The 82751-nt window shown below is 70.3% G+C and carries 74 protein-coding genes, 1 tRNA gene, 7 pseudogenes and 1 riboswitch; of the genes and pseudogenes, 38 read left to right on the top strand and 44 right to left on the bottom strand.

Annotated features, from left to right (window positions below; genetic code table 11):
* From ACZ68L_RS35120 to ACZ68L_RS35100, 5 genes and pseudogenes are all read left to right on the top strand, one after another.
* Nucleotides 1–150, top strand: a pseudogene (locus ACZ68L_RS35120) (flavodoxin-dependent (E)-4-hydroxy-3-methylbut-2-enyl-diphosphate synthase); the annotation flags it as partial.
* 26 nt (nucleotides 151–176) lie between these two features.
* On the top strand, nucleotides 177–2078 hold the full coding sequence (dxs, locus tag ACZ68L_RS35115; RefSeq protein WP_469585494.1) for a 1-deoxy-D-xylulose-5-phosphate synthase: 1902 nt from the start codon (nucleotides 177–179) through the stop codon (nucleotides 2076–2078).
* The gene (locus ACZ68L_RS35110) at nucleotides 2075–3472 is read left to right on the top strand and encodes an aspartate aminotransferase family protein (RefSeq protein ID WP_469585492.1); all 1398 of its coding nucleotides are present in this window, start codon (nucleotides 2075–2077) and stop codon (nucleotides 3470–3472) included. Before dxs ends, ACZ68L_RS35110 begins: the two co-directional genes overlap by 4 nt.
* 84 nt (nucleotides 3473–3556) lie before the next feature.
* On the top strand, nucleotides 3557–4165 hold the full coding sequence (locus ACZ68L_RS35105; protein WP_469585490.1) for a helix-turn-helix domain-containing protein: 609 nt from the start codon (nucleotides 3557–3559) through the stop codon (nucleotides 4163–4165).
* A gap of 33 nt (nucleotides 4166–4198) precedes the next feature.
* Complete coding sequence (locus ACZ68L_RS35100) at nucleotides 4199–4366, top strand: DUF6126 family protein (RefSeq protein ID WP_176729046.1); 168 nt, start codon at nucleotides 4199–4201, stop codon at nucleotides 4364–4366.
* A 21-nt stretch (nucleotides 4367–4387) separates the two neighbouring features.
* Here ACZ68L_RS35100 and ACZ68L_RS35095 read toward each other — a convergent pair whose 3' ends face one another.
* The gene (locus tag ACZ68L_RS35095; RefSeq protein WP_469585486.1) at nucleotides 4388–5200 is read right to left on the bottom strand and encodes a tyrosine-protein phosphatase; all 813 of its coding nucleotides are present in this window, start codon (nucleotides 5198–5200) and stop codon (nucleotides 4388–4390) included.
* A gap of 225 nt (nucleotides 5201–5425) precedes the next feature.
* Here ACZ68L_RS35095 and ACZ68L_RS35090 point away from each other — a divergent pair, with 225 nt between their 5' ends.
* The 3 genes from ACZ68L_RS35090 (at nucleotide 5426) to ACZ68L_RS35080 (ending at nucleotide 9961) form a co-directional block, all read left to right on the top strand.
* The gene (locus ACZ68L_RS35090; protein ID WP_469585483.1) at nucleotides 5426–7525 is read left to right on the top strand and encodes an alpha-galactosidase; all 2100 of its coding nucleotides are present in this window, start codon (nucleotides 5426–5428) and stop codon (nucleotides 7523–7525) included.
* Nucleotides 7526–7814: 289 nt separating this feature from the next.
* A riboswitch (cyclic di-AMP (ydaO/yuaA leader) is annotated at nucleotides 7815–7975 on the top strand.
* A 3-nt stretch (nucleotides 7976–7978) separates the two neighbouring features.
* Nucleotides 7979–8926, top strand: coding sequence for a M23 family metallopeptidase (locus ACZ68L_RS35085; protein WP_469585480.1), 948 nt, complete (start codon nucleotides 7979–7981; stop codon nucleotides 8924–8926).
* 189 nt (nucleotides 8927–9115) lie between these two features.
* Complete coding sequence (locus ACZ68L_RS35080) at nucleotides 9116–9961, top strand: SGNH/GDSL hydrolase family protein (RefSeq protein WP_469585478.1); 846 nt, start codon at nucleotides 9116–9118, stop codon at nucleotides 9959–9961.
* An 84-nt stretch (nucleotides 9962–10045) separates the two neighbouring features.
* Here ACZ68L_RS35080 and ACZ68L_RS35075 read toward each other — a convergent pair whose 3' ends face one another.
* The 6 genes from ACZ68L_RS35075 to ACZ68L_RS35050 are packed head-to-tail and all read right to left on the bottom strand — an operon-like array spanning nucleotide 10046 to nucleotide 16219.
* Nucleotides 10046–10924 carry an STM4011 family radical SAM protein gene (locus tag ACZ68L_RS35075; RefSeq protein ID WP_469585475.1) on the bottom strand — a complete coding sequence of 293 codons (879 nt, stop codon included), beginning with the start codon at nucleotides 10922–10924 and terminating at the stop codon, nucleotides 10046–10048.
* 8 nt (nucleotides 10925–10932) lie between these two features.
* Nucleotides 10933–12297, bottom strand: a complete 1365-nt coding sequence (locus tag ACZ68L_RS35070; RefSeq protein WP_469585473.1) for an STM4012 family radical SAM protein — start codon at nucleotides 12295–12297, stop codon at nucleotides 10933–10935.
* A complete protein-coding gene (locus tag ACZ68L_RS35065) occupies nucleotides 12294–13109 on the bottom strand; it encodes an STM4013/SEN3800 family hydrolase (protein WP_469585509.1) in 816 nt (271 codons plus the stop codon). The genes ACZ68L_RS35070 and ACZ68L_RS35065 overlap by 4 nt, the downstream gene beginning before the upstream one ends.
* Before the next feature lie 37 nt (nucleotides 13110–13146).
* The gene (locus tag ACZ68L_RS35060; protein WP_469585470.1) at nucleotides 13147–14301 is read right to left on the bottom strand and encodes an STM4014 family protein; all 1155 of its coding nucleotides are present in this window, start codon (nucleotides 14299–14301) and stop codon (nucleotides 13147–13149) included.
* A complete protein-coding gene (locus ACZ68L_RS35055; RefSeq protein ID WP_469585467.1) occupies nucleotides 14282–15256 on the bottom strand; it encodes an STM4015 family protein in 975 nt (324 codons plus the stop codon). Before ACZ68L_RS35055 ends, ACZ68L_RS35060 begins: the two co-directional genes overlap by 20 nt.
* A 6-nt stretch (nucleotides 15257–15262) precedes the next feature.
* On the bottom strand, nucleotides 15263–16219 hold the full coding sequence (locus ACZ68L_RS35050; RefSeq protein ID WP_469585464.1) for an STM4015 family protein: 957 nt from the start codon (nucleotides 16217–16219) through the stop codon (nucleotides 15263–15265).
* Between the two features lie 200 nt (nucleotides 16220–16419).
* Here ACZ68L_RS35050 and ACZ68L_RS35045 point away from each other — a divergent pair, with 200 nt between their 5' ends.
* Together ACZ68L_RS35045 and ACZ68L_RS35040 are read left to right on the top strand one after the other, a co-directional pair.
* Nucleotides 16420–16746 carry a hypothetical protein gene (locus tag ACZ68L_RS35045; protein ID WP_114247858.1) on the top strand — a complete coding sequence of 109 codons (327 nt, stop codon included), beginning with the start codon at nucleotides 16420–16422 and terminating at the stop codon, nucleotides 16744–16746.
* 218 nt (nucleotides 16747–16964) lie between these two features.
* Nucleotides 16965–17966, top strand: coding sequence for a DUF6745 domain-containing protein (locus ACZ68L_RS35040; protein WP_469585462.1), 1002 nt, complete (start codon nucleotides 16965–16967; stop codon nucleotides 17964–17966).
* Between the two features lie 192 nt (nucleotides 17967–18158).
* On the opposite strand, the gene ACZ68L_RS35035 is transcribed toward ACZ68L_RS35040, so the two are convergent.
* From ACZ68L_RS35035 to ACZ68L_RS35020, 4 genes are all read right to left on the bottom strand, one after another.
* Nucleotides 18159–18770, bottom strand: a complete 612-nt coding sequence (locus ACZ68L_RS35035) for a TetR/AcrR family transcriptional regulator (RefSeq protein WP_469585459.1) — start codon at nucleotides 18768–18770, stop codon at nucleotides 18159–18161.
* A gap of 209 nt (nucleotides 18771–18979) precedes the next feature.
* On the bottom strand, nucleotides 18980–20200 hold the full coding sequence (locus tag ACZ68L_RS35030) for a Glu/Leu/Phe/Val dehydrogenase dimerization domain-containing protein (RefSeq protein ID WP_469585456.1): 1221 nt from the start codon (nucleotides 20198–20200) through the stop codon (nucleotides 18980–18982).
* Complete coding sequence (locus ACZ68L_RS35025) at nucleotides 20197–21822, bottom strand: 5-guanidino-2-oxopentanoate decarboxylase (protein WP_469585454.1); 1626 nt, start codon at nucleotides 21820–21822, stop codon at nucleotides 20197–20199. The genes ACZ68L_RS35030 and ACZ68L_RS35025 overlap by 4 nt, the downstream gene beginning before the upstream one ends.
* 111 nt (nucleotides 21823–21933) lie before the next feature.
* Nucleotides 21934–22521: a carboxymuconolactone decarboxylase family protein gene (locus ACZ68L_RS35020; RefSeq protein WP_469585451.1), complete on the bottom strand. Its 588-nt coding sequence runs from the start codon at nucleotides 22519–22521 to the stop codon at nucleotides 21934–21936.
* A gap of 160 nt (nucleotides 22522–22681) precedes the next feature.
* Between ACZ68L_RS35020 and ACZ68L_RS35015 the strand changes: the two genes are divergently transcribed.
* The 4 genes and pseudogenes from ACZ68L_RS35015 to ACZ68L_RS35000 form a co-directional block, all read left to right on the top strand.
* Nucleotides 22682–23122: a PPOX class F420-dependent oxidoreductase gene (locus ACZ68L_RS35015; RefSeq protein ID WP_469585448.1), complete on the top strand. Its 441-nt coding sequence runs from the start codon at nucleotides 22682–22684 to the stop codon at nucleotides 23120–23122.
* Between the two features lie 99 nt (nucleotides 23123–23221).
* Nucleotides 23222–24466 carry an MBL fold metallo-hydrolase gene (locus ACZ68L_RS35010; RefSeq protein WP_469585445.1) on the top strand — a complete coding sequence of 415 codons (1245 nt, stop codon included), beginning with the start codon at nucleotides 23222–23224 and terminating at the stop codon, nucleotides 24464–24466.
* A 328-nt stretch (nucleotides 24467–24794) separates the two neighbouring features.
* Nucleotides 24795–25154, top strand: a complete 360-nt coding sequence (locus ACZ68L_RS35005; protein ID WP_469585443.1) for a hypothetical protein — start codon at nucleotides 24795–24797, stop codon at nucleotides 25152–25154.
* Nucleotides 25155–25359: 205 nt separating this feature from the next.
* A pseudogene (locus ACZ68L_RS35000) lies at nucleotides 25360–25737 on the top strand (transposase); the annotation flags it as partial.
* Between the two features lie 12 nt (nucleotides 25738–25749).
* On the opposite strand, the gene ACZ68L_RS34995 reads toward ACZ68L_RS35000, so the two are convergent.
* The 8 genes from ACZ68L_RS34995 to ACZ68L_RS34960 all read right to left on the bottom strand — a co-directional run bounded on the left by ACZ68L_RS34995 (nucleotide 25750) and on the right by ACZ68L_RS34960 (nucleotide 31246).
* A complete protein-coding gene (locus ACZ68L_RS34995; RefSeq protein ID WP_469585441.1) occupies nucleotides 25750–26157 on the bottom strand; it encodes a PH domain-containing protein in 408 nt (135 codons plus the stop codon).
* 165 nt (nucleotides 26158–26322) lie between these two features.
* A complete protein-coding gene (locus tag ACZ68L_RS34990) occupies nucleotides 26323–27186 on the bottom strand; it encodes a class I SAM-dependent methyltransferase (protein WP_469585438.1) in 864 nt (287 codons plus the stop codon).
* Nucleotides 27183–28100: an aromatic prenyltransferase gene (locus ACZ68L_RS34985; protein WP_469585436.1), complete on the bottom strand. Its 918-nt coding sequence runs from the start codon at nucleotides 28098–28100 to the stop codon at nucleotides 27183–27185. Before ACZ68L_RS34985 ends, ACZ68L_RS34990 begins: the two co-directional genes overlap by 4 nt.
* 91 nt (nucleotides 28101–28191) lie before the next feature.
* Nucleotides 28192–28905, bottom strand: coding sequence for an SDR family NAD(P)-dependent oxidoreductase (locus tag ACZ68L_RS34980; protein WP_469585433.1), 714 nt, complete (start codon nucleotides 28903–28905; stop codon nucleotides 28192–28194).
* 129 nt (nucleotides 28906–29034) lie between these two features.
* Entirely contained in the window at nucleotides 29035–30051 is a 1017-nt protein-coding gene (locus ACZ68L_RS34975) for an NAD(P)H-dependent flavin oxidoreductase (protein ID WP_469585430.1), read from the bottom strand.
* A 158-nt stretch (nucleotides 30052–30209) separates the two neighbouring features.
* Nucleotides 30210–30452 carry a MarR family winged helix-turn-helix transcriptional regulator gene (locus ACZ68L_RS34970; RefSeq protein ID WP_469585508.1) on the bottom strand — a complete coding sequence of 81 codons (243 nt, stop codon included), beginning with the start codon at nucleotides 30450–30452 and terminating at the stop codon, nucleotides 30210–30212.
* A gap of 144 nt (nucleotides 30453–30596) precedes the next feature.
* Complete coding sequence (locus ACZ68L_RS34965; protein WP_469585428.1) at nucleotides 30597–30818, bottom strand: DUF397 domain-containing protein; 222 nt, start codon at nucleotides 30816–30818, stop codon at nucleotides 30597–30599.
* Nucleotides 30819–31000: 182 nt separating this feature from the next.
* Nucleotides 31001–31246, bottom strand: coding sequence for a MerR family DNA-binding transcriptional regulator (locus ACZ68L_RS34960; protein ID WP_469585425.1), 246 nt, complete (start codon nucleotides 31244–31246; stop codon nucleotides 31001–31003).
* Between the two features lie 142 nt (nucleotides 31247–31388).
* Here ACZ68L_RS34960 and ACZ68L_RS34955 point away from each other — a divergent pair, with 142 nt between their 5' ends.
* Nucleotides 31389–31958 (top strand): putative immunity protein, encoded by a 570-nt coding sequence (locus tag ACZ68L_RS34955; RefSeq protein ID WP_469585422.1) that lies wholly within the window; start codon nucleotides 31389–31391, stop codon nucleotides 31956–31958.
* Nucleotides 31955–32466 (top strand): annotated as a pseudogene (locus ACZ68L_RS34950) (putative immunity protein). The gene ACZ68L_RS34955 and the pseudogene ACZ68L_RS34950 overlap by 4 nt, the downstream one beginning before the upstream one ends.
* Before the next feature lie 40 nt (nucleotides 32467–32506).
* Here the strand turns inward: ACZ68L_RS34950 and ACZ68L_RS34945 are convergent.
* The 5 genes from ACZ68L_RS34945 to ACZ68L_RS34925 all read right to left on the bottom strand — a co-directional run bounded on the left by ACZ68L_RS34945 (nucleotide 32507) and on the right by ACZ68L_RS34925 (nucleotide 37517).
* A complete protein-coding gene (locus tag ACZ68L_RS34945) occupies nucleotides 32507–32716 on the bottom strand; it encodes a hypothetical protein (RefSeq protein ID WP_469585420.1) in 210 nt (69 codons plus the stop codon).
* Nucleotides 32717–32844: 128 nt separating this feature from the next.
* Nucleotides 32845–33105 carry a hypothetical protein gene (locus ACZ68L_RS34940; RefSeq protein ID WP_469585417.1) on the bottom strand — a complete coding sequence of 87 codons (261 nt, stop codon included), beginning with the start codon at nucleotides 33103–33105 and terminating at the stop codon, nucleotides 32845–32847.
* A gap of 304 nt (nucleotides 33106–33409) precedes the next feature.
* Nucleotides 33410–33691, bottom strand: a complete 282-nt coding sequence (locus ACZ68L_RS34935) for a hypothetical protein (protein ID WP_469585415.1) — start codon at nucleotides 33689–33691, stop codon at nucleotides 33410–33412.
* A gap of 198 nt (nucleotides 33692–33889) precedes the next feature.
* Nucleotides 33890–35224, bottom strand: coding sequence for a hypothetical protein (locus ACZ68L_RS34930; RefSeq protein WP_469585413.1), 1335 nt, complete (start codon nucleotides 35222–35224; stop codon nucleotides 33890–33892).
* On the bottom strand, nucleotides 35214–37517 hold the full coding sequence (locus ACZ68L_RS34925) for a hypothetical protein (RefSeq protein WP_469585410.1): 2304 nt from the start codon (nucleotides 37515–37517) through the stop codon (nucleotides 35214–35216). Before ACZ68L_RS34925 ends, ACZ68L_RS34930 begins: the two co-directional genes overlap by 11 nt.
* 766 nt (nucleotides 37518–38283) lie before the next feature.
* Here ACZ68L_RS34925 and ACZ68L_RS34920 point away from each other — a divergent pair.
* From ACZ68L_RS34920 to ACZ68L_RS34885, 8 genes are all read left to right on the top strand, one after another.
* Entirely contained in the window at nucleotides 38284–38877 is a 594-nt protein-coding gene (locus tag ACZ68L_RS34920) for a DUF6879 family protein (protein ID WP_469585408.1), read from the top strand.
* The gene (locus ACZ68L_RS34915) at nucleotides 38804–39049 is read left to right on the top strand and encodes a DUF6879 family protein (protein ID WP_469585406.1); all 246 of its coding nucleotides are present in this window, start codon (nucleotides 38804–38806) and stop codon (nucleotides 39047–39049) included. Before ACZ68L_RS34920 ends, ACZ68L_RS34915 begins: the two co-directional genes overlap by 74 nt.
* On the top strand, nucleotides 39037–39246 hold the full coding sequence (locus ACZ68L_RS34910; RefSeq protein ID WP_469585403.1) for a hypothetical protein: 210 nt from the start codon (nucleotides 39037–39039) through the stop codon (nucleotides 39244–39246). The genes ACZ68L_RS34915 and ACZ68L_RS34910 overlap by 13 nt, the downstream gene beginning before the upstream one ends.
* 382 nt (nucleotides 39247–39628) lie before the next feature.
* Nucleotides 39629–41560 carry a sensor histidine kinase gene (locus tag ACZ68L_RS34905; protein WP_469585400.1) on the top strand — a complete coding sequence of 644 codons (1932 nt, stop codon included), beginning with the start codon at nucleotides 39629–39631 and terminating at the stop codon, nucleotides 41558–41560.
* A 7-nt stretch (nucleotides 41561–41567) separates the two neighbouring features.
* Nucleotides 41568–42002: a roadblock/LC7 domain-containing protein gene (locus ACZ68L_RS34900; protein ID WP_361450544.1), complete on the top strand. Its 435-nt coding sequence runs from the start codon at nucleotides 41568–41570 to the stop codon at nucleotides 42000–42002.
* Between the two features lie 2 nt (nucleotides 42003–42004).
* Nucleotides 42005–42376, top strand: a complete 372-nt coding sequence (locus ACZ68L_RS34895) for a DUF742 domain-containing protein (RefSeq protein WP_469585397.1) — start codon at nucleotides 42005–42007, stop codon at nucleotides 42374–42376.
* Nucleotides 42354–43010, top strand: coding sequence for a GTP-binding protein (locus ACZ68L_RS34890; RefSeq protein ID WP_469585394.1), 657 nt, complete (start codon nucleotides 42354–42356; stop codon nucleotides 43008–43010). The genes ACZ68L_RS34895 and ACZ68L_RS34890 overlap by 23 nt, the downstream gene beginning before the upstream one ends.
* Nucleotides 43007–43594 carry a GAF domain-containing protein gene (locus ACZ68L_RS34885; protein WP_469585391.1) on the top strand — a complete coding sequence of 196 codons (588 nt, stop codon included), beginning with the start codon at nucleotides 43007–43009 and terminating at the stop codon, nucleotides 43592–43594. The genes ACZ68L_RS34890 and ACZ68L_RS34885 overlap by 4 nt, the downstream gene beginning before the upstream one ends.
* Nucleotides 43595–43794: 200 nt before the next feature.
* On the opposite strand, the gene ACZ68L_RS34880 is transcribed toward ACZ68L_RS34885, so the two are convergent.
* The 5 genes from ACZ68L_RS34880 to ACZ68L_RS34860 form a co-directional block, all read right to left on the bottom strand.
* On the bottom strand, nucleotides 43795–45705 hold the full coding sequence (locus ACZ68L_RS34880) for a DUF2264 domain-containing protein (RefSeq protein WP_469585389.1): 1911 nt from the start codon (nucleotides 45703–45705) through the stop codon (nucleotides 43795–43797).
* 36 nt (nucleotides 45706–45741) lie between these two features.
* Nucleotides 45742–48174, bottom strand: coding sequence for a polysaccharide lyase 8 family protein (locus ACZ68L_RS34875; protein WP_469585387.1), 2433 nt, complete (start codon nucleotides 48172–48174; stop codon nucleotides 45742–45744).
* A 22-nt stretch (nucleotides 48175–48196) separates the two neighbouring features.
* Nucleotides 48197–49591 (bottom strand): M60 family metallopeptidase, encoded by a 1395-nt coding sequence (locus ACZ68L_RS34870; protein ID WP_469585384.1) that lies wholly within the window; start codon nucleotides 49589–49591, stop codon nucleotides 48197–48199.
* A 158-nt stretch (nucleotides 49592–49749) separates the two neighbouring features.
* Nucleotides 49750–50844: a LacI family DNA-binding transcriptional regulator gene (locus ACZ68L_RS34865; protein WP_469585505.1), complete on the bottom strand. Its 1095-nt coding sequence runs from the start codon at nucleotides 50842–50844 to the stop codon at nucleotides 49750–49752.
* Between the two features lie 62 nt (nucleotides 50845–50906).
* Nucleotides 50907–51893 (bottom strand): hydroxyacid dehydrogenase, encoded by a 987-nt coding sequence (locus tag ACZ68L_RS34860; protein WP_469585381.1) that lies wholly within the window; start codon nucleotides 51891–51893, stop codon nucleotides 50907–50909.
* Nucleotides 51894–52232: 339 nt separating this feature from the next.
* Here ACZ68L_RS34860 and ACZ68L_RS34855 point away from each other — a divergent pair, with 339 nt between their 5' ends.
* From ACZ68L_RS34855 to ACZ68L_RS34835, 5 genes are all read left to right on the top strand, one after another.
* Entirely contained in the window at nucleotides 52233–53246 is a 1014-nt protein-coding gene (locus ACZ68L_RS34855; protein ID WP_469585378.1) for an ABC transporter permease, read from the top strand.
* A gap of 82 nt (nucleotides 53247–53328) precedes the next feature.
* A complete protein-coding gene (locus ACZ68L_RS34850) occupies nucleotides 53329–54189 on the top strand; it encodes a carbohydrate ABC transporter permease (RefSeq protein WP_469585502.1) in 861 nt (286 codons plus the stop codon).
* 51 nt (nucleotides 54190–54240) lie between these two features.
* On the top strand, nucleotides 54241–55914 hold the full coding sequence (locus ACZ68L_RS34845) for an extracellular solute-binding protein (protein WP_469585374.1): 1674 nt from the start codon (nucleotides 54241–54243) through the stop codon (nucleotides 55912–55914).
* Entirely contained in the window at nucleotides 55911–57377 is a 1467-nt protein-coding gene (locus tag ACZ68L_RS34840; protein ID WP_469585370.1) for a M1 family metallopeptidase, read from the top strand. The genes ACZ68L_RS34845 and ACZ68L_RS34840 overlap by 4 nt, the downstream gene beginning before the upstream one ends.
* The gene (locus tag ACZ68L_RS34835) at nucleotides 57374–59590 is read left to right on the top strand and encodes a right-handed parallel beta-helix repeat-containing protein (RefSeq protein ID WP_469585367.1); all 2217 of its coding nucleotides are present in this window, start codon (nucleotides 57374–57376) and stop codon (nucleotides 59588–59590) included. Before ACZ68L_RS34840 ends, ACZ68L_RS34835 begins: the two co-directional genes overlap by 4 nt.
* A gap of 47 nt (nucleotides 59591–59637) precedes the next feature.
* On the opposite strand, the gene ACZ68L_RS34830 is transcribed toward ACZ68L_RS34835, so the two are convergent.
* The 3 genes from ACZ68L_RS34830 to ACZ68L_RS34820 form a co-directional block, all read right to left on the bottom strand.
* Complete coding sequence (locus ACZ68L_RS34830) at nucleotides 59638–59760, bottom strand: hypothetical protein (protein ID WP_469585365.1); 123 nt, start codon at nucleotides 59758–59760, stop codon at nucleotides 59638–59640.
* Between the two features lie 122 nt (nucleotides 59761–59882).
* Nucleotides 59883–60785: a transketolase family protein gene (locus tag ACZ68L_RS34825; protein WP_469585362.1), complete on the bottom strand. Its 903-nt coding sequence runs from the start codon at nucleotides 60783–60785 to the stop codon at nucleotides 59883–59885.
* A 58-nt stretch (nucleotides 60786–60843) separates the two neighbouring features.
* The gene (locus tag ACZ68L_RS34820) at nucleotides 60844–61545 is read right to left on the bottom strand and encodes a transketolase (protein WP_469585360.1); all 702 of its coding nucleotides are present in this window, start codon (nucleotides 61543–61545) and stop codon (nucleotides 60844–60846) included.
* A 127-nt stretch (nucleotides 61546–61672) separates the two neighbouring features.
* Here ACZ68L_RS34820 and ACZ68L_RS34815 point away from each other — a divergent pair.
* Nucleotides 61673–61746 (top strand) — tRNA-Pro (locus ACZ68L_RS34815).
* 99 nt (nucleotides 61747–61845) lie between these two features.
* On the opposite strand, the pseudogene ACZ68L_RS34810 reads toward ACZ68L_RS34815, so the two are convergent.
* Nucleotides 61846–62265 (bottom strand): annotated as a pseudogene (locus ACZ68L_RS34810) (site-specific integrase); the annotation flags it as partial.
* Nucleotides 62266–62825: 560 nt separating this feature from the next.
* Between ACZ68L_RS34810 and ACZ68L_RS34805 the strand changes: the two are divergent.
* Nucleotides 62826–64652, top strand: a complete 1827-nt coding sequence (locus ACZ68L_RS34805) for a protein kinase domain-containing protein (RefSeq protein ID WP_469585357.1) — start codon at nucleotides 62826–62828, stop codon at nucleotides 64650–64652.
* Nucleotides 64653–64697: 45 nt separating this feature from the next.
* Here the strand turns inward: ACZ68L_RS34805 and ACZ68L_RS34800 are convergent, their stop codons facing one another.
* A complete protein-coding gene (locus tag ACZ68L_RS34800) occupies nucleotides 64698–65120 on the bottom strand; it encodes a helix-turn-helix domain-containing protein (protein ID WP_469585499.1) in 423 nt (140 codons plus the stop codon).
* A gap of 278 nt (nucleotides 65121–65398) precedes the next feature.
* On the opposite strand from ACZ68L_RS34800, the pseudogene ACZ68L_RS34795 reads away from it, so the two are divergent.
* Together ACZ68L_RS34795 and ACZ68L_RS34790 are read left to right on the top strand one after the other, a co-directional pair.
* A pseudogene (locus ACZ68L_RS34795) lies at nucleotides 65399–65757 on the top strand (transposase); the annotation flags it as partial.
* Nucleotides 65757–66416, top strand: coding sequence for a hypothetical protein (locus ACZ68L_RS34790; RefSeq protein ID WP_469585356.1), 660 nt, complete (start codon nucleotides 65757–65759; stop codon nucleotides 66414–66416). The pseudogene ACZ68L_RS34795 and the gene ACZ68L_RS34790, both read left to right, overlap by 1 nt.
* A gap of 69 nt (nucleotides 66417–66485) precedes the next feature.
* Here the strand turns inward: ACZ68L_RS34790 and ACZ68L_RS34785 are convergent.
* Nucleotides 66486–66929: pseudogene (locus ACZ68L_RS34785) on the bottom strand (transposase family protein); the annotation flags it as partial.
* Nucleotides 66930–66983: 54 nt separating this feature from the next.
* Between ACZ68L_RS34785 and ACZ68L_RS34780 the strand changes: the two are divergent.
* Complete coding sequence (locus ACZ68L_RS34780) at nucleotides 66984–67559, top strand: GNAT family N-acetyltransferase (RefSeq protein ID WP_469585353.1); 576 nt, start codon at nucleotides 66984–66986, stop codon at nucleotides 67557–67559.
* A 497-nt stretch (nucleotides 67560–68056) separates the two neighbouring features.
* Here the strand turns inward: ACZ68L_RS34780 and ACZ68L_RS34775 are convergent, their stop codons facing one another.
* From ACZ68L_RS34775 to ACZ68L_RS34765, 3 genes are all read right to left on the bottom strand, one after another.
* The gene (locus tag ACZ68L_RS34775; RefSeq protein ID WP_469585350.1) at nucleotides 68057–68557 is read right to left on the bottom strand and encodes a molybdopterin-dependent oxidoreductase; all 501 of its coding nucleotides are present in this window, start codon (nucleotides 68555–68557) and stop codon (nucleotides 68057–68059) included.
* A 147-nt stretch (nucleotides 68558–68704) separates the two neighbouring features.
* Complete coding sequence (locus ACZ68L_RS34770; protein ID WP_469585347.1) at nucleotides 68705–71506, bottom strand: molybdopterin-dependent oxidoreductase; 2802 nt, start codon at nucleotides 71504–71506, stop codon at nucleotides 68705–68707.
* Complete coding sequence (locus ACZ68L_RS34765; protein ID WP_469585344.1) at nucleotides 71503–72336, bottom strand: FAD binding domain-containing protein; 834 nt, start codon at nucleotides 72334–72336, stop codon at nucleotides 71503–71505. The genes ACZ68L_RS34770 and ACZ68L_RS34765 overlap by 4 nt, the downstream gene beginning before the upstream one ends.
* 227 nt (nucleotides 72337–72563) lie before the next feature.
* Here ACZ68L_RS34765 and ACZ68L_RS34760 point away from each other — a divergent pair, with 227 nt between their 5' ends.
* Nucleotides 72564–74096 (top strand): helix-turn-helix domain-containing protein, encoded by a 1533-nt coding sequence (locus ACZ68L_RS34760; RefSeq protein ID WP_469585343.1) that lies wholly within the window; start codon nucleotides 72564–72566, stop codon nucleotides 74094–74096.
* 11 nt (nucleotides 74097–74107) lie between these two features.
* Here the strand turns inward: ACZ68L_RS34760 and ACZ68L_RS34755 are convergent, their stop codons facing one another.
* Nucleotides 74108–74503, bottom strand: coding sequence for a TOBE domain-containing protein (locus ACZ68L_RS34755; RefSeq protein ID WP_469585340.1), 396 nt, complete (start codon nucleotides 74501–74503; stop codon nucleotides 74108–74110).
* A gap of 310 nt (nucleotides 74504–74813) precedes the next feature.
* A complete protein-coding gene (gene fusA, locus ACZ68L_RS34750; protein ID WP_469585338.1) occupies nucleotides 74814–76913 on the bottom strand; it encodes an elongation factor G in 2100 nt (699 codons plus the stop codon).
* Nucleotides 76914–77429: 516 nt separating this feature from the next.
* Between fusA and ACZ68L_RS34745 the strand changes: the two genes are divergently transcribed.
* Complete coding sequence (locus ACZ68L_RS34745) at nucleotides 77430–78062, top strand: class I SAM-dependent methyltransferase (RefSeq protein ID WP_469585336.1); 633 nt, start codon at nucleotides 77430–77432, stop codon at nucleotides 78060–78062.
* A gap of 10 nt (nucleotides 78063–78072) precedes the next feature.
* Here ACZ68L_RS34745 and ACZ68L_RS34740 read toward each other — a convergent pair whose 3' ends face one another.
* Both ACZ68L_RS34740 and ACZ68L_RS34735 read right to left on the bottom strand, forming a co-directional pair.
* Nucleotides 78073–78405 (bottom strand): hypothetical protein, encoded by a 333-nt coding sequence (locus tag ACZ68L_RS34740; RefSeq protein WP_469585333.1) that lies wholly within the window; start codon nucleotides 78403–78405, stop codon nucleotides 78073–78075.
* Between the two features lie 121 nt (nucleotides 78406–78526).
* The gene (locus tag ACZ68L_RS34735; protein ID WP_469585330.1) at nucleotides 78527–79402 is read right to left on the bottom strand and encodes a DUF2510 domain-containing protein; all 876 of its coding nucleotides are present in this window, start codon (nucleotides 79400–79402) and stop codon (nucleotides 78527–78529) included.
* Between the two features lie 135 nt (nucleotides 79403–79537).
* On the opposite strand from ACZ68L_RS34735, the gene ACZ68L_RS34730 reads away from it, so the two are divergent.
* Nucleotides 79538–80317, top strand: a complete 780-nt coding sequence (locus ACZ68L_RS34730) for a crotonase/enoyl-CoA hydratase family protein (RefSeq protein WP_469585327.1) — start codon at nucleotides 79538–79540, stop codon at nucleotides 80315–80317.
* Nucleotides 80318–80451: 134 nt separating this feature from the next.
* On the opposite strand, the gene ACZ68L_RS34725 is transcribed toward ACZ68L_RS34730, so the two are convergent.
* Nucleotides 80452–80832: a hypothetical protein gene (locus ACZ68L_RS34725; RefSeq protein WP_469585325.1), complete on the bottom strand. Its 381-nt coding sequence runs from the start codon at nucleotides 80830–80832 to the stop codon at nucleotides 80452–80454.
* A 312-nt stretch (nucleotides 80833–81144) separates the two neighbouring features.
* On the opposite strand from ACZ68L_RS34725, the gene ACZ68L_RS34720 reads away from it, so the two are divergent.
* Nucleotides 81145–82587, top strand: coding sequence for an NF041680 family putative transposase (locus tag ACZ68L_RS34720; RefSeq protein ID WP_469585496.1), 1443 nt, complete (start codon nucleotides 81145–81147; stop codon nucleotides 82585–82587).
* A 24-nt stretch (nucleotides 82588–82611) separates the two neighbouring features.
* On the opposite strand, the pseudogene ACZ68L_RS34715 reads toward ACZ68L_RS34720, so the two are convergent.
* Nucleotides 82612–82751: pseudogene (locus ACZ68L_RS34715) on the bottom strand (IS110 family transposase); the annotation flags it as partial.

Here is an 82751-nt window from a genome sequence, read left to right as displayed (position 1 = left end):
AAGGGGCAGATCTTCGTGAAGGGCGAGGTCATCAAGACCGTGCCGGAGTCGAAGATCGTCGAGACGCTGATCGAAGAAGCCCTGAAGATCGCCGAGGGCATGGACGCCGCGGGAGCGCCATCGGGGGCTCCCGCCGTCACTGTGAGCTGAAACAGAACCAGAGAAGGGGCCCGAGCGTGACGATTCTGGAGAACATCCGGGGGCCGTACGATCTCAAGGCGCTGAGCGCGGCGGAGCTTGACGAACTCGCCGAGGACATCAGGCAGTTCCTCATCCGGGCGGTAGCGAGGACGGGCGGTCATCTGGGGCCCAACCTGGGGGTGGTGGAGCTCTCCATCGCCCTGCACCGGGCCTTCGACTCGCCCGTGGACCGCATCCTGTGGGACACGGGTCACCAGAGCTATGTGCACAAACTGCTCACCGGGCGGCAGGACTTCTCCAAACTTCGTGGCAAGGGAGGCCTGTCCGGCTACCCCTCCCGCGAGGAGTCCGCGCACGACGTCATCGAGAACTCGCACGCCTCGACCGTCCTCGGCTGGGCCGACGGCATCGCCAAGGCCCATCAGGTGCTGGAGCGGAGCGACCACGTCGTGGCCGTCATCGGTGACGGCGCCCTCACCGGCGGCATGGCCTGGGAAGCGCTCAACAACATCGCGGCCGCGAAGGACCGTCCGCTGATCATCGTGGTGAACGACAACGAGCGTTCGTACGGCCCGACGATCGGCGGCCTCGCCAATCACCTCGCCACGCTCCGCACCACCGACGGATACGAACGCTTCCTCTCCTGGGGCAAGGGAGTGCTCCAGCAGACGCCAGTCATCGGACAGCCGTTGTACGAGTCGCTGCACGGCGCGAAGAAGGGGTTCAAGGATGCCTTCGCCCCGCAGGGCTTGTTCGAGGATCTCGGGCTCAAGTACGTCGGTCCGATCGACGGCCATGACGTCGCGGCCGTCGAATCCGCACTGCACCGGGCGAAACGCTTCCACGGCCCGGTGCTGGTGCACTGCCTCACCGAGAAGGGCCGTGGCTACCCGCCCGCGCTCCGGGACGAGGCCGACCGCTTCCACACCGTGGGCGCGATGGACCCGCTGACCTGCGCACCGCTCGTTCCGGCCGCAGCGCCGTCCTGGACCGCTGTCTTCGGGGACGAGATCGCCGCGATCGGTGCCGAGCGGCCGGACGTCGTGGCCGTCACCGCGGCGATGCTGCACCCCGTCGGACTGACGAAGTTCGCCGAGGCGTTCCCCGACCGGGTCTGGGACGTCGGGATCGCCGAGCAGCACGCCGCGGTCTCCGCGGCGGGTCTCGCCACCGGCGGACTGCATCCGGTCGTCGCCGTCTACGCCACCTTCCTCAACCGGGCCTTCGACCAGCTGCTGATGGACGTCGCGCTGCACAAGTGCGGGGTGACGTTCGTCCTGGACCGGGCCGGGGTCACCGGACCCGACGGGCCCTCCCACAACGGCATGTGGGACATGTCGGTGCTGCAGGTCGTCCCCGGGCTGCGGATCGCCGCCCCGCGCGACGCCGACGAGCTCCGGGCCGAACTCCGCGAGGCCGTGGCCGTGGACGACGCGCCCACCGTGATCCGGTTCCCCAAGGCGGCGGTGGGGGAGCCGATCCCGGCCGTCGACAGGATCGGCTCCATGGACGTGCTGCACCGGGCGGACGACCCCGATGTGCTGCTGGTGGCCGTCGGCGCGCTCGCCCCGGTCTGTCTCGGCGCCGCAGACCTGCTGGCGGGCGGCGGGATCCGCTGCACCGTCGTCGACCCGCGCTGGGTCAAACCGGTCGACGAACAGCTGGCCCCCCTCGCCGAACGGCACCGGCTGGTCGCCGTCGTCGAGGACAACAGCCGGGCAGGGGGCGTTGGTTCGGCAGTCGGACAGGCGCTGCGGGACGCCGGGGTGGACGTACCCCTGCGGACGTTCGGCATCCCCGAGCAGTTCCTCGCCCACGGCAAGCGAGCCGAGGTGCTGGCGGACATCGGGCTCACACCGGTGGAGATCGCCGGGCGGATCAGCGGGGCCCTGGCCGCCAAGGAAGCAGCGAGAAGGACCGAGGAGAGCGGGGCATGAACGACGACGGGCCCAAGGGCTTCGATCTGGTACAGCTCCTCGCGGAGCGCGGCGCCGAACGCTATGAGCTGCACACCAGACACCTCAATCACCAGTTGCCCCGCATGTTGCACACCATCGGTTTCGACAAGGTCTACGAACGGGCCGAGGGTGCGCACTTCTGGGACGCGGACGGCAACGACTACCTCGACATGCTCGCCGGGTTCGGGGTGATGGGGCTCGGCCGCCACCACCCCGTGGTGCGCAAGGCCCTGCACGACGTCCTCGACGCCTCGCTCGCCGACCTCACCCGCTTCGACTGCCAGCCGCTGCCGGGGCTGCTGGCGGAGAAGCTGCTCACGTACAGCCCGCACCTGGACCGGGTCTTCTTCGGCAACAGCGGTACGGAGGCCGTCGAGACCGCCCTGAAGTTCGCCCGGTACGCCACCGGCAGGCCCAGGATCCTGTACTGCGCGCACGCCTTCCACGGGCTGACGACCGGCTCGCTCTCGGTGAACGGGGAGAACGGCTTCCGGGACGGCTTCGCACCCCTGCTGCCGGACACCGCCATCGGACTCGGTGATCTCGACGCGCTGCGGCGGGAGCTGAAACGCGGCGACGTGGCGGCACTGGTCGTCGAGCCCATCCAGGGCAAGGGCGTCCACGCCGCGCCGCCCGGCTTCCTGCGGGCCGCACAGGACCTGCTTCGCCGGCACAAGGCGCTGCTCATCGCCGACGAGGTGCAGACCGGCCTCGGCAGGACCGGCGCCTTCTACGCGTACCAGCACGAGGAAGGTGTCGAACCGGATCTGGTCTGTGTCGCCAAGGCCCTCTCCGGCGGCTATGTGCCGGTCGGGGCGACGCTGGGAAAGGACTGGATCTTCAAGAAGGTCTATTCGTCCATGGACCGGGTCCTGGTCCACTCCGCGAGCTTCGGCTCCAACGCACAGGCGATGGCGGCCGGTCTCGCCGTCCTCGCGGTGATGGAAGACGAGGAGACCGTCGCGCACGCGCGCCGCACCGGTGATCTGCTGCGCGAGCGACTGGCCGCACTGGTCGACCGCTACGAGCTGTTGCACGAGGTGCGCGGGCGCGGGCTGATGATCGGCATCGAGTTCGGCCGGCCGTCGTCACTGAAGCTCCGCAGCCGCTGGGCCATGCTGCAGGCGGCCCGCAAGGGCCTCTTCGCGCAGATGGTGGTCGTGCCGCTGCTCCAGAAGCACCGCATTCTCACCCAGGTCTCGGGCGACCATCTGGAGGTGATCAAGCTGATCCCACCGCTGGTGATCGGGGAGCCGGAGGTCGACCGGTTCGTCACCGCGTTCACTGCCGTGATGGACGACGCCCACAGCGGTGGCGGGCTGATGTGGGACTTCGGCAGGACCCTGGTCAAGCAGGCCGTCGCCAACCGCTGACGCCACTGCCCCGTACGGGTCGATGACTTTTGCCTCCGAGGCAATAAATTTGCCTCGGAGGAAAGCTCCTGGCCCAATGGGTACATGAATACTCCGGACGGAGGGGTGGCCGACGAGCTGCCCGGGATCGCGCCACGCCTGCGCGATCTGCGCCGCAGCCGTGGTCTTACCCTGGAGACCGCCGCCGAGCGGGCCGGGCTCTCGCCCGCCCATCTTTCCCGGCTCGAAACCGGGCGTCGTCAGCCGTCGCTGCCGATGCTGCTCGGCCTTGCCAGGATCTACGGTACGACGGTCTCCGAACTGCTCGGCGAGAAACCCCCGGAACGTGACGCGATCATCCGTGGTGGAAGGTTCGAAGGGGCCGAGGCCGATGGCTGGATGTACCGGCGGGCCGGTGGTGCCGGCCGGGCCATGCAGGCGCTTCGCGTCCGGGTTCCGTACGGTGCGCAGGGCGACCTCGTGCGCGTCCATCCCGGCGAGGAGTGGCTGTACGTGCTCGCCGGGCACCTGCGGGTCACGCTCGGGGACACCGTGCACGATCTCGCTCCCGGTGACAGCGCGCACTTCGACTCGCTCACCCCGCACCGGATCACGGCCGTCGACCGTGACGGTGCCGAGCTGCTCTTCGTCCACACCCTGCTGCAGAGCCCTGCTGCCGAGCTGTGCCTCGGCAGCGGTATCCATCATCGCTGAGACCGCTCCGTCCGGTCGCCAGAGAGGACTGTCATGTCCGATTCAGAGAACTTCGACCCGCTCGGGTCCAGGAAGAACTATGAGGCCCAGGAGCGGAAGTTTCCGCGCGGCGTGGTGATCCGGCTGTTCGCCTACCTCATCGCCGGGCACATCTTCGCGGCCTTCCTCTACCTGCTCTTCGCGGTGGCCGGCAAGGGCTGACCATCACGAAGAGCGGTCCGGCTACGCCTCGTCGAGGAGCTGCTCGCGCAGCCGCTCACGGGTCTCGGGGGCGAGCTTCAGCCCCTCGGAGAGGTAGCGGTCGGTGCTGCCCCACGTTTCCTCGATGGTGACGAAGGCGGCGTCCAGATAGTCGGCGTGGGCACCGAAGAGGGGGCTGAGCAGCTCCATCACCTCGGGCGACATGCCGTTTGCCGAGGTGTCGCCGCGCTGCACCTTGTAGCGGCGGTGGGCGTCGTTGGACTTGATGTAGTCGGCCTCGATGGCGTCGCGCTCGACGCCGACGGCCAGCAGCGACACCGCGATCGACAGACCGGCCCGGTCCTTGCCCGCCGCGCAGTGCATCAACGCCGGAACGCTGTCCTCGGCCAGGGCGTGCAGGACACGGCTGTGCTCGGCGGTCCGGTCCAGGATGATCGAGCGGTACGAGGCGATCATCCGGTCCGCCCCCTTGCCGTCGGCGAGGAGCGAGCGCAACTGGTCGAGATCGCCGTCGCGGACCATCCGCCAGAACTCGGCGCCGTCGGCGGGGTCGGAGAGCGGGATGCTCACGTTGCGTACGCCAGGCAGTTCCACGTCCAGGCCGTCGAGCCGGTGGTCGGCGGCGTTGCGGAAGTCGAAGACCGTGTGCAGACCGAGACCGCCGAGAAACGCGGCGTCCTCGGCGGTGGCGTGCGCGAGGTGACCACTGCGGAAGAGCCGTCCGTGCCGCACCCGCCGGCCGTCCGCGGTGGGCAATCCACCCACGTCGCGGAAGTTGCGGACGCCCGCCAGCTCGGGTTCCGTCGATGGGATCTGCGGCAACTGCTGCGTCACAGGGACTCCTGGGGTGTCTGGCGTCGACGCGAGTCGCCGACAAGGCCATTTACGCGACAATACGACATTGATTCCTCAGGCAATCATCTCGACCTTTCCTTGTCGATACCTCGTGAACCTCCGCGCTCCGGTGGCGAATCCGTCCGGTGAATTCCTCGCGAGATCGTTGCCCGCCCACCCGGCGACGGTCGATGATGTGCGGAACTGTTGGAATGTGGGGAAGCGATGATCGAGACTGGCGACACGGGCCGGACCTGGCTGCTCACCGGGGCGAGCAGCAGCTACGCACTGCGAATCACCGAGCGGGACGAACTGCTCCATCTCCACTGGGGGCCGCGGATCTCCCTTGCCGCGGCCGAGGCCCTGGCCGCGGCGCCGGAACCGTCGCCCAGGGGATTCGAGTCCCGGCTCGACGGCCATGAGGAGTACCCCGTGGAAGGCGGCCCGCGGTTCGTCCGCCCGGCCCTCTCGGTACGCACCCCCGAGGTCCGCGGCACGGAGTGGGCCTTCGCCGACGCCGTGGTGGACGGGGCCGAGCTCCGTATCGGCTTCACCGACTCCGTGCACCGGCTCGCCCTCACCCTGCACTACCGGATGCGGAACGACTCCGATGTGATCGAGCGCTGGGCCACCGTCACCCATGCAGGCCCCGACGGCCCGCCGCTGGAACTGCTGCGCGCCGACGCCGCCGCCTGGGCGCTGCCCGCCCGCGACGGCTGGCGGCTGAGCCGGCTGCACGGCCGCTGGGCGGCGGAGTCCCGGCTCGCACGGGCGGAGCTGTCGTACGGCGAAAGCGTCATCTCCAGCAGGCGCGGCCATACGGGCCACCAGTACCTGCCGTGGGTCGCCCTCGATGCCGACGGTGCGGCGACCGAGGAGAGCGGGGAGGTGTACGGCTGTGCGCTCGGCTGGTCCGGGTCGTGGCGGATCTCCGTACAGCGGCTCCCCGACGGGCTCGTGCAGATCACCGGTGGCGCCGGCCACGACGACTCCGGGCTGCTGCTGCTCGGACCGGGGGAGTCCTACGTCACACCCGTCTTCGCCGGGCTGTGGAGCGCGGAGGGGTTCGGCGGGGCGAGCCGGGCCTGGCACGTCTGGCAGCTGGCCCATGTGATTCCGGACGCGCAGAGCCTGCGGCCGGTGCTCTACAACTCCTGGGAGGCGACCGGCTTCGACATCACGCAGGGGCAGCAGCGCGCCCTCGCCGAGCGGGCCGCGGCGATGGGGGTCGAGCTGTTCGTCGTGGACGACGCGTGGTTCGGGCGGCGCACGAGCGACCGGGCGGGGCTCGGGGACTGGACGCCGAATCCGGACCGCTTCCCCGGCGGGCTGAAGCCGCTCGCCGACGAAGTGCACGGTCTCGGCATGCAGTTCGGCATCTGGGTCGAGCCGGAAATGGTCAATGCCGACAGCGATCTCTATTGCGCACACCCGGACTGGGTGCAGCACTTCCCCGGTCGGGCGCGCACCGAGTTCCGTAATCAGCTGGTGCTCAATCTGGCCCGCGCCGATGTGCGGGACCATCTCTACGAGCAATTGGACACGTTGCTCTCCAGTGCGCCCGTCGACTATGTGAAATGGGACTTCAACCGCTCTTTCACCGATGCGGGCTGGCCGGGCGAGAAGTATCCGCAGAAGCTCTGGGTCGAGCATGTGCACGCCCTGTACGCGCTGATCGATCGGCTACGGGCCGCGCACCCCTCGGTCGCCTTCGAGTCCTGCTCGGGCGGCGGCGGCCGGGTCGATCTGGGGATTCTGTCCCGCACGGACCAGGTGTGGACCTCCGACAACACCGACCCGCTCGACCGCCTCGCCATCCAGGAGGGCTTCGGTCAGATCCATCCGGCCCGGGTGATGGCCGCCTGGGTCACCGACAGCCCGAACGTCCAGCTCAACAACCGGGTCAGCTCGCTGCGCTTCCGCTTCGTGAGCGCGATGGCCGGTGTGCTCGGGGTCGGCGGGGACCTCACCGAATGGAGTGCGGGGGAACTGGCCGAGGCGCGGGGCTGGGTGGACCTCTACAAGGAGATCCGGTCCGTGGTGCAGCACGGCGCCCTGTACCGGCTGCGCGCCCCGCGCGGCGGACTCAGCGCGGTCCAGTACATCCACGGGGAGGAGGCCGTGGTCCTGATGTGGCTGGAGGCACAGAGGTACGGGGAGCGGCCCCCGGCCCTCAGGCTGCGCGGGCTCGACCCCGCGGCGACGTACGCCTGCCTGGACACGGGGGTGGTGCACCACGGTTCGGTGCTGCTGCACCAGGGGCTGCACACCGGGCTTCAGGGGGATCTGGACGCGAGGGTGCTGAGGCTCCGGCGCGAGCGATGAACATGGGTGTCCGTAATGAGCCGATTTAGCACTAACGGGCTCTGTTTGTCAGGGAGATGGTCGCCTTCTCGTGAGCGGGATCATATCCGTGACGGTGCGTGCTGACGGAGCGGTCGGGCAGTCCGTGCGCGGCGCGGAAATTCAAGATCCTTAATCCACGGAGTGTGACCGGAATTCCGCGCTGAATTCCTGGCGCGGATTCCGGTACGGAGCCGGAGGCTTGTTCTCGCTGTCCCGACTCGCTTACGGTCACCGTCAATCCGGTCGGACCGCCTAATCCTGCCGCCGCCCGGAATTCGCACCCACTCATCGTGTGGCAGGAGCGGGGGAACCAGGTAGGCCGCCGATCGGAGAAATCCGGCCGGCTCGGGGTGAAGCCGCGCTCAGCGCGGCCGGGCATCTCCAGCCCGAACCCGACAGCTCACCTCGTAGGCGCCGGAGAGGAAACACCCCATGCCCATATCGGGTAAGCATCGCCGTACGAAGTCCAGCACCATCGCCCGTGGTGTCGCCGCCGCAGGCGCCGGTGGCGCCGTCATCGCGCTGCCGCTGCTCGGCGCCACCGGTGCCCACGCCGCGGAGCAGGCCGCCCCGGCCGCCGTCACGCAGTCCGCCTCCGTCGTCGCCGCGCACGCCGCCCCGGCCCAGCCGGTCGCACAGAAGCAGGCCGCCACCACGACCTACTCCGTCGTCTCCGGCGACTACCTGTCGAAGATCGCCGCCGAGCACAAGATCGAGGGCGGCTGGCAGAAGCTGTACCAGGACAACCGCGAGGTCGTCGGCGAGAACCCCGGTCTGATCTTCCCGGGCATGAAGCTGACGCTCGGTGGCAAGGCGTCGGCCGACGCCGCGTCCACCGGCGTCGGCACGGGCGCGGCCCTCCCCTCGAAGGCCCCCTCGGTCGTGGAGAAGTCCGCGCCGGCCAAGTCCGCCCCGGCCAAGGTTTCGACGGTCACGGAGTCCAAGACCTCCGCCCCGGCCGCCCGGAGCAGCAGCTCCGGCTACGCCCACCCGGTCCCGGGCAACCACACCACCGGTTACCGCGCCTCCGGCTCCAACTGGTCCAGCGGCAGCCACACCGGGATCGACTTCCCCGTCTTCACCGGCACCAGCGTGAAGGCCATCACCTCCGGCACCGTCGTCACCGCCGGCTGGGGTGGCGCGTACGGCAACCAGGTCGTCATCAAGCACGCCGACGGCCACTACTCGCAGTACGGCCACCTGTCCTCGATCTCCGTCTCGGCGGGCCAGTCCGTGAGCACCGGTCAGCAGATCGGCCTCTCGGGCGCCACCGGCAACGCCACCGGACCGCACCTGCACTTCGAGGTCCGCACGGGCCCGGCGTACGGTTCGGACATCGACCCGATCGCCTTCCTGGCGTCGCACGGCATCTACGTCTGAGCCGAACTGCCGGGCAGTTGAACGACAAGGCATGACCCGAGCCACACAGAAGGGGCGGTGCGCGGTGGCGCACCGCCCCTTCTGCTTATTCCCCCTTTACCAAAACCTGACCGGGTGGTCTATCTCACCACCCGTCAACCCCTTATTACGGTCGCGTAGGTCACATTCGACGGTGCAGGATAAGCGTTTGTGGCAGACGATTCGAGAAGAAATCAACGTGGCGTCATCAACCGACATGGTGTCATCGGGTCGTACGCGGCGATTGGCGACAGCTTCACCGAGGGAGTCGGCGACCCCGGCCCGGACGGGACCTTCGTCGGCTGGGCGGACCGGTTCGCGGTACTTCTCGCGGACCAGCTCCCGGACCCCGATACGGCGACGGGCACCGAAGGCTCCGCGCACGGGAATTTCAGGTACGCCAATCTCGCCGTACGTGGACGACTCCTGGACCAGATCGTCGAGGAGCAGGTGCCGCGCGCCAAGGAGCTCGCACCCGACCTGGTGAGCTTCTGCGCGGGCGGCAACGACATCATCAGGCCCGGCACCGACCCCGACGACGTTGCCGAGCGTTTCGAGCGCGCGGTCGCGGAGCTGACCGAATCGGTCGGCACCGTCCTGGTCACCACCGGCTTCGACACCCGTGGCGTCCCCGTGCTGCGCCACCTGCGCGGCAAGATCGCCACGTACACCGCCCATGTGCGGTCCATCGCCGACCGCTACGACTGCCCGGTCCTCGACCTGTGGTCGCTGCGGTCCGTTCAGGACAGACGCGCCTGGGACGACGACCGGCTGCATCTGTCGCCCGAGGGACACACCAGGGTCGCGCTGCGAGCCGCCCAGGTACTCGGCCTCGACGTGCCGGCCGACCCCGACCAGGAATGGCCGCCGCAGGCACAGCGCGGCACGCTCGAAGTCCGGCGCGACGACATCCACTGGGCGCGCGAGTACCTGGTGCCGTGGATCGGCCGTCGGCTGCGCGGCGAATCCTCCGGAGATCACGCCGAGGCGAAGCGGCCGGACCTCCTGCCGCTCTGAGGGCTGTCCGGCCGTGAGCCGCCCGACGGGGCTTCAGGGGCGTCCGCCACCGCAGTGCCCTCGCCCGCCGGACGGTCCTGAGATTCAGGACCGTCCGGCGAGGGACGACAACGGGGATGCCGGGATCCGCTCCAGCACTCCGCCCGCGAAGACGTCGTACAGCGGCAGCGTCTCCAGATGCACATAGCCGATGTGGCAGTCGCAGACGGCCAGTGGACAGGCCCGTGGGCCGAGCGAGCGGCGATAGCTCCCGTCGTAGAGGTTGCCCAGCTCCGCCGGGACGAAATGGCAGCGGCGCACCGTGCCGTCACCGTCCACCGAGATGACCGACTCGCCCGTCCGGCAGGGCAGCCCGGCCGACCGGTGCGGATGCCTGCTGTACGGGAAGAGCGGGTCGAGGGCCGTCCAGCGGTCCGCCTCCTCGTCGGTGTAGCTGTGCCCCTCGGCGGCGTTCACCCAGAGATAGACCTCGTCCGGCAGCGCGGCCCGCAGCCGCCGCGCCTCGTCGAGATGGTCGTCGAGACCGACGACGCCGACGCTGTGGCGGATGCCGAGCGCGGTCAGTTCCCGGCACTTGGCCAGGAAGCGCTCGTACGGCGTCTGCCCCGGGTGGTACGTGCACCAGAGCGCGATCTTCTCGCGACCGGCGTCACCCGCCTCGGTCAGCCACCCCGTACGGCCGCTGAGGTTGGTCTGGATCGCGACCCGGCCGATGTGCGGCAGTTGTGCCAGCTCCACCAGCGCACGGCGGTACCAGGAGCGGACCAGACCCTCGCCCCACGGGGTGAACAGGACCGAGAGCCGGTCGCCGGTCTGCGCGGCGGCCCACGCGGTGAACCGCTCCAGCGCGGCGCGGTCGGCACGCAGTTGCTCCCGGCTGTCCCGCCGCTTGGCGAACGGGCAGTACGGGCAGTCGTAGTCGCAGGACGCGAGCGGACCGCGATAGAGGATGGTCAGGTCCATGCGCGCGCTCACTTCAGTTCGTACGCGGCCATCGCGGCCCGTACGCCGGGGGAGAAGAGCTCCGGGCCCAGTGCGTCGGAGTGGGCCAGGCCTTCGGGGGAGAGCCGCAGCAGGCCGGACGCCCCGGCCGTCGTGTCGAGCCAGCCACGCGCTTCGAACCGGGCCAGTTCGGTGCGGAAGTCGTCGGCCGGGGAGCTGCCGAACCGCTCCCGGTAGTCGGCCGAACGCAGCCCTTCTGCCTGCAGGACCGACTGCAGGAGATGGCGCCGGCGGGCCTCGTCGCCGTCCACGTACCGTCCTGCCTCGGCGCGTGAGAAGTCCTCGGTCGCGGTGTAGCCGTCGATGATCGCCCGTACCTCCCGCATCTCCACCGCGTAGTCGAAGGAGTAGTGCAGACCCGTGGTGTACGAGCGGGCGCCGCACCCCAGACCGATCATGCCGTCGGTCTGACAGGCGTAGTCGTCCGGGCCGTCCGTCCGGGGGGCGTCGGCGCGGCGGAACATCCGCATGGACACCTGCTCGTAGCCGTGGGCGAGGAGATGGTCCCGGCCCGCGCGGTACAGCCGCAGCCGTTGTTCGTCCCAGGCGGCGTCCGCCGCTGCCTCGCCGTCGGTGCCGAGACGTCCCAGACCGGTCAGCGGGCGCACGTACAGCGGGTAGAGGTACAGCTCCTCCGGCCGCCAGCCGAGCGCCGCGTCCAGCGAGGTGCGCCAGCTGTCCTCGGTCTGCCCGTCGATGCCGTAGATCAGGTCGATGTTGAGGACCGGGATGCGGGCATCGCGTATCCGGTCCAGCGCCGTCTCCACCTCGGCGCGGCGCTGCGGTCGCACGGCGGCCCGCGCCTCGGCTTCGACGAAGCTCTGCACGCCGATGCTGATCCTGGTCGTCCCCCGCTCGGCGAGGACCGCGAGCCGGTCGGCCGTCGCGGTCGACGGCGAGGTCTCCACCGACAGCGGAACGGACCGCAGATCGGCACCCATCCGCTTCTCCGCGATGTCGCAGAGCCGCTCCAGCTCAGCCGCCGTCAGGAACGTGGGAGTGCCGCCGCCGAACGCCGCCGCCGCGAACCGCACCGGATCGGCGTCGCCCAGCGCGTCGCGGACGGCGGTGGCCTGGCGGTCGAGCGCGTCGAGATACCGGGTCGTCAGCTCGTCCGGGGCGCCGATCCGGGTGAAGAGGTTGCAGAAGCCGCAGCGGACCTCGCAGAACGGTATGTGGAGATAGAGCGAGAGCGCGTCCTTGCGCTCGGCCGCCCACAGCTCGCGCAGCGCGGGCCGGTCGGTGAGGGGGCGATAGGCGGTCTTGTGCGGATAGGCGTAGACATAGCTCTGGTACGGGCGGGTAGTGTGCGCGACGGTCGTGGTGCGGCTCATGGTGCGGTGGCCCCCGGTTCCAGGAAGAAGTGCGCGTACGGAACGGTCCAGACGGACTCGTGGCCGAGCCGGTGACCGGTGTAGCCGTCGTCCCCGTAGGCCGTGCCGTGGTCGGAGCAGACGATGGCGAAACAGCGGCGACGGCTGCTCGCGGCGGCGAAGAGCCGGCCGATGTGGGCGTCGACGTATTCCAGGGCGGCGGCATGGGTGGCGCGGGAATCGCCCGCCTCGCGCGTGGCCCCCGGCCGGTGGAACCAGTTGGGCTGGTGCAGGGCGGCCACATTGACGAAGAGGAATAGCCGCTGTTCGGCGGGGAGTTCGGCGACGACCTGCTCGGCGCGGGCCACCTGGGCCTCGAACGAGGTGGGCGACGCCACACCGAACTCCGGTTCCCAGTGGCTCTCCTGGAACATGCCGGGCAGCACGGAGCCGAGCGGCCCCTGCCGGTTGAAGAAGCCGACGCCGCCGATGCACACCGTGCGGTAGCCCACGCCGGCGAGGCCGGACATCAGATCGGGGGTGTCGAAGACGAAGGTGCCCGAAGCCGTGGACTCACTGCCCGCGAAGCGTGCCGCGAACAGCCGGGGGTGCGGCCCTGGGCCGGCCGGTGTCGGCAGGAATCCCGCGAAGATCGCCTGGTGGGAGGCGTAGGTGAAGCTGCCGGGCGCATGCCGTTTCTCCCAGGCCCCGCCCGGCAGATGGCGCGCCAGATGGGGGATGCGTCCGGCGGCGGCGAGCTCGGCCGCCACGTCGTGGCGCAGGGTGTCGAGGGTGACGAGCAGCAGATCGTGACTGCCCACGATCTCGCTCATGTCCGGGTTCCGGGCGTCGGCGGGGGCGGGCGCGGTGTCAGGCAGTGGCGGTTGCACGGCGGTTCCTTGCTCTGTTCAGTACGGCGGCGACCTGCGCCGCATAGGTGTCCAGGCCTTCGGCGCCGCTGCCGGGAAGTCCGGTCAGCCGCGGCAGCAGATCACCGAAGGCGTTGACCTCGCCGACGGCGAAGCGCCGCCAGCCGGCCGTGGGCAGCAGGTCCACGCCCACGCACAGCGTGTCCGGGAAGCAGGCCGCGGCCCGTTCGCACACGGCCAGGGCCTCCGCCCAGCTGCCGCCCGCGGTCTCGACGGCCGCACGGACGTCGTCGAGACTTCCGCGCTCGCCGCCGAGGTGAAGATTGGTCATGGGGGAGTGGCTGGTGCGCACGACGGCGTGGGTGGCCCGGCCGGCCACCACCACGACCCGCAGATCCGCCGCCCTGCCACGCTGGGTGGCCTTGGGCAGCCAGCGTTCGACATGCAGCCCGTCCGGTGCGAGCGCGTCGACGATCGCCGCGATCTCCCGTTCCGTCGTGCAGCGGCGCACCCGCAAGGAGTTGAAGAGCCGGCCGGCCGGGTCGCGCTCCACCGAGGTGGTCGCCCTGATCCGGCCGGGCCCGGCCGTCTCCACGGCCAGGACCCCCGAGGCGGACGAGCCGTGCGCGAGCTTCACGAAGACCCTGGGCATGCTCAGCGCCGCCATCCGGTCGCGTACGTCCGCCCAGTCGCGCACCACGGGGACGGCCGCCCCCGAGGTCGGCGACGCGGGCACGGGCACACCGGAGCCGTCCAGCACCGCATGGCAGAGCCGCTTGTCGAACAGCACCGTGACATCCCCGGGGCCGTCGAGCAGTGTGGCGCCGGAAGCGGCGGCCGTCCGCGCCACCGCTCGTACGGCCGCGGTGAACCGGGCATACCACAGGGCGGTTCCCTCGACCCTGGTCGGATCGTCGACCGCGCGGAGCAGCCGATCCACCTCGGTGTCCTCACCGGGCGAGTCCATCCGGACGGTCTCGCCCGGCCGGAAGACGGCCTCGCCGCGCAGTACGTCCAGCCACGGCACGACCCGCGCGGGAGACAGTCCGGCGGCGCGCACGGCGTCCTGGAAGAGCGCGACCCGGCGGTTGCCGGGCACACCCACGACGGCGAAGCGCGGCGCCGGCGCAGCCGGGCTATTCGCTGACGGCGACATAGCGGAATTCGTCCTCGTCCGGATCCCAGTCCTCGGCCTCGTCGGCATCGGCGCTCACCCGGTCGGTACCGAGCAGACCCGTGAGACGTTTCACCAGCGCGCCGCTCATGTAGTGGTGGTGCAGATCCAGCGAGGTCAGATGGGTGAGCGGCTGGCCCGAGAGCAGTGCCTCGGCTCCTTGGTCGCTCAGCGTTCCCATCGAGAGGGAGAGCGATTCCAACTGGGCGACGACCGGGGCGGAGGCCACCGCGCCCGCGATCTCGTCCTGGATCTCGCTGTTCTGCAGCCCCAGGTGACGCAGCGCGGGGAACGACGCGCCCGACAACAGGGGTGCGAGGTCCTCCACGCCGACGTTCCCGCCGTACCAGGAGGAACCCAGCCAGAGTTCGAGGTGCTCCAGCGCCGGTAGCTCCGAGGCGCCGATCGCCCGCACGATGTCGGCCGACAGCCCGCCCGACTCGAACCTCAGCTTCCTGAGCGACGTGTGCCGCACCGGTCGCAGACCGAGCGTCGTCCGCTTGTCGTCCACCTCCTCACCGCCCCCGCGGACCGTGAGTTCCTCCAACCTGCCGAACGCCTCGACGACCGGTGTGACGTCGGCCATCTCCAGCCATGACACCTCGCACTCCTCGCTGACGACATCGGCGAGGAAGAGAGCCCGCAGAGCCGGGAAGCGGTCCGCGTCCCCGACCAGCAGATCGACGACGGGGGCGAAGGACTCGTACTCCACCTGCCACCAGGGACCGATCAGCAGGGCCCGCACCTGCGTGGTGTCGACCGTGTCGATGAAGTGCCGCCACAGCGTGGTGAACGTCAGATCGCCCTGCCAGGCACTCTCCAGCCGCCACGCGACGGAGCCGGCGGCCGGGAGGGAAGAGGTGCCCTGCCCGTCCGGCCCCGGCAGGGTCAGGACGGGCAGGCCGTGAAAAGTCTCCGGGTGTTCGATGTCAGTCATCGCGGATCACTCCGATACAGAGGTGTAGCGGCCTTCGACACCGCGGTCGCCCCAGGGCTTCTCGCGCTCCGACACATCGACCCGCACACCGTGGGGTTCCAGCGCCTGGACGATCCGGCCCTGCATCGGCTCGGTCATGAAGTGGTGGTGCAGATCGAGTCGTTCGAGATGGGTGAGCGGCTGGCCGTCCAGCAGCGCCGCCGCGCCTTCGTCGCCCAGCGTGCCGTTCGACAGGTCGAGGACACGCAGCTGGGCGACGACCGGGGCACCCGCGACGGCTGTCGCGATCTCGTTCTGCAGCTCGCTGTTGCGCAGGCCGAGGTGGGTGAGGCCGGGGAAGTGGGAGCCGGAGAGCAGCGGGGCCAGGTCCGCCACATCGGCGTCGCCCCCGTACTCGGAGACACCGAGCCAGAGATCGAGCCGTTCCAGCGCGGGCAGCTCGCTGTCCAGGATGCCGCGGATCACCCCGACCGGCAGACCGCCGGTCTCGATGGTCAGTGAACGCAGCCGCGCATGCTTGGAGGGGGAGAAGACCAGGTCGGAGCCGCCGCGCACCCCGAGCTCGCGCAAGCCGGGGAAGGCCCTCAGCAGTGCTGTGACATCCGACTGCTCGATCCAGGAGATCTCGTTCTCCTCCATGGTCATGTCGCCGACGAAGACTGCCTCCAGCGAGGTCAGCCGGTCGGCCGCGGCGATGACCAGATCGATCGGATAGGAAGAGTCCTCCTCGTACGACTCGCCCCACTGACCGATGATCAGCGCCCGCACACCGGCGGGATCGACCGCCTCCAGAAACGCCTTGAAGGCATCCTCCCACGTCGTCTCGGACTCGTCGTCGTACGGATCGACCGAGATGCGCCAGGCCGCCGCGTCGGCGGCCTGTGCAGGCGCCTCCTTCGTCGCGTGCTGGAAGTCGACCGCGGGAAGGCCGAGCAACTCGTGCAGATGGTCCACACCGGACATGACCCTGAGCTCCTGGTACTGGGGGACGGCTGATGTCCGCAAGGTTTATCAAGTGGCACTGACAACGCGGCGACGGGGGACCGTCCGGGACGTGTCCGCCGACGTCCGCCGGAGCCGGGCACCGGTCGATTGTCAGACCCTCCCCGTAGCGTTTTCTCCGTGGCCGGCACAGCGGGTGCGGCCATCGAGGGGAGACGTCTGTGTACCGGCAGGGCGATGTACTGATCGTGTCGTTGGAGGAGTCGGCGGTGCCCGCGCATCTCGTGGACGCGCCGGGTGAACCGAGGGACGGGCGGGGGCGCATGATCCTCGCGCTGGGCGAGGTCACCGGCCACGCACACGCGGTGCAGGGGCCGGGTCGGCTGATGCGCGAGGCAGGGGCGTTCGGGCCGATGCTGCTCCATCTTCCCGAAGGCGGCCGGGTGGTGCACGAGGAGCACGCGGCGATACCGCTGTCGAAGGGCTGGTACCGCGTGGTGCGCCAGCGGGAGTACGCGCCGGGAGCGGTCCGCATCGTCGCGGACTGACGCCGCCGCCCGGCCGGGTGGCGGCGCATCGGAGAAGTGCCCCGGTGACGGGGGCCCACCCGATCACGCCTCGGTGACGGGGCCGCCCCTCACGTCTCGGTGACGGGCGCACCGGATCGGCGAGGCGCGCAGCACAGAAGACAGAACACCGAATACCGAACACGAACACGAACACGAACACGAACACGAACGCAGGATTCAGGGGACGGGGAAGACCGATGCAGTACGTGGACTCATGGCGGACCGTGGCAGCGGCGACCGGCGGGGCGGACCGGGCCGCCGCCGAGGACGGGCTGCGGCTCGCCTACCGCAGCGCGGGACTGGCCGAGCCGGAGCGGATCGTCTGGGTGGATTCGCCGAGGGCCGCCGTGGAGGCCGTCGAGAAGCTCGCCGACGGCGGAAGGTCGGTGCGCGACGAGGTGCGGACCCGGCCCTGGGCGCAGGAGCGGCGCCGGATGTACGACGAGCTGGGCCCGGCCGGCTGGTCCGCCCTGTGGTCGGCCACGGGAGCACAGCTCTGGGAGACCACGGCCTCGCTCACCGAGCGCATCAGGTCCGGTGTCGTCGCCGACCTCGCGGAGCGTCCCGAGGACGAGTCCGCTGTCCGGCTGGTGCTGCTGGACGCGGTCCTGGGCCAGCACGACGCGGCCTGGCTCGCCGCGTTCGACGGCCGGGGCGACCGGCTGAACGGCCTGGCCGAGGTGGCCAGACACGCGGGCTGGTGGTGGCCCTACGAGCGCGCCGTGGTGATCAGCGAGCGCCCGGAAGCACTCCACCGGGACGAGGCGGGCCGGCTCGACCGGGGGGACGGCCCAGCGCTCGCCTACCGCGACGGCTTCGCGCTCCACGCCTGGCGCGGCATGCCCGTCCCCGCCGAATTCCTCGCGGAACTGAACTCCCTGACCCCCGAACGGATACGTGCGGAGGAGAACGCGGAACTACGCCGCGTGATGCTGGAGTTCTACGGTTACGACCGGTATCTCGGCGAGTCGGGTGCCGAGCCGGTCCACCGGGACGAGACGGGCATCCTGTGGCGGATCGCGCTCGACGGCGACGAGGACGTGGTGATGGTCGAAGTGGTCAACTCCACCCCGGAGCCGGATGGCACCAGCCGCACCTACTGGCTGCGGGTACCGCCCAGCACGAGGACCGCGAAGGGCGGTGTGGCCTGGACGTTCGGGCTTGAGGGCGAGGCGTACGCGCCCCTGCGTCAGACCTGACCGGCGGGGCCCCCGCTCACCCGGCTCGGCAGCACCTCGGCCGGGGGTCGGCGTACGGGGTGCTCGCGGTGAGCTGTGCCGTCCGGAGCCCGGCCTGGCTCGGGGTTGGGGCTCGACGGCCCGTTGGGTCAGGGCGGCCCGGACGTCCCGGCAGCCGACGTGCCGGAGTGACCCGCTCTCACGGGGCGTGGTTCAGGCCGTCAGCGCCGTCCGGTCGATGCCGAGTTCACGGGCGAGGGCCTCGTCGGTCCAGGCCAGCATCGTGGCCCGGGAGAGCGGACCCGCGTACGAGATCATCTGCACGGCCAGGCCGTCCAGCAGGGCGGTCAGCCGCCACGCCACGGACATCGGGTCGTCGCACTGGAACTCACCGGCTGCGGCACCCTCTTCGATGACCTCGGCCAGCTCCGCCTTCCACTGCTGGTCGAGATCTCCGGCCACATTGCGCAGCGCCGGATCGCGCAGCGAGGCGGCCCAGCCCTCGATCCACAGCCGCCAGCCCTTGGCCTGGCCCGTCGGCGCGTACCAGCGGACAGCGCTGCGCAGGCGTCGCACCGCACTGGTACGACGGCTCAACAGCTTGCGCAGATGGGCGAGATCGGCCTCGGCGGCATGCGCGAAGGCGGCCGCGACCAGCTTCTCCTTGGTCGAGAAGTGGTAGAGCACCAGTGCGTTGCTCACGCCGAGCACGGCGGCCACGTCGGCGATCCGTACCGCCGCCACCCCCCGCACCTCGATCTGTTCGACGGCAGCACGAAGGAGTTCCTCGCGCCGTTCCGCCACGCTCAACCGCACTCTTGCCACGGCGTCACCCTAACGAATGCGCGCCCGGGAGGCAGTCCGGGGGCGGAGCCGCGCGGAGCCCACGCGGACCGGACGCCCGGCGTGCCGGCCCGCGCCGTCGGCCCCGGAACCCGGCACGGCGAAGTCGTGCGCGCGGATCAGGCGCGCGTCCACGCCCCGTACGCGTCGGCCGTCGGCCGGAACGGTTGCGGCCAGAGGCGCGGTCGGGTTCAGCGGTACCAGCCGAACCGCTCCGCCATGACGGGCAGCCGGTCGGCGACGATGGCATGGGCGGCGGCTCGCGGGGTGCTGCCGTCGGTCTCCGCGCGCTCCAGCATCCGTTCGATCAGGGCCCGCATCGAGCGGCGGGTGTGCCCGAACGCCTCGTCGGCGTCCGCGCCGATGTCACCGAAGAGGGTCCACCACCACCAGGCGTTCGTACCGGAATTGACGACCACATCGGGCAGTACCGTGATCCCGCGCGCCGCCAGCAGCGTCTCCGCCTCGGCGAGCACCGGCATGTTCGCCGCCTCGACGACCCAACGGGCAAGAATCCGGGACTGGTTGGTGGCGTCGATCACGTACGAGACCGCCGCCGGGACCAGCAGCTCGGCATCCTGCGCGAGCCAGGCGTCCGCGGCCAGCTCCCGGTCGCCGTCCCGGAGCGCGCCGCGGTCCACCGTCCCGTACCCGTCCCGGGCGGCCAGCAGCGCCTCGACATCGAGGCCGGCCGGATTGGCGATCGTGCCCTTGATGTCGGCCACGGCGACCACGGTCAGCCCGGCCCGCGACAGGAACCGGGCCGTCGCCCCGCCCATGGTGCCGAGCCCCTGCACCGAGACCCTTGCCTCTCCGTACGGGACGCCCGCCCGGTCCAGCGCCACGAGCGCCGACTCGGCGACCCCGCAGCCGCCGACCAGTTCGTCGAGCCCGATGCCGTCCACCTCGACGGCGAACGCGTCGGCGAGCCGCCGGCGGGCCGCCGTCTCGTCGTCGAGCAGTGGATAGACGGCCTGGACCGAGGAGACGAGCCCGGCCTCGGCCGCCGCTCGGTCCACGATGTCCTGGGTGAGCCCCAGGTCCTCGCCGGTCGTCCACACGTTCTCGATGTACGGGCGCACCGCCCGCAGATAGCGCACCAGAACGCCGTACGCCTCGGGGTCACGGGGATCGCAGTCGATGCCGCCTTTCGCACCGCCGAGCGGTATGTAGCGGGCCCCCGTGTCGTCGACGTCGAAGTGGAGGGCCTCCTTCATCGTCATGCCGCGGGCCAGCCCTGCCACCTCGTCGAGGGTGCAGCCCGCCCGCATCCGCAGCCCGCCGCTGGAGACCCCGCGCACCAGGCGGTCGACGACCAGATGGCCCTGGCGGCCGGTGATGTGATCGGTCCAGGTGAGCGAGATCAGCGGGGCGGAAGGGATGGTGGAGCGGGACACCGGAGGTGTCGTCATCGGGGGGTCTCCTCGGTCACAGCGATCACGGTGGGCCCAGCGGTCGTCAAGGCCAGGGACAGGGCGCGGGCGAGCGCCTCGGGAGTGTCGGCACGGGCGCCGTGGCCGCCGTACGCCCGCGCCAGCGCGGGCAGGTCGACGGACGGCAGATCGACACCCGTGGGGGTGTCGCCGCGTGCCGCCATCTCGTCGCGGATCTCCCCGTAGCCCCCGTTGTCGAACACCACCACGGGCAGTGGCAGCCGCAGCTGGGCGGCGGTGGCGAGCTCCTGCACGGAGAACTGCAGCCCGCCGTCCCCGCTGAGTGCCACGACCTGCCGGCCGGGGTACGCCGTCTTCGCGCCGATCGCCGCGGGGAGCGCGTAGCCGAGCGTGCCGAAGCCGGTCGGGTGCAGATAGCGACCGCGCGGGCCGATGGGCAGATGGGGCAGCGCGCCGTAGTAGCAGCACTGCGCACTGTCCGAGGTCCAGATCGTGTCGGCGGCCGACACGGCCCGCGCGGCCCGCAGATACGGCACCCAGCGGACGTCGCGCCGCGCGGTCTCGGCGTCCCGCGCGGCACGCAGCTCACGTACCGCGGCGGAGCTCTCCCGCATGTCCGGGGCGCCGATTCCGGCCTGTGCCAGCTTGTCGCGCAGCGCCTCCAGCGTGGGCTGCGCCGCGCCGACCAGCGCCAGATCGGCGGGCAGTCCCGCGTACATCTGGGCGGGGTCGATGTCGACCCGGATCAGCGTGCCGCCCAGCCGCGGCGGCGCGGACCACAGGTCGGACTCGGCCAGCTCGGTGCCGACCGCGAGCACCGCGTCGCGGCCCGCCAGCCACTTCTGTACGGAGGGGCTGTGCAGTGACACCCCGAGCGAGAGCGGGTGCGTCTCGTCGACGATCCCCTTGCCGTTGGCGGTGGTGACGACCGGGGCGGCGAGCGCCTCGGCGAGCGCCAGACACCCGGCGGACGCGGATCGCGCCCCTCCGCCCAGGACCAGCACGGGCCGCCGCGCCGCACGCAGCACCTCGGCCGCGTCCCGGAGCGCGGATCCGGCCGGGACCGGGGCGGACAGCGGTGGCGTGAGCCGCACCGGCCCCGTGGGCCCCGCCGTCTCCAGCAGATCCAGCGGCACCTCGACATGGACCGGACGCGGGCGTCCAGAACGGAACAGGGTGAACGCCCGCGCCACGGCCGAGCCGATCTCCTCGATCGTCGACACCCGGTGGCTGAACGCCGCGACCGCACGAAGTGCCTCGGACTGGCTGCGCATCTCGTGCAGCAGACCGGTCGGCTGACGCGGGTGGCGCAACGGCATCCCGGGCGACACGACCAGCAGCGGCACGCTGTCCGAATACGCCTGTCCGACCGCGGCCGTGATGTTGAGAAGCGCCGGTCCGGTGGTGGTGATCGCCACCCCGGGCCGCTGGGTGACCCGTGCGTACGCGTCCGCCGCGTATCCCGCGCCCTGTTCGTGCCGGGGCGTGACATGGGCGATCCCGTGCCGCGTCAGATGCCGGTAGATCTCCAGGTTGTGCGTTCCCGGAATCCCGAACGCCGTGGTGACCCCGTGGGCCTCCAGGGCGCGGACCACGGCCTCGCCACCGGTCGGCGACGCGTTTCTCGGCTGCCCGGCCACCCGGCCTCCCTCCACTGACAGGTCGGTACCGACCGGTCGAATTACTGAACCGTTGGTCAGTATCGAGAGGCGCGAGCGGTCGTGTCAATGCGACTTGTGCTGAATCGTCGTTCAGTGGCCGGACCGCGTCGGTCGCCGGCTCGCGGGGCGTTCCGCCTCGCACCGGTCCTTGAAGCCCTGGCTGGTCAGCCCGAGGGCGGAGTTGGTGCGCGAGCGCATGTTCTCCACCGCGACCATGGTCGTGAGCTCGACGAGCGCCGCCTCGCCGAGCGTGGTCCGCAGCCGTTCCACCAGCTCGTCCCCGACCTCGGGCGGTGTGAGACTCATCGCTTCCGCGTAGGCCATGACATCGCGCTCCAGCGAGGTGTACGCCTCGCTCTCGCGCCACACCGGCACGTCTCGCAGCTTGCGCGGATCGATGCCGTGGCGGTGGTTCTCCCAGTAACCGAAGTCCATGCACCAACTGCATCCGATGGTGGCCGCGGACGTCATGACGGCCAGCGCCTTGAGTTGCGGGTCCAGCTTCTTCCAGCGGCCCACCGCCAATTCGAACCGGGCTCCGGCCCACAGCACCCCGGTGTGGTGGGCATTGACCCGTACGGGATCGATGACCTGGCCGTACGCACGGTTCGAGTACCACGACACAGCGCGGAACAGGAGGGTGCGGGGCGGGTCGAGCGAGATGCGGGCGTTCGTCATGGCCGGTCTCCTTCGGTACGGCTCGGATGCCGTCCGGCGGCCCCGGGGGCGCCGGACGGCGGCTGCGTTCACGGGTGAGACGGACGGGGTCGCCCCGGATGTGACATGGAAGTGCGGCCGGATGCGGAATCCTGTGGCGGGTACGCACGTTGGATCCGGCATGACGGGAATCGACGCACAGCAGGACGCGCTGCTCGGGCTGCTCGGCGAGGAGAACGGCGGCGTGCTCGTGACGCTCAGGCGCGACGGCAGGCCCCAGCTGTCCAATGTCAACCACTTCTACTATCCCGAGGAGCGCATCGTCCGTGTCTCGATCACCGAGGGCCGGGCGAAGACGAAGAACCTCCGCCGCGACCCACGGGCGAGCTACCACGTCACCAGCGCGGACCGCTGGGCCTGGACGGTCGTGGACGGTGCGGCCGAACTGTCCCCGGTCGCGGCCGACCCGCACGACGCCACGGTGGAGGAACTGATCACGCTCTACCGCGACGTCCAGGGCGAACACCCCGACTGGGACGACTACCGCGAGGCGATGGTCCGGGACCGGCGTGTGGTGCTGCGCCTGCACATCGAGCGCGCGTACGGGCAGCCGCGTGGCTGACGGCGTCCGGCCCGGTCGTCCGCCCGTCGGCGGCTGCGCGCTCGCACTGTCGTACCCCCCGCCCATAATGAGACGACACCGACTCCCTCAGGAGATGATGTGACCGGCGCCGACCCCTTGCTCCCGCTCCACACCCGGCTGCGTTCGCTGCGCCCCGCCGCATTCGGCGCCGATCCGGCGGGTGCCCGTATGGAGCGCATCCGCCGCTCACCCAATTTCGCCGACGGTGTCTTCCAGAACCCGGTGGGGGCACGGACCAGGCCGTCCGGATCCACCCTGGAGTTCGCGAAGGTCTACTTCCGCAAGGAGGAGCGGGCGCGCAGGGCGCCGGTCGGCTCCGTACCCGTCCACGCCACCACGTACGCCGACCTCGCCGAGCCGCCCGCCACCGGGCTGCGGCTCACCTGGATGGGTCATTCCAGCGTGCTCGCCGAGATCGACGGCCGACGGGTGCTCTTCGACCCGGTGTGGGGCGAGCGCTGCTCGCCCTTCGCCTTCGCCGGGCCCAAACGGCTGCACCCCGTTCCCCTGCCGCTCGCCGCGCTCGGCCCGGTGGACGCCGTGGTGATCTCCCATGACCATTACGACCATCTGGATCTGCCGACGATCCGGGCCCTCGCGGGCACGGACACGGTGTTCGCCGTTCCGCTGGGCGTCGGCGCCCATCTGGAGCGGTGGGGCGTGTCCACCGACCGGATGCGCGAGCTGGACTGGAACGAGACCACGAAGATCGCCGGGATCAGTCTCACCGCCACCCCGGCCCGGCACTTCTGCGGCCGCGGCCTGCGCAACCAGCAGCACACGCTCTGGGCGTCCTGGGTCGTCGCGGGGCCCGAGCACCGGATCTACCACAGCGGCGACACCGGGTATTTCTCCGGCTTCAAGGACATCGGCGCCGAACACGGCCCCTTCGACGCCACGATGATCCAGATCGGCGCGTACTCCGAGTACTGGCCCAAGAACCACACGGACTATACGCCGCTGCCCGGGGCCTGGCCAGACATTCACATGTCGCCCGCCCACGGCGTGCAGGCCCATCTTGACCTGCAGGGAGGCAGTCCTGGCGGGGTTCTGCTGCCGATCCACTGGGGGACGTTCAACCTGGCGCTGCACGCGTGGGCGGAGCCGGGGGAGTGGACCAGGGACGCGGCTGAGGCGGTCGGGCAGCCCGTTGCTTCCCCTCGGCCTGGCGAGCCTTTCGAGCCGGGCGGGCAGATTCCTACAGACCCGTGGTGGCGCGCCGTGTCCGGCCCGATCGTTCATCCGTGGCGTCGGCCGGAGGCGGTGGTGCCAGTGGCCGCGGAGGACCGTAGCGCCGATCTCGACTTCGCTGGTGACGTGTGACAGCGGGCGAGCATGAGATCGGCCCAATCGTAGAGATGTCGAGCCGGTACTCCGATGCAGAGTATGACCGCGTGATCCGTGCGTTGGACGGGCCACCTCGCGAAGAACGTCCGGATTCCCCTGGCGGGTTCAGGCCCTTGCCGACATCGCATGGCGTGGCGCGGGTTTCGGTCCGAACGTACTTCGTGAATCGTGGGGGGCGATGATCAGTCGGCAGCGTCTTTGGGGATGTGAATGCTGCGCTGGGTGAGGTTCTGCTTTGCTCCCCCGGCATGTTTTGACCCACCAACGCGGCCGACCGGTCCTCAGGTCGCGGACACCGGGCGGCGTGCGGCAGGAGATCTACGCGCGTCTGATCGTGCACCACGCCACCCGGGATCTGCTGGACGAGGCCGCACGCCTGCACCGCAGCACAGCCGAGCGGACCTCGTTCACCCAGGCCCTGCACGTCGTCCGCCGCTCGGTGATCTCACCGAGCGGCTTTTCCCCCTCGGCTCACAGGCAGGACCGGCTCCTCGGGCTTGCCGAAATCGGCCGCAGTCTGCTGCCCTGCCGGCGATCTCGCGACTCCCCTCGCAAGATCCGGTCGTGCATCACGGGCTACGCCAGCAAAACCCCAGGTGAACCCGCCAGCAGCCGTCGTCCGCCGGTGGTGGTCACTCTGAACCACCGGTGGCACGACCATTAAAAGCAACGGCATGGGAACGCATGGCCCGGGGGTGGTGTCACCAGCTCCGGAGGCATCGACAGACCGCTGATTAGGGGCAGGACCACCGGCCTTTCCGCAGGTCGGGAGGCTCTTCGCAAGGTGGATGTGGCGATCGGTGCCGTGGGACGGCCGGGCGAGGACAACCGGAGGACGCGGGTGCGACGTAAGCGACATCGGCGCCTTCCTCCTGACATCCATGCCGGGGATCGGCGTCAGGACCGGAGCCCGGATCCTCATCGACGTCGGCGACGGATCCAGCTTTCCGTCCGCCGCCCACCTCGCGGCCTACGCCGGCCTTGCCCCGGCCACCCGCAGCTCGGGATCGTCGATCCGCGGCGAACAACCCTCCCGCCGCGGAACCAAGCAACTCAAACGGGCCTTCTTCCTCTCCGCCTTCGCAGCCCTCGCCGACCCGGCCTCCCGCACCTACTACGACAAGAAGATCGCACAGGGCAAGCACCGCACCCAGGCTCTGCTCTGCCTCGCCCGACGACGGGCCGATGTCCTCTTCGCGATGCTCCGCGACGGCACCTTCTACGAACCGAGGCCGGCCAGTTCCTGACCGGTCACTGCGTCATGCGTCACGCGGTGAGCGATTGGAGTCTGCCTCCAGAACCGCCAGCAACTCTGCGAACCGCTTCTCCTGGGAGGTTCCCGAAGCCAGCTCGCTCAGTGCATACGCCGTGGTCTTGAAGCCGTCCCCTTGGTGGAACTCCGCGCCCCACGCGCCAAGTCTCACCGAGGCCACCTCGCTCAGCCCCAGACGGTGGGTCCCCCACGGGTTGACCGCCACGATCCCGTCAGGGCCGACTACAAGCCGGACCCGGAGAATCGCCCACCAGGAGAACAACGCAACGCCGACGGCCAGCCCTGACCACAGCCCAGCCGACCGCGCCGTCCCCACGCCCGGAGCAGAAACCCACCCAGCCCAGCAGATGAGCGCCCCCACCCCAACGACCGCCGGGATCACGAAGTCCGCCACGCGAGCCCCACCACCCACCCGCCACACCGACACCGAGTCCCCACCCTGTTCATTCATGCCCGCATTGCGAGCCACCCAGCTTGACCAAAGACATAGGGGCACCCCCCCCGACTCACTCGGTTGGTGAGCGTGTTCCTGGCCGGAGGAAGGTGCGGAGTGCTGCCGTCAGGGCGGGTACGGGATTTGGCCCCAGCAGGAGACGACCATCCAGGCCACGTCGTTGAAGTCGGGTCGATCCAGGTGCGCGACGCCTCGCTCGATCTGCTCCGCGGTCATGAGCCCGGTCTCGATGAGTGCTGGGGTGGCTCGTTCGAAACACAGGCGCCAGAAGTCGTCTTCCCTGCCGCCGTTCCCACACACTGCGACTCGGACCGACATCTGGATGCCGGTCAGTCCACAGGAGGCCATCGCGGCGGGAACGCGCCTGGCCCATGAACTGTCCGTGCCCTGCGTCTGCGTGAGCAGCCTCTCGCAGCCCTGCAGAAGCGAGGCGAATTCAGGGTAGGGGGAGGCTTCGGGCGGCAAGTAGGTCGGATCCTCGATCACGACCCAGCCCCCGGGGGCGAGCCATGATGCCATTCGGCCCAACACCTCTTCAGGGGCGGGAAGATGAGTCAGTACGGCACGAGCGTGGACAAGATTCTGGGACCTTGCCGGGAAGTCCTCTCGGGTCACGTCGTGCCGGAGAGCGGTGAGGTTGGTGAGCCGGGGCATTTCCTGGAGCAGCCCGAGATCCAGATCCGTGGCGGCGACGTGCCCCTGCGGACAGCGCGACGCCAGCCATTGGGCGACAGAGCCGCTGCCTGCCCCGACTTCGACGCAGCGCCAATCCGGTTCGATCCCCAATCTCTCAAAGATGCCGACAGTGGTGGGATCGCTCAGATGCTCAAGCAGGCGTAGTCGCTCCCGCTCTCCCTGTCTGTGGTGGCTGAGCACACCGGCTTCGTACAACGGCCCGTCTTGGCTGCCGCGCCGACTCACGGTCCGAGACGACAGGGGGATTTTCTCGGGCGCGCTGTCCGTGCTCACGGTTTCCTGGCCGTGTCGGTCATGGGGCTGTTCCATTCCCTCATGAGGGACACCAGGCGACCGCAGTAGCTCCGCTCTGCCTTGAGGTAGGTGTTCTCCTTCCCGAACGACCAGGCCACGGCGTTCATCTCCTCGTCGTCGTAGGACGGGGCGGACATGAAGAAGGCGGCGAGCCTCTCGCCGACCCGGGGGAACCGTCCGGCGGGAAGGCGCAGCGCGTAGAAGCCGACGCGCTCCACTTCGCCGGTGTCGATCGACATCGTCACGGAGAAGGTGTAGCCGTCCGGTGCCGTGAAGTTGGCCATGTCGTCGAACACGGCTGTGTCCGGCGGGCTTCCTTCCGCCAGGGAGAGGAGACGCTCGTACTCGTCCGGGGTGATGCCGCTGCCCGTACGGAAGTACAGATTGGCCGTGTCGTGCTGGTAATCCACCGCGACATGCCGGACGGAATTCAGTCCCAACTCGTGGAAACGGCCCTCGTGTCGCCGGAGGGACCGAGGAACGCCCCGAACGCCGAGTACTTCCCCCACCGGGCGCTGACCACCCAGATATGCCCATGTCTTGGCGAGCCCCAGCGCGGCATCGAAGTCGCACAGTTCGGTCGAACTTCCCCGGTAGAGGGAACTCCAGGACGAAATCAGATCCGCTGCCTTGTTGTCGGCTCTCAGCAGCCCGCCACGGACGGCCGTTGCGACGGTATTCGTCTGCTTCCTCTCGTAGAAGCGGTAGTTCAGTGCCCCACGGGGCTTGTCCGTGGTTCGCCACAGCACCGCCCCCTCCCGGAAGCTTCGCTCGTACAGGTCCAGGACCTGCCGTGTCACAGGCTCCGAGAAGTCGGCGTCGAGCAGGTCCGCCGTCGACTTGACGTCTTCGACGAACCGGGACGGCGAGAACTCAAAAGTGGAATCCTTCAAGGGAATCTCCAGCTGTTCGGTGAGGCAACGGGCGTTTGACTCGCGAAGCACCATGAGCGGTCGGCGTTTCCGGCCCTTCGGCGGGACGGGGTCAATGGCCGGCGCTCTGCCCGCCGTCGACGTGGAGGATCTCGCCCGTGACGAAAGGGGCGTTGTCCAGGTAGATCACCGCGGCGACGATGTCGCTCGGCTCGCCCATGCGGCCGACGGGAACCAGTCCGCTCAGAGCCTCATGGGTCTCCTGCGGGTTCATCGGGGTCTTGATGATGCCCGGCGACACAGCGTTGACCCGGATGCCGTGCCTGGCGTACTCGATGGCCAGGGACTTGGTAGCGGACTGCAGGCCGCCTTTGGTCAACGAGGCCAGTACGGAAGGAACATGAGAGTCAGCGTGGTCGACCAGGCTGGAGGTGAGGCTGACGACGTGGCCGGAGCCCCGGGTGAGCATGTGCCCGATGGCCAGTTGGGTGAGGTGGAAGAAGCCGGCCACGTTCACGCCGACCACGGTGGCGAACTCGTCCCGGGTGTAGTCGGTGAAGGGTTTGGCGATGAAGATGCCTGCGTTGTTGACCAGCGTGTCGATGCGGCCGAACCGCTCCAAGCCCGCGGTGATGACGCGCTCGGCGGTCGCCGGGTCGCAGATGTCTCCCCGGACGGTGATCAGGTCCGGGTCCTGCGAGGCGGCGATGGTGCGCGAGGTGGCCACGACGCCGTGTCCGAGTTTGCGGTACGCGGCCACCAACTCGGCGCCGATGCCCTGCGACGCGCCCGTGATGACGGCGACCTTCTGGCCCTGAGTGCTCATGACGACCTTCCGGAACTGGGGTGCGTCGGCCGACCCGGACGGACGGCCGTTCGTACGGGAAGCCGGCGGCCGGCGGGGAAGGGGCAGGCGGGTGTCATGGCCCGCCCCGTCGCCGGGCGGCCCCCGGCCTCAGCGCTGCTGCCGGGTCAGGACGCGTTCGGCCTGTTCCATCACCTCACGGACGATGTCCCCGGCGGGCCGGATGTCGTGCACGAGGCCGACTCCCTGCCCCATCAGCCAGGGCATCTCCTCCCAGTCGGCCTCGGTCGCGGGCACGGGCGGCAGCACGTTGAACTTGCGCAGCACGGTCTCTTCTCCCTGGAAGACCGTGGTACCGATCTGTTCCAGGTTGTCACGGACGGTCGGCACCTCGGCCAGCCGGTCGTCCCACTCGGACACCACGCGGTCGTGCTGCACCCGCATCGGGTTGAACTCCGGCCACTCAGGCCCGAAGATCCCGGTGCGTACGGTGTCCTCGCCCAGCGCAGCAACGAGGCGGCGGTGGTGCTCGGGATGGACCTGCGCCTCGCGCGAGGCGACCAGGCGGGTACCTACCCACACACCGTCGGCGCCCAGGCACAGGGCCGCGGCGACCTGACGCCCGTCGGTGATCCCGCCCGCGGCGAGGACCAGGGCCCTGTCTCCCACCGCGTCCACGACGGCGGGAACACCGACCATGGTGGGCAGGCCGCCGTAGTTGTGCCCGCCGGCCTCCCAGCCCTGGGCGACCACGACCTCCACGCCGTCGTCGACGGCTCGTTCTGCCGCTTCGGCGGAGCCGACCTGCTCCCACACCGAGATCCCGGCCTCGCGCAACTGCTGGAGCTGGCCGACCGGCGGGTGGCCCCAGTGGAAGGAGACGATCGGCACCTGCTCCTCGACGCAGACGCGCACGAGCTCGGTGTTATCGAAGTACGTGATCAGGTTGATGTGGAACGGGGCTCCGCCCGCCCTCTTCCTGATCTCCCGGATCGCCTGCCGGAGCCTGTCCGGAGGCAGCAGCCCGGCACCCACCGCACCGACACCACCCGCTCGTGAAACGGCCACCGCCAGTTCTGCGGTACCACCCGCGAAGGCCATTCCGGCACAGACGAACGGATACGGGACCGCGAACCTCTCAGTGAACCTGGTGGACAGTACACTCATGCCGGCTTCCTCTCGGAACGGTGCCTTCAGGGGCGGGTATGCAGTAGATCCGTGGTGCATGCGCTACCGGCGTACACGGTGGTGACGGTATGCGCCGACAGGACGGACGGGAAGACCGAGGTGTCGGCGCCCCCAGACTAGGCCGACCGGGCCGGGAATCACCTGGGTTCACCTTCGGAGGTCGCGACACGTTGGAGTGCGGCCGTGAGTTGAGCGAGGTCCTGGCCGCTGAAGTGGTCGACGAGGTGCCGTCGCACGCTGACCAGAAACGCCGGCCAGGCCTGTTGGAGGCGGGCGAGGCCAGTGTCGGTCAGGACGGCGTTCCAACCGCGCCCGCCCTCAGTGCACTTGGTGCGTTCGACCCAGCCGTGCTTCTCCAGCCGGGTGACGACGCGGGTCAGCGGACGCAGGCTTCTCTGAACTACCGGCTGCGGCTTGGAGGCCGTATTCGATGGGCCGGGTGGGTCGGGAGCGAATCAGCGCACCAGAGGCCGATTGTTCAGCCCGGGTGCCGGACTCGGCGGGTCCGGCACCCGGGCTGCTGGTCAGCCTTGGAGCTCGCCCGCCTGGATTCCCTGGCGGAACGCGGACCATTCGGCTGCAGTGAAGCACAGCGGCTCGCGGCCCGGGTTCTTCGAGTCCCGCAGCGCGACCGCCCCGCCGGGCAGACGCGCAACCTCAACACACCCGGACCCATCGCCGCTGAAGGTCGACTTGACCCAAGCAGCCTCGGAAAGATCCAACGAATAGAGATCAGCTTTTTCCATGGGCTCCTCCTTGTGGCAGGGTGATGGCTGCTCGAAGCACTACCCGCCTGCAGCGGCGCATACCGGCCAACCCCACGCTGGCTTCTCGGAACTTGGCCGCCACGCTGTCCGTGCTGATGGCACTCTTTGAAAACGGCCACCGCCGATCGGGAGTTGTTGTGACTGATTCCCAATCGTCGTTGTCAAGCAGTCGGAGTGTGGTGCGGGGGCGAGCTCGCGGTCAGGGACGTGCGCCCGATGATCCTCTGCGCGCTGGTCGAGTAGCCGAAGGCAGGGACGAGCGCCAGGTAGGCCGCGAGGCCGGCGGCATGAGTGGCGGTGTAGTCCCGGTACCCCGTCCGGCGGCGGTGGGCCGACGGGATGGTGCCGGCGTCCTCGTAGTTGCGGACCGCCTGCGTGGACAGGCCATGGCGACGAGCCAGGTCCACGGGCCGCATGTGACCTCCGATTGAGGGTTCCGACGCGGGTGAGCGGAGGATTCGTCGCAGAGTCTCCCCCGAGCGTTCAAGGGTACGATCCAGGGACATGACACAGAGTACGCACACCGTGTCCGGAGACTTCGATCTGACGATGGACGAACTGCGCGTCGTGGCACGTTACGTGGTTCGGCACGCAGAGGACGTCCTGTCGGTCTTTGAACAGGCTGTTCCCGGTGATCTGCGCCCCCGTGCGGCGATCGACGCGGCCTCGACGTTCATCAACGGTGCCAACAGGACGAAATTGCAGCGCGTCACTTCCCTCGACGCTCATCGAGCCGCCCGGTCCGCACCCTCCGAAGCCGCGCGACTGGCCGCGCGATCCGCCGGTGACGCCGCATCGGCCGCATACTTGCACCCCATCGCCCAGGTCGGCCAGGTCGGCCACATCCTGCGGGCCTGCGCGAGCGCTGCGCGCATCGGGGAGATGGAGGCAGGCGGTGATCCCGCGATCGGGGATGCCCTGCTGGAACGATCGCGGCAGCGTGCGACACCGGTGCTCATCGATGTGCTCTGCCGCTACCCGCCCGCGACAGGCGACAGCAGTCGTGTCGCCCGGCTAATGAGCACTCTGGATCATTCCCTGCGCCAGGCAGCTGACCGGCCGCCAGGGCACACCGCAGCGAGCGGCGCCGATGTGCGCAGGGGGGAGTGCACGTCGTGATCCTCCCGAAGGTCCGCGACCCTCGCTTCGTGACGATCCGCCGTGGTGGGACTCTCACTGATCGGATCACCGTCTCCTCGTTCTATGGGCTGCCTCGTGTGCAGAGCACGTCCTTGGCTTCTTCGAGTCGGCCCGGCCCGGGACCCGCGACCGCGCCAGGCGATCGAGCATGCCCGGGCCTGGGTGCGTGGCGAGGTCAAGATGATGCAGGCTCGCGCGGTGGGCGGCCATGCGATGGGGGCAGCCAGAGACCTGCGTGGGCCAGCGCGGCATGCCGCGTACGCCGCCGGCCAGGCCTGGGCCGTCGCCCACGTTGCCGCGCACGAGCTCGGCGCGGCCGTACGCGATCAAGGCCGCACGTGCAGCGGCACCGGAAGACGAGAGCGAGACCGCGGTACGACTCGAGTGCCAGTGGCAGCGCAATCAGCTCCCGGAGGCGATCCGCGAACTCGTACTTGATGACCAGCGGCTGCGCAACGACATCTGCTGGTCGGTGTTCGACCGTTGAAGCCGAACCATGCACGGCCCCTCATGGTTGGCCCAATCGGTCAGACCCTGCCTTGATGCCGGCGCTTGGACGGGAAGCCGGTGCCGCAGCCCACGTCCAGCACGCTGCCCGGCGTGGCCGGCAGCCAGGAGGTCAGGTGGGTGGCGGTTGCGGTGCGGGTGTGCTCGGTGGTGAGTCCGTGGTCGGGCTCGTCGTCAAAGGCGTCGGCGGCGGCGTCCCAGTGGGCGCTGATGGCAGCGGAGTTCGTCATACACGTGATGCTTTCAGTGACCACTGACAGCTAGTCAGATCCCGTGCGCTGGACGTGTGGTGTGGTGGTCGAGGGCGGCGTGCGGATCGCCTTCGGGGGCACGTCAGTGAGGCCTCCGCCCCGCACAGCTATGGACGTGCGGTGAACTGCCCGTCAGGGCGTTTGTGCAGCCAGCCGCGGTCGGTGAGCTCGGTCATTTTCGCCCGCAAAGGTTCCAGCTTGCCGCGCACCGAGGCGTCCAGCCGCAGCCGCTCGCCGACCGCCCGGACCTGCACCGTGCCGTCGGCCTCCCGCACGATCGCCAGGATCTTGCGGTAGTCGCCGGGCAGCGCGCCCTCGTGGGCCGCGTCGCTGCGGTGCGGGATGAGCAGGACTGTCCGCCCGGCCACCTCCGCCGATACCGGAGCGACAGCCCCGGCTTCGGCCCAGGGCCTGTTCGGCCAGGCGGTTCAACACCCGCTCCACGATCGCCAGTTCACCCCGCACGGCCTGGACCTCCTGGATGTTCTTGGCCAACTCCTCGGCGAGAGCGTCCAGTTCGCTCCGGCGGACGGTGATCCACTGCCGCTCCTGCATCCCCCGCGGCCTCCCGCGTTCTCACGGCGTGTCGACCTGCTGACGGATCGTAGGCGGGGGCCGGTCGTGGGCGCAGCCGAACCCGGCATCCCGCCGGAGCCGGACCCGCCCGATGATCTACGTCATGGTCATCGGCCGCCGACCGGCACGAGTATCCAACTCGCCATTCACACCAGACCTGTGGCCTGCGACTTCACGATGCACCCGCTCAATGGTAAAGACGCGCTCGACGTACCAGGTTTCCGCGTCTTCCTCCGGCAGGTCCAGGTGCGCCGCGATGTCCGGGTCCGGCCTGACCGAGCGGTGGTGCCAGTGGGACAGGCCGGGTTCGTGTCCCGCGTTCTTGATGATCTCTTCGACGGGGATGACGTCGGTGACGCTGAAGGACGTCGGCGGCACGGGGGGCGAGAACGATCGTGCCCACGCCCCAGCGCCGCTCAACGAGCCCCTCTGAGACCAGGAGAGCCACGGCCTCGCGGACGGTGTTGCGTTGCCCTGTTCAACCCCCTTGACGTGCCGCTTCCCAGCCAAACGCAACGGCGTTGCCCGCACAACTCCTCCGTCCCACGCCCCACTGCCAAGTCCTCGGGCTCGGGCTCAGCCCTTGGCCGCGCCGTGCTCCTCGGACTGGTGCTGCCGGGCGCGGCTGAACTCGCCGGTGCCGACCCGGGCGGCAAGGGTGTCGTCGGGGCCGGACAGCAGAGAGCCGTAGCCGGCGGCAGCCCACAGGCTGCGTTCGGCGGGCACCTCGAAGTAGGGGACGGTGCGACCCCGGTCACGGACCGCCAGCACCTGCGGCGCGCGGCGGGTGCGCAGGGCCTGGCCGCAGTCCTCGCAGACCGCGACGTCGGCCCGCTCCCGGCGGCCGAGCGGGCGCCAGGTGGTCCGGCGGACGGCGGTGCCGTGCCGGGGGTCGAAGAAGCACAGCGGGAGTCCGGGTGCCGGGTGCAGGGCGGAGCGTCCCTCGGCTACCAGGGCCAGCACTCCGACCAGGTCGGGCAGGCCCCGTGCGGCGTCCAGCACCCGGCCGGCCGCGTCGTAGGCGTCCAGGGCCCGGCTCAGGCCCGGGGTGGCGGCGCCGTCGGCGTGCTCCACGGCCTCGCCGAGAGCGAGCAGCTCGTCGGCGGCCCGGCGGCGCAGCCCCGCCTCGTCGGCGGCCTGCTCGGCGGCGAAGACGGCGTCGGGGAAGGTGAAGGCGGTGTGCCGGGGCGAGCGGCGGCGTACCAGGAAGGCGGCGCCGACGGCGGCGAGGACGAGCACCGCGGCGATCGCGAGCAGGGTCCCGACGCCGCCGGAGGAGGAGCCGGAGGCGTTCTCCTCGGCCTGGGGGCGGGCCGAGTGCTCCTTGTCGATCCTGGCGGTCTCGGCCTTGTAGACCTCGGTTCCGTTGCCGGCCTTGACCAGTTCCACGGCCTTGCCGACCCGGGCGGCCAGTCCGGCGTCGTCGAGTCCCTGGAGGAAGCCGACGACGGAGGCGGCGTCGCGGGTCTGATGGGCGTCGGTGGGCCACTCGGTGCCGATGAGCCACTTCCCGTACGCGTCGTTGGTGATCAGGATCAGCTGCTGCAGGTCGAGCCGTTCCTTGAGCACCGCGGCGAGGGTGCGGGGGTCTCCGTCGAAGGCGTCGCCCTTCTTCAGCGGCACCAACACCACTTTGACCGGCAGGCCGGTCGCGTCGATCTGGTCGACCAAGGCCTGCTGCTGGGAGGGGTTGACGGCGGCCGCGTAGGACGGGTCGACGTAGACGGGGTCGGTGGCCAGCGCCTCGGCGATCGTCGTGGCGCTCGGCCCGGTCCCCGCGGTCTCCGCCCGGGCGGGGGCGCCCGTGCCGAGCAGTGCCGTACAGGCCAGCAGCAGGGCGGCGAGCAGTCCGGCGGCGAGGCCGCGGAAGGCGCCTGTCGGGCGGTCATTGGTCAGTCGGTCACTGGACACTGGCGGACTCCCGGGCCCTGAGGATGAGTGCTTCGAGCCCTTTACGGGCGGCCGGCAGGACCTGCCCGGCCTCGTCCCAGGCGGTCCGGGTGCGCCCGTCCGCCCCGGGCAGGCGCAGCAGCCGTTCGGCGGCCTCCCGTTCTCGGGCGGCCGGTTCGGCGCCGCCGCCACGGAGGGCGTTCCGGCAGGCGGGGCACAGCTGCGCGGACCTGGGGCCGATGCCGCGGTCGGCGAGCCACGCCGGGACCTTGCCGCCGGTGGCCTCACCGTGCAGCGGGTTGAGCCGGCAGAGGGCGGGGTGGAGGTGTCCCCGGAGGGCGGCGAGTCCGGCCTGGGCGAGTACCGCGACGGCGGCCAGGTCGCCCGCCTCGGCGGCCTGGTCCGGGCGCTCGTCGCCGGTTTCGGCCAGCAGTTCGGCGGCGTCCAGGCAGTCCCAGGCGCGGGTGCGGCCGGGCGCGTCCTGGCCGGCGGCGGCCAGCAGCCCGGCGAGTTCGCGGACGTCGGCGGCGGCCCAGGCGCGAAGTTGCCGGACGGACGGCAGCGCGGTGGCGTGTCGGGGCCCGGAGCGCTGCGGCGGCGAGGGGTTGGCCGCGCGGGTGCGGCGGGATTCCAGCACGGCCCGCGTGATGGCGATCAACAGCCAGGCGATCAGCAGCAGGGCGCCCAGCAGCATGGTGCCGAGCATGATTCCGGGGCCGAAGTCGCTGCTGAACAGTCCGGGCAGCCGGTTGTCGTGCAGCGGGGGCAGTTCGGTGTCGCGGGTGGCGGGGTCGTCGCCCTCGCGCGGCTGGTCGGCGGCGATGGCGTCCAGGGTCTGGTCGAGGCGCCGCATCACCTGCAGGTCGCCGTCTTTGCGGTACTCCGGGTAGCGGACGATGGACGGCAGGCGCATGAAGTGGCGCGCGGCGTCCTGGTCGGTGCCGAAGGTGTCCAGGTCGATCCGCCCGGACATCGGGTCGATCAGTACGTAGACACCGTTCCGGCCGGTGTGTTGGTGGACCCGGGCGAGCAGGGTGCTGCTGTCGCCGCCGCTCTCGTCGTCGCTGCCGGTCGGCGTGACCAGCACGTGCACCGGGCCCTTGGGCGCGAGTTCGGCGATCCGCTGCCGGACCACGGGCAGGTCGGCGGTGGTCAGCACATCCGCCGTGGACGGGTCCTGGTAGACCGGTCCGGCGGCGAGCCCCGCGGCGACCTCCTTCACCCGGGCGTCCAGGTCGCCCCGGGTGACGTTGAGGTACGGGCTGTCGATGGTCTGCGGGAAGACGGTGGGTGCTGCCTGCACCACGGCGATCGCGGCGGCCACCGTCGCCACCACCGTCACCGGCAGTACGCCGCGTCGGCGGACGGCGGGCCAGCTGGTGCGGGCCGGGGCCTTCTGCTGCGCCGCGGCCACGCCGGACCCCCTGCCGGATCCCTTGCCCGAGCCCTTGTCCCGGTGCTCGTCGGATTCCTTGCCCGGGCCCTTGCCGGATCCCTTGTCCAGGATGACGGCCGGGGACTTGGCCCGGGCGACGGCCGGGGTCTTCGAGCCGGCGGCCTCCTTCTTCCCGGTCGGCTGCGGCCGGTCGGAACGGCGGCGGGAGAGCCGGATGCCGAGGGCCAGCACCAGGCCCGGGATCACCACCACGGCCAGGCCGAGCAGCAGGTTCTGGTTCTGCCGATCGGTGGAGCTGATGTACAGGGTGGGCTTGCCGTCCTTGCGATAGCGGTCGTACAACTCGTCGGCCCTGGCGGCTGCCCGGTCATGGCCGGAGGCGATCGCGTCGACGAAGGACTCGAACGCGGCGAGTGGGCCGGCCCCGTACGGGGTGCCGTACAGGGCGATGCGGCGGGCCTCCTCGACCGGGACCTCGACGCCGAACGCGGACGCGGTGATGCTGCCATAGTCGTCGATCAGCACGTACAGGCCGTTCTCGCCGAGCCGGTCGTGCACCAGGCCGAGCAGCGTGGCGTCGCCCGCAGGCAGCGCCAGCACGTAGGTGGGCACGCCGGTGCGCTCGGCGAGGGCGGCGATGTCCGGGGCGAGCGAGCGCGGCAGTTTGCGGGGACGGTCGGCGGAGACGTAGACCGGGTTCTTACGCAGTTCCTCGGCCAGGCGCTCGGACTGGGTTGAGCCGTCGGCCGGTTGGCCGGCCGGCGCGGCGGTGGCGATCGCCGTGGGCGTTGCCGCGGCGCCCGGGTCGGCCGCGACGGCCGTTCCGGCGCTGCCGAGCAGTACGAGGGCCGCGAGCGCCGTGCCCGCCCGGGACCCGAACGTCCTGGTCCGTCTCTGTATCCCTGACAGCGTCCGCATCGGCGCCCTCCCGGTGGTTCGGCCGGTCACTTTACCCGCACTCGTTCCCGACGAGTCCGGACACCTGCCGATCCGGAGGGGTGGGACCGGGTGCGGCGGCATCGAGCACGGGCGCGGCCGGGCGGAGGGACGAGGGGCCGGGACTCCGGCGTCGCCCCTCGTCCGTCCGTCCGGCCGCACCGATCCGCACCGCCGGATCGCGGGACGGCCGCACTCTGCGGCGTACGGCGCTGATCGCGTCACCGGTCAGGTGACCGGGGCGCGGGCGCGTCCCCCTGGATGTGACCGCAACCGAAATGGCCCCCGGCCCCCACTCCTTCGCTACCCGCTCGTCTCGTCTGGCGCGGCCCGTTGACGTTGGCGGGTGGGTGAGTTGAGGTGTGGGGTGGGCTGGGGTGTTGCAGATCGAGTGAGAACGGGTTGTGGTGTTTTGTGGCCTGGTGGCAGGCTTGCTGACCTGGGGTTGTGTCAACTTCGTTGAGACAGGGTGTGGATGGTCGCAGATAGTTTCTGCGTCTCATGGCACCCGCTGTGTTTTTTGCTGGTCAGAAGCGTTTTTCCTGGTCAGCGTGGGGTGGATTCCCACTTGTTCCGGTGGTGGGTTTCAGCGAGGTGATCAATACGGATCCGGTCGAGGCTGGTCTTCGTGATCCGTTCGCTGCTGTCACAGATCGCGGTGATCGCGGCCTGGGGTAGGAGCCGGGTCAGACTCCCGATCCGGCCCGCGGTCCGCTGGTGAAGGTAGGACGGGGAGGGTTCCTACTCGGTGCGCGCGGAGATCGAGCGCAGCTTCCACGGCCGTGATCAGCTCCTTGAACGGCTCGTGCTTCCCGAGCTGCGCCGGGAACGTACCGCACTCCACCAGGCCCGCGCGTGCGGCGAGCTGGGCCCCCGCACACCGCTGAACAAGGCGGTCGTGGTGACGTCGATGCCCGCGTACACGAACTGGTACTACAGGGCAAGGCCGTCGACGCGGCCACCCGTGGTGCCTGCGGCCAGGACAGCCCGCCCGTGGACGACGAGACCATCATCCGCATCCTGGCCCGGGCGGTGCCGCAGATCAGGAAGGCGTGCGATACCGCAGAAGCCGCTGGGACCCAGTTTTGAGGACCTGCTCGACTCCGCCCAGCAGCACGCCCTGCACCTGGAACTGCGTGACGTCTACGCCTTGGGGGACGAACAGGAGGTCTACGACACCTTCCTGAGCAACGGAAGCGTGCCCGCGGACGACTCCACGTTCTGGAGCGGATGGCTGCCGCTGGTGGAGCGGGCCATTTGCCCGCGGGGTGAAGGTCCTGCGGGCCCGGGTCGTGTCCAAGCCCGTCACCGACTACATCCGGTTCGAGCACGCCATCACTGACGCCAACCTCCGTGCAGGCGAACAGGCCGCCGTCGTAGGGGGCACCGTTCGGCCAGGTGTAGGCGGCTTCGGTAGTGGTGCAGCGCATCCGGAGGTCAGGGCCCGTCCAAGGCGCGCCCTGCTGGGCCTGGGCGGCGGCGTCGACGGCGTCTGCCGACCGTGCACGCGGTAGTTCGCAAGGCCGTCCGCGACGTCCGCACCGCCCCGCCACTCGCGGCCGCCGATCCGCCGGCGGACCCCACGCTCGCCGCGCTGCGCACCGTCGTCGACGACCTCGCCGCCACCATGCAGTCGCCCTGGCCTACCTGTCCGCCACCGCGGCTGCCGACGTCCTCGCTCTGCTGTGCGAGCAAATCGGCAGCCCCTTGAGCATGGCCTCGCCGCCCGCCGCTACGCGATGTCCGGCGACCGCCGCGCCAGGGTCGCCGTCCGGCTCACGACCGGACGGGCCTGGCCGTTCCATGTGCTCAGGAGCTCGCCGCCGTAGGCCGTTCGAGTGTCCGCCGGCCAGGCGTCATGCGGAGTTTTCGGTCGACTGTGCGATAGCTCATACCAGAGTGGGACGGATGGCGGGCAAGTTCGACAACTGCCCGTCGCGCATACGTGATGGACGACTACCGTGTGTGCTCGGTGATCAGCGGTGGGCTCATGACTGCCTAGCCTGCCCGACCGATGAACCGAGCCTGACCGACCACCGTAGGTGCCACCACATGAACGCCGATTCCTGGTGCCCCACGTACCGAGGACACTGATGTCTCAACTTCGCGCACCCGAAGCGCGACCGGAACGCCGAGAGGGCGGACGGCACGGCCGACCCGGTGCCCGTTCCCACTCGGCCACGGCCAGGCCGCGCGCCACCCAGCCATCCCCCGAGGCGCGTATACGCCCCCAGGTTCTGCGCACGGCGGTGCTGCCGACCGTCGCCGCCGTGCTGAGCGGCGCCGCGGCGGTCATCTTCACCGTCCGCACCACCGGCGCGCGGCCGACGACGGAACTGTGGAGCGCCCTGGGCGTGGCCGGCGCACTGGCCCTCGCCGCCGTACTGTCCGCGTACCTCGCCGCCAATCGCGTCGCGACCACCGTCTTCGGTCGCTGTCTGGCGCTGCGCCGGGCCAGCGCGCTGGGCCAGGCCGAACTGCAGCGGGTGGTGGAACAGCTCCGCAACGGCGAGCCCGTGCCCGCACGACGGCCCGCGCCGCCCGCCGCCCCCGGCAGCGACGCCTTCGATCTGCTCGCACAGGAACTCGGCCGCCAGCAGGAGGCCGCCGTGGCCGCGGTCGTGCAGGCGTCCCGGCCCCCCGATCACACCGGCGAGGAACAGAAGGTCGAGGTCTTCGTCAACCTCGCCCGCCGCCTGCAGTCACTGGTGCATCGCGAGATCCAACTGCTCGACGAGCTGGAGCACGAGGTCGAGGACCCCGATCTGCTCAAGGGCCTCTTCCAGGTCGACCATCTCGCCACCCGTATCCGTCGGCACGCCGAGAACCTCGCCGTGCTCGGGGGCGCCGTCTCGCGGCGGCAGTGGAGCAACCCGGTCACCATGACCGAGGTCCTGCGCTCGGCGATCGCCGAGGTCGAGCAGTACCCACGGGTCAAACTCGTACCCCCGATCGACGGCACACTGCGCGGTCACGCCGTGGCCGATGTGATCCATCTGCTGGCCGAACTGGTGGAGAACGCCACCGTGTTCTCCGCCCCGCACACCCAAGTGCTGCTGCGTGCCCAGCAGGTCACCGCCGGGCTGGCGCTCGAGGTCGAGGACCGGGGCCTCGGCCTGCCCGGCGACGAGCAGAAGCGGATGAACGCCCTGCTGACCGACCCCGACCGGGTCAGTGTGGCCCGTCTCCTGCAGGACGGCCGGATCGGCCTGTTCGTCGTCGCGTCGCTCGCCCGACGACACGGCATCGCGGTCCGACTGCAGAGCAACATCTACGGAGGCACACAGGCCGTACTCGTCCTCCCGCAGTGCCTGCTGGGCGCGGACGCCCCGGCGGGGAGTGCCGCGGCTCCGGTCCCGCCCCCGGGACCCGTGCACCGCCCACCCGCCGAGGACGACACCGGCAGCCACCGCAGGCCGGACCCGAGCCTGAGCCCCCGCCCGGCACCCGGTCCGCAGGCCGGAACCGACCGGCAGCCCTACGTCCCCAGTCAGTCGCCTCGCCTGCATCAGCCACCCCAGCAGGCGCGACGCCAGGACGAAGCCCCACCGCTTCCCCTGCGCGCCGAGCGCCTCGACCGTCCGACCCCGGCCGAGGCCCGACCCGGAATCCGGCGCACGGACGACGCACCCGCGCCGCTCCACTCCGAGCCCGGCGTCGTGCGCGGCACCACGGGCCGGCCGCAACTCCCCAGGCGCGCCCATCAGGAGCATCTGGTTCCGCAGCTCAGAGAGGCACCGGCCCCACGCGCCGAGGGCGAACAAGCCCTGCACGACCCGGGTCTCATGGCGGCCTTCCGGCGGGGCATCGAACTGGCCGAGGCCCGCACCGAGTCCGAGACGGACACCGACCCGGCCCCGGACACGCACCACGAACCGGCGCCTTCGCAGGCCTGGCGGCCCCAGGTCCCGCTGCCGGTCCGGGGACGGAGGGCGACCGTCGCCCCGTACCACCAGGCCCCTGTTCCAGGGCCGGGCGCGGTCCCGGCCACCGACCCTCTCGAAGCGAACACCTCCAAGGAGTAGATGCACCATGGCGACCGATATGCCGTCCGGTCAGGTCTCGGACCTCGACTGGCTGCTGAGCGGACTGGTCCAGCGCGTGCCGTACACACGCAGCGCAGTCCTCCTCTCCGCCGACGGACTGGTGAAGTCCCTCCATGGCATGGACGCCGACAGCGCCGATCACATGGCGGCGCTGGCCGCGGGCCTGTACTCACTCGGCCGCAGCGCCGGCGCGCGCTTCGGCGACAGCGGCGACGTACGCCAGGTGGTGGTCGAGCTCGACTCGACGCTGCTGTTCGTCTCCACCGCGGGGTCGGGCACCTGCCTCGCCGTACTCGCCGGCCGGGAGGCGGACCCGGCGGTGCTCGGCTACGAGATGACCATGTTGGTCAAGAGCGTCCGGCCCTACCTGATGACTCCGGCGAGACAAGCGGCCGGGGCCCCGAGTCCCACGGGACTTTGAGGGTGTCGGTCCCACAGGACGTGCCGTTGCTCGACGACGCGGCCGGCCGGCTCATCCGCCCGTACACCGTGAGCAACGGCCGCACCCGTCCGACGACCGTGCTCGACCTGCTCTCCCTGGTGATGGCCACGGGGACCGAGCCGCAGACGCATCTGGGTCCCGAGCACTCCGTGGCGTTGGGGCTGTGCGGCGGTCCCACCTCCGTGGCCGAGATCGCCGCCCATCTACGGCTGCCCGCGGTCGTCACCAAGGTGCTCGTATCCGACCTGGTGGACTGCGGGGCGGTCACCGCGCATGCGCCCGCCTTCCATGACATGCCCACCGACCGATCCCTGCTGGAGGCAGTGCTCGATGGCCTACGACGACAGCTATGACTCCGGCAGCACCTACGACTCCGGTGGCAGCGAAGGATCGGCCGGCTGCGAAGGCTTTCCCGTCGCGCTCAAGGTGCTGGTGGCAGGGGGGTTCGGCGTCGGCAAGACGACGTTCGTCGGCGCGGTCAGTGAGATCGCGCCACTGAGCACGGAAGAGTTGCTGACCCAGGTCAGCGCGGCGACCGACAGTCTCGACGGCATCGAGTCCAAGACCTCCACCACCGTGGCCATGGACTTCGGCCGCATCACGCTCGACGAGCAGCATGTCCTCTATCTGTTCGGGACCCCCGGCCAGGAACGCTTCTGGTTCATGTGGGACGAGCTCTCCCAGGGCGCGCTCGGAGCGGTGGTGATCGCGGACACCCGCAGGCTCGCGGAGTGCTTCGCCGCCGTCGACTTCTTCGAGCGGCGCGGCATCGGATTCATCGTCGCGGTCAACGAGTTCGACGGCGCCTTCCGCTACGCGCCCGAGGAGGTGCGGGCCGCACTCGATCTGGGGGCGGACGTGCCGGTCGTGCTCTGCGACGCCCGGATCGCCAGCTCCGGCACCGGGGCACTGGTCACGCTGGTCCAGCACCTGATCAACGCCACCTCCGCACCGGCCCCGATGTCCGGCTTCGGAGCCCACCCATGACCCGACACGTCGCCGACCGGCTGCTGCTCACACCCGTCGACCGCGAGGCCCGCGTCCGTACGCAGCGGCTGCGGACCCTGGGCCTCGGGGAACGCACCGACGCCTCCTTCGACAACTTCGACGCCTTCGCCGACCGCGTGGCCGAAGTGACCGAAGTGCCCTTCTCGATGGTCAACTTCATCGACGGAAACCGGCAGTTCTTCGCCGGACTGCACACCCCGGCCGGCGCGAACAAGGGCTCCGACCTGGGAGCCACGGCCGCGGCCAGTGGCCGTGGCGCCCGGTATGTGGCCCTGGACCGCGGCTACTGCCCGCATGTCGTCGTACGGCGCAAGGCGCTTGTCCTGGAGGACGTCTGCGACTACCCGAGGTTCGCCGGAAACCCGGTGGTCGACGAAATAGGTATCCGTTCCTACCTCGGCGCGCCCCTCATCGACCGCACGGGCGTCGTGCTGGGCGCCGTCTGCGCGGTCGACACCGTGCCCCGGCCGTGGGGCAGGGCGGGGCTGGACACGATCAAGTCCCTGGCGCAGGAACTCGTCGGGCACATCGATCAGCGAGAGGGCAACAGCCTCATTTTCTGAGACGCGGGCCGGACGGCCCGGTGCGCGAGCGGACGCCGGCCACGAGCGGCGTGCGGGATGGCGTGACCTGGGCCCGGGAGCGTCGGCGTGGCGTGGCATCGACCACGGCCCGCCGTCGACCGGCCTCAGGAATCGACCGGCCTCAGGGCTCGATGGGCCTCAGGAGGCGATGGACCTCAGGACCCGACCGGCCCCGGCCATCAGACTTCGACCGTCGTCCCGTCCAGGAAGGTCAGCACCACCGAGTCCGCACCCGTCCGCACCCGCACCGAGTCGCGCAGCGCCTCAGGATGCACGGCGTCCCGGGAGAGCGCGACCAGCGACACATGGATGCGCCGCCCGCCCGGATGCGGCCGGCTGCGCAGATACGGGATCGCGGAGCGCGGTCCGTACGCGTTGGACTGGACATCACGCGCCACGCCGGCTCCCTCGTTACCACCGTCCCAGCCGTGCAGCGCGACCAGGGCGCTGCTCAGGCCGTCGGCCGTACGGGCGAGCGCCCAGTCGGGACCGGACACGGCGAACGGGCTCTCCTCATGAGCGACCGCGTGGCCGCCCTCCCGCACCACCGCTCCCTCGGGCGCCTCGACCCGGTGCACCCGGATCTCCCATGCGCCGTGCAGCACACTCGTCGTCTCGATCCGGTACGACCGGTCGTCACCGGGCAGCCGGGCCGCGTACCAGGAGGCGGCGACGCGGTCCTCGCAGCGCAGCGGATGGATACGGCGGCGGGACGACGGGGTGCCGTCCGGGGCCACGAGCGCCAGATGGCCGTCGACGGAGCGCGCCACGGCGTGGGGGGCGGCTTCGGGCGCCGTCGCGGTCGAGTAGGCGAGCTTCGCGTAGTGCGGATCGTGGGTGCCCTCGGACGGATCGTCCGTCTCGTCGTACGGAGGATTGTGGTCGCTGCCGTGGTTGATCAGCCGCACGATGCCGTCGTCGCGGGTGCCGTGCAGCAGCCAGCCGGGGGCGGGCAGCGCGGTGTACTGGTCAGACTCTTCGATGGGCAGGGGGAGTTCGCGGGCCGTCCACACCGGATGGTCCGCCGGGAGCAGCAGCCCGAGGAAGCCCTTGCTCGCCCAGTACGGCGAGGCGGGGCCGGAGTACGGCTGGGTGCTCGGCAGGAACGTGTCGTACCAGCCGAGCGACAGCAGCCCCCGCTCGTCCGGCACACCGCGCTCCGCGAAGTGCCGCATCGTGCCCGAGGCGAGCCGGCGCGTGAGCCCCGGCGCCAGCGGGGTGCAGTCGGCGAGCGCCCCCATCCACACCGGTGCGAGCGCGGCGAACCGGTACGTGAGCGACCGGCCCTGGTGGACCGGCGCACCGTCCGATCCGAAGAAGTGCGGGTAGTCCTCCAGGAAGCGGCTGAGCCGCTGCCGGTAGACCTCGCTCCGGCCGCCGTCGTCCGGGCCCGCGATTCGCGACCACAGCAGCGGGTACAGATGCATGGCCCAGCCGATGTAGTAGTCGAAATTGCGGCCGTCCCCGTCGGTGTACCAGCCGTCACCGACGTACCAGTCCTCGATCCTGTCCAGGTTGTTCTCGATGTCCGAGCGGCTGTACGGGGCGCCGACCGAGGCGAGGAACTGCTCGGACACCACCTGGAAGAGCCGCCAGTTGTTGTCCCAGGTGCGTCCGCCGACGAACCCGGAGAACCAGTCGACGACCCGCTCCTGCACCCGGGCGTCCAGCCGGTCCCAGATCCACGGCCGGGTCTCGTGCAGTGCGACCGCGACCGACGCCGCCTCCACCATCTGCTGCGCACAGTCCGTCAGCCGCGGCCACGACTCGCCGCTCCCGGGATCCGTGCCCGCGGCCAGTCCCGCCGTGTACCGCTCGATCAGCGCGGGGTCGACCGCCCCGCCCGCGCCCGCGATCCGGCAGGCGGCGAGCAGGAACGACCGGGCGAACCCTTCCAGCCCGTCGCACACGACACCCGACCAGCTGTTCCTGCCGGGCAGTCGGTACTGCGCGAAGCCGGGTGTCGCGTACGGCACCAGCGCGTCCAGCATCCGGTCGGCCGTCACCTCCCAGTGGGCCCGGGTCCAGCCGGTGCGTGACGACAGGAGCCGGTCGGGCGGCGGCAGTTGCAGATGCGGTGCGACGGACATGGTGGTGCTGCTCCTCAAAACGGGTGCGGAGGGTGGTCACTGGATGAGTTCGGCCCGGTGGGTGTGGCCGCGCGAGCCGCCTACGGCGACGGTGAGAACAGGCCTGCGGCCCGGGACGAGGCTCACCGTGTCATCGGCGTCCACCACGGACCGGACACGGAACGGCAGCTCGACCGAGAGCGTGGTGAGCGTCCGGCCCGGGTCGGCGACCGCGACGGACAGGCGCGTGCCCCGGCGCCGCACGAGCACCGAAGCCGGGCCGGAGGCCGTGATCCCGGCCGCGGTTCCCGCGCCCCAGAAATTCACCGCCGTCAGCCCTTCCCGGCGTACCTCGACGGCCTGCGCGGTGGTGTTGTTCGCGACTGTCCGTACCGGTCGGGAGTGCGACCAGACCGAGGTCGCCGCCGCCGATGCGCCGGGCAGCAGCACATAGGCGTACCGGGCGTCGGTGGGGGAGAGGCCGTGGTCGACCCAGAGCGTCAGATAGCGCCGGGTGACGGGATCGGTGCCGCCGCCCGTGTCCGCTCCGGTATTGATGGCCCGCCAGGTGCCGGTGCGCTGCTCACGCAGGGCGCGCAGGGCGGTCCCCTCGGGGAAGACGTAGCCGCCGACGCCCTCGACATGCGCCCACCGGGCGCGGTCGAAGTCCTGGGTCCAGCCCTGCTCGACGGGGTGCCGGACACCGTCGACCAGCAGCCGGTGCCGGCCGTCCGTGCCGAGGTTGCGGTTCTCGACGATCGTCTCCACCGTCCGGCCGTCGCTCGCGGTGATGCCCGTGCCGAGCGCGATCACCGCGTTGTCCAGCAGGAACCAGGACTTCTTGGTCCTCAGGGTGGTGTCCTGGGCGCCGATCACCTCCATCGCGGCGGCCCCGTACCGGCCGTCCAGCACGGCCCCGCCCGCGACGGCGTTCGCCGGACGGTAGGTGGACGTACCGGCGCCCGTGCCGAGATCGGACCGCTGCCGGGTGTCGACGGTGGTGCCGGGGAGCCGGTACGGATCGACGGTGGGCCAGAAGCCGTCGTTGAACTGCCCCAGGTCGTCGCCGTCGTACAGATACGTCATGCCGTCGCCGGTGTACCAGCCGTGCAGATTCTCGCCGTTGCCCGCCTCGTACGCCGAGATCCGCTTCGACGACAGCGAGAGCGTGCAGGCCCATCCGGGGCGGCGGTGCACGACGCGGTCCATGTCGGCGAAGACGAAGTGACCCGTCGTGCGCGGCTCGGCCTTGACCGTACGGTCGTTCAGAACGGCTTTGGCCAGGGCGAGTTGGGGCAGCGTCGCCAGGGCCGTGAAGGGCGTCGTGCGGTTGCGGGTCAGCCAGCCCTTGACCAGCGCCCGCCAGCGGCCCGCGTACGTGGCGGGGGCGCCGGACGCGAGGAGCAGGATCGCGGCGAGGGCCGTCGCACCGTCGCGGTGGTCACCGGCGCGTTCCCGGGAGATCGCCCGGCCGCGCACCGAGTCCATCATCAGTCCGTCGAAGATCACCGGGGCGAAGGTCCGCTCGACGGCCTCGTACATCACCGACACGTCCGGGTCGGCGACCGCCCACGCGGAGCCCGCGAGGAGCGCCAGCAGATAGGCGGTGCCATTGAGCAGCACGATGCCATAGGAACCGGTGTAGGCGACCACGTCGTGCTGGACGAACGAACCGTCCTCGTAGAAGCCGTCGCCCGAACTCGTGTAACGGAACAGGCTGTTGCGCCCGGAGTCGCGCACGTCGGAGAGCGCGTCACGGGCGGAGACGAGCTTGCCGGCGTCCTGCCCCAGCAGCCCGCGCAGCGCCACGATGACGGCCTTGTCGGTGCGGTTGGCGCCGGTCTCGGCGAGGGTGGGGGAGTTGGTACGGCGGTCCGCGTCCGGGCAGAAGCGGTCGACGACCGCCAGATAGTCCGCCAGATCGGCTGCGGGAAGCTGCTCGCGGAGGAGGACGGAGCAGTCCATCAGGGCGCGCGGTGCACCGATCTCCCAGAACCACCAGTTGCCGGTCTCGCGCTTGGCCGGGTTGTACGCGATGTCGTAGGTGAAGCGCAGTGCGGCGACGAGGGCGTCCGCCACCTCCGCGCTCCCGGCGAGAGAAGTGCCCTCGGTGGCCCAGGCGGTGGCGACGGTGCGCAGCCGGGTGTAGCTCTGCCCGAAGTTTCCCGGGTCGGTGAGCGGGGCGAGGTCGGACCAGAGCGCGGTCCGTCCGGCACCGCGGTCGAGGGTGTTCCAGAGCCCCTCGGCCGTGCCGTCCAGGGCCGCGAGCGCTGCTGTGAAGTCGCTGTCGGACGGGTCGAACCCGCCGCCGGTGAGCAGCGTCTCGGCCCGCTGGAGGAGGGCGTCGAAGTCCGCTGACGCCGTCGCCTTGTCGGGCGCGGCCGCGACGGGCCGTGCCTGCGCGGCGCCCGCCGACGTCATGAGCGTCGTCCCGGCTGTGACGGCCGTGGCGGTGCCCGCCGCGAGAAGAGTCCTTCTGCTGAGGTTCACGGTGGTTCCTTTCTCGCCTCGGTCAGTCGGCCAGCGTGGACGGATCGACGGGGGGCTTCGGCAGGTTCAGCGCGGCCAGTTCCGCCCTGCCGGTGCCGTCGATCGGGAACGCCCAGGTGTTCACGAAGAAGTCCGTGAGGTCGTAACCGGCGACGCGGCTGGAGTACGTGGCGAGGGCCCGGTAGCGCTTGTCGTTCTCCGTGTACTGGGACTGCGGGTTCTCCTCGCGCACCAGCTTGTGCAGCCGGGGCCAGAAGTCGTCGCCGAAGGCCAGTTCCAGCTGGCGCAGCGGGACGAGTTTCTCGTAGGCACCGAACGACTTCTCGTAACTCAACCCGGCCGTACCGAACTTGCGCTGTGCGGACTGGAAGTAGGTGAGTCCCGTCGTCGCGTCGACCGTGAGGAGGTTGGACGGCTGCTTCAGGGTGCGCTGTGCGGCCAGCGAGTAGATGTTGACCGTGACCTCGGTCAGACCGCCGGGCTTGTAGGCGAACTGCTGGTGCAGGTGGCCGAGTTCGTGGTAGAGGCCCCAGCCGCGGGTGCGCAGTCCCTCCACCGTCGTGGCCCGGTCGAGATAGGCCCGCGGGAAGCCGTTGTAGCCGTGGGTGGCGTAGGCGCCGACACCGGCCGGCACCTTGCTGACCTCGGTGAAGTGGTACGGCCCCGCCTTGCGGCGGTGCACCGGCTTCGAACCGTCGAGACCGCTGATCCGGGCGTGCGAGTCGATGATCGTCTCGACCAGCCCGAGCAGGGCGGCATGGTCCTCGTCACGGTACAGCAGCGCGCCTTCACGGGTGAGCGTCATGATCGTGTGCGGGGCATGGAGTTCGACGTACGGCGACGCGGTGAGCGTGTCCAGCTGCCGCTGGTAGTCGGCCTCCGAGGTGCGCCCCAGGGTGAAGACCGGCATGAGGGTGGCACCGGAGCGGACCAGCACACCGGCGCGCTCACCACGGCCCGTCAGAGTGAGGTAGACCGGGCCGCCGTGCGGGTCCGTCACGGTATTGGCGCCCGCGGTCAGCGGGTAGCTCCGGGGCTCGGTGATCTCGCCGTAGTGGTCCCAGGCACCGATCCACAGGGTGGGCAGCAGGCCGTCGTACGGTTGGACGGTGAGGGAGAGCGGGGTACCGGGCGGGACGTACAGACCGGTGGGCTGGAACTCCGAGCCGCGCAGAGCCTGTCCGAGCCGCAGCCGCTCGGCCTCGGCGGCCGGCCGCGCCGTCAGCGTCAGCCGGACCGGACGGCCCGCGCCCGGACCGGAGGGGGCGCCGGCCGTCGCGGCTCGGGCCGTGCCCGCGCCCAGGGCGATTGCCGCGCCGGCTCCGGCCGCGGCGGCGAGAACGCAACGCCGGCCGACAGGGGTGGCGGAGGAGGAAGGGGCGGTGGAGGAGCCGACGGGGTCTGTGGGCATACGCATGCGGAACTCTCCCTGTGGAAACGAATGAGGAGGCGGAGGCGTGCGGAACGGGTGCTGCTCGGCGTCAGCATGTAAGCGGTTGCTATCGAGGGGCAAGAGGAGTCAGGAAGTTACTGTGATTTTCTATGGCCAACTGTGGACAGGGGGGCAGTAACCGGTCACATCCGGGGGGAGCGTCCGGGCCGTGGCGCAACGGAGTCTCGTACCACGATGTGGGTCCCGAGCCGCAGCGCGCCCGTGGTCGGCTCGCGCCAGTCGTCCTCGTCCCCGCCGGTGACGGCGAGCCGTACCGCCTGACGCCCCATCTCCTCCAGCGGAATGTGGACGGTGGTCAGCCGCGGCCGCAGCTCCTGAGCCACCGGGATGTCGTCGTACCCCACCAGGGACACGTCCTTCGGCACCCGGACCCCGGCCTCCTCCAGAGCCTGCGCCGCGCCCGCCGCCACCATGTCGTTGGCGGCGAAGACCGCGGTGAAGTCCGGCCCGTCCCGCAGCAGTTCCGCCATCCGTCGGTACCCGAAGCCGCGGCTGAAGGCGCCGGGCTGGACGAGCTCGGGGTCCATGGCGACACCGCGCAGTTCCAGGGCCCGCCGGTGCCCGGCCAGCCGGTCGCGGGTGGTGGAGAGCTTGGGCGGTCCGCCGAGGTAGAGGATCCGCTCGTGCCCCTGCATCAGCAGATGGTCGGTGATGGCGAAGGCGCCGCCCTCGTTGTCGTACTCGACCGCGACGATCGGGGCCTGCTCGCCCAGCGGCGACCTGCCGCACAGCACGAGCTTCGATCCACCCGCGTCCAGCTCGCGTGCCCTGCGGGCCAGCTCGGTGGTGTAGCCGCGGTCCGCGAGGGATCCGCCGACCACGACCACGGCGTCCGCCCTGCGCTCGTGCATCAGATCGATGAAGGCCAGCTCGCGCTGCGGGTCGCCCTGGGTGCAGCAGACCAGACAGAGTCGTCCGCCGAGCGCCGCCTCCCGCTCCACACCGCGGGCGATGTACGCGTAGAACGGGTCGATGACCTCGTTGACGATGATGCCGACGGTGCGGTTGGAGACGCCGGCCAGCGCACGCGCGTGGGCGTTGACGACATAGCCGAGTTCGCGCATGGCGCTCTCGACGCGCTCCCGAGTCGCTTCGGCGACCGGGTAGTTGCGGTTCAGTACGCGGGAGACCGTGGCCGTCGAGACGCCCGCGCGCCGCGCGACATCGGTGACCGTCGCGCGCCGTTGTCCGTCCGCGGCTGTGCTCTGCCGGCGCATCCGGCCCACCCCCTGGTGACTGTTGTGTGACGCCGAGCCTAGAGCCTGCGCCGGGACGGAGCTCATGCGATCCTCCCCAGGTCGGCCCGGTGCACCGGGTGGTCGAACGGTGTGCCCCCCGCGTACCGCGCCAGCTCGTCGACGGCAAGTGCCCCGAGCCGCCCTACCTCGTTGCCCTGGGCGCCCGCCAGATGAGGGGTGAGGAGGACATTGGGCAGGTCCCACAGGGGGTGGCCCTCCGGCAGCGGTTCGGGCGACGTCACATCGAGGACCGCGTCCAGACGCCCGCTGACCAGGTGGCCGGTCAGCGCCTCGGTGTCCACCAGAGGGCCGCGCGCCGTGTTGACGAGCAGGGTGCCGGGCCGCATCAGGCCGATCCGCCTGGCGTCGATGATGCCGCGGGTCTCGGGGGTGTCGGGGGCATGGACGGTGACCACGTCGCTGGTCGCCACCAGGGTGTCCAGGTCGGTCGCGGTGACACCGAGCCGCTCCGCCTCGGCCCGGCTGACGTACGGGTCGTACAGCAGCACGTCCGCGTCGAGGACCCGGAGCAGCTCGATGACCCGGCGGCCGATCCGGGACGCCCCTACCACGCCGATGGTCAGGCCGTGCGTGCCGAGCCAGTGCTGGCGGTCGAGGTCGGCGCCGGTGCGGTGGGTACGCCGGGTGCGGAAGAGTCCGGCCAGCGGAAAGACGCGCTTGGCGCCCATGATGATCGCCGCCAGGGTGAACTCCGCGACCGGTACGGCATTGGCGGCGGCGGCCGAGGAGACGACGATCCCTCGGTCGAACGCGGCCGGGGACAGAAACGTTTTCACCGTGCCGGCGGCGTGGATCACGGCACGCAGCGCGGGCGCCCGGTCCAGCAGCGCGGCGTCGACGGGCGGGCAGCCCCAGCCGGTGAGCAGGACCTCGGCGACACCCAGCGCCGCCGAGGCGTCCGGGGAGTCGAACTCGCTGATGACGGAGGGGGCGAGCAGGTCGGCGGTCTCCTCCAGACGGGCTCGTACCGGTGGCGGAAAGACGTCGTCGAGCAGCCCGGGACTCATGACCAGGACGGTGCGCGGTCGTCGTGGGCGCGCTGCCGCGGCATCGCTACCGGAATGAGCCGGTGCCTCTTCGGTGGTTCGCACCCTGCCTCCGGATAGTAATCGCGTTCTATGGAATGACCGGCACGCTAGGGAGCCTGATGGTCGACCGTCAAGCTCATGGCCAGCCCAACTGTCCAGTTCAGCAGCATTTTTGTTGATTCGCTGGACGGGAATCGCTGGCTGGGTCATCGCGTCTCGACGACTTTCGACCGGATCTCTTGACGCTTGGGTTAACCGCTTACTACCTTGCGGCCCCAGAAGGCTCACCATGCGCCACCCAGCCGAACAGGACGCACCATGGCTGAAACAGCACCCCCGTTGCCGCGGGAGAAACGGCGACAGAAGGCCGAAACACCGTCCCCGCCCGCTGCCCAGGCCGTCGTCGCACAGCGCCGGCTGACGCTCTGGCAGCGGATCAAGCGGGATCGGGTGATGCTGCTGCTCACCCTGCCCGGCCTGCTGTACTTCGTGGTCTTCCACTACGTGCCGCTGCTCGGCTATGTGGTGGCGTTCCAGGACTACCAGCCGTACCTCGGATACATGCACAGCGTCTGGGTGGGGTTCGCCAACTTCTCCGCGGCGTTCGGTGAGCCGGCCTTCTGGTCCGCGACGTTCAACACCCTGGAGATCGCCCTTGTCCAGCTGGTGTTCTTCTTCCCGATCCCGATCGCCCTGGCCCTGCTGCTCAACAGCATCGCCAGCGACCGTGTCAGGCGCTTCGTGCAGAGCGTCGTCTACCTGCCGCACTTCATCGGCTGGGTCATCATCGTCTCGATCTTCCAGCAGATCCTGGGGGGCGCCGGACTCCTGCCCGACGTACTCGGCGGACTGGGGCTGCCGCGCTACGACATGATGAGCGATCCCGACGCCTTCCCGTGGCTGCTCACCCTTCAAGTGGCCTGGAAGGACGCCGGCTGGGGCACGATCATCATCCTTGCCGCGCTGCTGAACATCGACAAGCAGCAGTACGAGGCGGCCGCGATCGACGGCGCGGGTCCGCGGCGCCGCCTGTGGCACGTGACCCTGCCCGGCATCGCCCCCGTACTCATCCTGCTGCTGATCCTCAACCTCGGGCAGATCCTCTCCGTCGGCTTCGAGCAGATCCTGCTCCAGCGCGACGCGGTCGGCCCGGACGCCGGTGAGGTCCTGGACACCTACGTCTATTACCACGGGATCAAGGACAACGACTGGGGCGTCGCCGCCGCCGTCGGACTCGTCAAGGCGGTCATCGGCACCGCACTCGTCCTGGGCGCCAACAAATTCGCCCACCGACTCGGCCACGAAGGGGTGTACCGCGGTGCTGACCGCTGAGAAGACGCGCGCCACAACGAAATCCACCGGACCGGCGCCCCGGCCCGCCACCGTCCGCGCGTCCGACGGCCGGCCGCCGTGGATGGAACGGCCGACCCGCATCGGGCAGATCGCCAAGGCGGTCGCCGTCGTGGTGGTCGTCCTCGCCGTCGCCTATCCGCTGGTCGGTGTCATCGGCACGAGCTTCGCCTCGCAGACCGACATCATCAGGAGCTCCGGTCTCGTCCTGTGGCCGGACCACCCCACCCTGGACGCCTACCGCACCATCTTCACCGGCGGAGTCGTCACCCGCGCGCTGATCGTCTCCGTAGGCATCACCGTCCTCGGCACCCTCGCGAGCCTGCTCGTCACCGTCGGCATGGCGTACGGACTGTCCCGCCGCGATGTCACGGGCTCCCGCTTCATCCTGATGACGGCCCTGTTCACGATGCTCTTCAACGCGGGCATCATCCCGAACTTCCTGCTGGTCAAGGGCCTCGGCCTGTACGACACCTACGCGGCCCTCGTCATGCCCACCCTGGTCAGCGCCTTCAACCTGGTCGTCCTGCGGTCCTTCTTCATGAACCTGCCGGAAGAGCTGTACGACGCCGCGAAGGTCGACGGGGCCGGAGACTTCCGCATCCTGGTGCGGATCGTCCTGCCGCTGTCCAAGGCCGTCCTCGCCGTGATCAGCCTCTTCTACGCGGTGACGTACTGGAACGCCTTCTTCAACGCGCTCCTGTACCTCAACGACTCCGACAAATGGCCGCTGCCCATGGTGCTGCGCACCTATGTCCTGCAGGGCCAGAGCCTGAACGCCGCCTCGGCCGGCGAGGCCCTCGCCCCGCAGCAGGCCGTACAGATGGCGGTCCTGGTGATCGCCGTCGTACCGATTCTCTGTGTCTACCCGTTCCTCCAGCGCTACTTCACCAAGGGCGTGCTCACAGGAGCCGTCAAGGGCTGAGCGCAGCCACCGCCCCCCACTCCTTCCTTCCCCTCTCCCAAGGAGATTCAGGTGTCGAGCTCCACCCCCATCAACCGCAGAGCGCTGTTCCGCATGGGCGCGGGCGTCGGTCTCTCACTGGCTGCCGCCCCGCTGCTGGCCGCCTGCGGCGACGGCGGAACGACCGCGAAGGCGGAGGCCAAGAGCGCCTCACTGCTTCCGGACACCGCGGTCCGCAACATCGGCCTCAAGCCCGACCTCGCGGGCACCGCCGCCGGTGTTCCGCAGGGCTTCTTCAGCTATCCGGCCAAGCCGCTGCGGGCCACGAAGAGCACGCCGCTCAAGGGCGCCGAGCCGATCAGCGCGACGATGGAGACCTTCTCCCCGCCGCCGCCCGCCCGTGGCAAGAACGCCGCCTGGCAGGAGATCGAGAAGCTCCTCGGCGGGCAGGTGAACATCACCGCCGTCCCTGCCGACGACTACGGCACCAAGTTCTCCACCATGCTCGCCAGCGACAGCCTGCCCGACCTCTTCATGTACCCCGAGATCGGAGGCGTCGACAACAAGGCCGCCTTCCTCCAGGCCAAGTGCGCCGACCTGACCCCGTACCTCGCCGGGGACAAGATCAAGGACTACCCGAACCTGGCCGCGATCCCGAAGGGCGCCTGGCAGGCAGCCATCTTCGGCGGGAAGCTGTACGGCATCCCGATCGCCCGCACCGGTACCGGCGGAGCCGGCTTCTACCGCCATGACCTGTTCGAAGAGGTCGGCATCACGAGCCTCGACCAGATCACCGACCTGGCGAAGTTCGTCGAGGTCTGCAAGGAACTGACCCGGCCCAAGAAGGACCAGTACGCGATCATCGCGGGCGCCACCAACGTACTCGCCATGTCGGCGGGCGCGCCCTACTTCTGGCGCCTGGACGAGAAGACCGGCAGGTTCATCACCGACCTGGAGACCCCGGAGTACCGCAATGCGGTGGAGACCGCGCGTGAGCTCTACAAGGCGGGCTGCTTCTATCCGGGCACGCTCCAGATGACCGGGGCACAGAAAGCCCAGTACACGGACATGTTCAAGAACGGCAAGGGCGCCTACGTCTACGACGGCATGCCCACCTACCTGGCCCCCGGTGTCGGCTACATCGCCGCGATGAAGGCGATCGACACGAACTACGACCCGCGCCCGTTCGTCCCGGTCGGCAAGGACGCCATCGCCTGGATGGACAACGTCGAGCTCCAGAACACCCACATCAAGAAGGCGTCCGGAGACCGGGTGAAGCAGATCCTCGCGCTGGCCGACTTCGCCGCCTCGCCGTTCGGCAGCGAGGAGTACACGCTCATCAACTACGGCGTCGAGGGCAAGGACTTCACCCGTGACACCAAGGGCAACCCGGCCCTCACCAAGCAGGGCACCCAGGATGTCACCGTGCCGTGGAAGTTCATGGCCTCCGCCGTCCCCGCCATCTTCAGCGCCGACTCGGAGCAGGGCGTCCGCCACGTCCACGACGCCTTCACCAGGATGATTCCGATCATGGAGCAGGACCCGACGCTCCGGTACTCCTCGCCCACCTGGGACTCGAAGGGCTCCGGCAGCCTCTACACGTTCAAGCAGGACGCGCTGAAGGACATCATCTCGGGCCGCAAGCCCATGTCCGCCTACGACCAGCTCGTGAAGGACTACCTGGCCAAGGGCGGCGAGCAGGCCCGCGGTGAGTTCGAGGACGCCTTCCAGAAGGGGAAGAAGTGACGACGCGACGCTCGGCCCTCAGACTCGGCGGCGCGGCGGTGGCCGCAGCCGTCGCGATACCCGCCCTGGGCTCGCCGGCCTCCGCGCGGTCGCACGGCTTCGACCCGAAGCCGGGCTCCGACGGCGTCGGCGACCCGCTCTTCCCGACCCTCGGCAACGGCGGCTACCAGGTCGTCCACTACGACCTGACCTTCGACTTCACCCCGGTGACCTACGACTTCACCGCGACCGTGAAGATCGACGCCAAGGCCACCCAGGACCTCTCCGCGTTCAACCTGGACACCGACGGCCACACCATCGACTCCGTCACCGTCGCGGGCAGCCCCGCCACCTGGGAGCTCTCGCCCGGCCAGAGCGGCCAGGAGCTCACCATCACCCCTGCCCGACCGCTCCACAACGAGCAGGCGTTCACCGTCGAGGTCCGCTACCGGGGCAACGGCAAGGCGCCCCGACTCGGCCTGACCGGCTGGAAGTTCGGCACCGACGGCGGCTTCGCCTCCGCCGCCCAGTCCTCCCGCGCCGACACCTTCCTGCCCTGCAACGACACCCCGTCCGACAAGGCGACGTGGACCTTCCACATCAGCGCCCCGCAGGGCTATGTCGCCGCCGCCAACGGCGAGCTGCTGCACAGGACCCCGCGCGCCGACGGCTCCACCGTCTGGCACTTCGCCCTGCGCGAGCGCATGGCGACCGAACTCATCGGCATCGCCGTCGTCAAGGGCACCTATCTCTACGGCACCAGCCACCGAGGACTGCCCCTGCGGCACATCGTCCCGCAGGGACAGGAGGACACGTACGGTCCGATCGTCGCCCGTACCACGGACCATCTGGCCTGGCTGGAGGCGAAGTTCGGCCGCTACCCGTTCTCCGTCTACGGCGTCCACATCTACGACGGCTACACCGACGCCCTGGAGAACCAGACCCTCTCCCTGTTCTCCACCAACTGGTTCAAGCCCAACGCCAACGGCCAGCCGGGCTACGAGACCACCATGGTCCATGAACTGGTCCACCAGTGGTTCGGCGACTCCGTGACCCCGAACGACTGGCAGCAGGCCTGGCTCAACGAGGGCCCCGCCGTCTACTACGCCGGCCTGTACGGAGAGGAGCGCGGCTGGTCGGTCTTCGAGGACAAGATGAAGGCCACCTACGCGAAGCTCGACGCCATCCGCGCCACCGACGGCCCGCCCGGACTCCCCAAGGCGCTCGGCGGCACCAACATCTACGACGGCGGCGCACTCGTCCTGTACGCCCTCAGCCTCAGGATCGGGCAGCGGAAGTTCGACAAGGTCATGCGGGAGTGGGTGAAGCGCTTCAAGGACTCCACCTACACCAGCGAAGCCTTCATCCGGCACACCGTCGACGTCACCGGCGACACGTCCCTCGACCCGTTCCTGCGCGACTGGCTCTTCGGAGCCGTGAACCCGCCCATGCCCGGCCACCCCGACTGGAAGGCCTCCGCGTGAACCGCCGCCCTCTGAACGTCGTACGGACAACCGCCGCTGCCGCCACCGCGGCCGTCCTGGCCGCACTCCTCTCCGCCCCGGCCGCCCTGGCCGCACCCGGGGTCCGCACTCTCTACGCGGCCCCGGACGGACACGGCAGCTCCTGTACGGCCGCCCGCCCCTGCACCCCCGAAGGCGCCCGGGACGAGGCCCGCACCGAGACCGGGCGCGACGTCCGCGTACTCCTGAAGAACGGTACGTACAAGCGCGGCGCACCCCTGAAGCTCGGCGTCGCCGACTCCGGGAAGGACGGACACACCGTCACCTGGACCGCGGCGCCCGGCGCCCGCCCGGTCCTCTCCGGCGGGCAGGACATCACCGGCTGGCGGCAGAACACCGACGGCACCTGGACCGCCGACGTCCCGGCGGGCGTCACTCCCCGCCAGCTCTTCATCGACGGCCGGCGCGCGACCCGCGCCCGGGGCGATGCCTGCGCGGCGAGCACCTGTGACGCCACCAGGACCGGTATGACCGGTGCCACCGCCACCGGGATCGACCGGTGGCAGCGCCCCACCGACGCCGAGGCCGTCATCCGGGTCCGCTGGCGCAACTACCATTGCCGGATCACGGGCGTCAGCGGCGACGTCATGACCTTCGCCCAGCCCTGCTGGACCAACTCGGCGAGCGGCACGAACCGCACCGGACCCGCCTGGGACTCCACCACGGTCGACTCCACCCGCTACAGCGGCGTCGCCTTCTTCGAGAACGCCCGCGAACTCCTCGATGAGCCGGGCGAGTTCGTGTGGAACTCGCAGGGCCGCACCGTCACGTACCTGCCGCGCAAGGGCGAGAACATGCGTCGCGCGCAGGCCGTCACACCGCGCACCGAGCAGCTGCTCGTCGTCGACGGTGCCCACGACATCACCGTCAGCGGGATCGGCTTCGCGTACGCGGCGTACCGCCGGCCGGACACCGACGAGGGCTACGCGGGCATGCAGGCCGGTCTCACCCTGACCGGAGCCACCGGCCCCGTCGACCACGCGGGCCGCTTCTACACCAAGCCGTCCGCCGCGGTCACCGTGCGCGGCGGACAGCGCGTCAGCATCGACAACACCCGGTTCAGCCGCCTCGGCGGGGCGGGCGCGATCCTCGAAGGGGGCACCAAGGACAGCTCCCTGACCCGCTCGTCCTTCACCGACCTGTCCTCCGGCGCGGTGTACGTGGGCGACACCGAGCCGATGCCCGGGGCGGCGCTCGCGGGGGAGCGGAACACCGTCGCGTACAACACCATCAGCCGCACCGGCGTCGAGTACACCGACTCGGTGGGGATCTGGGCCGGCTACGAGGCCCAGCTGACCGTCGACCACAACAGCCTGGACCACCTCCCGTACTCCGGGATCTCGGTCGGCTGGGGCTGGAACCAGCCCGAGGCCCAGAAGTCCGTGCTGCGCGACAACAAGGTGACCGACAACCGGATCACCGACGTCATGGAGGTCGCACAGGCGCAGCACGACGGCGGCGCGATCTACACACAGGGCGCCCAGCCGGGCACGGTCGTCTCCGGCAACTACATCAACCGCTCCGCCTTCGGCAACACCGAGCGTGACGGCAACGGCATCTACCTCGACGAACAGTCCTCGCACATCGTCGTCGAGCGGAACGTCATCACCCGCATCGGCTACAAGTGGGTCTCCAACTGGGCCGACTACGGCATCCAGAACACCGCGCGGGGCAACTGGACCGACACCGCCGCGCCGGCTCTCGGAGGCAAGGGATCGGTCATGACGGACAACCTGACCGGTCTGGACCGACTCCCGGCCGGAGCCCTCGCCGTCGCCGCGCGAGCGGGTGCCCACGGCGGCGCCGTCGAGCAACTGAGGACCGACCTGGCCCGTACCGGCACCGCGACCCAGTCCTCCACCGAGGGCACGGCCGAGGCGGCGCTCGCCCTGGACGCCGACACCAACACCGACACCCGCACGCTGTCGGAGGCGGGCGCCTGGTGGCAGGCCGACCTGGGCCGCGAACGGCACATCCGTCAGATCGAGATCTGGAACAACTCCTCGTCCACGACGGCCGACTTCGATGTCGTCACGGACGACGGGACGGTCCACGTCAGCGGGAAGGCACTGCGCCCGACCGTTCTGAATCTGGACAGCCGGACCCGCACGGTGCGGATCGTGACCTCCGGCACGGGCCGCGTGGCACTCTCCCAGGTGCTCGTCCACCCGTAACGGCCCTCTCTCCGTCGCCGGACACCTGCGCATCCGGGCGCCGCCGGTCACCCGACCGGCGGCGTGCCGGTGCTCTCCCGCACCACCACCTCGCCGGCCACCCGTACCACCCGGACCCGCCGCCCCGCGGATTGCTCCCGCGGCGTCGGCGCGATCACGTCCTCGCCCATCGCGGTCAGCGGCAGCGATGTCGTCGAAGCCGGCGAGGGGCTGCGGGAACAGGCCTGCGGGGACCGGAGGATGTCTCGGGTCGGAGCCGAACGGTGGCCACTGGCCCGGGGCCCCGGCCCGGTCACCGGCGGAGGAACGCGCCGATGCGTTCCCGGAGACCCCGCGGATCCAGACCGTGGGCGGCGAGGTGCTCGTCCATCTGCCCGTATTTGCGCAGCTCGGCCCGCCCCACCCCGAGGCCCAGCACGCGGTGGGGCAGCTCCGCGAGCGCGTCATTGGCGGCGGCGGTGGACGTACCCGCCAGATACGGCTCGACGATCACCACATCGGCGACCCCGCGGTCACCGGCCGCGCGGCGCAGCCCCGCCCCGTCGAACGGGCGGACCGTCGTCGCGTACAGCACGGACACATCGAGGCCCTCGGTCGCCGCGAGGACGTTGTCGAGCATCGGCCCGACCGCGATCACCACCCCGCCCGTCCCTTCGCGCACCGTGAGGAACCCGGCCGCCGCGCCGACCGGACGAGCCCGGTCGTTGGACTGCAGCGACAGCCGCACATACACCCGGCCGTCCCCGGCCGCGGCCTGTCGCAGCAGTGCCTCGGCCTCGTCGGGGTGGCCCGGCACCTGAATGGTCCAGCCGTCGAGGGTGTCCAGGAGGGCGACATCGCCCGGTGCCATGTGGGTGAAGCCGCCGGCCGGCCAGTCGTAGGAAGCTCCGGCGCTCACCAGCACGCCGCCCACTCCCTGGTGGCCGAAGTCCAGCTTGAGCTGCTCGAACGGCCGCTCCACGAGAAAACTGGCGAAGGTGTGCACGATCGGTCGCAGGCCGGTCAGGGCGATCCCGGCCCCCGCGCCGACCAGCAGCTGTTCCCTGATGCCCACATTGACGACCCGGTCCGGATGAGCCCGCTCGGCCCCTTCGAAACCGTCCCGGCTGATCTCGGCCAGTACCAGCGCGAGACGGGGGTCCTCGTCCAGCAGCTGCGTTGTGGTCGAGATGAAGCGGTCACGCATCGTGTCCATGTGAAGTGTCCCTCTCCGAATTCGTCGGTACCGCGTCTTCGGTTCCGGCCCGACGCGTTCAGTTCTTGGCGGCGACCCGCGCGACGACGGCCCGCGGCCGTCCGGGGTGGGCGGCCGTGAAAGCCGCGTGGAGCGCCTCGTGGTCCCGGCCGTCGACGGACTCGACCGACCAGCCGGCGGCCTCGAACCGGGCCGCGATCCCGCCGGGACGGCCGTAGGACGCCGACGCGTTGTCGATCACCACGGTGTGCAGTTGTTCCAGCCCGGCCGGGCCCGCGTAGGCGAGCGCCTCGTGATTGCTGCCCTCGTCCAGTTCGGCATCCCCGATCAGCACCCACACCCGCGGATCGGTCAGCCCCTGCGCCCGCAGGCCGAGCACGCTCCCCACGGCCAGTGGGAGCCCGTGCCCCAGCGACCCGCTGCCGATCTCGATCCCCGGCACCAGCGTGCGGTCCGGATGGTGCCCGAGCGGCGAGTCGTACGAACCGAAGCCCGACAGGAGCTCCTCGCCGAAGAAGCCGTGCGCGGCCAGGACCGCGTAGTACGCCATCGGCCCGTGCCCCTTGGACAGCAGGAAGCGGTCGCGGTCGGGTGCGTCGACGGTGCCGGGCGTCACCCGCAGTACCCGGTCGTAGAGCACCCAGAGGGCGTCCAGGGTGGAGGTCGCGGCGGGGCCGTGTTTCTCGTCCCCCGTCATCAGGCTCATCAGCCGGTTCATGTCGCCGTAGTCGGCCGTCGCTGCGGCAGTCGTCTTCGTCATGGGTCCAGCGTGAAACATCAAGCTTGGTTGAGGTCAAGCCGGGAAAGCGGTTCGTGACCACCCGCCCGAGTGCGGTACTGTTCTCATGCGCGTTCGGCCAGGGGGAAACCCCAGGTCAGGCGGGCATCGGGACGTGGCGCAGCTTGGTAGCGCACTTGACTGGGGGTCAAGGGGTCGCAGGTTCAAATCCTGTCGTCCCGACTCGTAAGAGTCGCAGGTCAGGGCCGGTTTCGGAGAGATCCGAAACCGGCCCTTGATCATTCTCGGGGACCAGCTGGGGACCAGTGTCTTTGACCGGCATCAGCGGGTGACCACGATCGGGCTCGGCAGGGACCGCGGGGTGCGCAGCATGCTGAGGTGCGCGGAGAGTGCTGCCCCGGCGGACGTGATCTTGTGTACGTCCGGGTGAAGGTAGTGCTGGGTGGTGGCCGGCGATCCTGCGTAGGACGTGCACTTGAACTCCGGCGTCGGCAGGCCAGGTCAGCCCTGGGTGCCGGAGTTCATGGCGGCGCAGGTGCTCGTGGCCGAGCTTGGTGACCACGTCGTCCCAGTGGGTCGCGTCGCGCAGGACCGTGGTGGAGACGCGTCCGCCGTGCGGGCCGCTGATCGGGCGGGCTTCGGGGTCGGGGCCGGCGGACAGGACGCGCTGGACGACGAGGGACGGATCTCCTCGACGATGGGGACCTTGCGGGCTCGCTTGCCCTTGGTGCCCTTGTCGGAGTCACTCGGGCGACGAGGAAGGGGGCCTCATTGCGCCATCCGTGAGGGGGATGGACTGTGACGGAGGTCCATGATCGGCAACGAGATGGAGCGCCACCCCTGTCGGGTGACATCCGCCGTGCCGCGGCGGCGGACTTTCCGGAATTGGGTGAATGCCTCGCGGCCCGGGGCTTGGCGAAGCCGACGACGAGAGTAGTCGGCACACTCAGCACCGCGGCGCCTGAGGCGGTCGGCGCGGGTATCACTTCGAGCTGCGTCGTCGGCATTGTGGAACGCCTTGTGCTTTCCGCACCAGCAGTCCCGATGTCGGCGCCGCTCATCCCTGGGCTTGCCCCATCTGGGCTGCTGAGCTGGTTGGTCGAAGTCAATTACTGATCATTTGGGGCGCCAAGGCGCCGACCTGAGGGGCGAAAGGATCAGTACTGCACTTCGCTGATGCCGCTCGGAATCGTGCCGCTCGTACAACGCGTCCCTCAAGTTCATCGGGTACATCGACAACGTCTATTCTCATTCGAGTTACGCCGTTTGCCAGGCGGGAAGAGCGGGGGAATCGCACCATCATGAGCGGTACGAACGGGCACGGACGCGACGAGCGGGACGACGGCGTCGACGGGGCTGTCAAGCCGCTCGCGGTGAGCGACCCCGCGCGCATCGGGCCGTATCTGCTGCTCGGGCGACTTGGTGCCGGTGGCATGGGGAGGGTGTTCCTCGCGCGGTCGGACAGCGGGCGGACCGTAGCCGTGAAGGTGGTGCACGAAGAACACGTGTCCGATGAGCAGTTCAGGGCGCGGTTCCGGCGGGAGATCGAGGCGGCGCGAAGGGTCGGTGAGCGGTACACGGCGCCGGTGCTCGACGCGGGTCCGGGCGACGAACCGCCGTGGGTCGCCACGGGGTACGTTCCCGGGCTTTCGCTTGAGCAAGTCGTAAGGCTGTACGGGCCGTTGCCGGCCGCGTCTCTGTACGCCCTCGCCGACGGGTTGTTGAACGCACTCAAGGACATTCACGGTGCCGGGATCGTGCACCGCGACCTGAAGCCGTCCAACGTGATGCTCACCGTGGACGGCACGAAGGTCATCGACTTCGGGATCGCGCGGGCGCTGGAGACGTCCGTCGAGTCCTTGTTGACCAGCACGGGGATGGCCATCGGCTCTCCCGGGTTCATGTCGCCGGAGCAGGTGCTCGGGCAGCGCGTGGGCGTCAAGAGCGACGTGTTCACCCTCGGGTGCGTGCTGACCTATGCGGCGACCGGGCAGCTGCCGTTCGGGCAGCGGGCAAGCAATCAGCACGCGGTGATGTTCCAGATCGTGGAGGGCGAGCCCGACCTGACGCGTGTCGAGGACGGCGCGCTGAGGGCGCTCATCGCCCGGTGTCTGACGAAGGATGTCGACCAACGGCCGGACGTCGAAGAGCTGTTGGAGGACACCGAGCGGCCGCGTCCCCGCGTTGCGCGCGGCGCCTGGCTGCCTGCCGACGTCGTCGCTCGCCTCGCGCAGCAGTCCGCACGGCTGCTCGACGCCGAGGCGGCGCCGCTGTGGGAGGAGCCCGTGGACCTGGCGACCGTCGGGCTGCGGCCGAAGGGTGGGCCTTCCGAAGTCGTCCCGGCGGACAACGACACCTCGACGCGACGGCGGGAGGACGAACGGCGGATCAGCCGACGCCGCAGGCTCATCGTTCTGCCCATCGTTGCCGTCATCACCGTCGGCGGCGGCACGGTCGTCCTGCTCCAGCCCTTCGGGGGCGACGGCGGGGACGGAACGCACGCCCAGTCACCGGGCAGCAGCGCGAGTGCCACTCCTCGTGGCAGCAACGCACCGAGCAGCCCCAGCAGTTCACCTTCCAAGGGAGGAAAAGAGAAGGGCGGGGGCGACGGCAAGGGCAAGGAAGGCGAGAAGGGGCAGGACGACGCGGGGCGGCCGGATGTGCCGAAGGCCAAGGAGGGCGGCGGCAGTTCACCCGATGGTGACAGCGGGACCGGCAGCGGCGGCACCCGTACCAGCGGCGGGTCCGGCTCTACGGGGTCGTCCGGCTCTTCAGGTTCGGACGGCGGAGGTTCGTCGGGCTCCGGCGGCTCGTCCTCCGGCTCGCGGCCGCCCGCTCTGAAGAGCTACAAGGCCGCGTACACCAACTCGTGTGTTGGCGCGTGCGACATGCCGATCAAGGTGAGCTGGTCGGTGATCTCCCGAGCGACCAGGTACGACATCCACTACACCAACACGGGCAGCAACTTCACCAAGAAGAAGGTCGACACCACCTACTCCACCGGCAGCACCAGCTACACGATCAAGGGGCCGTACTCCGGTGACGAGATCTGCGTCACGGTGCGCGCGGCCAACGAGCACGGCGCCTCTGCCTGGGCGGAGACCTTGTGCGACACGGTGCCCTACTGACGCCGGCGAGTTCAAGCGGTCAGTGCGTCACCGCTGTTCAGGCGGTCAGCGTAGACCTCTGCCGGAGTGCGGTAGCCAGGGGTCTTGCGCGGCCGATGGTTGAGCTCGTGGGCGATGGCGTCCAGGTCGGCCTGGCTGAACGTCGGAGGTCCGCGCCCTTGGGCAGGTACCGCCGCAGCAGCCGGTTGGGTGAGCCTGGCCTGCTTGGGCCGGCGCCCACGCGCGTCGGCGGCTGTATCGGCAGGCGTGGGCCCGGCAGCGGTCCCGGCCGCCGTTGCGGGCGATCTCACGGGAGACGGTCGACGCCGATCTGCGCAGCCGCCTGGCCGACTGCCGGGCAGATTCTCCGACGGCGATGCCGCGGGATGTCTCTTCGCGCTCGCCGCAGGTCGGATGCCGCTCTGATCGCTGCTGCGGGGCCAGGCGGACGCCGCCGCTCCGGCGCAGGAACCGGCGGACGTGGTGCACCGGTGCCCCGAGCGCCCGCCCGATCAAGCTGAACGACTGCCCCTCGCGCCGGCGGCTCCAGATCTCATCCTGCTGAGCTGACGAAAACCCGTAGTCCCGCACCTGTGCCTCCACGATCACCTGATCATCCGTGGCTGGTGCGTTGATCACTTGAGGGTGTCCTGGTTTGCCGACAGCGCAGTGGGTCGGCAGCAGGCAGGGCAGTGGGGATGGTTGGGGTGACCGCTCGTCGTCCGTGTCCGCCGGCCCCCGGGCCGCTGAAGGAGTGCGCCGCGCACTTCGGTGACCTGCTCGTCCGGGCCCGCGTCCAGTCGGCGGCCCGATCGTGCTGGTCGGGAACAACGCCCGTATTCACCTGACGGCCCCGTCGCGGGAGTTCATCGCCGCGAACGCCGACTGGCTCGCCGTCTTCCAACTGCCCTCGTACGCACCGGACCTGAACCCGCAGGAAGGCATCTGGTCGAGGGTCAGCGACATCATCAACCTTGCCGCAGCCGACCTGAGCCAGATCATCAAGGCCGTGAAGCGCAGGCTCAAGCAGATCCAGTACCGTCCTGACCTGGTCGACGGCTGCCTCGCCGGAACCGGCCTGGTCATGGACGGCTGCGGCATCACGAATGCAAGGTCAGTAGTGTGATGAGTATGTCCAACGGCATCGCCTGGATAGGCGCACACAGCACCGCAGGAAAGTCCTACGCCCTGCCCGGGATGCTCGGCGGTATATCTCTGACCTGCGTCCGAGGCCTGGATGCGGACGAGTTCCTCATCAACCTGGGCGCCGACCTGGACGAACTGGCCGAACGCATCCCGTACAAGGAACTCACCGCGCCGGTGGGCGGGCCCCCGCTCGGCACCAACCGCGTCATGTACGGGACGTACGGGGAGTGGACGTACGTGCTGGAGGACTGGGGTATGGCGACGTGGTCCACCGGCTACCGCGAGGTGGAGTCCATGTGGCCCAGCCCCGGTGAGGAGATCGTCTGCGTGACGATGAACTGGTTGAGCCCACCACAGCGGATCCTCCATGCGCCGGGCGATGAGCGCATCTGGCAGGCCGAATTCGGAGAGGACACCGGAGAGGCCTCCGCACTGGACGCGGCACTCCACGCGGCGGGCGCGGTGTTCCCGGCCATCGGGGACGTGGGTGAAGCCGCCGTGGTGGCGTACTACGAGGAGCACGGGCCCCGGCTGCCCGTATCGGTGTTCACTGCCGTCGGCAACTACTGCGGCCTGTCCATCGACCAGGAAGCCGTTCAGGCCGGCGACCTTCCCGCGCTCCTGATCCCCATGGTGTGACGACCAACAGGACCGGCCCCCACCCCGTACGTACGGGGTGGGAGCCGGTCCTGTTTGCGGCGGGGTGTGGGACTCGTAGCACGCCCCGTTGTCAGTCAGGACGCGCTCGACGGTGATCCCGCGCAAGGCGAAGAAGGTCTGCGCGCGGGCCCGGAGGGCGGTCGCGGTCTCCTTTTTCTCCTCGCTGTGAATCTCGCTGCGGGCGAGGCGGGAGTGGTCGTCGACGGCGGTGTGGACGTAGCTGGAGCCGGTCCCGGAGCGGGTCCTGCGGAACGCCTGTCGGCCCAACGCTCCGTGGTCGCCGCCGTCGGGAATGTTGCCGAGCTTCTCGATGTCGACGTGGACGAGTCCGCCCGTCCGGTCGCCTTCGTAGCGGCCTATGGGCCGGCCGGTGGCCCCGTTCAGGTGCGTGAGGCGGGCCAGGCCGAAGCGGGTCAGCACGTGGTGCACGGTGGAGGGGGTGGGACCGGGCAGGTGCGTGATGCGGGCCGGTCCGCAACCGCGCAGGGAGCGTGGGCCAGCAGCGGTGCTCGGCCGGGCGATGGGCGGCTGGGTAGGCTTCCCGTCATGAATACGGCCATAACCAGCAGCAGCGCCACTGAGCCGGTCATCCTGGACGCGATGGAGCTGACGTCCGATCCCGATCGCGCAGTGAGGTTCGCGGAGTCGGCACACCAGATCCTGGCGGACCTGGTCCGCGGGGGTGCCGCGCTCGGCTGGGTCGAACCACCCCCACGCCGTGAGGTGGTGGAACTCTTCGGCCACGTCATCAATGCGGTGCAGGCCGGGGACGGAGCCCTGCGCGCCGCTTACGTCGACCGGCGGCTGGTCGGGCTGGGGTACTGGCTGCGCCACCCCCGACCGACCCACCGGCCGCACGCCGATCTGGAGAAGATCGCGGTGGATGCCGCTGCCCATGGGCGTGGCGTCGGTCGGGCGCTGACCGCTGCCTTGATCGCTGACGCCCGGCGGGCGGGCATCGAGGTCCTCACCCTGGATGCCCGCGGCGACAACGGCAATGCCCTGCACCTCTACCGGTCGCTGGGCTTCACCGAATACGGTCGCCTGCCCGACTTCGTCGCCGTCGGCGAACGCCGCTATGACAAGGTCTTCTACATGTTGGACTTCCGCCGACAAGGCTGACATCGCGCATGTGGGCATGGAGATGGCGCACTATCCTGCGGCAGTGCAGGGGACGGAACCAGCAGGGCTGCGTTGCCGGCCTTCCGGTTGCAGGCGATCCGGTACGTGGCGATGACCGGTGCCCCCACCCGGTGACCGTGTCCAGGTCGGTTCGTCGCAGTAGGTCCGGGTGAAGGCCGCTGTCGTTTTCTGCCGTCGACCGGACGCGGTGCTCCGAGCCGGCCTGGGTGCCGGCGCAGCGAACCGGGCGACCGGTGGGGAACCACATGGTGTGCGCGATACCGAACGGCCCGGGCGGGGACTCACCACTCGTGCCCGATCCACATCACTCCCACTCCTTGGGGTCGAGGAGTCACAGATTCACATCCTGTCGTCCCGACTCGAAGGAGTCGTGGATCGAGGGACACGACCGGGTCCACGTCGGTCCAGCGGCTCGCGGGGTCGCGGCTGACGCCCGGCAGGCGTGCGGCCTGGACGAAGGGCGGTGTCCGGGCGTCTCAGTCCTTTCGCGAGGGATCGTCGGGCATGGGGCAGGCGCCGATCCAGATGGTCGTGACGGCGCTGACGTATCGGGCGCCGCAGCGGTCGGACGGGACGACGAGCTGGGTGCCGGCCGTGTCGAGGTCCTCGTCGTCCATGCATGTCGCAAGGAGCATGGGGGCGTTGCCGAAGTCGGCGTCGATCTCCGCCCAGGACAGGACGGTGTGGTGGCCGTCGCCACCGCTCACGGCGAGCAGGAAGCGGGAGCGCTCCTTACGCCGGACCGGGTCGAACTGCGGACGCGTCCGGCTCACGACCTCGCGCAGCAGCGGTCCTTCGAAGGTGTGACGCTGCGGTCCGGCGGTCGCGCAGTCGAAGACGACATCGGCACGGTGCTGAGTCCAGCCCTGCCGCAGGTCGGCGACGGTCAGTGTCGTCGGAAGGGCTACCTCTCCCCAGAGTGCGAAGGTGCCGTTCCGGGCGGTGGTCGAATGCGGTGCAGTGCTGAGCCGGCTCATCGTCAATCCCCTTCGGGCGGTCGGTGTCGCGACTGCGCCCAGTGATACCCGACCGCCCGGGGCGGGAACCGTGATTGCCACCCAAATCATGCTGTTCCGCGTGCGATTGTGAGCTTGCTACGAGTGAACCGATCGCATTCTCCAGGTTCATGTGCCAAGGGGCCGGTCCCCGGCGGCGGCGTGTGCGTGCCGGCCGAGGGCGAGCCAGACGCGATCCCGGGTGAGGGGGAGTTCGGTGAAGCGGATCCCGGTCGCGTCGCGCAGCGCGTTGGCGAAGGCGGGTGCGACGGGATTGAAGGGACTCTCGCTCATCGACTTGGCACCGAGCGGGCCGATCGCGTCGGTGGTCTCCGTGAAATGGACCTCGGTCCGGGGGACGTCGGCGTACTGGGGGAGCCGGTAGCGGCGGAACGCGGCCGTGATGACCTCGCCGCGCTCGTCGAGCCGTACGTTCTCGAAGAGGGTCGCCCCGAGCGCCTGGGCCACCCCGCCCTCGACCTGCCCGAGGCACTGCATCGGGTTCATGACCTTGCCGGCGTCGGCGGCGTGGACACTGCGCAGGATGCGGATCTCTCCACTGTCGGGATCGACGGCGATCCGGAACCACTGGGCGTTGAAGGCGACCGAGCGGGGCGAGCCGCCCCAGTGGCCGTCGGCGGCCAGTTCGTCCACGGCGCCGGTCGTGTGGGCCACCTCGTACAACTCCTTGAGCGTGACGAGCCGGCCGGCGCAGTCGACGGCCTCGGTCCCGAGCACGCACAGGTGCCGGGCCACACCGGAGTGGCGGGCGGCGAGCGTGCGAAGCCGTTCCGCGAGCGACTGCGCGGCCAGCAGCACGGCCTTGCCCGCGACCACGGTGCCGGCGGAGCCGAAGGCGCCGGTGTCGTGGCGTACGACGTCGGTGTCGGACTGCCGGATCGTGATCCGGCCCTCGGTGGTGTTCAGGGCGCCGGCGGTGATCTGCTTGTGGACGGTGGTGGTGCCGTTGCCGAACTCGGCGGTGCCGACGGCGATGTCGTACGTGCCGTCGGGCAGGAGGGAGACACGGGCGTCGGCGTAGTGGCCGCCGGGCGGGCCGGTGGCGATCATGGCCATGCCGGTGCCCTGGCCGGTGAGCCACCCCTCGGGCACGTCCTGGTCGCTGGTGTCCTCGGCGATGGCCCGGCGGACCACGGACAGGCACTGGTCGAGTCCGTAGGAGGCGATGTGCAGGTCCTCCTCCTCGCCGATCGGGCTGTGCATCGGCTCGCCCGGGCCGATGATGTTCCGCTCGCGCAGGACCAGCGGATCCATGCCGAGACGGCGGGCGAGTTCGTCCATCGCCGACTCGACGGCGAAGGTGACCTGGCCCAGTCCGTACCCCCGGAAGGCGCCCGCGGGGACGGCGTTGGTGTAGACCGAGTAGGCGTCCACCTTCTTGTGCGGGGCGCGGTAGACGGCGAAGGACTCACCCACGCTGTGGAACATGACGGCCGGCCCGTGGTTGCCGTACGCGCCTGTGTTGGAGACCACCCGCATCTGTACGGCGGTCAGGGTGCCGTCCGCGCGGGCCCCGGCCTTGATGCCGATGGTGAAGGGATGCCGGGTGGTCGCTCCGTAGAACTGCTCGGCGCGGGTGTACTCCAGCTTCACCGGCCGACGCAGCTTCAGCGCGGCGAGCGCCACGATGTCCTCGGTGAGCATTTCCTGCTTGCCGCCGAACCCGCCGCCGACGCGACCCGCGACCACACGGACCTCGTCCTCCGGCAGGCCGTACAGCGCGCACAGGGCGCGCCGGGTCAGGAACGGCGTCTGGGTGGAGGAGCGCACGGTCAGGCGCTCGCCCGTCCCGTCCTCCTTCGGCTCGAAGTACGCCACGCAGCCGTGGGTTTCGAGGCTGGCGTGCTGCACGCGCTGGGTGCGGAAGGCCTCCTCGTACACGACATCGGCCTCGGCGAAGCCCTGCTCGACGTCGCCGATCTCGCCGTGCACCTCACCCGCCACGTTGTCCGTGGCGCGGGCGATCCGCGACCGGGGTCCCTTGTCGCCGTGCAGCGCCGGTGCGCCGGGCAGCATCGCGGCCTCCGGGTCGGTGACGTACGGCAGTTCCTCGTACGTCACCTCGATCCGGCGGCAGCCCTCCTCGGCCGCCTGCTCGCTGTCGGCGACGACGGCGGCGACCCGCTGCCCGACGTACCGGACGATGCTGTCCAGGACGCGGGTGTCGTCGGGGTCCTCCGTGGGGTGCTCGTGGCGGGCGCTGGAATACAGCGTGGCAGGGGCGTCCTCGTGGGTGAGCACGACGTGTACGCCGGGGACCCGGAGGGCGGCGGAGGTGTCGACGGCAACGATCCGGGCGTGCGGGTGGGGGGACCGCAACAGCTTCATGTGCAGCAGGCCGGGCACCTCGATGTCGAAGGTGTAGCGGGCGGTGCCGGTGACGATCTGGGGGCCGGCCGGTGCGCCGACGTTCCTGCCCACGGCCTGTCCCGCACAGGGGCGTTCGGTGTGTTTCACTCCCCGTACGGCGTCCTCGATGGCGCGGTAGCCGGTACAGCGGCAGATGTTGCCCTTGAACGCGCGGGGCAGATCGTCGAGTTTGCCGTCGTCGTGCGCGGAGCCCCGTTCGGCTTCGAGCGCGGCGGTGGTCATCAGGAAGCCGGCCGTGCAGAAGCCGCACTGGTATCCCTGTGCGTCCAGGAACTTCTGCTGTACGGGATGGAGTTCGCCCTCGGGCGGGGCGAGACCCTCGACGGTGGTCACACCGCGGCCCGAGGCGCGTACCGCCGGATACAGGCAGCTGTGGACCGGCTCGCCGTCCACGTGGACGGTGCAGGCGCCGCAGTCCCCGGCGTCGCACCCCTTCTTCACGCCGAACCAGCCACGTTCGCGCAGGTAGGTGCGCAGACACTGGCCGGCGCGCGGTGTGCCCTCGAACGTCTGCTCGTTGATCCGGATGTGGAAGCTCATCGGGCCCCCTCCTGAGCGGGTCGGGTCAGTTCACGGCGGACCTCTTCGGCGAGGCGGAATCCCATGTGCCGCCGCCACGCGGGCAGTCCGTGGATGTCGTCGAACCAGTCGTTCTCGCCGATGGCCGACGCGATCGCGTCCCGAAGCCCCTCGGCGTCCGGCGGCAACGGAAACCAGAACCGGAACGGGCGTACGGTCGCCGCGCTGATTGTCACCGCCAGTGAGCCGTCCACCGGATCGAGCGTCCCGATCACCAGCGCGCCCGAGCGCCCCAGCCCGTACAGCGACGCCTGCCGGAACGCCGTACGGCATTGCATCGCCCGGCCGGTCAGCGTGACGGAGCGCAGCAGTTCACCCTCCGCGAGGTCCTTGCGTCCCGCGCCGGTGATGAAGTCGACGACCTTCACGTGCCGCAGCGAGCCGTCCTGTGCCTGGAGGAGGCACTCTCCGTCGAGCGCGGCGGTCAGCGAGATCATCGGCCCGGCGGGCAGGCCGTTGCACAGGTTCCCGCCGACGGTTGCCATGTTCCAGATCTTGAACGAGGCCAGGAAGGCCCGGCAGCACTGCTCGAACAGCGGCCCTGCCGCCGTGCCCGGCGTCCGCCCGAAACGGGCGAGCCGAGCGATCGTGCAGGTCGCTGCGATCTCCAGCGACCCGTCCCCGTGGAGTAGCAGCGGCTCCCAGCCCATGCGGCTGAGGTCGATCAGGCGCCGCAGGTGCGGCTGGGGCTCGGAGAAGAGATACGTCCCTCCTCCCAGCCAGGCGTCGCCCGGCCGCCACGGCTCGCGCAGACACGCGTCCCGTACGTCTGTGACCGTGTTCAGATCCATCTCCCCGCACGCCTCCCGACCGGTGTTTTCAGGCCAGTGAAGCCCGGAGAGGCCCCGGGAGACGACTGGTTCGAAGCCCGGAAGTCCTCCACCCGGCGCAGTCGCGCGCTGGAGGATCAACCAAGAGGCGTTTTGCGCCTGCCTCCGGGCATCTACGATGTCCCGACTCGTATTTGCCTCGTAAATGTGAGATGCGGGCTTGCCCCGCGACCGCGCAAGGAGCCCGTATGCACGTCGAACATCTCCTCCGGCTCGACCGCCTCGATCTCGCCCTGGTCTGGGGCGACCGGGCGCTGCTCGGCCAAGAGATCAGCGGGGTGACGGCCACCGATCTGGAGGACCCGGCCCGGTTTCTCCAGCCGGGGGAGATCGTCCTCAGCGGCCTCGTGTGGTGGAGCCCGGACGGCGGCCGGGAGAAGACCGACCGTTTCGTCTCCGCCCTGCGCGCCGCCGGAGCCGTGGCACTCCTCGCGGGCGAGGAGACACATGGCGAGGTCCCCGCCGAACTGGTCGACACCTGCCGCAGGCACCGGATCGCACTGCTGGCCGTTCCGGCGCACACGAGCTTCCGGGCGATCACCGAAGCGGTCTACCTCCGCCAGTGGGGCGAGCTCAGCCGCCGCCCCACGGACCACTACGCGCTTCCCGAGAACGTACGCGGGGAACTGGGCCGCGAACTGGAGCGCGGCGCGTCGACGGCCGATCTGCTGGAGCGCGCTTTCGCCCATCTCGGCACGCCTCCGTGCTACCTCCTGACCGGCAGCGGCCGTACGGTCGCCCGCACCGCCGCAGCACCGGAACTGTCCGCCCGGCAGGCGGCGGAGCGCCTGCGCGAAGCGCACGGCACGACGCTGCGGGTCGAGGCCGACGACTCCGTCTTCGACGCCTGGCACCTCCATCTGCCGGACGAGGGACAGGCACCACCGCGCGTTCTGCAGGAGATAGCCGAGCTTCTGGGGCGGCATCGTCGCCGCGGCGACCGGCGTGGGGCCGCGGGCAGGGAGGCCGGCGGGCAGCTGATGGGACTCGTCGGTGCGGCATACCCCGACGCGAGCGCCCTGCAGATTGCGCTGAGTTCGTGCGGACTGGCGGAGAAGGGGCCCTACACCGTCGTGGTCGCCTCGCCGACGCCGCCGGAGGACGGCTCGGGAAGCCGTGACGCGCTCACGGAGGCGCTGAACCATCTCCCTTCGCTCTGCTTCGCCGTCGCCGAGCGTCCCGGCGGCGAGGCGGTGGCGGTCGTCGCCCCTCGGGCGAAGGACGAGGAACGCGATGTCCGGGCAGGGCTGGGAGAGGTGTGGTCACTGCTGCACGCCTGCCGGCCGGGCGTCGTCCTGCACGCCGGGGTCAGCCGGCCCGTCAGCGTCCCGGAGGAACTGGGCACGGCTCTCGCCCAGGCCCGCCACGCACTCGCCGCGGCCCGCACGACGGCCCCGCACACCGCGCGGGTGGCAGCCGTCGATGACCTCGCCAGCCTGGAGACGCTGGTGGCGGGCGTGCCCCACGATGTGCGCGCCGTCTACCGCGACACGGTGCTCGGCCCGCTCCTGCACGCCGATCGAGCCTCGAACGCCACACTGCTCGCGACACTCGAAGTCTTCCTGGCGCACAACTGCTCCTGGACCAGGACCGCCGAGGCCCTGCACCTCCATGTGAACACGGTCCACTACCGCATCCAGCGGATCGAAAGCCTCACGGGCCGGGATCTCGCCCGCCTCGACCACAAGCTGGATCTGCGCGCGGCGCTGCTGTGCCGCTGACGACCGCGGGGTCAGGGCAGGTCGATGTGGACGTTCGTCGACTTCACCCGCGCGGTGACGGTGACCCCGACGGCCAGCCCGAGCTCCTCGACGGCCTCGCGCGTCACGAGCGACACCAGCCGGTGCGGCCCCGACTGGACCTCCACCTGCGCCGCCACGTCGTCGACCCGTAGAGCGACCACGATCCCCATGAAGGAATTGCGCACGGACGTGGGCAGTTCGTCCGGCACGGCATGCAGGCCGGCCCCTCGCTCCTTGGCGAAGACCGCCAGACCTGCCCCGTCGATCACCCGGTTGCCCGAGCCGTCCCGGTCCATGCGCAGCCTGCCGCCGTCCGCCCACCGGCGGACGGTCTCCGAGCTGACTCCGAGCAGCCGCGCTGCCTGCCCAATGCTGTACGACGGCACAACCGCACTCTAGGCCACGAATCCTGGGCCCCTGCACGCCGAACACCGCGAACGGCGCGCAGGGGCTTCCCGCGGACCCCGCCGACCAGGGGCGTGAGAGCCGTACGGTCCCCGGTCGGTGGGTGCCGTACGCAGTGAATCAGCGAGCGGTGTCCCGGGTCGACTGGTCGCGCACACGAATGCGAGTGCCGAGTGCCGCACCGGGCACGGTGAATCGACCAAGGCGATTCGGTCACGCGGTCGGCGCGGCCGCGGTGCGTGCGGCGGCCGTGCCGGCCCCGCCCGCGAACGGGCGGGGCCGGCACGGTCACTACCGGGCCGATGCCCCGGCGGATGACACCGCGCCCGGCGCCGGGGCGTAGCCGGTGGCCCGGGTGGTGAACGTTCCCCGGCCCTGGGTACGGCTGCGCAGCCGGGTGGCATAGCCGAACAGTTCCGCCAGCGGCACGGTAGCCGTGATCACCGAGGTGCCCACCCGCGCGGTCGAGCCCGATACCCGGCCGCGCCGAGCCGCCAGGTCGCCGAGCACCCCGCCCACGGCGTCGTCGGGCACGGTGACCGTGACCTCGACCACCGGTTCCAGCAGCACCATCGCGCTGTTGCGCAGAGCTTCCCGCAGCGCGAGGCGGCCGGCCGTCCGGAACGCCATCTCCGAGGAGTCCTTGGAGTGGGTCGCCCCGTCGGTCAGTGTGACCCGCAGCCCGGTCACCGGGTGCCCGCCCAGGGGGCCTTCGGCCAGGGCGTCCCGGCAGCCGGCCTCCACCGCACGGACGAACTCCCGCGGCACCCGGCCACCGACGACGGTCGACCGGAACACGAAGTCCGTCGTGCCGCCGCCGTCGTCACCCGTGGCCTCCCACGGCTCCGCGTCGAGCACGACATGAGCGAACTGGCCCGCGCCTCCGTCCTGCTTGACATGCCGGTACACCAGCCCGGACACGCCCCGGACCACCGTCTCCCGGTGCGCCACCTGCGGTCGGCCGACGCCGACATCCAGCCCGTGAGCTCGCCGGATCTTCTCCACCGCGACCTCCAGATGCAGTTCGCCCATACCCGACAGCACGGTCTGACCGGTCTCGGGATCGGTCCGGACCGCCAGCGACGGATCCTCCTCGACCAGCCGTGCCAGCGCCGACGCCAACCGGTCGGTGTCGATGTTCCTGCGGGGCTCGACCGCCACGGAGACGACCGGATCGGCCACGGAAGGCGGTTCGAGGACCAAGGGCGTCGCGGGCGCGGACAGGGTCGCCCCGGCGCGGGCCGCTTTCAGCCCGATCACCGCGACGATGTCCCCGGCGACCGCCCGGTCCACGTCCGAGTGCCGCCCGGCCTGAATCCGCAGGATCCGGCCGATCCGCTCGCTGCGCCGCGCGCCCACGTCCAGCACGGTGTCCCCCTTCCGGATCGTTCCCGAATAGACGCGCAGGTAGGTCAGCCGCCCGGTGGCGGTCGAGTTGACCTTGAACACCAGCGCGGCGAACGGCGCCGCCGGGTCGGTGGGCCGCTCCTGCACCGCGCCGTCCAGCGTGCCGCGTACCGCAGGCACGTCCAGGGGCGAGGGCAGGTAGGCCACGACGGCCTCCAGCAGCGGTTCGATGCCTCGGTTGCGGTAGGCCGACCCGCACAACACCACGACGGCCTCATGGGTACGGGTCAGATCGCGCAGCGCGGCGGCCAGGGTCGGTGCGGAGACCGTCGACTCCGCGCAGAACTCCTCCAGCGCGGCCGGGTGCAGTTCCGCCACGGTCTCTTCGAGCAGCCCGCGCCGGCGGCGCGCCTCCTCGCGCAGGTCGTCGGGTACCTGCCCCTCCTGGAAATCGGTGCCGTCGTCGGCCCAGACCAGCGATCGCATGCGCAGCAGATCCACCACTCCGGTGAATCCGTCCTCCTTTCCGATCGGCAGCTGCACGACGAGCGGAACCGTGTGCAGCCGCTCGCGTATCGACGCGACCGCCGTGTCGAGGTCGGCACCGGCGCGGTCCAGTTTGTTGACGAAGGCGATCCGCGGCACCCCGTGCCGGTCGGCCTGCCGCCACACCGACTCGCTCTGCGGCTCGACCCCCGCGACGGCGTCGAACACCGCGACAGCGCCGTCGAGCACCCGCAGTGAGCGCTCCACCTCGTCGGAGAAGTCGACGTGGCCAGGGGTGTCGATCAGATTGATCCGGTGGCCGTCCCAGGTACAACTCACCGCGGCGGCGAAGATGGTGATCCCGCGATCGCGCTCCTGGGGATCGAAGTCGGTGACGGTCGTCCCGTCGTGGACCTCGCCCCGCTTGTGAGTGGTGCCGGTGAGGTAGAGGATCCGTTCGGTGACGGTGGTCTTGCCGGCGTCGACGTGGGCGAGGATGCCCAGATTACGGACGCGGGTCGGCGGATTGGTGGGATGACGGTGCAGGTCGGTACGCACGGCCGGTGGCCTTTCGGGGTGATCCGGATGAGGCGGCGCGATCGCCGGACGAACCGGCGCGCGGACAGGCCGCGCGGATGTCCCCCTGATGCGGCGCACCGCACCGGTGAGGAGCCGTCGAAACGGCCCGACACGCCTCAGGAGGAGGTCAGTTGCTCGTCACGGACATCCGGTGCCGGCCGCGCAGCGGGCACCGGGCGGACGAAGACACCAGGATCACCTCGTACCGGGACCGGGGGACGACCACGGCGGTGCGGTGACGCATGGCCGGTCTCCCCTCGTTCGTCACGGTGCGCGCCGCGATGCGACGTGCGATTCGTGGCGAGTGTAGTGAGACCGGCGCGGGCGGGGCACCGGATTTTTCTCCGGGCCGCCGGACGCGCAATCGGCCGCGGGACCGCTCGTCGCGCCGCTGCCCGGTTCATCATCTGCCGTGCCAGGGTCGCGTGTTGAAGGACTTCCCGAAGGATGAAACGATCCCGGGAGCCGTCCCGGGCAACGGAAGGGACCGTATCGATGGACGACGACCACGGCCGCGCCGCCGCCAGGGTGTTCGACGCTCTGGGTGCGGAGTACGAGCGGGCGTTCGCGGGATCGGCCACCCATCACGCCTCGCTGCGTCGGCTATTGGAGCAGCTCGCACCGCACAGCCGGATCCTGGACGTGGGCTGCGGAACGGGCCGGCCGACCGCACAGACCCTGGCCGAGGCCGGTCATGACGTACTGGGCGTCGATGTCTCACCCGTCATGGTGGAACTGGCGGCCGGGCAGGTGCCCGGTGCATCCTTCGAGTGCGCGGACATTCGTGAACTCTCCCTGGAAGAGGGAAGTTTCGACGCGGTCTGCGTGTACTTCTCGTTGCTGCAGATGTCCCGCGACGACCAGGTGCGACTGCTGCGGAAACTGGGGCGGCTACTGGTCCCCGGCGGGTACCTGGTCGTCGCGACGGTGCCGGTGGACGCCGAGGACGTCGGCGTGGTCTTCATGGGCCAGGAGGTGCGGGCGACCAGCTTCGGCGCCGAGGAGTTCACCGAGTTGGTCGCCGCGGCCGGATTCGCGGTCCTGTGGGAGCAGGCCGGCCTGTTCACCCCGGCCCATGAAGCGGCGGTGGCCGAGCCCCAGCTGTTCCTGCACTGCCGACGGGCCTGATACGTCGGTCTCACTCCGGTGTGCCGGGCGCGTCGTTCCCTCGGCGCTCGCCCGGCGGTGCCCCGGGGCACCGCCGGGCGAGCGTGCGCGGGTGCTTGTACGCGATCAGCGGGCGCTTCCACCTGCGCAGCGCATGCCTGCCGCATCGGCGCCACTGCGCGGGCGACATGGGTACGGGCTGCCCGCCCCTGGTGACCATCGCGTTGACCGGTGTCAGGGGGTCCGCCGCCATGGACTTGGCCAGCAGTACGCCGATCACCAGCGGGGCCAAGGTCACGGCCAGGGTCGTGCCTGCCGTGGTGACATGCTGCAGGCGGGGGCGGTGCGGTGCGTCAGGAGCCATGGCTGTCATTCGACCAGCCACGGCCCGCCGGTGAATCGGACGACGTACTCAGCCGGTTGTTCCGTAGTACTCACACCGGTCGACCGCGCCCGCCCGCTCGGTGTGACCGCGGTCGGCGTTCCTACGCGGTGGTGCCGGGGCCCGAGCCCGTTCCCGTGGCGGCCTTGATGCCCTTGGTGATGTCATCCATGACGGACAGCGCCGGTGCCTTGGCGTTGATGTCGAAGCCGGAGCGGACGACGATCAGCATCTCCTTGGAGCGGGGGGACGGAAAGGCCAGCGACTGCACGTACCCGTCGTCGCCGCTCTTCGTCACCACCTTCCAGCGCACCAGGTAGCCCTGCTGGCCGGCCACGGTGACCGGCTCGGACTTGAGCTGCTGATGAGAGGTGATGCCCCCGTAGATCTTCTCGCCGTAGGAATCCGTGGCGTTGGCGGAGATGTCCTTCGTCGCCGTGGCCTTCGCCGTAGTGGTGTCGAGCTTCAGGGCCGTCGCCGGCACGGAGGACACCCCGCCGCGCACACACTGCTGGGACGTGTCGCCGGGGCAGGCGTACTCACCGGTGGACACGTCCGCTCCGGCGATTCCCGACTTGCCCGTCCAGCCGTCGGGCACGGGGAGACTGATGCCCCCGGCCAGGTCGGTGGCGTAGCCGTCCTCGGTCTGCGGCAGCTGCCGCTCGGGTGCCCGGCTCTCGCCTCCGCCCCCGCGCCCGCCGCCTCCGGGAGCGCCGGAAGGCGCGGTGGACGGAGCCGTGGCCGCGTTCTCCTTCGGGCCGCCGGAATGATCCGACAGGAGAATGACGCCTGCCCCGATCGCGACGAGCACCACCACACCCGCGGTGACGCCGACGCGTATCCGTCGACGCCGGATCGTGGCGGGCGGCAGGCGGAGATGGTCGGTCCACTGGTTGCCGTCCCACCAGCGTTCCTGAACGGGGCCAATTCCTGTATACCCGGGGTCTGGATGCCAACCGGGCGGGCTCGTCTGGGTCACACGGCTCACGGTAGAACGGTTGCGTGAGAATCAGATGAATCCGGCCGCACCCGGACGGACGGCCGTCACCGTCCGGGGTCTTTCGTTCGGACCGGGCCGGATGAGGGCGCGGCGCGACCCCTGTGGAGGGCGACGATGATCGAGACACCTGCGGTACGGATCGAACGCGACGGCCCCGTCCTCACGGTGGTCCTCAGCCGGCCCGAGGTCCGCAACGCCGTGGACGGCCCGACGGCCGACCTACTGGCCGCCGCCTTCCGCGAGTTCGACGCCGACCCGGATGCGGCCGTCGCCGTGCTGTGGGGCGAGGGCGGTACGTTCTGCGCCGGTGCCGACCTGAAAGGCATCGGTACGGAACGCGGCAACGCGGTCCGGGCCGAGGGCGACGGGCCGATGGGCCCGACCCGTATGAGCCTGAGCAAGCCCGTCATCGCGGCGGTCTCGGGGCATGCCGTGGCCGGGGGACTTGAGCTGGCCGTCTGGTGCGATCTGCGCGTGGCGGAGGACGACGCGGTGTTCGGGGTGTTCTGCCGCCGCTGGGGAGTGCCACTGGTGGACGGCGGAACCGTACGGCTGCCGCGCCTCATCGGTGAGAGCCGGGCCATGGACATGATTCTCACCGGGCGCCCCGTTCCGGCGTCCGAGGCCTGTGCCATGGGGCTCGTCAACCGGATCGTGCCGCCAGGCGAGGCCAGGCGCGCGGCGGAGCGACTCGCCAGGGAGATCGCCGCGTTCCCTCAGCTGTGCCTGCGTCACGACCGGCTCTCGGTCCGGGAGCAGCACGGCCTGAGCGAGCCTGACGCCCTGGCTGGGGAGTACCGGCACGGCCTGGTGCCGCTCACGGCGGGGGAGACGCAGACCGGCGCGGACCGGTTCGGCGGCGGCGCCGGTCGGCACGGTTCCTTCGACGACTGAGCTTGTTCTATATCTTCCGCGCCCCGTCGCAACGATCGCTTCCTCTTCTCTCGAGAGTTGTGGAGTTCGTTGCCAGACGAGGCGTTGTCGCTCCAGGTGAGGATGGGACGGACTGCGTCAACCGGTGTTGTCGCTTATCGGCTTCCGTGTCCGGCAATCCGGGCCAGGCGCAGGTAGAGGGGCGACGTGGTCACGGCGACGAAGAGCGCGAACAGGGTGAACGGCAGCAACCCGAGGGGCCGGAGCAGGTAGTCCGGGTTTTGTGAGATCTGCGGCCAGTTGACGTAGTAGTTGGCGGACACGTCCGCGGCCATGACCGCGCACGCCACGATCACGGCGAATGGCCGGCGTCGTGCCAGCAGAACGGCCACCAGAGGGTCGAGCAGGACCAGAGCGACGAAGTAGACCCGGATGGGGGCCGGTGCAGGAGAGGCATAGCTGTTGTGACCGCCACCTGCCAAGTCCACGAGGTGCATGGCGGTTCCCCAGAGGAAACAGATGATGTACACCGTCACGACGAACAGCCCCCGTCGCGGCAGGTGACTCGGTCGCCCATCCCCATCCTGGGCAAGCGGACCTGTCGATGCCTGCTGCTTCATGCCGCCCCCGGTTGGTTGGCGGCACCCTACTTCACCTGTCTCAGCGCCCTTCGGGAAATCCTGCCAGCCCGGCATGTCCACCACACATCGGATGAGACCGACCAATACACCCTCGAACGGCGTCTCGAACTGGACCGCTCACCTGGGTATTCGCCGGACGTGGGGTCGGCCTTCGTCTGATCATGTGCTCCGACCAAGGTGCACGTGACCAAGACGAAGGCCGTGAAGGTGAGTCTGCTGCCTGATGCAGTCCGAGGGGAAGCGTTCGCGGAAGCATCACGCTTCCGGGGCGAGTTCTACGCGTGCCTGACCGCACGGCGCGATGAACTGTTCGAGCTGTCCGACGCGGTGTTGTGCGCGGACGGGGCGGTGAAGTCTCCGGTGGACTTGACGCTGTTGCCCGAGCATCGTCGTGGGCACGGAGCGATGTACGGCGGCTTGAACCACGGCCGGATCGACATGGACCGGCTGCGGACCGTGCTGGCCGGGCTGTCGCTCCCCCGCTTCGACGGCGGGCGGCTAGTGCTGGCGGTCGATGTGTCGCCGTGGCTGCGTTCGGACGCGCCGTGCTCTGCGGAGCGGCTGTTCTGCCACGTCTACGGCCGCGGAAAAACGGCCTCGCAGTTCATTCCGGGGTGGCCCTACTCCTTCGTCGCCGTGCTGGAGCCGGGCGCCACCTCCTGGACCGCGATCCTGGACGCGGTCCGGCTCGGCCCGGCGGACGACGCGACCGCTGTCACCGCCGGCCAGCTACGAGGAGTCGTCGAGCGGCTCATCACCGCGGGCCAGTGGCAGGCCGGGGACCCGGACATCGTGATCGTCAGCGATGCCGGCTACGACGTCACCCGCCTGGCCTGGGTCCTGCGCGACCTGCCCGTCGAGCTGGTCGGCCGGGTTCGCTCCGACCGCGTGATGCGCCTGCCGAAGCCACCGAGGAAGCACGGCATCAACGGGCGGCCGCCCAAGCACGGACCGGAGTTCCGCTTCACCAAGCCGGAGACCTGGCCCGAGCCCGCGGTTGTCACGGTCACCGGCACCAGCAACTACGGCAAGGCCGAAACCCAGGCATGGGACCGGGTCCACCCCCGGCTCACCCACCGCTCGGCATGGCTCGACCACGAAGGAGAATTTCCTTTGGTGGAGGGCGCGTTGATCCGCCTGAAGGTTGAACATCTGTCGAAGGAGCGAGATGCCCCACCCGTGTGGCTGTGGTCCTCGAAGACCGGCGCCACCCCGAACGACGTGGACCGTTGCTGGCAGGCGTTTCTCCGCCGCTTCGACCTGGAGCACACCTTCCGCTTCGCGAAACAGACCCTCGGCTGGACCTGCCCGAAACTCCGCACTCCCGAGGCCGCGGACCGCTGGACCTGGCTCCTGATCGTCGCCCACACTCAGCTCCGGCTCGCCCGTCCCCTCGCTGCAGACCTCCGCCGCCCCTGGGAGAAACCCGCCACCTCCGACCGGCTTACCCCGGCCCGGGTCCGCCGGGGGTTCAGGAACATCCGCGCTCACCTCGCCTGCCCGACCCGTGTTCCCAAGCCCACAGGGACCGGCCCTGGACGTCCGCCTGGCGCCAAGAACAAACACCGGGCACCCCGCTACGACGTCGGCAGAACCGTCAAACGCCCCGAGACCCTCAAGGCCATCGGCAGACCTGGAAGATCTTGGTAGATAAAGAACTTCCCAATAGGGATGTCAAGCCGCCAGCGTGACTGATGGTGCGGGCTGGTAGCACGCTCGGTCGCGGAGCATGGCCCAGAGAACGTTGGCCCGACGGCGTGCGAGAGAGAGCACTGCTTGCTTGTGACCCTTCCCCTCGTCTCGCTTGCGTTGGT

Source organism: Streptomyces sp. NPDC104309 (genome assembly GCF_055584025.1).
Note: the sequence above shows the minus strand (reverse complement) of the source record. Positions and strands in the feature narration are given on the sequence as shown.

What these genes read in the sequence shown, in the direction of transcription:
- ACZ68L_RS35110 (WP_469585492.1), top strand. Translation starts at nt 2,075, where the DNA reads ATGAACGACGACGGGCCCAAGGGCTTCGATCTGGTACAGCTCCTCGCG.
- ACZ68L_RS35105 (WP_469585490.1), top strand. Translation starts at nt 3,557, where the DNA reads ATGAATACTCCGGACGGAGGGGTGGCCGACGAGCTGCCCGGGATCGCG.
- ACZ68L_RS35100 (WP_176729046.1), top strand. Translation starts at nt 4,199, where the DNA reads ATGTCCGATTCAGAGAACTTCGACCCGCTCGGGTCCAGGAAGAACTAT.
- ACZ68L_RS35090 (WP_469585483.1), top strand. Translation starts at nt 5,426, where the DNA reads ATGATCGAGACTGGCGACACGGGCCGGACCTGGCTGCTCACCGGGGCG.
- ACZ68L_RS35085 (WP_469585480.1), top strand. Translation starts at nt 7,979, where the DNA reads ATGCCCATATCGGGTAAGCATCGCCGTACGAAGTCCAGCACCATCGCC.
- ACZ68L_RS35075 (WP_469585475.1), bottom strand. Translation starts at nt 10,924, where the DNA reads ATGGACCTGACCATCCTCTATCGCGGTCCGCTCGCGTCCTGCGACTAC.
- ACZ68L_RS35070 (WP_469585473.1), bottom strand. Translation starts at nt 12,297, where the DNA reads ATGAGCCGCACCACGACCGTCGCGCACACTACCCGCCCGTACCAGAGC.
- ACZ68L_RS35065 (WP_469585509.1), bottom strand. Translation starts at nt 13,109, where the DNA reads ATGAGCGAGATCGTGGGCAGTCACGATCTGCTGCTCGTCACCCTCGAC.
- ACZ68L_RS35060 (WP_469585470.1), bottom strand. Translation starts at nt 14,301, where the DNA reads ATGTCGCCGTCAGCGAATAGCCCGGCTGCGCCGGCGCCGCGCTTCGCC.
- ACZ68L_RS35055 (WP_469585467.1), bottom strand. Translation starts at nt 15,256, where the DNA reads ATGACTGACATCGAACACCCGGAGACTTTTCACGGCCTGCCCGTCCTG.
- ACZ68L_RS35050 (WP_469585464.1), bottom strand. Translation starts at nt 16,219, where the DNA reads ATGTCCGGTGTGGACCATCTGCACGAGTTGCTCGGCCTTCCCGCGGTC.
- ACZ68L_RS35040 (WP_469585462.1), top strand. Translation starts at nt 16,965, where the DNA reads ATGCAGTACGTGGACTCATGGCGGACCGTGGCAGCGGCGACCGGCGGG.
- ACZ68L_RS35030 (WP_469585456.1), bottom strand. Translation starts at nt 20,200, where the DNA reads ATGACGACACCTCCGGTGTCCCGCTCCACCATCCCTTCCGCCCCGCTG.
- ACZ68L_RS35020 (WP_469585451.1), bottom strand. Translation starts at nt 22,521, where the DNA reads ATGACGAACGCCCGCATCTCGCTCGACCCGCCCCGCACCCTCCTGTTC.
- ACZ68L_RS35015 (WP_469585448.1), top strand. Translation starts at nt 22,682, where the DNA reads ATGACGGGAATCGACGCACAGCAGGACGCGCTGCTCGGGCTGCTCGGC.
- ACZ68L_RS34980 (WP_469585433.1), bottom strand. Translation starts at nt 28,905, where the DNA reads ATGAGCACTCAGGGCCAGAAGGTCGCCGTCATCACGGGCGCGTCGCAG.
- ACZ68L_RS34975 (WP_469585430.1), bottom strand. Translation starts at nt 30,051, where the DNA reads ATGAGTGTACTGTCCACCAGGTTCACTGAGAGGTTCGCGGTCCCGTAT.
- ACZ68L_RS34965 (WP_469585428.1), bottom strand. Translation starts at nt 30,818, where the DNA reads ATGGAAAAAGCTGATCTCTATTCGTTGGATCTTTCCGAGGCTGCTTGG.
- ACZ68L_RS34955 (WP_469585422.1), top strand. Translation starts at nt 31,389, where the DNA reads ATGGACGAACTGCGCGTCGTGGCACGTTACGTGGTTCGGCACGCAGAG.
- ACZ68L_RS34945 (WP_469585420.1), bottom strand. Translation starts at nt 32,716, where the DNA reads ATGACGAACTCCGCTGCCATCAGCGCCCACTGGGACGCCGCCGCCGAC.
- ACZ68L_RS34925 (WP_469585410.1), bottom strand. Translation starts at nt 37,517, where the DNA reads ATGCGGACGCTGTCAGGGATACAGAGACGGACCAGGACGTTCGGGTCC.
- ACZ68L_RS34905 (WP_469585400.1), top strand. Translation starts at nt 39,629, where the DNA reads ATGTCTCAACTTCGCGCACCCGAAGCGCGACCGGAACGCCGAGAGGGC.
- ACZ68L_RS34900 (WP_361450544.1), top strand. Translation starts at nt 41,568, where the DNA reads ATGGCGACCGATATGCCGTCCGGTCAGGTCTCGGACCTCGACTGGCTG.
- ACZ68L_RS34890 (WP_469585394.1), top strand. Translation starts at nt 42,354, where the DNA reads ATGGCCTACGACGACAGCTATGACTCCGGCAGCACCTACGACTCCGGT.
- ACZ68L_RS34885 (WP_469585391.1), top strand. Translation starts at nt 43,007, where the DNA reads ATGACCCGACACGTCGCCGACCGGCTGCTGCTCACACCCGTCGACCGC.
- ACZ68L_RS34880 (WP_469585389.1), bottom strand. Translation starts at nt 45,705, where the DNA reads ATGTCCGTCGCACCGCATCTGCAACTGCCGCCGCCCGACCGGCTCCTG.
- ACZ68L_RS34870 (WP_469585384.1), bottom strand. Translation starts at nt 49,591, where the DNA reads ATGCGTATGCCCACAGACCCCGTCGGCTCCTCCACCGCCCCTTCCTCC.
- ACZ68L_RS34865 (WP_469585505.1), bottom strand. Translation starts at nt 50,844, where the DNA reads ATGCGCCGGCAGAGCACAGCCGCGGACGGACAACGGCGCGCGACGGTC.
- ACZ68L_RS34860 (WP_469585381.1), bottom strand. Translation starts at nt 51,893, where the DNA reads ATGAGTCCCGGGCTGCTCGACGACGTCTTTCCGCCACCGGTACGAGCC.
- ACZ68L_RS34855 (WP_469585378.1), top strand. Translation starts at nt 52,233, where the DNA reads ATGGCTGAAACAGCACCCCCGTTGCCGCGGGAGAAACGGCGACAGAAG.
- ACZ68L_RS34850 (WP_469585502.1), top strand. Translation starts at nt 53,329, where the DNA reads ATGGAACGGCCGACCCGCATCGGGCAGATCGCCAAGGCGGTCGCCGTC.
- ACZ68L_RS34830 (WP_469585365.1), bottom strand. Translation starts at nt 59,760, where the DNA reads ATGGGCGAGGACGTGATCGCGCCGACGCCGCGGGAGCAATCCGCGGGG.
- ACZ68L_RS34825 (WP_469585362.1), bottom strand. Translation starts at nt 60,785, where the DNA reads ATGGACACGATGCGTGACCGCTTCATCTCGACCACAACGCAGCTGCTG.
- ACZ68L_RS34820 (WP_469585360.1), bottom strand. Translation starts at nt 61,545, where the DNA reads ATGACGAAGACGACTGCCGCAGCGACGGCCGACTACGGCGACATGAAC.
- ACZ68L_RS34805 (WP_469585357.1), top strand. Translation starts at nt 62,826, where the DNA reads ATGAGCGGTACGAACGGGCACGGACGCGACGAGCGGGACGACGGCGTC.
- ACZ68L_RS34790 (WP_469585356.1), top strand. Translation starts at nt 65,757, where the DNA reads ATGAGTATGTCCAACGGCATCGCCTGGATAGGCGCACACAGCACCGCA.
- ACZ68L_RS34780 (WP_469585353.1), top strand. Translation starts at nt 66,984, where the DNA reads ATGAATACGGCCATAACCAGCAGCAGCGCCACTGAGCCGGTCATCCTG.
- ACZ68L_RS34775 (WP_469585350.1), bottom strand. Translation starts at nt 68,557, where the DNA reads ATGAGCCGGCTCAGCACTGCACCGCATTCGACCACCGCCCGGAACGGC.
- ACZ68L_RS34770 (WP_469585347.1), bottom strand. Translation starts at nt 71,506, where the DNA reads ATGAGCTTCCACATCCGGATCAACGAGCAGACGTTCGAGGGCACACCG.
- ACZ68L_RS34765 (WP_469585344.1), bottom strand. Translation starts at nt 72,336, where the DNA reads ATGGATCTGAACACGGTCACAGACGTACGGGACGCGTGTCTGCGCGAG.
- ACZ68L_RS34760 (WP_469585343.1), top strand. Translation starts at nt 72,564, where the DNA reads ATGCACGTCGAACATCTCCTCCGGCTCGACCGCCTCGATCTCGCCCTG.
- ACZ68L_RS34745 (WP_469585336.1), top strand. Translation starts at nt 77,430, where the DNA reads ATGGACGACGACCACGGCCGCGCCGCCGCCAGGGTGTTCGACGCTCTG.
- ACZ68L_RS34740 (WP_469585333.1), bottom strand. Translation starts at nt 78,405, where the DNA reads ATGGCTCCTGACGCACCGCACCGCCCCCGCCTGCAGCATGTCACCACG.
- ACZ68L_RS34730 (WP_469585327.1), top strand. Translation starts at nt 79,538, where the DNA reads ATGATCGAGACACCTGCGGTACGGATCGAACGCGACGGCCCCGTCCTC.